The sequence below is a fragment of the Rhizobium beringeri genome, assembly GCF_004306515.1.
Lineage (GTDB): Bacteria > Pseudomonadota > Alphaproteobacteria > Rhizobiales > Rhizobiaceae > Rhizobium > Rhizobium beringeri.
Genome location: NZ_SILG01000004.1, coordinates 460,106 through 574,559, shown reverse-complemented (window position 1 = coordinate 574,559; position 114,454 = coordinate 460,106). Strand labels below are relative to the sequence as shown.

Genomic DNA, 114,454 nt, shown 5'->3' with positions numbered 1-114,454 from the left:
TGATCTCAGCCTTGCCGAGCCGGCGCATTTTCAGCGGGAAAGCGACGTTCTCGCCGACGGTCATATGCGGGAACAGCGCGTAATTCTGGAAGACGACACCGATATTGCGGCGATGCGGCGGCACACTGTCGATCCTGTTGTCGGCAAGCGTGATCGTCCCGTCGGTCGGCGCCTCGAAACCGGCCAGCATCATCAGTGTCGTGGTCTTGCCGGATCCGGAAGGGCCGAGAAGGGTCAGAAACTCGCCTTTGGCGACGTCGAGGTCCAAGCCGCGCACGACATAGCTGACGCCGTCATAGGATTTACGCACGCCCTCGAAAGCAATGAAGCGCTCGCTCATGAAGTCCTCCTGTTAGCATCGGCCGGGTCCCTGCCTCTTTGTCTCGATGCGAGGTCATATTGTCTCGGTCTATTTCCGCTTGTCAAGCCACACAAATAATTTTGTATGGTGGCAGCTGCAGATCTCGAAAACACTGGAAAAGCATGCTATGTCGCACGAAACCATGCTGAATCGCGGGATCTGTGCTTAAATGCGCCTGCACCTAGCTTATGGAAGTTGGACCCTGTTACAGGAATTGTATGTCTGAAAGATTGGAAGTGACCCGGACAAATCAGGAGCGGGAAACGCGGATACCGGCCTATCTGGAGCTCGCACGCGAGCTCGAGGCGAAGATCCGTTCGGGCGCCTTGCCTCCCGGCAGCCAGCTCCCGCCGCAGCGCGACCTGGCGCGGGAGCGGTCGCTCAACGTCTCCACCGTCACGCGCGCCTACCGCGAATTGCAGAACCTCAATCTTGTGATGGGCAGCACTCGGCGCGGCACGATCGTCATGGGCGACGGCGCCATGCCGCGGGTCGACCGGGCGGCGAACCCGTCCGGTGTCATAGACCTGACGGTCAACCGGCCGGCCGTCGACGATTTCCAGCAGCGCCTCGCCCAATCCCTGCCGGACCTTTCATCGGACCGGCGCTTTCGCCAGATGCAGGAGTATCAGCCGCCGGAAGGTCCTGCCTGGGCGCGCCACGCCGCGAGAGAGTGGATATCGCTCAACGGCTTCGATCCGTCCGAAGACGATATCGTCGTCACCAGTGGCGCCCAGCATGCTTTGCTGGCGGTGATCAGCAGCCTGATTGAACCCGGCGACACCATCGTCTGCGATCGGCTGACCTATTATGGCCTGATCGCGCTTGCCCAGATGTTCCGCTTCCGCATTATCGGCATCGGAAGTGACGATCAGGGCATGTCGGCGGCGGAGCTTGACGATATCTGCGGCCGGGAGAGCGTGCGCGCCGTCTTCACGGTTCCCTCAATGCACAATCCGACCGTCGTCACCATGAGCGAGGCTCGCCGGCGGGATCTGGTCGATGTCGCGGAAAAGCACGATCTCGTCATCATCGAGGACGATGTCTATGGACCGATGCTCGGGACCCGCGCAAGCGCCCTGATCACGCTTGCTCCAACCAGAACCTACCATATATCAGCACTCTCCAAGGCGCTGGCGCCGGGTCTGCGCGTCGGCTATCTCTTGTGCCCGCCCGGCCGGGCGCTGCTGTCTGCCGAGGCGGTCCGTACGACCGCCTGGATGCCCTCTCCGCTGCCGCTGCTGCTTGCGACCCGCTGGCTGGAGGACGGCACGGCCGAAGCGATCCTGAAGGCTCAGCTTGCGGAGCTGCGCGCGCGCTATGCGATTGTCACGACGATCCTTGCCGGCCATTCCTTCTCCGCCGATCCGCGCTGCATGTTTTTATGGCTGAGGTTGCCGGCGCCATGGCGATGCGAGGATTTTGCCGCCAATCTGCGCGCCCATGGCGTTGCCGTCATGGCCGCCACCGCCTTTGCCTGTGACCGCCAGCCGGTCGAGCATGCCGTTCGCGTCAATGTCGGCTGCGCGTCGTCGCGCGACGAACTTGCAACGGCCCTGCGCATCATTGCCGCCACGCTGAACGATCGTCCCCGTGCTCTGGCAGGCCTGGTCTAGGCGATGAACAGGCCGCTGCCGGAGCTTCAGCCCTTGCCCGACGCCGAACGCCGGCATGTGGCCGTTGTCGGTGCCGGACTGGTCGGCCTCTGCTCTGCCCTCTGGCTGCAAAGAATGGGGCATCGGGTCACGATTATCGATCCGGCGCCGCCCTTGGGCGATGCTTCCTACAGGCAGGCCTGTTCCTACGGGAATGCCTGCACCTTTGCGCCGCACGGCGTCGTTCCCGTCGCGACGTCAGGCGTCATCTGGCGTGTGCCGGGCATGCTGCTCAATCCGCTCGGTCCGCTGGCGATCGTCTGGAAATACCTGCCGCAACTGGTCCCGTGGCTGCGCGCCTTCCTGGCGTCGAGTACGAAAGCCGAGGTCGAGCGGATCGCCGGGACACTGGCGATGCTGCTTTCTCACGCCGATGCCGCCTGGCAACCGCTTGTGACTGCGGCAGGCGCCGAACGGCTGAAGCGGCACGACGGCTGCCTGTATCTCTACAAGAGCGAAGCACAATTCCGGGCGGCTGACGCCGAAAACGGGCTGCGTGAACGCCATGGCGTCGCCATGGACCGGCTGGACCGCGCCGATATCAAGAGCATGGAGCCCAATCTTGCGCCGCTTTACCACAAGGGCGTGCTGTTCCGGGACGCCTATGTGTTTTCCAGCCCCAGGCAACTCGCCTTCGCGCTCGCCCAGGCTGTTATAAACGGCGGAGGAGAGATCGTCCGAGGCGAAGTCGCGGTGATCGAGTCGCGCGACAACGGCATCTGCCTGCGGATCGCGGGCAAGCAAATCCTTGCGGACCATGCGGTCGTCGCCGCCGGCGCTCATTCGCGCAAGCTGACCGCATCGATAGGCGATCGCGTCCTGCTCGACACCGAGCGCGGTTATCACGTCTTGTTCCCGCAAGCGGGCAATCTGCTGTCGCGCCCGGTCTGTTATCCCGAACACGGCTTCTACATGGTGCCGATGGCAGATGGATTGCGCGCGGCCGGAACCGTCGAACTCGGCGGACTTGCCGCTCCGTTGAACCCCAAGCGGACCGCGATGATCCGTGACGGCGTGAAAATGCTCCTGCCGGCGGCCGGACAGGGCAGCGACGAGTGGCTGGGTTTTCGGCCATCCATGCCGGATTCACTTCCGGTGATCGGTAGCTCCCGCCGTTTGCCCCGCGTCACCTATGCCTTCGGCCACGGCCATCTCGGCCTGACGCTGTCGGCTTTGACCGGCTATCTGGTTTCCCAGCTGGTTGCGGGACAGAGACCGGCTGTCGATCTGACGCCCCTGCGTCCCGACCGGTTCTAACTGGCTTCAATTTCCTCGTTGCGTCTGCATGCGCGTCAGGCAAAATGACACTCGCTCATGACCGTCATGCTTGGGTGTGAGGAAGCATGGAAGGCGGCTCAGCATCGGCGCTTTTTCTTCGGTTGGAGTGAGCCACACGAACCAGGCAGGTGAAGGCAAAGTCCGTTTCACTCGAACCTTGAATGTAAGGAACAATTCCATTACTTCTGTATGGGTTGAAGATAGGAGATTTTCCATGGCTTCCCTTGCCGTCACAATGAAAGGGCAAATCACGCTGAGACGGGATTTGCTGACGCACCTTGGGGTCAAACCGGGGGAGCGGATCGAATTCGACAAGCTGCCTGGGGGCGAGCTGCGGGTAAAGGCTGCTCGTCCAACGGGGACGATCGACGATTTTATCGGCCGGCATGCTGGCAAGACGAAAAAGCCGTTGACCATCGAAGAGATGAACGAAATCGCGGCTTCGGGCTGGGCCGGCGAGGAATGAAAGTCTCAGTCGATACCAACATTCTTGCTCGAGCAGTTCTGCAGGATGATGCTGAGCAGGGGAGGGCAGCGGCAAAACTTCTCAAGGAAGCATCGCTGATCGCGGTTTCCCTGTCGAGCTTGTGTGAGTTGGTCTGGATACTGCGTCGAGGAGCCAAGCTATCAAAGGAAGATGTTTCACAGACGATCCACGACCTGCTCAACGCGGGCAATGTGGCAATGAACCGCCCGGCGGTCGAAGCAGGACTGGCCATGCTGGAGGCGGGTGGCGATTTTGCAGATGGCGTGATTGCCCATGAAGGAGCATGGCTTGGTGGCGAGAGCTTCGTGTCTTTCGACAAGCAGGCGGTCGAACTGGTAATCCGCCAGGGCCAGCCCGCGCTTCTTCTCGCCTGACACTCCACAGGCTCACGAGGTGGTGAAAAAGAGAGCACGAATGTTGGCCTGGTGCTTTTCGTCTTAGCCTCAGAACCGATGTTCCGCTCCTTCGACCGGATTTGCCCAGACTGTCATACCAGGCGCAAACGGCGTCTCGCCTTCGGCGCGCACCACCATCTCGCCGAGTTCGGGGACGTCGAGGTAGAGGATTGCGTCGGCGCCAAGCCGCTCCACATGCCGGATCCTGCCCTGCCATTGCCCGACACCTTCCGAAAGCCTGATATGTTCGGGGCGGATGCCGTAGGTCGTGCAGTTCATTCGCCGCGCTATCTCGCCGCCATAGAGGTTCATCTTCGGGCTGCCGATGAAGCCGGCAACGAATGGTGTTGCGGGATTACGGTAGAGTTCCATCGGGCTGCCGATCTGCTCGACCGCGCCGCCTTTCAGGACGACGATCTTGTCCGCCATCGTCATGGCTTCGACCTGGTCGTGGGTGACATAGATCATCGTCGATTTCAGGCGGGCGTGCAGATCGGCGATCTCAAGACGCATCTGGGCTCTGAGCGAAGCGTCGAGATTGGAGAGCGGCTCGTCGAACAGGAAGACCTTGGGATCGCGGATGATCGCTCGGCCGATGGCGACGCGCTGCCTCTGGCCGCCGGAGAGTGCTTTCGGCTTTCTCTCCAGCAGCTGGGTCAGCTGCAGCGTTTCAGCCGTCGCCGCGACCTTGGCGGCGATTTCCGCCTTTGGGCGGCGGGCGAGTGAAAGGCCGAAGCCGATATTCTCGGCAACGGTCATATGCGGGTAGAGCGCGTAGCTCTGGAACACCATGGCAATGCCGCGCTCGGAGGGTTCGGCATAGGTCACGTCCTTGCCGCCGATGGTCAACGTGCCTGAGGTCGCGTCTTCCAGGCCGGCGATGATCCGCAGCAACGTCGATTTTCCGCATCCAGACGGGCCGACGAAAACGACGAACTCGCCGGAAGCAACCTCCAGATCTATTCCCTTGATGACTTCAAGGGCGCCAAAGCTCTTGCGAACTTGCTTGAGAGTGAGCTCAGCCATTCGGTTACCCTTTTACTGCGCCGGCCGTCATGCCGGCGACGATCTGCCGGTTGAAGAAAATGAAGACGACGAGCGGCGGGATCGTCACGAGGAGGATATTCATGAAGAGGAGATTGTACTGGCTCGTATACATGCTCTGGAAATTATAGAGCGTCAGCTGCACGGTCACGTTCTCCTTGCCGGGAAGGTAGTAGAGCGGGTTGGTAAAATCGTTGAAGATCGCGATCGACTGAACGACGATGTTGGTGACGGTCACCGGCTTCAGCAGCGGCAGGATCACTCTGAAGAAAATCTGTCGGGGCTTGGCGCCATCGATCAGCGCCGCCTCGTCGAGGTCGCGTGGTATGGTCGAAATGAACGACCGGTAGAGCAATGTCGAGAAGGAGAGATTATAGGCGACCTGGATCAGGATCATCCCGGTCATGGTCTTGAAGAGACCGATCTCCTGCAGGAGGCCGATGGTAGGCACGACGGCCGGCGGCATCATCAGACCCATGAACAGGGCAATGGAGGCCACCTTGTTCCAGACGGTCTTGCGGCGCTGCATCACATATCCGACCATTGCCGACAGCAGGATCAGGATCGTGACGGAGACCACGGTGATCAGCGTGGAGTTGAAATAGGCGAGCGCGAGCTGGTAGTCGCGCGCCTTGAAGACGGCGACCAGATTATCCCAGAACAGCCAATGCTCGGGCAATTCGAAATCGAGGCGAGACGCTTCGGATTTCGATTTGACCGCCTGGAGAGCGACGAAAACGAAGGGCATGACGAAGATGACGGCCGCCACCGCAAGGGCTATCGCGCCGGTCACGTAAGGGCGGACGTTTCTCATTCCTCGACCTCGCGCCGGTTGAACCACAGGGTGAATGGCAGGATGATGATGGCGATCAGCGCGAACAGGATGACGTTTCCGGCTGTCGACAGGCCGTAGAAACCCGCCTGGTACTGCTTATAAATGACCGAGGCGATCACATCGGAGGAGAAACCGGGACCGCCGCGGGTCATGGCCCATATCAGATCGAAGGATCGAAGCCCGCCGATCAGCGACAATGTCACCACGATGACGGTGGCGGGACGCACGAGCGGCAGGGTGATCCGGAAAAATTGCTGGAGACGCGTGGCCCCGTCAATCCTCGCGGCCTCATAATAGTCGGGGCTGATCGCGGCAAGCCCGGCGATGAAGATCAGGGTGGCGAGGCCGACCCCCTTCCAGACATCGACCAAAGCCACCGAAAAAAGCGCCAGCGCCGGATTGGTAAGCCATCCCGGGCCGGGAATGCCGAGCGTCTCGAGCGTGACATTGATGATGCCCCTGGTCGGATGCATCATCACCGTGAAGGTGATGCCGATGCCGATCGTCGAGACCAGGACGGGAAAGAAGACCAGCGTGCGCAGGAAGCCGCGGGCGAAGATATTGCTGGTCAGCAGCACGGCAAGCAGCAGCCCGCAGACCGTCTTCAGGCCGGATGTCGTCACGGCATAGATCAGCGTGTTGACCAGTCCCTTGACCAGGAATGGTTCGGAAAAGAACTGCTGAAAATTTTCGAGCCCGATGAATTCGGCCGTCGAAAGATCCCAGCGTGTGAGGCTGAACCAAAGAGAGGATACCGTGGGAACCAGAAACAGCACGCCGTAGATGATTGCGGCCGGAATGAAAAACCACAGCGGGTAGGGCGATTTGCGCGAGCGGGGGCGTGTCTCGGTCATGACTACCTCTTCGATCGGGTGGAACCTCGCCCCGTTAGGAGCGAGGTTAATTGACCCGAAAGGCCGCTACCAGTTGGGAAGACCGAGCTGCTTGGCCTGCTTGCGCACGTCGTCGTCATAGAGCTTTGCCGCTTCGGCCGGCTGGCGAATACCGGAGCCGACTTCGACGGTGATCTGCTCAAGAGCCGGTCCCTTGATCGGCGAAACGAATTCCAGCGCCGGGGTCGTCTTGTCCTTGGCCTCGAAATAGGGGAGCATGTCCTTGATAGCAGGCGGTACGCTAGCTGGCAGGTCGCAGCCGTCGATCAGGGAAGGCCCCTGAACGGCGTTGGTTTCCACCATGATCTTGCAGGCCTCGACGCTTCCGGCGAAATCGACGAATTTCCGCGCTTCCTCGGCGTGCTGGCTGGTCAAGGGAATGTAAAGGGCTGGCGGCATCCAGACCGTCAAGCCGTTGGTTGCGGCGTCGTCGCTCGGCTGCGCGAAAAAGCCGACATCGTTGAGGTTTTCGGGATAATTCTGTTTGAGCGCGCCGACCGCGAAGCTCAGCATCGGATAATGCGCTGCCTCGCCGGTTGCCACCATTCTCAGGCCATCGTCGTAGCTTGCCGCGCCGAAATCTTCGTTCATCAGACCGGCGTCGTGAACGTCCTTCAGCCGTTCGAAGCCCTTCAGGGCCGCAGGCGTCTCTGCGTATTTTGCCTTGTTGGCGGTATAGTCTGCGGCGAAGTTCGGCACGGCCGCGTGCAGGTTGTAATAGTCAGCCAGAACGAACAGCTGCGAGGTCCAGGTATCGCGATAGGTCTGCGCCACGGCGACCTTTCCTGATGCTTTGACCTTCGCGTTGTTCGCCATGAAGTCCGCCCATGTCTTCGGGACGGAGAGGCCAAGGTCCTGGTAGATTTTCCTGTTGTAGAGGATCCCACCCGCCATCGCCGTGCCGAAAGGAACGCCATAGAGCTTGCCATCGGCACGGACGACCGATTTGAAACCTTCGTCGACCTTCGCTTGCGACGACAGGCCGCTCAGATCGACAAGCGTCTGTGTCGGCTTCAGCGCCTGTAGCAGCGAGCCGGAATTGTAGAGAAACACATCGGACATCTCCCCCGTCGCCAGGCGCGTCTTGATGATGTTGTCGCCTTCGCCGCCACCGGCCCGCGGCTCGATTTCGATCGTCACGTCGGGTGCCTTTGCCTGATAGGCGGCAACCAGTGCCTCGGCCGCTGCGACGGTGTCCGGGTTGTTGTCGATCAGGAATGACAGCGTGGTGCCTGCATGCGACGGGCCAGCCGCGACCAGTGCCAAAAGCGCGGACGCGCCCGCAAGAATGAGTTTTATCCGATGTGTCATGACGTTCCTCCTCTGAACGGTGTGACGTGTATGCTCCTCAAGAATTGGGTAGGGAAAAGACCAACTGGTGCGTCCCGGAGGGAAGAATGGCTTCCTCGACGACAGGCTCTCCGTTGAGCGACGGGTTTTGATGCCGTTTTCCGGGCCGGAAGCGGCCGATGCAGCCTTCCGGAAGTGTCAGCACATAGGTGACCTTGTTGCCGTCGCACTGCCAGCCAGCCTCGATGCGTCCCTGGCTGATATCATGATAGGCCGAAACCGGCGAAAGGGACGGAATCGGCGCGGGATCGACGATCACCTCGGCAAATCCGGGTACGGTCGGGCTCGGCGAAATTCCGGCGACGCTTTCGAACAGCCACTGGCAGACCGCGCCATAGGCATAGTGGTTGTAGCTGTTCATATCAGGTTCGTAGATGGTGCCGTCAGGCGCCATGGAATCCCAGCGCTCCCAGATCGTCGTCGCTCCCTTCGAGACCTGGTAGAGCCAGCCCGGTACATCCTCCTGCAGGAAGACCTTTTCGGCCAGATCGTCCATGCCGAGCTTCGTCAGCGCCGGCAGCAGGGCGGGCGTGCCGATGAAACCGGTGCCGATCTTGTAGTCGGCATCGATGATCACCTGCCGGAAATGCTGCTGTGCGGCTTGCGTGTGCTCCGCCGGTATCAGGTCGTGGAGGAAGGCCAACGCATAGGACGTCTGGTCGTTGTGTGCGAGCCGTCCCGCCGGCGTGATGAACTCGTTGGCGAATGTCCGCCGGATCTCGTTTACGCGCTGTTTCATCTTCTCTTCAAGCGCATGCTCGCCGAGAGTGGCTGCGATCCTTGCCAGAAGGTCGGTCGAGATGAAGTGGTAAAGCGTGGCGGCGCAGTCGTCAGCGATCGTCGGGCGAGGCTTTCGATTGTCGCCGACCGGCTGTAGCCAGTCGCCGAAGGTGAAGCCGCGGGCGCCCCAGCGGGAGGGCGGACGCACGAGCGGACCATCCGAGATCGACCAGACGAAATCGACCCAGCGTACCATGGAATCCAGGCACTCCGACAGGACGGCCCGGTCGCCGTAATGGGTATAGAGTATCCAGGGGATGACGACGATCGCGTCGCCCCAGCCGGTCGAGCCGGCATAGCCCGGGAAATTGGCCGGATGCAAGCGCGTCGGATCCGGCGAAAAATGTGAGACGGCGCCATCCTCGCGCTGATCGGCCATCACATCCCGCAGATACTTCCTCAGGAAGGATTGGCTGTCGCTCAGCCAGCATGCGGTTGCGGCAAATACCTGGGCGTCGCCCGTCCAGCCCAAGCGCTCGTCGCGTTGCGGGCAATCGGTTGGCACTTCGACGAAATTGGCGCGCTGCGACCAGATGGTATTCTCGACGAGGCGATTGACCAGCGCATTGCCCGAGGTGAAACCGCCGGCGGGCTCGGGCACCGACGAGATCGGGATGGACGCGATTGCGAGGATCTTCGCATCGCCCTTGATCGTCACCCTGGCATAACGGAAGCCGTGGAAGGTGAAATGCGGTGCGTAGGTTTCGTCGCCGTCTCCCCGAAGTATGTAGACGGTATGTGCCGCGGCCGTGCGATAGTTGCGATTGTCGAAATGACGATCGGGGCCGAGGACCTCCGAATGCTCCACCCGAATTTCGGCACCGGCGGTTCCGCGGACCGTATATCTGACATAGCCGCCGGCATTCTGGCCGAAATCGTAGACGGTCCTGCCCTCATCGTCGGCCCAGCTGTCGACCGGGGCGAGTGGCAGCAACTCCCGCACCGCAGCCGTTTCATGCGCGACAAGCAGCGTCCGGTCGAAGGCCAGCTTCTCGGTGCCGTGGGTCTCGACGCAGGTTTCCTGCCGGGCATCATAGATTTCGCCGAAGTAGATTCCGGACTTCAGGATCGGCAGAAGGCCGCTTCGCCATGTGGTGTCGGTGGAAAGAACGGTGCCATCCGGTCCGATCAGATCCGCAATGGCGCCGATCCTGTCGCCCCAGCAATTCGGGATCGCCTGGGCGCCCCACATCAAAGGCGACCGATACCATCCGTCGGCAAGCCAGATCTCGATCCGGTTGAGGCCCGGCTTGAGCAGGTTCGAGACGTCGTATCGCTGATAGGCAAGGCGATCGTCGTAGTTCGTCCAACCTGGGGTCAACAGGTCGTTGCCGACGCGAACGCCGTTGATGAAGCAGCGGTAGAGGCCAAGTGCTGATATAAAGAGCTCTACGGGAAGCTTGGCGCCATCATGCTCGAAAGTCTTGGAGACGAAGCTTGCGGCCGTTCCCTGACCGCCATCCGATAGTGGCGCGATCATATCCCCGGACCAGGCACGCGAAACGAGGTTGCCGCTGATGGCTGCCGGCTGAAAGTTCATCAAGTCCTCCCGACGAGTTGTAGAACGTTCTCCATATAACGTTCTACATTTTCTTCGGAAGCGCAATAGAATTTTCGTTGCCAGTCTGCCATGGTGATTCTGCGGGCGATGTTGACGACCCGCAGCCGCAAGCCAGAGATTTCATGTCAATCGAAGACAAACAAAAGCTGCAACGAAACGATCGCGTGACGATCCGGACCGTGGCAACTCATGCAGGCGTATCGGTCGCAGCGGTTTCCAAGGTGATGCGAAATGCCTACGGCGTTAGTGACGCGCTGCGCGCAAGGGTGACGGATGCCATTGAGGCCCTCGCATATCGCCCCTCGCGGGCGGCACGAGGGCTGCGTGGCCGGAGTTTCACCATCGGAGTGCTCCTGATCGATATCCGCAATCCTTTCCTTCCGGAGGTGATTGCCGGCGTGAACGGGGTGCTGGCGCCTTCGCACTATCAGGCGATGATCGGCGTCAGCGATGCGCGTGTGCAGCTGGAGACGTCGTTGATCGAGTCGATGATCGACTACAAGATGGACGGCCTTATCCTTGTTGCGCCGCGTTTGCCCTCGGAGATCCTCGCAAAGTTCGCAGTCCAGATACCGATCGTCGCGGTCGGTTACCACGATGCCAGCGCTACGGCCTTCGATACCGTCAACGCAGACGACCAGCGCGGCGCGGAGATCGCGGTGGAAGCGCTTCTGGCCTGCGGCTATCGCGATATTGAAATGCTGAGCCTTGGCGAGCGCCAGGGGCACGCGGTCTCCGTCGTCCGCCAGCGTGAGATCGGGTTTCGCCGGGCGATACAGCGTGGCGGGCTCGGCTCCTCGCCAGCGATCGGCAAAATTCCCATTGCTTCGCCAAAGCGGGAAGAGGCGATGCGAAAGTTCCTATCGAGGAAGGACAGGCCGCGCGCCGTATTCTGCTGGAGCGATCTCGACGCGATCACCCTTCTGAGCCTGGCTATGGAGATGGGTGTGCGTGTGCCCGAAGATCTCGCCGTCATCGGATACGACAATTCGTCGACCGCAGCACTCGGCCTCGTCAATCTCGCAAGCATCGATCAATCGGGCAGGGAACTCGGTCAGGTCGCAACCCGGGCCCTCATTTCCAGAATAGAAGGCCGCACCGCTTCCGAGCATATTTTCCAGATACCGTCACTGGTCAGCCGCAACAGCCTGACCCGTTCCGGCAATTCCACGAACAAATAATAGCGACGGCGCTGCCGTGTCTCTGTTCGTTGCCGTCGTTGTCACTCGGATCGAAGGGGGCTGCCGCACGACTGCCGCACGACCAGGCGACACGGCAATCTGGTGATGCCGGCAGGGACCGGTTCGCCCTTGGAGAGGCTGAGGATTGCCAGGCCGGCGCGATGGCCCAGTTCCTTCAACTCCATGTCGATGGTGGTCAGCGGCGGGCGCGTTTGCCGTGCGACGACCTCCCAATTGTCGAAGCCGACCACGGCGACATCCGTGGGAATCTCCACATTGAGGTCGCGCAGCGCGTCGATGACACCGCGGGCGATCTCGTCGCTGCCGCAGAAGATGGCGTCGGGCTTTGCGCCGGGCCGGGCAAACACCGTCTGAACGGCCTCGTGACCCCATTCCTCCGACCAGTCGCCGAACATCGCTTCGGCACCGTCGCCGCAGGCGTCAAGATAGGATTGGGCGCGGATGCGAGCGGCCAGATAATCCCGTGGTCCGGTGATGTGGAGGATCCGCGATCGACCGAGCTCTTTCAGGTGATCGACGGCGAGGCGGGCGCCCTGTTCGTCATCCGGAAAGAAGGTGACGCTATCAGCCGGCCCCTCGGCAAAGACGTAGACGACGGGTATCGGCAAGCGGGACAGCTGAACTGGCGGCGTGAGATCGAGGCGGGTCGCGGTGAATATGATGCCGTCGACCTGCCGGTCGAGAAGCGCCTCCAGATGCAACTGGGCGAGCCTTGGATCATTGTTCGTGGCACAGAGGAAGACGGACACGCCGTGATCCACCAGCACCTCCGATACCCCGGCCGCCATCGGCAGCGTCAGTCTGCCATAGGTGTCGTTCGTCAGCATGCCGATCGCATGGCTTCGCTTGCTTAGCAACCCACGGGCGAGTGCATTAGGCCGAAATCCGATCTCCTCCGCCACGCGCCGGACCCGCTCGCGTGTTTCGGCATTCGTCCGGCCGGTGTCGTTCAGTGCGTTTGACGCCGTCGAAATGCTGACGCCTGCAGCCTTCGCCACGTCATAAATCGTCCGTCTTCGATCGCCGGTATTCTTCAAGTGCCGCCTCGTAGTCAATTCATGCTAAAAGCTTTTATCAGAAAAAAATGTGCTGTTAAAAGGTTTTATCAAACGCGCATCAGAATTTTGCACACAGACTGTCGACACCAAAAAATTTCTGATCTAACGTCCATTTCGTCCGATGGCCTGAGGCCTGAACGAGAAAAAGGGGAACAAGCATGCTTCGACTGAAAACGACGATCACCGCTCTTGCACTGCTGGCAAGCTCTTCTCTCGCCGGCGCCGAAGAAATCACCCTATGGGTGCGCACGTCGTCCGGCGCCGTCCTTCAGGGACTGGCCGACAAATACAACGCCTCTCACTCCGACAAGGTCAATGTCACCCAGATCACGGCGGAGCAGATGGTGCCGAAGCTGGGTGCGGCGATTGCCGGCAGCGCGGCTCCTGACGGTGCCGTGCTCGACCTGATCTATCTTCCGACCTTTGCCGCCGCGGACGGTCTCGAGGATATCTCCGACTTCGTGAAGGGCCTGCCTTATTCCGCGGCCATGAGCCCGTCCCACATCCGCCTTGCCACCTATGACGGCAAGATCTACGGCGTGCCGGCCCTGCCGGATGCCTCGATCATTGCTTATAATACCGATCTGTTCACCAAGGCCGGCCTCGATCCGAACAAGGCGCCGGCGTCGATGGAGGAGATTGCCACCGACGCCAAGAAGATCGCCGCGCTCGGCAACGAGACCTATGGCTTCTATTTTGTCGCTAATTCGGGAAGCTGGCTGATCTACGATTTCCTGCCGCATCTCTGGGCCGCCAATGCCGATGTGCTGAGCGATGACGGCCGCAGCGCCACGGTCGATACGCCGGCGCTGCGCGAGACCATCGCTGCCTATCGCGATATGTGGAAGGCCGGTGCGATCCATCCGACCTCGCGTTCCGGCAACGGCAACAATGCCGTCGAGGCCTTCGCCTCGGGCAAGGTCGGCATCCTGATGACCGGCTCCTACATCGTCAATCTGCTGACCAGCAAATATCCCGACGTGAAATTCGCCGTCGCACCGATCCCGGGGCCGAAGGGCGGTGAATCGAGCTTTGCCGGCGGCGATACGCTTTCCCTGATAAAGGGCATCAGCGACGAGAAGAAGAAAGTCGCGCTCGATTTCGTCAATTTCTACATGCAGCCCGAGCAGCAGGTCTATATCACCCAGGAATCGGGGATGCCTTCGCGCACGGACCTCGCAGCGGAAGCCTATGCGAAGTTCGACCAGCGCAATCTCGTCGCCTACAATATCCTCGCCAAGGCGCGCACGCCTTATACCTTTTCGTCCGACGAACTCTTTGTCAGCCGCACCGGACCCTTCCTCAATCTGATCCAGGGCACGATCTTCGGCGACGACGTCGACGGAACGATCGCCAAGACGCAGGCCGACTTCACCCGTATCCTCGAACGCACGAATCCGAACTAAGCCGACGCGTTTCGGCAGGGTATCCGCAGATGCCCTGCCGTCCCTTTCACATCTCGACTTTCAAACGGAAGGAGGAGTTGCGGTGATATCCTCGACACTTCGCAGCCGGAGGCGCGCAGTCGCGACCGGAGAACCGGAGCCAAAGGGTTGGCTTGGCCTTGCCTTCATCCTACCGGGCCTGCTGTTCATCGTCGTGCTTTTCCTCGTGCCGCTTGTCATGACGGTCTGGATGAGCTTCTACAACTGGCCGCTTCTTGGCCGGACCAAATTCATCGGCCTCTCCAACTATGCCGAGCTGATCGGCGATACCCAGCTCTGGCATTCCCTGGGTTTCACACTGCTCTACACGGTACTGGTCACGGCTGCGATCTTCGTGGTGGCCTTTCCTCTGGCGCTGCTCGTCGACCGGCCGCTGCGGATCGCCGGTTTTTTTCGCACGATCTATTTCATGCCTGTCGTCATCGGCTTCGGGGCGGCTTCGACATTGTGGATGTGGCTGCTCAATCCCGATAGCGGCGTCTTTGCGCAGCTGCTGCGCGGAGCAGGCATCATCGACAGCGCCCCGAGACCGCTCGAAAGTTTCTGGCCAGCACTCGGCGTCGTCATCCTGATGGTCGTCTGGAAAACAGCGGGCTTCACGATGATCATCCTCCTGACCGGCCTTCAGAGCATATCGAACGACGTCATCGAAGCCGCCAGGATCGACGGCGCCAGCGTCTGGAGCCGGTTTCGCCGGATCACGCTGCCTTTGATGAGGAACTCGGTGGTGCTGGCGCTCGTCCTCAACGTCACTTCATCGATGCTGGCCTTCGACCAGTTCTTCATCATCACCCAGGGTGGCCCTGAGAACAGCACGATCTCCGCGGTCTTCTCGATCTATCTCGCCTCGTTCTCATCCTACCGTCTCGGTTATGGCTCGGCGATCTCCTTTGCGTTGCTCGTCGTGCTGGTGGCGATCAGCGCCATCCAGTTCGTCCTGCTGCGCGAGCGGCCGGAGGAGGGTTGATGGAGCGGCTCAACCACAATCTCGCAGCGAAGCCGGCGAGCGAGCGGCTCGGCTATCTCGCCTTCGTTCTGACGGCATGCGTCTTTGCCGTCTTCTTCGTGATGCCGATCGTCTGGTCTTTCGCAAATTCCTTCAAGCCCGCGGCCGCAGCACTTGCCGATCCGGCAGCGCTTTTCTCGAAAGCCTTCTCGCTTGAAAACTACCGCCGTCTCGAACATGTCGGCGCCGGCTGGTACGTCTATGCCGGCAATTCGGTGCTGATTGCCGCCGGAACGGTGCTCCTGACGGTGCTTGTCTCAGTGCCGGCGGGATACGGCTTTTCGAAATTCCGCTTCCCCGGCCAGTCGCTGCTCTTCGTGCTGATCATGGCGACGATGATGATCCCGTTCCAGTCGATTCTGACGCCGCTTTTCCTGATCCTCAAAGTCTTCCGGCTGCAGAACAATCTTTTCGGCCTGGTGCTGATCTATGTAACGTTCCAGCTTCCCTTTTCCGTTTTCATGATGCGCAACGCCTTCGACGCGGTGCCGAAGGCGCTGATCGAAGCGGCGCGGATAGATGGTGCGTCGCAGGCGACGATCCTGCGCCGGATCATGCTGCCGATCGCGCTTCCCGGTGTCGCCACCGTTGCGATGTTCGCCTTCCTGAATTCCTGGAACGAATTCCTCGCTGCCCTCATCTTCCTGTCCGATCAGAACAAGTTCACGCTGCCGATCATGCTGGTGAATGTTTCGTCGGGCATCTATGGCATCATCGACTGGGGCGCGCTTCAGGCCGGTATAGCCGTGACCATGGTCCCCTGCATCCTGCTTTTCCTTCTCTTGCAACGATATTACGTGCGCGGCCTGACGGCCGGCGCCGTGAAGTAACAGCGCTCGTTCCGCTCAGGAGTCCTCATGACCAGCTCACCTCGTTTTCAACCGGCACGCGCTGCGGGACGGCAGCGATACAGGCCCGCCGACCATTCCGGTGTCGTATTCGATGGCGGTTTCTGGCAGAGCTGGGCGGAGACGGTCCGCAACGTCACCATCCCGACGCAGCACAAGCGGCTGGAAGAGGAGGGCTTCCTCGAGGTGCTCGATTTTGACAAGCCGGCCGGGCCGCTGGTGCGCCCGATCCAGCCAAGCGGACTGTCGATGCAGCATTTCTTCGATTCCGATTTCGGCAAATGGATCGAGGCCGCAAGTTACACGCTGAAGGCTCACCCGAATGCCGCGCTCGAAACGAAGATCGATGCTATCGTCGAAAAGCTCGAAAAAGGGCAGATGGCGGATGGCTACCTCAACAGCTGGTTCATTCGCCGCGAGCCGGACAGGCGCTGGACCAATCTGCGCGACCTGCACGAGATGTATTCGATGGGCCACTTGCTGGAAGGGGCCGTCGCCTACTACGAGGCGACGGGAAAGCGTCGCTTCCTCGATGTGATGATCCGCGCAGTCGACCATATCATCGCCACCTTCGGTGCCGAGCCCGGAAAGCTCAGGGGTTACGATGCCCATGAGGAAATCGAGCTGGCGCTGGTCAAGCTCTATCGCGTGACGCGCGATCCGCGGCATCTGAAGCTTGCGACCTATTTCGTCGACGAACGTGGCCGGATGCCCTCATATTACGACGAGGAGGCTTGCAAGCGCGGCGAGAGCCCTGATGATTACGTCTACAAGACATATGCCTATAGCCAGGCCCATATGCCGGTGCGCGACCAGCACCAGGTCGTCGGACACGCGGTTCGCGCCATGTACCTGTTTTCTGCGATGGCGGATCTCTCCCATGAGAACGACGATCCGACATTGAAGGAGGCCTGCGACCGGCTTTTCGACAATCTGGTCAGCCGCCAGCTCTACGTGACCGGCGGCCTTGGCCCATCGGCATCCAATGAAGGGTTCACCCGGGAATTCGACCTGCCGAACGAGACCGCCTATGCCGAGACATGCGCAGCCGTCGCGCTCGGTTTCTGGAGCCATCGCATGGCGCAGGTCGATCTCGACAGCAAGTTCACGGACAGGCTGGAAACGGTGCTCTACAACGGCGCGCTTTCCGGCATCTCGCGCGACGGCGAACATTATTTCTATGAGAACGTCCTTGAAAGCCACGGGCAGCACCGCCGGTGGAAATGGCATTACTGCCCCTGCTGCCCGACCAACATTGCCCGTTTCATCACGTCGCTCGGCCAATATTTCTATTCCACGGGTGACCATGAGCTCGCCATCCATCTCTACGGCACCAATTGCGCAGATCTCACAGTCGGCGACAGCTTCGTGCGGCTGGTACAGGAGACGCAATATCCCTGGGATGGCGACGTCAGCCTGCGGTTCGCCGTCGAGCGGCCAAGCCGGTTTCAGCTTCGTCTTCGCATCCCCGGATGGTGCAGGCAGGCGCAGGTCTCGGTCAACGGTGCTGCCGTCGATCTCGATCAATGTGTGACGAAGGGTTATGCCGCAATATCAAGGGAATGGCACAATGGTGACGAGGTCCACATCGGCTTCTCGATGCCGGTCGAGCGCATCTACGCGCATCCCGCCGTCTCCGAAGACGGCGGACGCGTCGCGCTGCGGCGCGGGCCTGTCGTCTATTGCATCGAGGAGACGGACCTCGGCGGCGAGCCGCAGCGGCTCCGCCTGCCGGCGTCTGAGGAAATTTCTGCCCGTTACGATGCCGCGCTTCTCGGCGGAGCGACCGTCCTCGAAGGCACCGCGCTCGAAGCCGATATAGCCGATTGGCAGAATGCGCTCTATCGCACCGCGCCTGCCTCGCTGAAGGAGCGGCCCTTCACGGCGATCCCCTATCACCTCTGGGCCAATCGCGAGCCCGGAGCGATGGCGATCTGGTTGCAGGAGGTCTAGGAGAAAACCATGGCACGGCTGGAACTCAAGAGCATCGTCAAATCCTATGGCATCTACGAGGCCGTGCGCGGCATCAGCCTTGACATCGAAGACAATGAATTCGTCGTTTTCGTGGGCCCGTCGGGTTGCGGAAAATCGACGACATTGCGCATGATCGCGGGCCTCGAACACATTACCGGCGGTGAGATCGTGATCGGCGACCAGGTCGTCAACCGGCTCGGTCCGGGCAAACGCGATATCGCCATGGTCTTTCAGAACTACGCGCTTTATCCGCACATGACGGTGCGGGAGAATATTTCGTTCTGCCTGGAGCAGCAGAAGCTCGCCAGGAGCGAGATCGACGCGCGTATCATCAGGGCGGCGGAAACCCTGCATATCAGCGAGCTGCTCGGCCGGCGCCCGGGCCAGCTTTCGGGCGGCCAGCGCCAGCGCGTCGCGATGGGGCGCGCGATCGTGCGGAACCCGAAAGTCTTTCTCTTCGACGAGCCGTTGTCCAACCTCGATGCCAAGCTTCGTGTGCAGATGCGCACGGAGATCAAGCGGCTGCACCAGCTGTTGCCGACGACGACCGTCTACGTCACGCACGACCAGGTCGAGGCGATGACCATGGCGGATCGTGTCGTGGTGATGAATGGTGGCATCATCGAACAGGCGGGACCGCCGCAGGCGCTCTATCATCGGCCGGTCAGCCAGTTCGTCGCCGGCTTCATCGGCTCACCGTCGATGAATTTCCTGTCCGCGACGCTGCTATCAGGAGAGAAAGGTCTCGTCGTCAAGCTGACCGACGGTAGCGAGCTTCCGGTGCCGAAGGCGCGCGTCGGCGACTATGCCGGCCATGCCGGCAAATCAGTCGTGTTCGGGATCAGGCCGGAATCGATCACCGACCGCCAGGCCCGTCCTGGTTATGCCGACATCGAAGCTAAGATCGATCTTGTGGAGCCACTCGGGCCGGAGACCATGGTCTATTTCGGCATCGGCGAGGCAAGTCTTTGCGCCTGCATCGATCCCGAGAGCGGGCCTAGGCCGATGTCGACGATGCCGCTCTCGTTCAACATGAACCAGATGCATCTGTTCGATCCGGCGACCGGCCGGTCGCTGGCGCTTGCCTGAACCGCAAACACGGAAAGGCCGGCAACCGTGGGGTCGCCGGCCTCGTTGTATCAGGCGGCCTGGCGGATCTTCGAGGGACGCGTGGCGGCGGCCTTCTCGACCATGGCGGTGACTTCGGCGCGGCGGGCGCCCGAAAGCGGCATGCGCGGCATGCGAACGCGTTCTGAGCCGCGGCCCATGATCTGCTCGGCGAGCTTGATCGACTGGACGAGGTCGTGCTCGGCATCGAGGTGCAGAAGCGGCATGAACCAGCGATAGATCTTGCGGGCCTCTTCCCAGTCACCGCGTTCGGCGGCGGCGACGAGCTGCACCGATTCCTGCGGGAAGGCGCTGGTCAGGCCGGAGACCCAGCCCTTGGCGCCGAGCATCAGGCCTTCAAGCGCTACGTCGTCGAGACCTGCGAAGATATCGAAACGATCGCCGAATTCATTGATGAGATCGGTGAAGCGGCGCGGATCCGGCGCACTTTCCTTGACCGCCTTGATGTTCGGCACGTCGGCAAGCACCTTCAGCACATCGGCGCCGATATTGACGCGGTACGCCGGCGGGTTGTTGTAGAGCATGATCGGCAGCGAGGTCGCCTCGGCGACGGTGCGGAAATGTGCAATCAGCTCTTCGGGCTTCGGCACATAAACCATGGCCGGCAGCAGCATCAGGCCGTCGGCGCCGAGTTTTTCGGCGGCGCGAGCATAGGCGACGGCACGGCGCGTGTCGAATTCGGACACGCCCGTCACCACGGGAACGCGGCCGTTGACGACCTCGACGGCAGCTTTCAAGATCGTGCGCTTCTCCTCGGGGTCCAGCGAATTGTTCTCGCCACATGTGCCCATGACGATCAGTCCGTTGACGCCATCGTTTACAAGCGCGTCCTGGACGCGCTGGGTCGAGGGCAGATCAACGGAAAGATCATCGTTGAACTGTGTCGTTACGGCGGGAAATACGCCCTTCCATCCTGTGGTCATTGATCGAGCCTCGTTGAAACTGGTTGTCTTATATACAAACTGTCGACAAGATTCAATGATGTGAGCTTACAAATTTGAGACCCCCGAAGACCGACATTGCGAGAATCGGCCGAAACGAAATACAAGGCTCTAACGAAAGAGGCGGACGAATGCGGAACGACGCGGAAAATGTGCGGGTGCGCGGCTCTGGCACGCAGAGCGTCTATGTGACGCTCAGGCGGGAAATCCTGTCGATGGCGCTGGAACCCGGCAGTCCGCTCGACGAGGTGCGGCTGTCGGAACGTTTCCGGATGTCGCGGACTCCCATTCGCGAGGCGCTGTTGCGGCTCGCCGCCGACGGGCTCGTCACGACGCTGCCGAACAGGAACACGATCGTTGCGACGATCGATTTCGCAAGCCTGCCCACCTATTTCGAAGCGCTGACGCTGATGTACCGGGTGACGACCCGCGGCGCGGCGCAACGGCGCAACGGCGAGATCATGAAGACCGTCCGCCGGCATCAGAAGGACTTCGCCGATGCCGTTGCCGCGCGCGATGCCTATGCGATGATCGAGGCTAACCGCGAATTTCACGTCGCGATCGCCGAACTTGCCGGCAATTCCTATTATACGGCCTTCTTCGCCAGGCTGCTCGACGAAGGGCGCCGCATCCTGCGCCTTTACTACTCGACATTCGACGACCGTCTGCCGCGCCAGTATGTCGACGAACACGAGGAGATCATCGCCGCGATCGAGGCCGGTGACGTCGAGCGGGCCGACCGGCTGGCGATCGCCCATGCCGGGCAGATCGTCCGCCAGATCCAGGAATATATCGCCCGCGACCTGGATCGGCCGGTGGCGATCAGCCTGTCCTGATGCGACGAGAGCAATGAACCGTTCGAGCCTCAGGAGGTGAGGGGGCCGCCTTGCTCCCTGACCAGGGTCATCAGTCTGCGCAGGACAGCCGCCGATTGGCGAACGCCGTCGTGCTCGAATTCGTTGGTCACCCACGCCTGCACGTTGGCGACGTGGCGCGCTGTTTCGAGCGAAAGCCCGGCATCGACATACATGTCGTCATGATAGATAACGGCGGCGACCGGCACCTCGTTTGCCGCGAGACGTGCCGGAGCATAGAGCGGGGCGTAGCGCTCATGCGTGGCCAGCGCCTCGACACCCGCCCTGAAGGCCCTGAGCGAGCGAATTTCCTCGAACATCCAGGGATACATCATCTCCCCCGTCAACAGCAGCGGCCGCCGGTCGCCGGCAAAGGCCGGATGCTCGGCGCGGATGCGTTCGGCCGCCCAGGCAGTCGGCGTCCCGGCCTGGCCATAGATGCTTTCTTGCAGAACGGCGAAGAGCGGATTGTCGTCATAGGAGGTCAGCGACATCACCGAAGCGAGGAAGCGATCGGAGAGACGGTCTTCATTGGGACCGAAGAAGGCCTCGTCGACCAGCCAATGGATGTTCTCGTAACCCGGCGCCATGCCGAAATCGATGCCGATGGTCTGAAAGCGGCGAACGGAGAGGCGATCGCCATCGGGCAACCGCACCTCGTTGGTCTCGATATAGTCGGCGATCCGGCCGATGCGCTCGGCATCCCCGGGGTAGCGGCGGTAATAGGCAGCGTTCTTTTCGGTGACGCGCGGGTAGGTGCGCCGATAGACATCATCGGCCGTCGCCCCAAGGCCGGCAAGGCCGCCGGTGACATAACAGGCGGAAAGTCCCTCCGGCGCCTTCGAGAGATAGGTAAGTGTCAGGAAGCCGCCATAGCTCTGGCCAAGCGTCTGCCAGCGCCCGCCGCCGAAGACGGTTTTCCTCAGATGTTCGCAATCGGCAACGATGCTGTCGGCGCGAAAGAGAGTGAGATAGTCGGCTGCGGCCCTGCCGTCCGCAAAACGCTCCATCGTCGCACTTTCGATCCGGCTGCTGCGCCCGGTGCCGCGCTGGTCGATCAGGATAACGCGGTGCGTCTTTAGGGCTTCGGCAAGCCATGGCGGCCCGCCGTTGCTCGGCCGCGGCGATTTTCCGCCAGGGCCGCCTTGAAGGAAAGCCAGCAACGGCAGTGTTTCGCGACGGCGGGCGGGATCGCATACTTCGCGTGCGAAAACCCGGATCGTCTCCCCCTCCGGCTTCGACCAATCCAGGGGAACGTCGACCATATGATCGCGTATCAGCATGCCCGGTATGGTGTATTCGACTGCCATCGCCATCGCCATCTCCTCATCTTTCATGTCGACATATTGCCTACAGCGGCATTAGTGTCGGTTCAAGATCCCCGCTGCAAGGCGAGGGCTTCATCGATCTGGAAGCGCAGGAAAAGCAGGAAAACAACATGTCGTGGCAGCATACGGTACCCCGCATAACTGAGAACGAACGGCAGAACCGCCTCGCCAGGCTTCGCAAAATGATCGAAGCCGAAGGATTGGCTGCCGTGCTTCTTGGGCCGACCGAAAGCCTGCATTACTTCACGGGGCTGGTCTGGCATCCGAGCGAGAGGTTCCTCGGCGCGCTCGTCACGCCCGCGACCATTTCCTACATCGTTCCGGGGTTCGAGCGCAGCCGTGTCGAAACGCTGCCGCATCTGCCGGGGGAAATCCTGGTCTGGGAAGAGGAGGAGAGCAGCGCCGCTCTCATCGCCCGCCTTGTTGCCCAGGGCGGCAGACTTGCCCTCGACGATGGTTTGCCGCTTTTCTTCTATCATGCATTGGCAGCGGAGATGGGCGCGCCGGGGCTTGCCGATGGCGGGCGGCTGATCCGCGGCCTGCGTTGCATCAAATCGGCCGCGGAGATTGCCCTCATTCAGTATGTGATGGACCTGACGCTTGACGTCCACAGGCAAGTGCATGGGCTTTTGAAGCCGGGCATCAAATCATCCGAGGTGGTCGATTTCATCGACCGGCAGCATCGCCAGGCCGGCGCCGATGCCGGCTCGACATTCTGCATCGTCTCCTTCGGCGCGGCGACCTCGCTTCCGCATGGCGCCGACGGCGACCAGGTCCTTGGTCGCGACGACGTCATTCTCATCGATACCGGCTGCCGGATCGACGGTTATCATTCCGATATCACCAGGACCTATATGCTGGAGGGCGGCGAAAGCGCATTCGAACGGGCCTGGTGGATCGAGCGCGAGGCGCAACAGGCCGTCTTCGACGCGGCCCGGATCGGTGCCGCCTGCTCGAGCCTCGACGATGCGGCCCGCAAGGTGCTTGCCAAACACTCCCTCGGCCCCGACTATCGCCTGCCAGGTTTGCCGCATCGCGCCGGTCATGGCCTCGGACTCGAGATCCACGAGGAACCCTACATCGTTCGCGGCAACGACGCACCGCTTGCCGCCGGCATGTGTTTTTCCAACGAACCGATGATCGTCTTCCCTGGGAAATTCGGGATCCGGCTGGAAGACCATATGTACATGACCGCCGAGGGACCACGCTGGCTGACCAATCCGGCGGCGGGACCGACCGAGCCATTCTCCTGAGCAGGCCCCATCTCCTGCCCGCTCTCGTCCGGCAGATCCAGGAATATATTGCCCGCGATCTCGACCGACAGCTGGCGATCAGCCTATCCTGAAGCGACAGGATTCAAGAGGCGGAGGCAGGCTATCCCAAGCCTGAACGTTGGCGATATGGCGGGCCGTTTCGCGGCATCGGACATATCGACCGGACCGAGGGCTGCCCGCAATTCGATCCACCAAGTATTTCTTCGCAAACGTTACTTGCTTTCTGGCGTAGTACAAGGTTGACTGTGGTTAAACCTGCAGTGTCGAGGATAGGATGATGGACTTGTTCAGAAAGGATGAGGATGACTCCGCGCAATTGCAGAAAATGACACTGAATGGCAGATATAGAAATATGGCAGCGATGCTTTCGATAACAGTGGTTGTCTTTTCTGTATTCTTGATATCGCTTGGCGCTTTAATTGAATTTTTTCAACCTGAGTTTTTTCCAAACGTCATTCTCGATGACGTCCCTTTGCACTACATCGCCTGGTTCATGATTACCTTCGGGATAACTATCGCTGTCATCAACGTAATTTTGGCGGCAAGACGGGAGATCGATCAAGAGAGGGCAGCAAAGATGCTTCCATCGGATATGGTCGAGATCAAAAGGCAGGCTTTGCGTGACCTGCGGACGCATCGAAACTGGTATGCGCGATCTTCCAAGGTGAACCAGTATCTCTGGAATTTTCTCACATTAGGGATCATCGTTCTGAGCGGCCTCTCTTCATTATTTTCGGCTTATGGCACGGTTATCCCCCAATGGCTCCCAATGGCGACCTCCGCGCTCGTGGCGCTTTTCGGCACGATAATCGTTCAATTCCGCATCCGGGACGTCTGGCAATTGAGAGAGCAGGGAAGGATCGAAACGGAGATGCTCGTCGCCGAGGCTCATCTCATTGACATAACGGATGAGCTGGCGACGCTCAAACAGGCAGTCGCTCTTAGAAAGCGCGCTCATGCGCTGGAGATGAAGCAACTCAACCAGTTTTTTGTAGGGACCACCGGAGCCAATCCCTGAGCCCTTTGTCGGCATCCGGCGGCGAGACCGACCGAGCCGTTCTCCTGAGCGGGCGCCATCTCCCGCCCGCTCAGGTAAGCCAGTTCACCCGCGCTAGTCCTGAATGCCAGAGGCGCTCCCTGGCTTGAGCTTGACCTCGATGACCGGAACCACGATCTGAGGTCGACGCACCGGCAGGACGAATGTCAGTTGATCTTCGCCGACGGGGAACTGCGTGTTCGCCCACAATGTATTGGCGGATGGGTGCAACCAAGTGACCTCGCTGCCATCATGCAGGAATTGCGCATATTCGATCTTGCCCGCCAGCGCATCGAAATGCAGATGGCGATAGGGCCAGTTGAAGAGGTGGATATAGAGACGATCGCCATTCTGGGTCAGGCGGCAGTCGGGCGGAGCGGTGAAGTCGGACTGGGTGCAGCCGACGATGCTGCGCTCGTGCAGTGCCATCCACTCCTCATAAGCGGCAAGGGCTGCAATCGCGCGGTGGTCGAGCGTGCCGCGCGCCGTCGGCCCGACATTCATCAGCAGATTGCCGCCCATGGCAACGGTGCCGACCAGCATCTGCACCAGTTGTTCCGTACTTTTCCAGGTGTCCTCGTCGCGGTGATAGCCCCAGGAACCGCTGAGCGTGTGGCACGCTTCCCAGACGACGCGCCTGCCATCGCGAAGCGGCCGGGCGCGCGGCATATATTGCTCCGGCGTGACGATGTCGGGCTGCAACCCGGCGAGATCGAGCCGGTTGTTGATGATGATATCGGGGGCGAGTTCGCGCACCAGACGCACGAGTTTCTCGCTTTCCCAATCCTGATGGCCCTTTCCAACCAGCTCCCCGAGCTTCCATTGCGGATAGCTGAAATCGAACCACATGATGTCGATCTGGCCGAACTCAGTCAGCAACTCGCGGACCTGCTCGCGCATGAAGGCGGCATAGCGCTGCATGTCCCGGCCTTCGTTGATTTTCAGCGCATCGGGATGATTGCGCTGCGGATGGCGCGGATCGACGGTGAAGTCGGGATGATGCCAGTCGATGAGCGAATAGTAGAATCCGATCCTCAGGCCCTCTGCGCGGAAGGCGTCGACGAACGGACCCAGGAGATCTCGCCCATAAGGCGTGTTGGTCACTTTGAAGTCGGTCGCCTTGGTATCCCAGAGGCAGAAGCCTTCATGGTGCTTGGTGGTCAGCACGACATATTTCATGCCGGCAGCCTTTGCGCGTCTGGCCCATTCACTGGGGTCGTAGAGATCGGGATCGAAATGGTCGAAATATTTCTGGTAGTCGGCGTCGTTCAGTTCTTCGCGGCTCTTGACCCATTCATGGCGTGCCGGCAGCGCATAAAGCCCCCAGTGCACGAACATGCCGAACCGGTCGTGAACGAACCAGGCCTTCTTCTCCTCAGGCAGGGCCAGTGACTGCAGATTGTTGATATCCATCGGATATTCCTCCTGTTCCAAACTTTAAGAGTTGGAGCATGATGTCGTCCGAAAACCGCTCACACTTTTCGGCATCATGCTCCGGGCGTTCAGGTTGTTTCGCGGATGATGAGCTCGGGCACGATGACGATGCCGTGCTGACGGTTTCTGGTGGCGATGCGGCTGAGCAGCAGACGCACGGCTTCCTCCCCCATTTCGCGTTTTTGCACCCGCAAGGTGGTGAGCGCCGGAGACAGCAGTTCGGCAGTCGGAATATCGTCGAAACCGATCAGGGCGATTTGCGCGGGGATCGAAATGCCGGCGGCCCGGCAGGCCTTCATCGCGCCGATCGCATTGAGGTCGTTGTAGCAGACAAGGGCATCGACGCCGGGCGCCTCCGCCAGCAATTGCGTGGCCGCCGTCTGGCCGCCCGCTGCGGTCGGATCGCAATAAACGATGCCCTGTGCCTTGAGCCCGTGGACCGCCAGGGTCTTGCGAAAGCCGACAAGACGGCTCTTGCCACCAAACGAACTGCGTGGCCCGGCGATGATCGCTATCTTGCGGCGCCCGCGCTCGACCAGATGGTCGATGGCACGCGACGCCCCCGTCTCGTAGTCGGTGACAATCGTCCCGGCGACCTCGTTAGGCGCCTCGCGGTTGATGAGCACCACCGCACGGTGGGGCGCAAGCGCCTTATGCAGCGCGGCATCGGGCAGCCGCGGGCTGCAGACGATGATCCCGTCGACCCGGTGCCGCAGCAGCGTTTCGATGAGTTCTTCCTCCCGCTTGCTGTTTTCGACGACATTGGACAGAAGCAGGTTGTAGCCGGCAGCGCTTGCGGCATCCTCGGCTCCCCGGATGACTTCTGGAAAGAACGGATTGGTGATGTCGGGAACGAGTAGGCCGATGGCCTTCGATCGATCGGACCGCAATCCGCGTGCAAAGGGATTGGGCCGGTAATTGAGTTCGCTCGCCGCTAAAATAATCCGCTGACTGGTCTCCGCGCTGGCTCCGCCCCGATCATTGAGCACGCGCGATACCGTCATTGGCGACACCCCTGCGGCGCGGGCGACATCGGCGATGGTAATTTTGGATTCTGGCTCTTTAGGGCGGCTCAATTGGATTGTCTCGTCAGAAGGGGCAGGAAATTACGATAACGATAACTAACATAATTTCCAGGAAAGCCAAGGCTGCTCTGGCCTGGTATCAGGCGTCGAGAATCTCTTTGACAAGATTTGACGGTAACGATAACGTTAACGAAGGAGGAGAATACGTTAACGATAACCTAGAGCGGAATATTGGGAGGAAAGAATGCAACACGTCAGAATCTTAAGACGGCAGGTTGTCTCGACCGTTGCCGCGGCGATCCTCATTGGCGCCGGCTGGGCCGGTGCCGCATTCGGCTTTGAGGAGTCGCCGGAACTGAAGGCGCTGGTCGACGCCGGCAAGCTGCCGCCCGTCGAAAAGCGGCTGCCCAAGGAGCCGCTGGTGCTCACTCCGCTTGAATCGGTCGGTACCTATGGCGGCACCTGGCGCACGGCCACCTTTGGCGGTGGCGACAGCGAGATCGAGCGTTCGATCGGCTATACGAGACTGGTCCGCTGGAATCCGGAATGGACCGAGGTGATCCCCGATATCGCCAAGAGCGTCGAGGTCAATGACAATGCCACCGAATATACCTTCACCTTGCGGGAAGGCACGCGCTGGTCGGACGGCGAACCCTTTACCGCCGACGATCTGGTGTGGTGGAACGAGAACGTGCTGCGCAACACCAAGATCACGCCTGCAGCACCCGACTGGCTGACTGCGGGCGGAGAGACCGTCAAGGTCGAAAAGCTCGCCGACGACAAGGTCGTCTTCAAATTTGCCGCGCCGAACGGCCTGTTCCTGATGAACATGGCCACCGTGCGCGGCTCCGATATTCTGGCGGCCGCACCGGCCCACTACCTCAAGCAATTCCACAAGGATTTCAATCCCGACGGCGTCGATGCCCTGGTGAAGGCCGCCGGCGCAACCGACTGGGTCCAGCTCTTCAACAACAAGATCGGGTTTCCCGGCCGCTGGCGCGATCTCGGCCGTCCAACGCTCGATGCCTGGGTGTTGACCGCGCCCTATAACGGCACCACCCAGGTCGTCGCCGAACGTAATCCATACTATGCCAAGGTGGATACCGCAGGAAACCAGCTGCCTTACTTCGATCGGATCACCATCGATGTGATGCAGGATACCCAGGCAATCATCCTGAAGGCGATCAGCGGCGAAATCGACATGCAGAACCGCTTCATCGAGACGACGGACGCCCGCACGGTGATCGTGCAGAACCAGGAGAAAGGCGGCTACGGCCTGTTCATCGCCCGGCCGGCGTGGTCGAACGCCCTGCTGATCACCCTCAACCAGACCCACAAGAATCCGGCCTTGCGCGCTGTCTTTTCCAACAAGGATTTCCGCATCGGCCTTAGCTACGCCATCAACCGCGAAGAGCTCAACCAGCTGATCTATGCCGGACAGGCCAAGCCTTATCAGGCAGCACCGCGTGAAGGCACCGCGCTCTACGACGAGAAGATGGCGACGCAGTATCTGGAGTATAATGTCGATCTCGCCAATCAGTATCTCGATAAGGCCGGCCTTACCAAACATGACGCCGAAGGCTACCGCCTCGGTCAGGACGGCAAGCGGATTACCTTTGCGATCGACGCCTTGACCGGAAGCCCGATCCAGGTGGACGCCCTCGAGATGATCCAGCGCTACTGGCGGGCCGTCGGCATCGACATGCAGCCCCGCCCGGCCGAACGTTCGCTGATCTTCTCCCGCCTGCAGAACAATGAGAATGACGGCCTTGGATGGGTTGGCGGTGGTGGCTACGACTTCCTCGGCCTGCTCGATCCCAAATGGTATTTCCCCCACGAATATGAATCGAGCTTCGCCACGGCCTGGGGCCTCTATTACCAGAACCCTAAAGATCCGAACGCGCAAGAACCGAGCCCCGCTGCCAAGAAGCAGATGGATCTCTACCGGCAGGTGCAGGAAGCGCCGACGCTCGAAAAGCAGTTGGCCGCGATGAAGGAGCTGCTGGCGATCACCCGTGATGAATTCTACGTCATCGGCACCAACCTGGAGCCGGACCGCGTCGGCATTGTCAAGACCAATATGCGCAATGTCCCGAAGGTCATTCCCAGCACATCGTTCTACATGACGCCGGGACCGGCAAAGCCCGAGACCTTCTACTACCAGCAATAACGGCACGGGACCGACAGGGATGGCGTCCGCGGGCGCCACCCCATCAACACCAGCCCAGTCCCAATCATCCAATCCGATCGGCGGTCGCCGATTGAAGGAGCTTGAACATGGCCGGCTTCATCATCAGACGTCTGCTTTACATGATCCCGATGATGTTCGCGATCTCCGTCGTGACCTTCATCATCATTCAGCTACCGCCCGGCGACTTCCTGACCGCGATGACCGCGCGTCTGGCCTCCCAGAACGAAACGATCGATCCCGGCGTCATTGCCGGCCTGCGTGAACGCTATGGCCTCGATCAGCCCTGGGCGGTCCAATACTGGAAATGGATCAGCGGCATCCTGCTGCGCGGCGATTTCGGCCAGTCCCTCGATTGGAACAAGCCGGTCAGCGAGCTGATCTGGGCTCGCATGGGCCTGACGATGGTGGTCTCGGTTACCACGCTGTTCTTCGTCTGGGCGGTGGCCTTTCCGATCGGCATCTATTCGGCCGTACGGCAATATTCGGTGGGAGATTACTTCGCCACCTTCTTCGGTTTTCTCGGCCTTGCCATCCCGAACTTCCTGCTGGCGCTGGTGCTGATGTATGTTTCGGCACAATATTTCGGCCAAAGTACCGGCGGGCTGTTTTCGCCCGCCTATATCAATGCCGTCTGGAGCTGGGCCAAGCTCGGCGATCTCATGTCGCATATGTGGATCCCGGTCGTCGTTCTCGGCACCGGCGCCACGGCAGCGCTGATCCGCATCATGCGCGCCAACCTGCTCGACGAGCTCAACAAGCCCTATGTCGACATGGCCCGCGCCCGGGGCTTGAGCGAAATCCGGCTGCTGTTGAAATATCCGGTGCGGGTGGCGCTGAACCCGTTCGTCTCGACCGTAGGCTGGGTGCTGCCGCACCTCGTCTCCGGCTCGGTGGTGGTCTCCATCGTCCTCAGCCTGCCGATCACGGGACCATTGCTGCTCAACGCCCTCTTTGCCCAGGACATGTATCTGGCCGGCACGTTCATCCTGCTGATGAGCATGCTGACGCTGATCGGCACGCTGATTTCGGATCTGCTGCTCGCCTGGCTCGATCCACGCATTCGCAACGGCTGAAGGACGAGACTAATGACCGATCAAGCCATCGCGCTATCACCTGAACGGATCCAGAATTCCGACGCGGTCGCCGGGCAGTGGAAGCTTATCTGGCGGCGCTTCCGTCGCCATCGCCTGGCGCTGGCGGCAGGCGTCGTCATCCTTTTGATCTACCTGGTCGCCCTGTTAGCCGAGGTTCTCGCCCCGGTTTCATCGCAGACCTACGATTCCCGCTACACCTATGCGCCGCCGCAGCAGATCAAGTTCGCCGGCTACGACGCGGCCGGGCAGTTTCATCCGCTCTACGTCAACGGTTATTCGATGAAGGTTGACCCGATCGCGCTCAGTCGCAATTACGTGCCCGATCCAGCCGTCGTCATCCCCCTCGGCTTCTTCGTCAAGGGCGAACCCTATCGGCTTTGGGGGCTATTCGATTTCGACCGGCACCTGATCGGCCCGATCGAGATGGGCAAACCGTTCTACCTGTTCGGCGCCGACCGGCTGGGTCGCGACGTCTTCAGCCGGACGGTCCACGGCACGCGCGTTTCGATGTCCGTCGGACTGATCGGGGTGGCAATCAGCCTCATCCTCGGCATCATCCTGGGCGGTATTTCGGGGCTCTACGGCGGCTGGGTGGACGACGTGATCCAGCGCTCCATCGAGCTCATCAACTCTATCCCGACCATCCCGCTGTGGATGGGCCTTGCGGCTGCCGTTCCGATCAGCGCCGATCCGATCCTGGTCTATCTCTGGATCACGATCATTCTGTCGCTGATCGGCTGGACCGATCTGGCGCGGGTGGTGCGCGGCCGCTTCCTGTCGCTCAAGACGGAAGACTTCGTCATCGCCGCCCGTCTCGATGGCTGCTCGCAGATGCGCATCATCTGGCGGCACATGGTCCCATCCTTCATGAGCCACATCATCGCCTCGGTGACGCTCGCCATCCCGACGATGATCCTCGCAGAAACCGCACTCTCCTTCCTCGGTATCGGCCTGCGCCCGCCTGTGGTGAGCTGGGGCGTGCTGCTTCAGGAGGCGCAGAACATTCTCGCCGTCTCGAGCGCACCCTGGCTGTTTCTTCCCGGTCTGGCGGTGATCGTCACCGTGCTCGCCCTCAATTTCCTAGGTGATGGATTACGCGATGCTGCAGATCCCTATGAATACTGATCCCAATTTTGCCGCAGTCGGCGGCCGGCACGGGGATCGCGACCCGCTGATCGAGGTCGATGATCTCAGGACCCATTTCTTCGGTGGTGCGGGCACGATCAAGGCGGTCGACGGCGTCTCCTTTTCCATCCCGCGCGGCAAGACGGTCTGCGTCGTCGGCGAATCCGGTTCGGGCAAGAGCATCACCGGCCGCTCTATCCTCAACCAGGTTCCGCGGGGAGGGCGGATCGTCTCGGGCGCAATCCGCTACCGGCCGGATCCGGCAGCACCCTCGGTCGACCTGGCGGCGCTCGATCCGCGCGGCCACGACATGCGGGCGATCCGCGGTGCCCAGATCGGCCTGATCAGCCAGGAGCCGATGGCCGCACTTTCCCCCGTTCATACGATCGGCAACCAGATGGTGGAAGTGATCCGCCTGCATCTGAAGATGGGAAAGAAGGAGGCGCGCGAACATGCCATCGAGACATTGGCTCTGGTCGGCATTCCGCGGCCTGCCGAGCGCATGGAAAGTTATGCCTTCCAGTTTTCCGGCGGCATGCGCCAGCGCGTCTGCATCGCGCTCGCGCTCGCCTGCCGCCCCAAGTTGCTGATCGCCGACGAGCCGACCACTGCGCTCGATGTGACCACCCAGGCCAATATCCTCGATCTCCTGGCCTCGCTGCAGGCCGAATTCGGGCTCTCGGTCCTTTTCGTGACCCATGATCTCGGTGTGGTGGCCGAAATCGCCGACGAAGTCGTCGTCATGTATGTCGGCCGAGTCGTGGAGGCAGGCAATGTCGACACGATCTTCCACGCACCGGCCCATCCCTACACCAAGGCGCTGCTGCAATCGGTGCCGCGCATGCATGGGCAACCCACCGAACGGCTGGCGATCATTGATGGCATGGTGCCCTCGCGTTTCAACCGGCCCCAGGGCTGCAGCTTTCATCCCCGATGCAAAGAGGCAAGGGCCGGCCTGTGCGACCACAAGGATCCGCAGCCCGTCGCCATCGGCGACGGGCATGTCGCCAGCTGTCTGCTTTACGAAGGAAGACGATGATGGCCGATCCCATGTCCCAACCAAGCCCTTTGCTCGAGCTGAACGATCTCAGGATGCATTTCCCCATTCGCAAGGGCGCATTCCGGCGTGTGGTCGGACACGTCAAGGCGGTCGACGGCGTTTCGCTTCGCGTCGAGGATGGCGAAACACTCGGCATTGTCGGGGAGTCCGGTTGCGGCAAGTCCACGCTTGCCCGCACGGTGCTGCGCATCTATCAGCCGACGAGTGGCGAAATCCGCTATCGCAGCCGCAGTAGCGGCACGGTCGATCTCGCGGCGTTGTCGGGTTCTGCCCTCGACGAAATCCATCGCGACCTGCGCATCGTGTTTCAGGACCCGCAATCTTCGCTCAATCCGCGCCTTCCCGTCATCGACATCATCGGCGAGGTGCTAAGCGTCAACGGCCTCGCCAAGGGCCGGGAGCTGGAGCATCGGGTCGCCGACCTGATGCAGAGCGTCGGCCTGCGGCCCGAATACATGCACCGCTATCCCCATGCGTTTTCCGGCGGCGAGCGGCAGCGCATCGGCATCGCCCGGGCGCTGGCCTCCAATCCGCGGCTGGTGATCGCCGATGAGGCCGTTTCGGCGCTCGATGTCAGCGTGCAGGCACAAACCATCAACCTGCTGCAGGACCTGCAGGAACAGTTCGGTCTGACCTATCTGTTCGTCGCCCACGACCTCTCGGTCGTCCGGCACATCTCGGACAATATCGCCGTCATGTATGTCGGCCGGGTCGTCGAAAAGGCGCCGACGGAGCAGATCTTCTCGCGACCGCTCCACCCCTACACCGAAGCGCTGCTCTCGGCCGTGCCAATTGCCGATCCGAGGATGCGCCGCCACGGCCAGCGCATCCGGCTGGCGGGCGAGGTCGCCGATCCCGCCCATCCGCCTCCCGGCTGCGCATTTCATCCGCGCTGCCGCTACGCCACCGAGCTTTGCAAGCAGGAGGTGCCGGGCTTACGCACCGTCACAGCCGATGGGCACGCAGTGGCCTGTCACTACGCCGAATCCTTGTCGCTTAATCCCTTCGCCGACCGTACCGTTCCGGAGTTCAATTGATGCCCGAATTCATTCCACGCTCCGAGCAGCGTCCCATTGTGGATACCTCCTCCACGACGCTCGATCTCATCTACTTCGATCTCGTCACGCTCGCCTCCAACGAGCAGGACATCCGGCGGCTGCCCACGCACGAAAGCCTCTACGTCGTGCTGTCGGGGCAGGTGGATATCGAGGTCGATGACATCATGTTCGAAGCGGTGGGCCGGCGAGCCGATGTCTGGGGAGGCGATGCGGACTCGGTTTACGCGCCCGTCGGAGCCAATGTCCGGATATCGGCTCGTGGCGCGGCGGCGGAAGTCGCCATTGCCGGCGGCCTCTGCGACACGCGTTACGCCGCGTTTCGCATCACGCCGGACGAGGTCGACGCGGTCAATGTCGGCTCGTCGGACACGCACAGCCAGCGGCGGATCGTCCACCTGCTCGGCCAACGGCAGAACGGACGCTGCGGCAACCTGCTGGTGAGTGAACTCTATGCCGGTGAGGGCTGCTGGTCCGGCTATCCCCCCCACAAGCACGATACCGAAGACGGCGACGTCGAGACCCGGCACGAAGAACTCTATCACTACCGCTTCCAACCAGAGACCGGCTTCGGCAGCCAGATCACCTATGACGAAGACGGTCCGGTCAAGATCCTCATGACCCGCAACGGCGACACTGTCCTGGTCGACCGGGGTTACCACCCGACGGTCACCTCGCCGGGGCACCGGGGCTATATCTTTACCATTCTCGTCGGCAAGCATCGCCGGGGGCTGATCCAGCGCTTCGATCCCGCCCATCAGCATCTGACCAAAACCATCCCCGGCATCGATGCGATGCGCGACAAGTTCAAATAATCCGGCTCCTGGCCTCGTGCGCCAGTAGTGCGGCGTACTGCCAAACTTCCGCCCAAGGAGAGACGACCTATGCGTGAACGTACGCGAATAAACGTTGATGCCAGTGAAGCGGTGCGCCCGTTCAACCGGTTCTGGCGCGGCACCGGCTTTTCACCGGCTGAGCTGCTGCTCGAGCCCGAGATGCGCCAGATGCTTACCTATATCGGCGGCCTGCCGAATGAGGGCATCAAGTTCCTGCGGGTGCATTATCTCTACAATCTGCTGAGCGCAAAGGCCGGGGCCGGCTATGACTGGTCGCTGCTCGACCGCGCGCTCGACGTGATGATCGAACACCGGCTGAAGCCGTTCTTCGAGCTGATGGGCAACCCGTCGGGCCTGTTCACCGACTATGAGGACATGGATCAGGTCAGGCGCTGGCGGGATCTCGTGACGGCAACAGTCGACCGTTATGGCGCGCGTTACGGCATGGACGAATTGCGCACATGGTATTTCGAAACGACGAACGAGGCCGATTCCGGCTGGTGGACCTACGGGATCAAGGGTTACACCAACTACTACGACGCCTGCGTCGCGGGGCTCGATGCCATCGATCCCAACCTGCCGATGGGCGGGCCCGGCACCGCCCGTACGCTCTCGCCGATCTTTCGCGCCCTCATGGCTCATTGCGACAGCGGCACGAGTTGCCTGACCGGCAATGGCCCGCCGCGGATCGACTACATCTCGATCCATGAAAAGGGCGTCAACGGCAGCAAGGAAGACCTGACCCCGAAAACCAGCGCCATCGTCGACCGCACGTTGCTCGTCGTCGACTACCTCAAGGAGCACCACCCGCGCCTGGCGGGCCTGCCCATCATCAACGATGAATGCGATCCGCAGCTTGGGTGGAGCGATCATCATAGCTGGCACGGCAAAGCCTATTACGCCGGCATCATCGCCCGCATCATCGAACAGCACGACCGGCGCATCATCGCCCCGAAAGCGGCGAATTTCACCTTCCTCAGCAATGACCATGCCTTTATCGGCGGCTGGAGCCAGCGCACGATCTTTGCCTATTTCGGTTCGCGCAATTTCACCAAGGCGCAGTGGGAGCACAAGACCAATCTGGATATGCTGGTCACGGATGTCGACAGGGCGCCGCCCTTCGACATCATCAAGAAGCCCGGCCTCACATCGATGGAACTGCTGGCAACGCTGGGCGATACCGTTTGCAAGGTGACGGCCGAACCGCCGCTTGCTCCCGATCAGGATGGCCTCGCGATCCTGCCGACGCGGCTGCCGGGCGGCGGTGTTTCCATCAGCCTCATCCATAGCGTCGATGCCATCAACCGTTCGGGCCGGGCCGCCGTCCGTCTCGAGGTGAGCGGCTTGGTTCCCGGCCGCCACGCGCTTTGCCTGCTGCGCATCGACGAGGAATTCACCAATCCGATGGAGGTCTGGGAGGCCCAGCGCGACGAAAGCAACCCGCGTGGCCCCTTCGAGCCGGTCGGCGCACCGCCCGCACCGACCGAGGCGCAGTTTGCCGAACTGCGCCGGGCGCAGGAGCCGGCACTGCTGCATCCGATCAGCGTCGTCGACTGCGACGAAGGCCGGATCAGTGTCGACCTCGATGTGCCATTGCCGTCGCTGACGCAGGTGCTTGTCGTTCCCGATAACGGCGCGCCACCGGCGGCGCCGAGCGGCCTTGTCGTCGAACGCTACCTTGGTCTTGGCGGCCGGGAAGAGCGCATGCTGTTCTGGGCTGCCGGCGATATCAGCCCGGCCATCTTCTACGATGTCCTGGTCAGCACCGATGGCGCGGCTTTTGAAAAGGTCAGTTCCGCCCCGCTGATCTCGACGGCATTTCTGCACATGTCGCCGCCACAGGGCGTGCGTTATGCGGTGCAGGCCCGCGATGCATTTGGCCGCCGCAGCGAGCTTTGTGTCTCCGGCTCATGAACAATGCCTTTCTGCCTGGGATCTGATCGATGGATATCGCCTATTTCACCAAGACCCTGGAGGGCCTGCCGCTCGAGAAGGCGGCCGGGATCACCGCCGGTTTGGGATTTAACTGCGCTGATCTTCTCATTCGCGATGGCCACGCCGTTTCCCCTGACAGGCCGGAGGAAATCGTCAATGCCGTAAAGCTCTTTGCCGCGGCCGGCCTGCGCACCCCGATGGCGACCATCGATTCCACCCGGCCCGACGATGCCGCATCCCGGCTTCTCGGTTGTTGCGGCGAGGCTGGCATCGGGCAGGTCCGGCTTGGCTTCTGGCGCTACGACCCGTCGCAGCGCTGGCAGGCCCAGCTTGATGAGGCGCGGCGCGATCTCGACGGCTTCGAGCGCTTGGCCGAGCGCTTCGGCATCAAGCTCACCATCCAGCTTCACGGCGGGACCCTGCACAGTTCGGGCGCGGTGGCGGTGCAATTGTTGGCCGGGCGCGATCCGGTCAGGATCGGCGCTTATCCCGATCCGGCCAATCAGAGCATTCGAGAGGGAAGCGAGGACTGGCGTCTGACCCTCGATATTCTCGAACCGTGGTTCTGCTGCATGGGCGTCAAGAACAGCGGTTGGTTCCCCGGCGCTTACGGAGCTCATGGCCAGCGTACATGGCATTCGGACTGGTACGGGCTCGATGAAGGCATGGTGCCCTGGAACGAAATAGTCCCGCATCTGGTGGCCACTGGATTTACCGGCGTGCTCTCGATGCAATCCCAATACCGCGTCTCTCGAGAGCAGGCGCTCGACAAGGTCCGCGCCGATCTTGCCCATCTCAGGCGTCTGGTCGCCGTAGCGAAAGAGTAGAACCATGAATGAGCAGGCTCCCGTTATTGCCGTATTGCTGACCGAAAAAACCCGCCGGATGATGCTGGACGACGCGGCGATTGCCCAGTTGAACGCCCTTGGCGAGGTGCGTTGGCCGACCGGCGCCACAATCGACGCCACCGATGTCGACCACCTGCTGCAAGGCGCCACGGCATGTCTCACCGGATGGGGCACGCCGCCCTTCGATCCTGCCGCGCGCCAGCGCCATCCGCAACTCGCCCTTGTCGCCCATTCGGCAGGCAGCGTCCGCACACTCGTTCCCGCCCGTTTGTTCGACGATGGCATTCGCGTCACCCATGCCGCCTCAAAAATTGCCGCCTCGGTTGCCGAGTTCGTCGTCGCCGAAGCGCTGCTCGCCATGCGCGGCATTCATCGGCTGCATCATCAATTGCGCAACGGCGGGGAATGGCTCGACGTCCGCGCAGCCGTGCCGCAGAGATTGCTGGGCGCCAGAACGGTCGGCATCGTCGGCGCCGGATATGTCGGACGGGCGGTCATGCGGCTGCTCGTTCCATTCGGCTGCCGCGTGTTGGTCGCCGATCCCTTTCTCCATGATAGCGAAGCTGCTGCGCTCGGCGTTTTCAGTGTCGGGTTGAACGATATGCTGGCTCAGAGCGATGTGATCTCGCTGCATGCGCCTGTCCTGCCCGAAACGCGCCGCATGATCGGCGCTCGCGAACTGGCGCTGCTGCGCCCCGGCGCGCTGTTCATCAATACGGCGCGCTCGCAACTGGTCGACGAGGCAGCGCTGCTTGCCGAGATCCGTTCCGGCCGCATCGAGGCGGCTCTGGACGTCTTTGACGACGAGCCGCTGCCTCCGGATAGTCCGTTCCGCGATCCCGCACTGGCCAATGTCACCATTTCGCCGCACGCCGCCGGTCACACCGAAGAGGCGCATCTCGCCCAGGGACAGGCCATGGTGGATGAAATCGGCCGGCTGCTTCGCCGCGAACCGCTCCAGCATGAAGTGTCGCGCGCCATGCTCGATCGCATGGCATGACCATGGACAGAACCATTGGAGGTTGCGTGACGGCGCCGCGCATCAGACTCATCGAAATCGACGCCTTCGAGCGCGACATCAGCCTGCGCCTGCCGTTCCGCTTTGGCGCGGCAACTCTCGAAAAGGCACCGCAAGCCTTTCTCAGGGTCCGCGTCGAGGATGAAGAGGGGCGAACCGCCCTTGGCGTCGCCGCCGAGATGATGGTACCGAAATGGTTCGACAAGAACCCGGCGCTGACGCCGGCGCAGAATGTCGATCAGTTGCGCACCTCGATCCGCACTGCTGCGGCCGCTTCGCTCGAACAGTCGGCGCCGACGACATTGTTTGCCGCAGCCCGCCTGAACGAGATGGAAACCGTGCGACGCCTGCCTGGAAATCCGTTGGCCGCCGGTTTTGGTCCGTCGCTCATCGCCCGCGCCGCGCTCGATGCCTATTGCCGCCTTGCCGGCATTTCCTTCTTCGAGGCGGTGCGGGGCAATCTCGTCGGTATCAGCGGCCCCATGCTGCCCGACGATATCGACGTGGATGCAGCGTTGGCGGTGCTTTCCGATCTTCGCCCTGCCGGCTCGATCTTGGCCCGGCATACGATCGGGCTTGTCGATCCGATCAGCGACGGCGATGTCGTCCATCCCGTCGATGACGGCCTGCCGGAAAGTCTTGAGGCGGTGATTGCGCGCTATGGCAACCGCTGGTTCAAGATCAAGCTTTCGGGCGCGATCGATGCCGATATCGACCGCCTGACCAGGATCGCCGCCGTGCTGGACCGCCTGCCCGACTATCGGGTGACGGTCGATGGCAACGAACAGTTTGGCGGCGCCGAACAGCTCGCCGCCTTACTGGCGCAAATCGAGGCGACGCCTCGGCTGGCGAGGTTGCGCGCGGCCATTGCCTTTGTCGAACAGCCGTTCTCGCGCGCAATCACCATGGACACGCCGTTGGGGGATCTGGCAGCGCAATTGCCCTTCCTGATCGATGAGAGCGACGACGGCGATGGCGCCTTCGCCTCCGCCAGGCGGCTTGGTTATACCGGCGTCTCCTCGAAAACCTGCAAGGGCATTTACCGCTCGCTGCTGAAGGCAATCCGCATCAGAACCGGAACGGTGCCGGGACTGTTCCTCTCGGGCGAGGATCTGACCTGCCAGGCTGGGCTTGCGGTGCAGCAAGATCTGGCGCTGGTCTCGCTGCTCGGTCTCTCCCATGTCGAGCGCAACGGCCATCACTATGTGGCCGGCATGCAGGGGGCGTCGCAGGCGGAGAAGGCGCGCTTTGCCGCGGCCCATCCCGATCTCTACGAGGAGGGTGCCGACGGACCGCTGCTGTCGATCCGCGATGGCCGGATCGCCATCGATTCGCTCGGGGCAGTCGGCTACGCGAGCGGCGCCTTGCCCGATTTCGAAGCGATGACGCCATTGTCATGACGGCCGACAACGGTCAGCATGAGAGATAGGGAGTGCTGCCCTGTCGAACTGTTTGATCTGTCCGGCAAACGCGCCCCGATCACCCGGAGCATCTCATCAATCACCCCGTTCCACCAATTGAAATGTCTTCCGACAGAGCATCACGCTCTATTCGAACGTTTTCTGGGCTTGATTGGATCCTATGTCCTAGGAAACCGGAAATTGAGGTATGATGAATTGTAATACAAAACTGAATCACCGCAATAACGCGCGCGCGACGGGAAATACAATAATAGTCAAAAGCGGAGTTAAACTTGAACACCCATCGCGAGACCTCGGCAAGTATAACTTTCCGCTCCGCGAAGCGGCAACACAGAATATTTCGATGTGCCTTGGACACACGACACTCCGGATTGAACTGAGGTCGAACTCTAATAGCCGCGCGGATGTTAAGCGCGGTTAAGGAAGTGTAAAGTTTGGTAAAGGTTCTGCGGCGCATGCGAGGTACGCTGCTGGCAGAAAGCTCTATGCAGCCAAAAGGAACGAGGGCACTGCAACCAAGGTGATGAGTGCCCTGGACTATCGCGTTCCAGAAGATGCAGGACGCGCAGGCGGCGCGAGGCCGCCTGCGGGGGAACACGTCCCGCGGTCTTGTTCCGGGGGAGGGAATTCGACCGAAGAGGTTGCCATGAAGGTCGCCGGGCGTCGCCCGTATCGGGCGCTGGACCATCTAGCCAATAGTTCACCGAAAGCAGTCATCTCTGACCTTGCCCTCGCTTCGAAAGCTCGGGCTTGAAGGTGATCGCCGCGCGATCGTTGGATGCCTGCGGTTCCGAGTCGGCCGTATCAGGCCCGGTCCGGCGCACAAGGCGCTTGAGCGCCTCGTTGAGGTCGTCGACGAAGGTGAAGATGACAGGGATGACGATGAGGCTGAGCAGCGTCGACATCATGACACCGCCGATCACCACGATCGCCATTGGCTGCCGGAAGCTGGAATCGCCACCTGTCAGGCTGAGAGCGACCGGAAGCATGCCGAATGCCATGGCGATGGTGGTCATGATGATCGGTCGCGCGCGCTTGTGGCAGGCATCGACAAGGGCATCGAACCGCGACATGCCCTGGCGACGCGACATGATCGCGTATTCGATGAGAAGGATGGAGTTCTTGGTCACCACGCCCATGAGCATGAGCAGTCCGATGACGGCCGACATCGAGAAGCTGGTTCCGGTCACCACCAGCGGCACCAGCGCACCGCCGAGCGAGAGCGGCAGAGCCATCAGAAGGGTGAGTGGCTGCAGGAAGTCGTGGAAGAGCAGGACGAGGACTGCGTAGATGCAGAACACGCCGATCGCCATTGCGAGGCCAAAGCTCTGGAACAGCTCCGAACTGCGCTGAAGTTCGCCCTGTTCGACAAGAGTGACCCCCGGCGGCAGACGCCGGAGCGCCGGCAGAGCCTGCGCCTCGCGGTTGACGTCGCCCAGGATGCGGCCGTTGAGCTCGACGGAAAGAGTGACATTGCGCATCCGGTCGATGCGGTCGATCTCCGACGGGCTGCCGCCGATCCGGATATCGGCGATCGATCCGAGATCGACATTGCCGTTCGTTCCAGCCACCCGCATGTTCTTGATGTCGTCGAGCTTCGTACGTGTCTCGGGGCTGAAGCGAACGACGATCGGAACCTGGCGCTGCGGCAGGTTGAGCTTTGGCAGATCGGCGGAGTATTCCCCATTCGTCGCCACGCGCACGGCCTCGGCGACGGCGCTCGACGTCACCCCGAGCGCTGCTGCACGGGCGAAGTCGGGCGTGATCTGGATCTCCGGCGCCTGCCTGGCTGCGGTCGATGTCACCGCGCCGATGCCCTGCAGCGTGCGGAGCTGCTCTTCGAGCGCCGTGCTTGCGCTGTCAAGCGCGTTGGCATCGTCACTGGCAAGGGTGATCTCCAGCTTCGTGCCGTTGCCGCCGCCGCCGACCGCGACCCGCACACCGGGAAGGACCGAGAGAGCCTGCCGGATGTCGTTTTCGATTTCCGACTGTTTGCGATCGCGCTCGCCGATGGGCGACAGCACAGCGACGATCGTCGCAGATCCGACGTTGCTCGTGGTGCTGGCGTCGGGGCCACCGCCCGAGGATGCGGAACCGATCGAGGAAAAGACATGTGTCACGTCCTGGAGCTTGCCGACGATATCGGCGGCCTTGGTGGTCGTGGCGTCCGTCTGCTCGATAGTCGCACCCGGCTGCATGGTGAGCGTGATCTGAGCTCGCGCGTCGTCGGAAGCGGGCAGGAAGCCGGATTTCAGGAGTGGGATGGTGGCAAGCGAAAGCGCGACGACAACGGCAGTCACGGCCACCGTGGTCTTCCTGCGGTTCATGGCGGCTTTCACGATTGCCAGATAGGCGCGCATGACGCGGCCGTCCTTTTCCTCGGTCGGATGGGCCTTCATGAAATAGGCGGCCATCATCGGCGTCAGCAAGCGTGCGACGACGAGCGAGACGAGGACCGCCACTGCTGCGGTGATACCGAACTGGCGGAATATAAGTCCCGGTATGCCGCTCATGAAGGCCGTCGGCAGGAAGACTGCGACCAGCGTGAAGGTGGTTGCGATGACGGCGAGCCCGATCTCGTTGGCCGCCTCCAGAGCGGCGTCGATCGGCCGCTTGCCCATCTGCAGGTGGCGCGCGATGTTCTCGACCTCGACGATGGCATCATCGACAAGGATACCGACCACGAGCGACAGCGCCAGCAAGGTGACGATATTCAGGCTGAAGCCGGCCAGGTACATGAAAAGGAAGGTCGGTATGACCGACAGCGGCAGCGCCACGGCCGACAGGATCGTCGCACGCCAGTCCCGAAGGAAGAGCCAGACGACGATGATCGCCAGGATCGCCCCTTCGTACAGCATGTGCATCGAACCATCGTAGTTGTCGATGATCGGCCCGAGCGTGCTGTAGGCCTCCTCGATCTCAACGTTGGAATGCGCGGCTGCGAACTGTTTCATCGCCTTGTCGACGTCGTCCGCGACACCGCTATCCGAAAACCCGTTCGAGCGCTTGATCTCGACCGCGACCACCGGTTTGCCGTCGAGATAGGCCATCGAGGACCGCTCCGCGAAGCTGTCCGTAACGGATGCGACATCGTCGAGACGAACCTGCTGCCCGTTGGCGAGGGGAATTCTAAGCTCCTTCAGAGCATCGACCGACGCCACGGCGCCGAGCGTGCGCAATGTCTGACGGGTGCCGCCGATCTCTCCAAGGCCACCTGAAGTATCGGCCTGAACCGACTTCAATTGCGCCGACACAGTGGTCGCCGTCACGCCGAATGCGGCCATCGTCGTCGGATCGAGGTCGACGTGAACCTCGCGGTCGACACCGCCGATGCGGTTGACCTGTCCGACGCCCGGTACCGACAGGAGCGCCTTGGTCAGATCGTTGTCGATGAACCAGGAGAGCTCGGTTTCATTAAGGGCGGTAGACTGGATGGCATAGGTGACCAGCGCCGAACTCTGCACGGTGACTTTGGTGACGCTTGGCGTTTGCATCTGCGCCGGCAGATCGGCCTGTGCGCTGTCGACGGCGTTGCGGACCTCGTTCAGGGCCGTTTCGCTGTCCTTCTCCAGTTTGAAGGACACGCTGATCGACACCGTGCCATCGGTGATCGTCGTCGTGACGTGGTCGAGATAGCTCAGCGAGGCAAGATTGTCCTCGATCGTGCGGGCGACCTCCGTTTCGAGCTGCGCCGGCGCGGCGCCATCGAGCGTCGCGGTAACTTTGATGGTCGGGAGGTCCATATCGGGGAAGTTCTGGACCGGTAATTGCTTGAATGCCAGCAAGCCGCCGACGGCAAGCATCGCAAAGAGCAGGATTGCCGGTACGGGATTGCGGATCGAAAATGCGGAAAAGTTCATCAACCTTCTCCCGCAGTCTTTACGAGATCGTTGTCGGACAGAAACGCTCCGCCCGACGTCACCACTCTCGCCGACTTATCTATGCCGGAGACGATCTCGACTTCGCCGTCGTTGCGGCGGCCGGTCTCGATCCGCACCCGCCTTACCCGCTTGTCCTCGCCGGCGGTGAAGACGTAGTTTATGCCGTCGCGGAACACGATCGCCGTCTCCGGAACCGTCAGTGCCGGCGTGGTCCTCAGTTCGATTGTGCCGGTGACATAAAGGCCGGTGCGCGGCTGAATATCCTGGGGAAGCGCGACATAGACGATCGCCCGGCTTGTATTGGTGTCGATCGAAGGTCCGACGAGCCTTACCTTGCCCTGAATGGGACGTCCGTCCGGCCCATCGATGTCGACGCTCAATCCTTCCGAGATGCGTGAGAGGTAACGAGCCGAAACCTCGGCCTGCCATTCGACCCGCTGCTGGCGGACCAGGCGAAACAGTTCGGTGCCCGACGAGACGACCGCGCCGAGTTCGGCCGATCGCGAGGTTACGAGACCGTCGTCGACGGCCGTGACGGTTGTCTGGGCGAGCTTGATCTTCTGGCTGTCGAGCGCCGCCTCTTCAGATTGAAGACTTGCCGTCGCCGTCTGTTCGTCGGCGAAATATTCGACGATCTTTTCATCCGAGAGGGCGCCCGAAGAGCGCAGCTGGCGAGCCCGATCGGCATTGGCCTTCGCCTTTGTCAGGTTTGCCTGAGCGGTCACGACGGCCGCCTCCTGCTTGCGAAGGTCGGCCTGCACGCTGTCCTGCGACATCAGGACGAGGGTCTGCCCCTTCTTAACCACGGAGCCGACGTCGGCCAGGATCTCGGTTACGCGCAGACCACTCGTCTCGGAAGCGATGATGGCTTCCTGCCAGGGCTTCAGCCAGCCGCTTGCGGGAACGGTTTCCGGCCAGTCCCGCTCAGCCGGCGTCACCAGCGAGACGGTAAGGGCGGGTGCGGCGGATTGATCCGCCATGGCATTGCGCAGGGGAAGCAGGAGCGCTGCTGCAACAAGAGCGGCAGCGAATATTCCAGACGGTTTTCTCAACGATGCACTCCTTGTGGTCAAGGCATCGCTGCCTTTTCCCGATCCGCGCCAACTCGACGGATGATTGCCGCTCATGCGCGGCAACCGGCCTCGGCGCGCGTCTATGTCATGGAAGGATAAGTAACGGGGTAAACGTTAAGTGCGGTCAAGTTAGTGTTAAGTTAGGTAAAACTCGGTCGCGCGACTGTGTTTGTGCTGTATGGCTGACAAGGATCAATGACGGACGAAGTGAATGAACAAGGTTCTCCTCATCGACGACGATGCCGAGCTGACGACGCTTCTGCAGGAATATCTGGTCGAAGAAGGATATGAGGTCGTCACCGATACCGACGGTCGCGCCGCGATTGCCGCTGCGGCCGGCAATACGGTCGATATTATCGTGCTCGACATCATGATGCCTCGGATGAACGGGATCGAGGTTCTGCAGAGGATCAGGAAGCTCAGCCAGGTTCCGGTCCTGATGCTGACCGCAAGGGGCGATGACGTCGACAGGATATCGGGCCTCAATCTCGGCGCCGACGACTATGTGCCGAAGCCATGCTCGCCGGGCGAACTTGCGGCGAGGTTGCGCGCCATTCTCCGTCGGGCGGGCCAGCCTGCGGCCGGCGCGACGACCGACACGATAAGGGCGGGAAAACTCGTGATTCATCCGAGCAGCAGGATCGCCGAATGGCGCGGCGAAAGCTTGGAACTGACCGGCACGGAATTCAGCCTGCTCGAGGTCCTCGCTCGCAGCGCCGGCCAGCTCGTGTCGAAGCAGGACATTTCGAAGCGGGCCTTCGGCAAGCCGCTGACCCCGTTCGATCGCCGTATCGACGTCCATATCAGCAGCGTTCGTCAGAAGCTCGGACTGAGGGAGGACGGACAATCCTGGATCCAGTCCGTTCGCGGCCAGGGCTATCAACTTCTCGTGGACTGACCATGCCCCGGCTTTTCTGGAAATTCTTCACGACGATCTGGCTGACGATGGCGGCGACAGTTGGCGTGATCTTCCTGCTCGTCAATTTTCTCCAGGGGGTTCCTTTTGCGCGCGAACTGGAGGAAGAGCGGCGAGCGATCACCCTAAACTTGACCGCAAACGTGCTCTCAAGAGATGGCGAAGATGCCGCCACGTATTTCGTGCGCACAAACGAAGAGACGCTACCGCCTGGCCTGACGATTTCCAAAACTGCGAAAGCCGATGCCTGTGCGGTTCCAAAGACCGTCGATACAAGATCCGTCCTCAAGGACGGGATTTGCTATCAGATTTCCTTGCCGGTTCAGGCCAGTTTCACCTTCGACAACCTTGGTCCGTTCATACCGTGGCTCGCGATCCTGATTTCGAGCACGATATCGGCAGGCGCACTTGCCCGGTACCTCATTCGTCCCGTCGTGCATCTGCGTGATGGCTTGAGCGCGCTCGCCCATGGCCGCTTCGACTTCCGCATCGGTGACAAAATGGCCGGCCGAAAGGACGAGGTCACCGCGCTTGCGCATGACTTCGATTCCAGCGCCGCCCGGCTTCAGGAGCTGCAGGATGCGCAGCAGCGGTTGTTCCATGATGTCTCCCACGAGCTGCGTTCGCCTTTGTCCCGCCTGCAGGCCGCTGTCGGCGTCCTCCGGCAGAGCCCGGCGAAACTCGGCGCCATGCTGGACCGCATGGACCGGGAGGTCGAACGGCTCGATGCGCTGGTCGGCGAAGTTCTGACGCTTGCTAGGTTGACTGCTGGATCCAGCCGGCCGCTGAAAACGCACACGCTTGATGTCATCGAGCTCCTGAACGAAATCCTCGGGGACGCGGCATTCGAAGCCCAGGCACGGGAGGTGTCGATCACAACCAGTGTCGAGGGCACCTTCCGCGCCGAGGTCGAAGGTGAGCTGATCTACAGGGCGCTCGAAAACGTCGTCCGCAACGCCGTCAAATACACGGCCGAGCATTCGCACATATCAGTGGCTTGCGAGGCGACGACCGACCGCCTCAAAATCTGCGTCACGGATCAGGGGCCAGGTGTCAGGCGAGACGAACTCGAACGGATCTTCCAGCCATTCTCACGTGGGACAGAGGCCGTGCCAAGAGGCGGATACGGCCTGGGTCTGGCAATCACCAGGCAGGCGATCGAACGCCATGGCGGGCGCGTGCATGCGTCATTGCCTGATGGCGGTGGCCTGGCAATCACCCTGGAGCTTCCCAGGAAGCCGATGCCCTATGGCTTGGCGGACGAACACGCCTGAAGACCAATCGACGAAGTTTGAGGCGGCGGTGGACGATGCCGCGCAGCTCTGCGGAACCGAGATCTGCGACGGGACCCGGATTTTACCTAACTTTACAGTGTCTTTACCGCCATTAACGTTGGCGCCGCTAAGCCTGAACCTACGATCCCGGTTCAGAAAGCTCGCCAGTGAGTCCGTCGCTCTGCACGAAAATATCATCCCTGCGCTACGCCGCATCGGCGATCACGCTTCTGCTGGCAGGCTGCGTCAGCGGCCCGGATCACGTTCCCCCACAGATGCCGCTTCCCGCCAAATTCAAAGAGGGCGGCACCAGGAGCAATGGCAATGTCGTGACGGCGCAGTGGTGGACGGCCTATCGTGACAAGCAGCTCGATGGCCTGGTAGCTCATGGCCTCAGCGAGAACCTTGATGTGCTGCAGGCGCTCGAGCGCATCAATTCGGCTTCCGCCAATGTCACGGTTGCCGGCGCCGGTGGCCTGCCCAGCCTCGATGTCGGCGCATCGCACACCGTATCCGGCGAGAAGGGTTCTGCGCGTACGACGATCGGCACCACGAACACGACAGGCGGCGAGGCCAGCCTTTCCTGGCTGCTCGACATCTTTGGCCAGTACCGTCGCTCCAGGGAAAGCGCAATCGCCTCGCTTGGGGCCGCCTACGCAACGGCCGACGATGCCAAGCTCACCTTCCTGAAAGACCTGGTCGAGAGCTATATCGACGCCCGCTATTACCAGGAGCGCATCGCGCTTTCACAGGCGAGCTTGAAATCCCGCCAGCAGACTTACGAACTCACAGAGCTGCAGCTCAAGGCAGGTGCAGCCTCCCGCCTCGACGTCGTTCAGGCCGAGGGCCTGGTACAGTCGACAAAGTCCGACATTCCCGGCCTCGAACAGAGCTTCACCGAATCGGCCCATCACATTGCCACTCTGCTCGGGATGCCGGCGGCCTCGCTGATGGACGAGCTGCAGAAAAGCGCCGGCCAGCCGGTTTTCCGCGGCGACATTCGAGCTGGCATTCCGGCCGATCTCATCCGCAACCGTCCCGATATCCGCAAGGCTGAACGCGAGCTGGCGGCGGCCGTTGCCGATATCGGTGCTGCCGAAGCCCAGCTCTACCCGTCGATCTCGCTATCCGGTTCGATCTCGCCGAGCTGGGTCAAATCATCCGGTGCCAGCGGCGGAACTTTGACCAGCTGGTCCTTCGGACCGACGCTCAGCCTGCCGATCTTCGACGGCGGCAAATTGCGTGCGAATGTCGATATCGAAAAATCCGATGCCAAGACCCAATATCTCGCCTGGAAAGAGGCGGTGCTGAACGGGGTCGAAGAAGTGGAAAACGCCCTGTCGGCCGTTCGCCATGACACGCAGACGTTGGAACCGCTGCGCAGACAGGTGAAAACGGCGCAGGAATCGCTCGCGCTTTCAACGACGAGCTATAAGGACGGCGCCTCGTCGCTGCTTGACGTCCTGGACGCTCAACGTTCGGTCTCCGATGCCCAGGCAAGCCTTGCAGCCACCGTGCAGCAGGTTGCCAAGGACTATGTGGACCTCTACGTCGCCATTGGCGCCGGCTACCTGATGGAAGAAGGGCAGAACGCTCCCGAGCGAACGGCGAAGTCAGACTAATTGGCCGAAGACGGTCAAGCGGGCGCCTCGCTGGCTATCTGCCTGATATCTCCAGGATGCGGATCGCGAGCTTGAGATGCGGCAGGTCCAGCATGCGTCCGTCGAGCTGAATGACGCCTGCGTCGGGCCTGGCGGCGAAGGCAGCGGCGACTTTCTCGGCCCAGGCGATTTCGGATGCATCCGGCGTGAAGGCGTGATTGATCACTTCGACCTGGCTTGGATGGATGGCCATCATACCGGAAAAGCCGTCGCGCCTGGCGCGGCCGACATAGGCCCTGAGACCGTTGAGATCGCGGAAATCGGGATAGACGGTGTCGATTGCCGGAACGGCGGCGGCATGGGCGCCGAATAGTGTGAGCGAGCGGGCAAGCTCGTAAGGTGGCGTATAGCGGCCATCCGTCCTCCGCGCGGTCGTAGCCCCCATCGCGGCGGGCAAATCCTCCGCACCCCATGTCAGGCCGCAGAGGCTGGTCGAGACATCCCGGTAGCTGCCGATCTCGAAGATCGCGGATGGCGTTTCGGTTGCGATCGGCAAGATGGGAATTGCAGATGCAAGAGAGCCCGCGAGCTTCAGCACCGAGGCGGCACCCTCGGCCTTCGGCAGCATGATCGCGAAAGGATGAAGGCCGCTCAAAGCGGCAAGGTCGTCTTCGAATTCTGGCGAGGCGAGGGGATTGATGCGGATCAGAAGAGGGGTCTCGCCGGCATGATGCAACACGAACTCGTGCACGCTCTCGCGCGCTTTCGGCTTGTTTAGGGGCGCAACCGAATCTTCCAGGTCGAGAATGACGGCATCGGCGCCTGAGACGAGCGCCTTTTCGAAACGTTCCGGCCGGTCACCGGGCGCAAAGAGCAGCGAGCGCAGCCTCATGACGGCTTCACCTTCAGCATTGCCGTGCGCAGGCATTGGCAGACGATCTCGCCGCGCTGGTTCAGTGTCATGTGTTGGAAGGTGACGATGCCGGCATCGGGGCGGGAGTTCGAGCGACGCAGTTCCATCACCTCAGTTTCCACCCGCAGCGTATCGCCGATGAAGACCGGCTTTGGCATCGTCACCTTGTCATAGCCGAGATTGGTGACGAGCGTGCCGAGCGTGGTGTCGCCGACCGAAAGGCCGACGGTGAGCGCAAAGGTGAAGGTGCCGTTGACGACGATCCGGCCGAATTCGGTGCCGGCCGCATAGTCGGCATCGAGATGCAGCGGCTGCGGATTATGGGAGAGCGTCGTGAAGAGCAGATTGTCGGTCTCGGTGACCGTGCGACGGATGTCGTGGGCGATGCGGTCGCCGACCGTCCACTCGTCGAAATAACGGCCGGCCATCAATCCTGATCCTTCACAACGCTGACGACGAGTTGGTTTTCCGAGACCCTGATACCCGAGGAAACCTGCAGTTTTTCGACGATTCCATCGAAGGGTGCGCGCAGCGAATGTTCCATTTTCATCGCTTCGACTGTCAGCAGGCGGTCCCCCTTGGCGACACGATCGCCTTCGGCGACATCCACCGAAATGACGAGGCCGGGCATGGGTGACAGAATCGCGCCATCGCCGGCACCCTGACTTGCCTCGACTTCACTTGCGACGGGCAGGCTGATCGGCCAGGCATTGCCGGCGTCGAAAAGCACCGTCGTTTCACCGATCGTGACGGCATTTGCCTCAAGCTCCCGACGTGATTGCCCCCAAAGGAGGTGCTCGCCGATACGGATGCGCACCCTCTTGTCATCCGCGCCGGCGATGCGGAACCCGGCAAGCGCGGACCAGGGATCACCATCCGTATTTCTTGAAAGCACAGTGGCCGCGGTGTCGATCGCGATTTCGCTCGGCTCCGTCGCCACCAGGCTATCGCCATGGCGGTCGAGAAAGCCAGTATCGATCCGAGCTGCGCGAAAATCCGGATCGACGGCGATGCGGGCAAGCAAGCCGGCATTGGATTTGACCGGCCAGACCTCGATACCTGCGCAGGCGGCTGCGAGCTTCGAAAGTGCGGCCTCGCGGTTCGGCCCATGGGCAATGACCTTGGCAATCATCGGATCGTAGAAGGCGGTGATGTCATCCCCTTGCTCGACACCGCTATCGACACGGACGGACTCCGGCAGGCTGAGATGTTCGAGCCGGCCGGTCGAGGGCAGATAGCCGGCGGCAGGATTTTCGGCATAGAGCCGGGCTTCGAAGGCCCAGCCATTCATGGCGATCTCGTCCTGCATTTTCGGCAAGGGTTCGCCGCTAGCGACCTTCAGCTGCCAGAGCACCAGATCCTCGCCAGTAATCGCCTCGGTGACGGGGTGTTCCACCTGCAGCCGCGTATTCATTTCCATGAACCAGATGCGATCTTCGCGAAGGCCCTCCGAGGCATCGGCGATGAATTCGATGGTGCCGGCGCCGACATAATTCACCGCTCTTGCGGCTTTCACCGCCGCATCGCAGATCGTCGCGCGGGTGGCGGCATCGAGGCCGGGGGCAGGGGCCTCCTCGATGACCTTCTGGTGGCGGCGCTGCAGCGAACAATCGCGCTCGAAGAGATGAACGCAATTGCCGAACATGTCGGCGAAGACCTGCACCTCGATATGACGCGGATTGGCGATATAACGTTCGATCAGAACCCGATCGTCGCCGAAGGAGGCGGCCGCTTCACGGCGGCAGGAGGCGAGAAGTTCGGCGAAATCTTGCGCGCGCTCGACGCGGCGCATGCCCTTGCCGCCGCCGCCGGCAACGGCCTTGATGAGCACGGGATAACCGATGGTGTCCGCCTCGGCCGCCAGCCTCTCTTCGCTCTGGTCCGGCCCGAGATAACCGGGGGTCACAGGCACGCCGGCCGCCTGCATCAATTCCTTGGCGGCATCCTTGAGACCCATCGCACGGATGGCGGCGGGCGGCGCGCCGACCCAGATGATCCCGGCCTTTTCCACCGCTTCGGCAAACTCGGCATTTTCCGAAAGGAAACCGTAGCCGGGATGGATCGCCGCAGCGCCGGCTTTCCGGGCGGCCTCCAGGATGTGTTCCTGCGAGAGATAGCTTTCGCGGGCCGGCGGCGGGCCGATGGCGATCGCCTCATCCGCCTCCCTCACAAAGGGCAGGCCGGCATCGGCTTCGGAATAGATGGCGATGGTGCGGATGCCGAGCATCTTGGCGGTGCGGATGATGCGGCGGGCGATTTCGCCCCTATTGGCAATGAGAAGACTTTCCATCATCGGCGCCTCACATCCTGAACAGGCCGAAGCGCGGCCCTTTCGGGATCGGCGCGTTCAGGCAGGCGGAAAAGGCAAGGCCCAGCACATCCCGCGTTTGGCGTGGATCGATGATGCCGTCGTCCCAGAGGCGGGCGGTGGCATAATAGGGGTTGCCCTCGGCCTCGTAGCCGGCGCGGATCGGCGCCTTAAAGGCTTCCTCCTCTTCAATAGGCCAATTCTCACCGCGCGCCTCCATGGAGTCTCGGCGTATGGTGGCAAGCACGGAGGCCGCCTGTTCGCCGCCCATCACACTGATGCGGCAGTTCGGCCAGGTGAAGAGGAAGCGCGGGCGATAGGCGCGGCCGCACATGCCGTAATTGCCGGCGCCGAAGCTGCCGCCGATGATGACGGTGACCTTCGGCACGGTTGATGTTGCAACCGCCGTCACCAGCTTTGCTCCATCCTTGGCGATGCCGCCGGCCTCATAGCGGCCGCCGACCATGAAGCCGGAAATGTTCTGCAGAAACAGCAAAGGTATGCGGCGCTGGCAGGCGAGCTCGATGAAATGTGCGCCCTTCAACGCGCTTTCGGAGAAGAGAACGCCGTTGTTGGCGATGACGGCGACGGGCATGCCCCATATGCGAGCGAAGCCGCAGACCAGCGTGGTGCCGTAGAGCGGCTTGAACTCATGCAGTTCCGAACCATCGACGATCCGGCCGATGACCTCGCGCACATCATAGGGCGAGCGCACATCATCCGGGATGAGGCCGCAGAGATCCTCGGCATCGAGTTTCGGCGGCTGTGGCTGCTTGAGGTCGATATCGATTGATTTCACACTGTTGAGAGTGGCTGCGATATCGCGAACGAGCAGCAGTGCATGTTCATCATTCTCGGCGACATGATCGACGACGCCCGAGCGGCGGCCATGGGTTTCGGCGCCGCCGAGCTCTTCGGCCGAGATGATCTCGCCGGTCGCGGCCTTCACCAGCGGCGGACCAGCCAGGAAGATCGTGCCCTGATTGCGCACGATGACCGTTTCGTCGGACATGGCGGGCACATAGGCGCCGCCTGCGGTGCAGCTTCCCATGACGCAGGCGATCTGCGGAATGCCTTCGGCCGACATCTGGGCCTGGTTGTAGAAGATCGCGCCGAAATGGTCGCGGTCGGGAAAGACTTCGGCCTGATGCGGAAGATTGGCGCCGCCGCTATCGACCAGATAAAGGCAGGGCAACCGGTTCTGCATGGCGATCTCCTGCGCCCGCAGATGTTTCTTCACCGTCATCGGGAAATAGGCGCCGCCCTTCACCGTCGCATCATTGGCGACGATCATCACCTCGCGGCCGGAAACGCGGCCGATGCCGGCGATGATGCCGGCGCCCGGTGCCTCGTCATCATGCATGCCGTTGGCCGCCAGCGTACCGATCTCCAGGAACGGGCTGCCGGCATCGAGCAAAAGCTGGATGCGATCGCGGGGCAGCAGCTTGCCCTTACCGGTATGGCGCTCGCGTGCTGTCTGCGATCCACCTTCGCGCGCTTTCGCCGAACGGTCGTGGAGCTCGTCGATCAGGGCTTTGTTCTTGCTGGCATTGGCCTTGAAGGTCTCGCTGTCGCGGTCGATCGCAGTCGAAATCACCGTCATGATGCGATGAGCTCCCGGCCGATGAGGTAACGGCGGATCTCGTTGGTACCGGCGCCGATATCGTAGAGCTTGGCGTCGCGCAAAAAGCGTTCGACCGGCCATTCCTTGGTATAGCCGGCGCCGCCGAGCGCCTGGATCGCCTCCAGCGAGACCTTCACGGCATTTTCGCTGGCAAAGAGGATTGCAGCAGCTGCATCCGTGCGCGTCGCGCGGCCGGCATCGCAGGCGCGGGCGACGGAATAGACATAGGCACGCGCCGAATTCAGCGCCACATACATATCGGCGATCTTGCCCTGCATCAGCTGGAAATCACCGATCGCTTTGCCGAACTGTTTGCGATCGCGCACATAGGGTAGCACGACGTCGAGGCAGGCCTGCATGATGCCGAGCGGTCCGGCGGCAAGCACGGCGCGCTCGTAGTCGAGGCCGGACATCAGGATCTTCACGCCTTCTCCCTCCCGGCCCATCAGCGCCTCGGCCGGCACCGCGCAATCCTCGAAGACCAGTTCGGCCGTGTCGCTGCCGCGCATGCCGAGCTTGGAGAGTTTCTTGGAGACGCTGAAACCGGGCAGGCCCTTTTCGATGATGAAGGCGGAAATGCCTTTCGGGCCGGCTGCGGGATCGGTCTTGGCATAGACAACAAGCACATCGGCATGCGGCGCGTTGGTGATCCAGAACTTGGTGCCGTTCAGAATATAGCGGTCGCCCCTTTTCTCGGCACGCAACCGCATGGAGACGACATCGGAACCGGCGCCGACCTCCGACATGGCGAGCGAACCGACATGTTCGCCGGAGATCAGCTTCGGCAGGTGGCGGCGCTTTTGTTCCGGCGAGGCCCAGCGGCGGATCTGGTTGACGCAGAGATTGGAATGGGCGCCGTAACTGAGCCCCACGGAGGCCGAGGCGCGCGAAACCTCTTCCATGGCGACGACATGATCGAGATAACCGAGACCGGCGCCGCCGAATTCTTCCTCGACGGTGATTCCGTGCAGGCCGAGCGCGCCCATCTCAGGCCAGAGCTGGCGTGGAAATGTGTTGCTTTCGTCGATCTCCGCCGCCAGCGGAGCAATATGATCGGCGGCAAACCGCGCCGTCGTTTCACGGATCGCGTCCGCGGTTTCGCCGAGCGAAAAATCAAACATGGCACTCCTCCCGCTGAAATATGTAGCGCGGGTTGCGGCAGGGTCAAAGTGCCCTTGATTGCGATGGCTCATCCAATTGCGAGAGAGCTTCCTCCCGGCGAAAGGTTTCGGGACTCTTATCCATCCATTTCCGGAAGGCCCGGAAGAAGGCGCTCGGCTCGGAATAGCCGAGCTGCACGGCAATCTCACCGATGGTCATCGGCGTGTTCAGCAGCAGTTCGACGGCGAGATCCCGGCGGATGTCGTCCTTGATGGCGGCATAGCTTTGTCCCTCGTCGTGCAGGCGGTGGCGGAGCGTGGAGGGCGGCATTCGCATATCGGCGGCAAGCTCGGTAAAGCGCGACCAGGCAGCCGGCGTGGCCAGATTCAGGCGCCGGCGGACGGCGGCGGCGATACCGGCATCATAGCGATAGCGTACCAGAATATTGGCGGGCGCGCCGCGCAGGAACTGTTTGAGCGCCTGTTCGCTGCGCGCCACCGGCAGGTCGAGCAGGGCGCTGTCGAAGCCGAGCCGGCTGATGGTTTGCGAGAAACGCACTGGCGCGCCAAAGAAGAGCCGATAGTCGGCGCCTTGTTTGGGCTCCGCGCAACGAAAATCGACGAGCCGGATCGGAATGCGCCGGCCGACCAGCCAGCAGGTGATGCCGTGCAGGATGATCCAGTAGGTGCGATAGGCGAAGGCTGAACGCGGGCCGCCGGCATCCGTGAGCTCGACCTCGGCCAGACCGTCGCGGATGACGAGCCGTCCCCTGGGATCGTCGAGCACGACATCAAGGAAACGCAGCGCCCGGCGGAGCGCCTGACCCAGCGTTGGCGCATGCAGCACGCAATGGCAGAGCAGCGTGAAGCTGCCGCCGCGCATCGGTCGGCCGCCCATACCGAAGAATTCGTCGTCGAGCTCGGCGGCGATTGCCAGCCAGAGCGCACCATAGGTTTCGGCCGACACCGGTTGATCGACCAGCGGCGGCAGCCCCACACGCGCAAGAATAGGCTCTGTCGGCTTGTCCAGCCGCCGCAGGCTGTCGAGAGCCTCCTCGACAAAGGCCGGTGCAATCATGCGTCGCTCGATTTCGGCCATCGCGCCCTCTCTATGGCAAAACTGTCCGAAATAATGGAGCAGTTCTGTCATCGCTTGCAATAGGCCGACGGAATAGAATCCTGTCATTCGGCTGAGCCTGGAGGAGGCGCGGCCGGCAGGAGGAACAGGTCCATGCTGATCCGAGGTGCAAGTTTCATCGTGACCGGCGGCGGTTCCGGCCTCGGCGCTGCAACAGTGCGCATGCTTGTGGAGGCGGGCGGACGGGTGACTATCGCCGATCTCAACTCGGAAGCCGGTCAGGAAATCGTCCGGGAATTCGGAAGCGATGCCCGTTTCGTCAAGGCCGACGTGAGCGATGGCGAGGAAGGGGCGGTGGCGGTTGCCGCTGCCGTCGCAGCCTTCGGCGACTTGCGCGGATTGGTGAATTGCGCAGGCGTCGCACCGGCCGAAAAGGTGGTCGGCCGCGACGGGCCGCACCGGCTGGAGAGTTTTGCCCGCACGGTGAGCATCAATCTCATCGGCACATTCAACATGATCCGGCTGGCAGCGGCAGCGATCCAGAATGCCGAACCGGATGCGGAAGGCGAACGCGGCGTCATCGTCAATACGGCCTCGGTCGCCGCTTTCGACGGCCAGATCGGTCAGGCAGCTTACGCCGCCTCCAAGGGTGGGGTGGCGGCGATGACCTTGCCGATCGCCCGCGAGCTTGCCCGTCACGGCATTCGCGTGGTGTCGATCGCACCCGGCATTTTCGAGACGCCGATGATGGCTGATATGCCGGCCGAGGTTCAGGCAGCACTCGGCAAGAGCGTGCCCTTTCCGCCGCGGCTCGGCCGACCGGCGGAGTTTGCCGGGCTGGTGCGCCATGTCTTGGAAAACAACATGCTGAACGGCGAGGTTATCCGCCTCGACGGCGCATTGCGGATGGGCGCGCGGTGAGCGCGTTGCCCAGAGGAGGAAACATGACATTGCAGGATCCCATCGTCATCGTCGGTGCGGCGCGCACCCCGATCGGCAGCTTTCAGGGAGAGCTGAAGGAGGCGACAGCGCCGGAACTCGGAGCAACGGCGATCCGCGCGGCGCTGCAGCGGAGCCGTGTCGAAGCCGAGGCGATCGAGGAGGTTGTCTTCGGCTGTGTACTGCCGGCGGGGCAGGGGCAGGCGCCGGCGCGGCAGGCGGCGATCCATGCCGGCCTGCCCTTCGCCACCGCGGCGAGCACCGTCAACAAGATGTGCGGCTCAGGCATGAAGGCCGTGATGATGGCGCATGACCTGATCGCCGCCGGCAGCGCTTCTGTGGCGGTTGCAGGTGGCATGGAAAGCATGACGAATGCGCCCTATCTCCTTGACAAGGCCCGTGGCGGCTACAGGCTCGGCCATGGGCGTGTCGTGGATCACATGTTCCTCGACGGGCTGGAGGATGCTTATGACAAGGGGCGCTTGATGGGCAGCTTCGCAGAGGATTGCGCCGAGGCCTATCAGTTCACACGTGAGGCGCAGGATAATTACGCCATCGCCTCGCTGACGCGGGCGCAGAAGGCGATTGCGGAAGGCTGTTTCGAAAGCGAAATCGTGCCTGTCACGGTAAAATCGGGTAAAGCCGAGCAGGTGGCGAGCCGCGATGAACAGCCCGGCAAGGCGAAGCTCGACAAAATCCCGACGCTGAAGCCCGCCTTCCGCGAGGGCGGCACGGTGACCGCCGCCAATTCCAGCTCGATCTCCGATGGCGCGGCAGCCCTGGTGCTGATGCGCCGCTCCGAGGCAGAGCGTCGCGGCCTGAAGCCGCTTGCCACTATCCTTGGCCATGCCACGCATTCACAGGCGCCCAATCTTTTTGCCACGGCACCGATCGGCGCGTTGCAGAAACTGTCCGATCGCACCGGCTTGCCGCTGTCGGAGGTTGATCTGTTCGAAATCAACGAGGCTTTCGCCGTCGTCGCCATGGCGGCGATGCGCGATCTCAACCTGCCGCATGAAAAAGTGAACGTGCATGGCGGCGCCTGCGCGCTGGGGCATCCGATCGGCGCATCGGGGGCTCGCATCCTGGTGACGCTGCTTGCAGCACTGGAGCGATACGACCTGAAGCGCGGCATGGCCGCGCTCTGCATCGGTGGCGGCGAGGCGACCGCCGTTGCCATCGAACGGCAATAGGAGAGGGAGAGAACAGATGATCCTTTCCGACCTCCAGCAGCAAATCTCAGATCTCGCCCGCGATTTTGCCCGCGACCGGCTGGCGCCGGGGGCAGCCAAACGCGACCGGGAGCATCTCTTCCCACGCGAGGAATTGAAGGAAATGGGTGAACTCGGGCTGCTCGGCATGCTGGTGCCGGAAGCCTATGGGGGATCGGATACGGGTGTGATTGCCTATGCGGCGGCGCTTGAGGAAATTGCCGCGGGCGACGGACCGTGTTCGACGATCATGAGCGTGCATAGCTCCGTCGGCTGTGTGCCGATCCTGAAATTCGGTACCGAGGAGCAGCGGCAGCGCTTCCTGGCGAAACTTGCCAGCGGCGAATGGATTGGCGGCTTTGCGCTGACCGAGCAGCAGGCCGGTTCCGATGCCTCGAACCTGAAGACCCGGGCGCGGCGTGACGGTGACCACTACGTGATCGACGGCTCCAAGCAATTCATCACCTCGGGCAAGAACGGCAATGTCATCATCGTCTTTGCCGTTACCGATCCCGATGTCGGAAAGAAGGGTATCACCGCCTTCATCGTGCCGACGGATACACCGGGCTACGAGGTGATCCGCGTCGAGGAAAAACTTGGACTGCATTCCTCCGATACCTGCCAGATCGCCTTCAACAGCATGCGCATTCCGGCAGAACTCAGGCTCGGTGCGGAAGGTGAGGGCTATCGCATCGCACTCGCCAATCTCGAGGGCGGACGGATCGGCATTGCGGCACAGGCCGTCGGCATGGCGCGGGCGGCCTTCGAGGCGGCGCGCGACTACGCCAGGGAGCGCACGGCCTTCGGAAAGCCGATCTTCGAGCACCAGGCCGTTGCCTTCCGCCTTGCCGATATGGCGGTGCGGATCGAGGCGGCGCGGCAGCTCGTTTTTCATGCCGCGTCCCTCAGGGAGGCCGGGCTGCCCTGCCTGTCGGAAGCTTCGATGGCGAAGCTCTTTGCCTCCGAGATGGCCGAGCGCGTCTGCTCCGACGCGATCCAGATCCATGGAGGTTATGGCTACATGGCGGACTATCCGGTCGAGCGCATCTACCGCGATGTGCGCATCTGCCAGATCTATGAAGGAACAAGCGACGTGCAGCGCATGGTGATCGCCCGCAATCTATAAGAACCACATCCGGCCCTGCTTCCGGAGGGGGGAGAAAGGCCGCCAAAGGGAGGAAAGAAAAAGCATGGTGGATTCCGCTCGGTTGAGCCTGCATGTTCCCGAACCCGCCGTTCGCCCCGGTGGTCAGCCAGATTTTTCCAACGTCAAGATTGCCAAGGCCGGCTCCGTGCCGCGGCCGGAGGTGGATGTCGCATCCGAAGATATCCGCGACCTCGCCTATTCCATCATCCGTGTTTTGAATCGCGAGGGCGAGGCGGTCGGTCCCTGGGCAGGGTCGCTCTCCAATGAGGCGTTGCTGACCGGGCTTCGCAACATGATGAAGCTGCGCGCCTTCGACGCCCGCATGCTGATGGCGCAGCGGCAGGGCAAGACCTCCTTCTACATGCAGCATCTCGGCGAAGAGGCCGTCAGTTGCGCCTTTCGCAAGGCGCTCGAGAAGGGAGATATGAATTTCCCGACCTATCGCCAGGCAGGGCTGCTGATTGCCGACGACTATCCGATGGTCGAGATGATGAACCAGATCTACTCGAACGAGAGCGATCCCCTGCGCGGCCGGCAATTGCCGATCATGTATTCCTCCAAGGAACACGGCTTCTTCACCATCTCGGGTAATCTCGCCACCCAATATGTGCAGGCCGTCGGTTGGGCGATGGCCTCGGCGATCAAGAACGACAGCCGCATTGCCGCGGCCTGGATCGGCGACGGATCGACGGCGGAATCGGATTTCCACTCGGCGCTCGTCTTCGCTTCGACCTACAAGGCGCCGGTCATTCTCAACATCGTCAACAATCAGTGGGCGATCTCCACTTTTCAGGGCATCGCCCGCGGCGGTTCCGGCACTTTCGCGGCGCGGGGCCTTGGCTTCGGCATTCCGGCGCTGCGTGTCGACGGAAACGACTACCTCGCCGTCCATGCCGTCGCCCGCTGGGCGGCCGAGCGCGCGCGGCGCAATCTCGGCCCGACGCTGATCGAATATGTGACCTATCGCGTCGGCGCGCATTCGACCTCCGACGATCCGAGCGCCTATCGGCCCAAGACGGAATCGGAGGCCTGGCCGCTCGGCGATCCCGTGCTGCGGCTGAAGAAACATCTGATCGTCAAGGGCGCTTGGTCGGAGGAGCGGCATGTGCAAGCCGAAGCCGAAATCATGGACGAGGTGATCGAGGCGCAGCGCCAGGCCGAGGCGCATGGCACGCTGCATGCCGGCGGCAGGCCCTCGGTGCGTGACATTTTCGAGGGCGTCTATGCCGAGATGCCGCCGCATATCCGCCGCCAGCGGCAGAAGGCGGGGTACTGACATGTCCAGAATGACGATGATCGAGGCCGTGCGCAGCGCCATGGACGTGTCGATGGCACGCGACGACAATGTCGTCGTTTTCGGCGAGGATGTCGGCTATTTCGGCGGTGTCTTCCGCAGCACACAGGGCCTGCAGGCAAAATACGGCAGAACGCGCTGCTTCGATACGCCGATCAGCGAATCCGGCATCGTCGGTACGGCGATCGGCATGGCTGCCTACGGGTTGAAGCCCTGTGTCGAAATCCAGTTCGCCGATTACATGTATCCGGCCTATGACCAGCTGACGCAGGAGGCGGCGCGCATCCGCTACCGTTCCAACGGCGATTTCACCTGCCCGATCGTCGTGCGCATGCCGACAGGCGGCGGTATCTTCGGCGGCCAGACGCACAGCCAGAGCCCGGAGGCGCTTTTTACCCATGTCTGCGGGCTGAAGGTGATCGTGCCCTCCAATCCCTATGACGCCAAAGGCCTGCTGATCGCGGCGATCGAGGATCCCGACCCGGTCATGTTCCTGGAGCCGAAGCGGCTCTATAACGGCCCCTTCGACGGCCATCACGAGCGGCCGGTGACGCCCTGGTCGAAACACGAGCTCGGAGAGGTGCCGGACGGCCATTACACCATCCCGATCGGCAAGGCCGAAGTGCGGCGCACGGGATCGGCGGTGACGGTCGTTGCCTACGGCACCATGGTGCATGTGGCGCTTGCCGCGGCCGAGGATGCCGGCATTGATGCCGAGGTGATCGATTTGAGAAGCCTGCTGCCGCTCGATCTCGATACGATCGTCAAATCGGTCTCGAAGACGGGACGCTGCGTCGTCGTGCATGAGGCAACCCTGACATCCGGCTTCGGCGCCGAAGTCGCGGCGCTGGTGCAGGAACATTGCTTCTATCATCTCGAAGCGCCGGTCGTGCGCGTTGCCGGCTGGGACACGCCCTATCCGCATGCGCAGGAGTGGGACTATTTCCCCGGTCCCGGCCGTGTCGGGCGGGCGCTTGCCGAAGTCATGGAGGCCTGAGCCGTGGGCGAATTCATCATCAAGATGCCTGATGTCGGGGAGGGGGTCGCTGAGGCCGAGATTGTGGAGTGGCACGTGAAGACGGGAGATCCCGTCCGCGAGGATATGGTGGTCGCCGCCGTCATGACCGACAAGGCCACCGTGGAAATTCCGTCTCCCGTCAATGGCATCGTCACCTGGCTTGCCGGCGAGGTCGGAGACCGCATCGCGGTCAAGGCCCCGCTGGTGCGGATCGAGACGGCGCGAGAGATTGGCGAGGCTCAGCCCATGCAGATCTCGCAGACGCCGATTGCCGAAACGCCCAGAGCCGAGATTGCAAAACCTGCTCCGGCAGCGCCAGCCCCTGCGCCAGCGCCAGTGCCGGCGGCGGCGCCGGCGGAAAAGCCGCTTGCCGCTCCCTCCGTGCGGCTCTTCGCCAGGGAAAGCGGTGTCGATCTCAGGCAGGTGCAGGGGACAGGGCCGGCCGGGCGTATCCTGCGCGAGGATATCGAGCAATTCCTAACCCCTGGAACCGCTCCCGCGGCGGTCAAGAATGGTTTTGCCAAGAAGACGGCGACCGAGGAGATCAAGCTGACCGGCCTGCGCCGCCGCATCGCCGAGAAGATGGTGCTTTCCGCCTCGCGCATCCCCCACATCACCTATGTGGAGGAGGTGGATATGTCCGCGCTTGAGGAGTTGCGCGCCACAATGAATGGCGATCGCAAGCCTGATCATCCGAAGCTGACGGTTCTGCCCTTCCTGATGCGGGCGCTGGTCAAGGCCATTTCCGAGCAGCCCGACGTCAACGCCACTTTCGACGACGATGCCGGCATCATCACGCGCTATAGTGCCGTGCATATCGCCATCGCCACGCAGACGCCGGCCGGTCTGACCGTGCCGGTGGTGCGGCATGCAGAAGCACGCGGCATCTGGGATTGCGCCGCCGAGATGAACCGGCTGGCGGAAGCGGCGCGCTCGGGCACTGCGACACGCGATGAGCTTTCCGGCTCCACCATCACCATCAGCTCGCTCGGTGCGCTCGGCGGCATCGTCTCGACACCCATCATCAATCATCCCGAGGTGGCGATCGTCGGCGTCAACAAGATCGCCACACGACCGGTCTGGGACGGCACGCAGTTCGTGCCGCGCAAGATGATGAACCTCTCCTCCAGCTTCGATCATCGCATCATCGACGGCTGGGATGCGGCAAACTTCGTGCAGCGCATCCGCACGCTGCTCGAAACGCCAGCGCTCATTTTTATCGAAGGCTGAGATCCATGAAAGAGATCGTCTGCAAGCTCCTCGTCATCGGCGCCGGTCCGGGCGGTTATGTCTGCGCCATTCGCGCCGGGCAGCTCGGCATCGATACTGTTATCGTCGAGGCCGGCAAGCCGGGCGGCACCTGCCTGACGGTCGGCTGCATTCCCTCCAAGGCGTTGATCCATGCGGCCGAGGAATTCGACGCGACGCAAAAGATGCTTGCCGGAAAAAACCCGATGGGCATCCGCGTCGAAGGCGCCTCGATCGATCTCGGCAGGACGATTGCCTGGAAGGACGGGATCGTCGGCCGGTTGACGACCGGTGTTTCGGGGCTGCTGCAGAAGGCGCGGGTCAAGATCGTTCACGGCCGAGCCCATTTCCGCGACGGCAAGACGGTGGAGGTGGAGACCGAAACCGGCCAGCAGATCATCCGCGCCGAGACCGTGGTGATCGCTACCGGTTCCGATCCGGTGGAGCTTGCGAACCTGCCTTTCGGCCACCGGGTGATTTCCTCGACGGAGGCGCTGTCGCTGACGGAGCTGCCGAAAAAGCTCGTCGTGGTCGGCGGCGGTTATATCGGGCTGGAGCTCGGGACCGCCTTTTGCAAAATGGGGTCCGATGTGACGATCGTCGAGGCGACGCCACAGGTGCTGCCGCAATATGATGCCGAGCTGGTGCGGCCCGTCATGCGCAAGCTGACCGAAGGCGGTATCCGGGTGTTGACGGGTGCGAAGGCGATCGGCCTTGCCGACAATGGCGAGGCGTTAATCGTCGAAACGGCTGATGGCCGCCAGCAGTCCCTGCCGGCGGACCGCATTCTCGTCACCGTCGGCCGCCGCCCAAGAACCGCAGGATCCGGTCTCGAAGAGCTCGATCTCGATCGTGCTGGCCCTTATCTGAGGATCGACGATCGTTGCCGCACGTCGATGCGCGGCATCTATGCGATCGGCGACGTGACCGGCGAGCCGATGCTCGCCCATCGGGCCATGGCGCAAGGGGAGATGGTGGCGGAAATCATCGCCGGGAAGAAGCGGGCCTGGGACAAAAGATGCATTCCCGCCATCTGCTTCACCGATCCGGAGATCATCAGCGCCGGCCTGTCGCCGGCGGAAGCGCAGGCGCAAGGTTATGAGATTCGCATCGGCCAGTTTCCGTTCAGCGCCAACGGGCGGGCGATGACGATGCTATCCGAAGAGGGCTTTGTGCGCGTCGTGGCCCGCGCCGACACCAATCTCGTGCTCGGCCTGCAGGCGGTGGGAGCCGGAGTCTCCGAGCTCTCGGCAGCTTTTGCGCTGGCCATCGAGATGGGTGCACGCTTGGAAGATATCGCCGGCACCATCCACGCGCATCCGACCCGCGGCGAAGCTGTCATGGAGGCGGCGCTAAAAGCTTTGGGAAGCGCCCTGCATATTTGAGTTACGCCCGGGTCCGGTGAAAATCCGGGAAGGCGTCGTGCTCGGGCGAAGGATCTTGTTTGATTCATCCATGTCGACCAAGCGACAAGGCGCCTCTCTATTGGTTGCCATATGTATAATTTACCCGCTTTACGTGTAAATCTGGCATAATCAACATTATGGAACTAGGGGGCTGGAATGCCGCCCTATGCTGCTGCCGTCGTCCGATGCGGGGGCACTCGTCTCGCGCAGCTGGAACTGATCGATCAACTGGAGGAGTATCCTCGTCTCGTCGGCAAGTTCTCCCTGAGCTTAAGTCCAAGAATGAAACCCGGGAGGTATTGATCGCCATGAACCGATTCGAACCTGAGACACACCAAATCCCACAGCTCCATCCGAGGCGCGCTAAATTGAATCAGTTGCCCAATCTTCATGGGCGTGGCGAATTCGTATTACAAAAATTGTCTCATCATCTTCGATCCGATAAACGACTAGATGCGCTTTGAAGGGATGAATTCTAACAGGCGGATCAATCTCATCCCGTTCGCGCGCGATGCGTGGATTGACAGCTATCAGATCAAATAACGCGAAAAGTTCATCGTGGTATCGCTTTGCCTGACCTGCCCCGAACATACGGACACCTTGCTCGGCGATCGCAATAATGTCCTCTTCCGCATCGGCAGAAAGCTTAAAACTCATGACTTGCTGGCACGAGCTATCGCCTCAGCAAAGAGTTCATCCTTTGATCGGATGCCGACACCACTTTGGAGCCCGGCCTCGACGAAGCTTTGCATGGCGGCGATCTTGTCGTTTCGCGTCTGGTCGCGTCGGATCAGGTCGCGCACGTAGTCGCTAGCATTAGAATATCGCCCGGTCCTGGCCTGGGCCTCCACCCAATCCTTCATCGGGCCTGGAAGAGATACGTTCATCGTGGCCATTGATAACCTCCATTTGAAGGCAATATAACCGATTTTGGCAAAGTTTGTCAAAGGCTCGAAAGCCTTGAGATGCGCGGACCAGTTCATCTCGATAGCATCAACTTCAATGACTTAGCAGGTCAATCACCTCGCCGTGCTGGGCGGCCAAAGTACCAAAACATGAAAGTCGGGAGACAACGATAAGTCGCATACTTTCAATCTTTCTCACAAAAGTTGTTGCCAGGCGCAATTTATAAGCGCATCGTCATATGCGAGGGCAGCCACGTAAGGGGGCTGACGTTTGGAAGATCATCGTGCTTTCGCCCCTGAGAGCGCGATGACCTGCCAGAATCTGAGTTTATCCAACAAACATTTGTTATCTGCTCTCGCTCCTGAGATCGGCGCCTGCTTGCACCAAATCTGGAGAGAACTCAGCTCAGACTTCACCAGCTTGAGACGGCGCATCACCAAATCGGCTTCGTCCATTTTCTCGAGGCGGGCCTCGGATCGGTTGTGGCAAGCAAAGAAGCCGGTTCGACAGTCGAGATCGGTCTCTTCGGCGGGGATGGCAAGACCGGAACGTCGCCGGTCCAGGGAGATACCGAAACTCCATTTGACCGCTTCGTTCAGATGGGTGGTTCGGCTTACGCATTTTGCCGACGATCTACCTGACTACATGACTACATCTCGCTCGCTTCGTGGATTCATGTCCCTCCAGAACTTTCTGCATTTTTTGGGATTCAGGTCACCAAGATATGCTGACGGTTCTCGCGGCTAGTTCGTACGGGTCTGACAATCACACATCCACAATCGAGGCTCGACCTTCCCATCTAAGGAGTCAGCCGCCATCGACAAATATATCAACTGTGCCAATCGAAACGCTGCCGATGTCACGGCGTGCGGAGCTCTTGCGATCACCACGTCACGCCCATTCCGGCCTGAAGTCGGTCGGAACCCCAAATTTCCAGCGCATGCTTGGAAGGTTGTTCCTGACCACTCGGCTGGGATTACGACATCTATGGCTCTGGTGAAATCGCTTACCACCAAGCTGCTGATGACGGTCTCGTCGATAGCGCTGGTCGGCGCTCTGACGGCAACGGCCGTGTGGGCCGAAGCTGGTGCAGGCGGGAACGCCGGTGGTCCGGGTGGAACGGCCGGCGCGAGCAACAATGGCACAACAGGCGGCCTCGGAGGCGATGGTACCGACAACAGCTTCGGTGGTGCTGGCGGCGGCGGGGGCGGCGCCGGAACCAGCGGGGGCACTGGTGGCACTGGTGGCGACTCAACTCCAAGCTCGGGCGGTTTGGGCGGCGCAGGCGCCGCCAGCGCGGGAGCGGTCGGGGCGGTCGGCACAGTCGGTGCTGTCAACGGCGGTGGTGGTGGCGGTGGTGGCGGCGCGCATGGTTTTGTCGACCCGGCATTGCCCATAATAGGAGCAACGGGCGGCGTTGGAGGAGCCGGTGGGGCGGCTCCAGGAAGCGGCGGTGGCGGTGGCGGCGGCGCGGGCGGCTTTGGAGCTGTCAACACGGGAGCCGTTGGAACGCTCGGCGTCGGGGTTACCGGTGGCGCGGGTGGCGTGGGCGGCGCGTCTGTGAACGCTTTCGGCGGGGGCGCCGGCGATGGCGGCGTCGGTCTTTCTCTCATCGGCGGCACCGCCCAGTCTTTTATCATCAATGCTGGCATTACGGGCGGAGCCGGGGGCGCTGGTGGCGCGGGCATCGTTGGCGGGGCAGGCGGAGATGGCGGCATCGGCTTGCTGGTCAGTGGTGGAGGCACCACGACATTGACCATCGGGGCGGGCATCACCGGAGGCATCGGCGGCGCCGGTGGCCTAGGCTTTTCTTTGGGAGCCGCAGGCCCCAGTGGGACCGGCATCGTCGGCCAGAACCTTGCGATTACCATGGGTGGGGCCGGTCTGGTCACAGCCGGTGCCGGGGCCAATGCGATCACCTTTACCGGCGGAGCCAATAGCCTCACCTTTGCCAATGCGACCTCCGGTTTGATCGGCGCCCTCTCGGTCACGGGCGGTCTGGATTTCGATCAGTCGAGCGTCGATACAACCGTGGCCAACACTATCTTGGGAAGCGGCTCGATCACCAAGACGGGCACGGCCCTGATCACGCTCACCGGCGCAAACACCTATGGCGGCACGACCACCGTCAATTCGGGCCAATTGCGCGCAGCATCAGTCGGCGCGCTTGGCGCCTCGACCGGGGCGCTCGTCGTCAATGGCGGCACTCTGGATATCGACGTCGCACAGGCCAAGGCAAACTTATCGGGGACTGGCGGAACCATTAATCTGGACGCCGATCTGACGATCGCCCAATCGCTTGCCCAGACCTATGCCGGTGTGTTCACCGGAACTGGCGGTTTTATCAAGAATGGTGCGGCCGACCTGACCGTCAGCGGCGATAGTTCCACCTTTACCGGCGCCCTTACGGTCACCGCCGGCGGGCTCCTTGTCAACAATACCGTCGGCACGTTTGGCGCTGCTACAAGTGAAATCTCTGTCGATGCCAGTGCGACGCTGGGCGGCAACGGCATGATTGGCGGCACTGTCCTGATCGGGGATGGCGCGACGTTATCGCCGGGCGCTCTCGACACGGAGCCAGGCACCCTCGCGATCCTGGGAGATCTCTTCGTCTCCAGCGGGTCGATACTCGATTACGATCTGGGCCAGGCCTATACGGTCGGCGGTGCTTTCAACGACCTGGTCACAGTTGGCGGTGATCTCACGCTCGACGGCACGCTCAATGTGACAGCATCGGCGGGGGGCATATTCGATCCCGGCATCTACCGCCTTATCAGTTATACCGGCACGTTCACCGATAACGGCCTGACGATCGGCACGATCCCAGCTCCTGGCTCGTACGTGCAGACCTCGATTGCCAATCAGGTCAACTTAGTCAACACGCAAGGCCTGACGCTGAGTTATTGGGACGGCACTACCATACCCAGGAACAACGGCGTGGTGGATGGCGGGACCGGCACTTGGCAGTCCTCCGCGGGCAATGACAACTGGACGGAGGGCACTGGCGCGCTTAACGGATCTTACCAGGATGCAAGCTTCGCGATCTTCGCCGGCACGCCAGGCACAGTGACGGTCGACAACAGCCTTGGAGCCGTCGATAGTTCTGGCATGCAGTTCGCCACTGATGGCTATCAGCTCGTTGGCGGGGTGATCATCCTGTCGGGCTCCCCCTCGTCCATCATTCGCGTCGGCGACGGCACTGTTGGCGGCGCAGCCATCAGTGCAACCATCGACTCCGAACTCACCGGCGCGTCGCAACTGGTCAAGACCGATCTCGGCACCTTGGTCTTGGGCGGCACCAACAGCTATACTGGGGGAACGGCGATCGAGGGCGGCACCCTGACCATCGCGGACGACCTCAATCTCGGCGCTGCCTCCGGCAACCTTGTGCTTGACGGAGGCACGTTGCGCACGACTGCCGATATCGCCACAGCCCGCACGCTCGCCATGTCCAGCAGCGGCGGATTGCTGACCGATGCCGGCACGACGCTGACTTTAAACGGTGCCGTTTCGGGCGCCGGCAGTTTCGACAAAGCTGGGAGCGGCACGTTGATCATTGCCGGCGCCGCCTCCCATACGGGCGGTACGACGATCAACGCCGGCACCGTGCAGGTCGGCAATGGCGGCACAACCGGCAGCCTGGCAGGCAATGTCGCCAATGCCGGCGTTCTCGCCTTCGATCGCTCGGACGATTCGATCTTTGCCGGCGCCACAAGCGGTGTCGGCAGCCTGGTGCAACGCGGCTTGGGCACCACAGTACTGACTGGAGCCAATACCGTTACGGGCGGCAGCATCATCAACTCTGGTGCTTTGCAGATCGGCAATGGCGGCACGTCGGGCAGCCTGGCCGGCAATGTCAGCAATGCCGGCATTCTCGCCTTTGGCCGGTCGGACGCCATGAGTTTCAATGGCGTCATCTCCGGCATTGGCCAAATCCGTCAGCTGGGGACCGGCATGACCACGCTGACGGCGAACAGTTCGTCATTCGTAGGACAGACCCGCATCTCTGCGGGCATATTGTCCGTGAATGGTCAATTGGGCGGCACATTGACCGCCAGTGGCGGCACCCTGATGGGAAACGGCACGGTCGGCACGACAACCAATGAAGCCGGCGGCTTGATCGCACCCGGCAATTCTATCGGTACGCTGATCATCAACGGCAACTACATCGGCACAGGTGGCAATCTGGAAATCGAAGCCGTGCTGGGCGGCGACAGTTCGCCGGCCGACAGGCTGATCGTCACCGGCGATACGGCCGGTGTTACCAGCGTCGACGTCATCAACCTTGGCGGCATCGGCGCCCCGACCATTGAAGGCATCAAGATCGTTGATATCGGCGGAGCATCGAATGGCACCTTCGCGCTCTTGGGCAGCTATGTATTCGAGGGCGAACAGGCCGTCGTGGCTGGTGCCTATGGTTATCGACTCTACAAGGATGGCGTCAGCACGCCGGCCGATGGCGACTGGTATCTGCGTTCGGCGCAGCTTGATCCCTCGATCCCGGGCATCCCAACTGTGCCGCTTTACCAGCCAGGCGCCCCCGTCTACGAGGCCTATGCCAATGTATTGCAGAGTTTCAATAGCCTCGAGACAATGCGCCAGCGCGTCGGCAACCGGTCCTGGACGAGCGACGTCGTCGATAACGGCACCCTGCCTGACGCGGCCGCGTCACGAAGCGGCATCTGGGGCCGGATTACTGGTAGCCATCTACGCATCGACCCCAAAACGTCGACGACCGACGCGGCCTTTGATGTCGACATCTGGCAGCTCCAGGCAGGAGCCGATGGGCTGCTCGATGACGGGACGGCCGGCCAACTGACCGGCGGCGTTTGGGCGCGTCATGGCACGCTTGCGGCCGACATCACCTCCCCGTATGGGGCCGGCAGCATTAGTGCGACCGGCTATGGTGTGGGTGCGACGCTGACATGGCAGGCCGAAACTGGCTTCTATCTCGATGCGCAGGCCAATCTGACTTGGTACGACAGCGACCTGTCGTCGACGACCGCGGCCACGAGCCTCGCCTCGGGCATAGATGGCTTTGGCTATGCATTGGGATTGGAAATGGGCCAGGAGATCGCGCTCGGGGCCAATTGGTCGATCACTCCCCAGGTGCAATTGGTCCATTCAGCAGTCGACTATGAAAATTTCACCGATGCCTTCGGAGCCTCCGTGTCGCTGCTAGACGGCGATAGCCTTAAGGGGCGATTGGGTATCTCCGCCGACTACCAGACCGCCTTGACCGACGCCTCCGGTCAAACCAGCCGCTTACATGCCTATGGCATCGCCAATATCCACTATGAGCTCCTCTCCGGCGCGCAGACGGATCTCGCCGGGGTAAAACTCACCAGCGAGGAAGAGCCGCTTTGGGGCGGCGTCGGCGTCGGCGGCAGCTATAGCTGGGCCGACGACAAATACGCACTCCACACCGAAATGACAGTCAATACCAGCCTGGGCAATTTTGGCGACAGCTATCATGTAACTGGCACGGCGGGGTTCAGGGTCAGGTTCTGAGCGCCTGATCCATCCCAGAAATGTGCCTTTCAAGAATTGCGCCCGGTGAGGACTGAATTTCACCGGGCCATCCCAGGCCCTTCGGATCAGTTTGAAGATCGGCCGTTCAGCCCCACTTCATTTCTCCCTTGGCAACCTTGGAGCCGATGTCGAGCGCAACGCCCATGCCGAGACCGGGGAAGCGGGCTTCCATGGCGGCCTTCAGCGCCGCGGAATCGGCGGCCTTGGCGAGTTCTTCCTCGAAAGCGAGCAGATAACTCTTCGTGTATGCGACGGCGGACAGATCGGTTGCCGCTTCCGGCATCATGTGGCCGGGAACGACAATCGTTGGCTTTCGGGCGCTGATCTTGTCGAGGGTGGCCACCCAAGCGGCACGCTGTTCCGGAGCCTGGGTGTCGGCCGTCCACACGTGGACGCCGGAGAAAATCATGACGCCCCCGAAAACAGCGTTCAACGACGGCACGAACAGGTACCGGCGATTGCTTAACCCTGCTTCGGCCGCGACAATCTCGACGGTTTCACCATCGACTGTGAGGCTTGGAGCGTCGAAGGCTTCCGGCATGACGATGTCTGCAAGGGTCTGCGGGCCGTTCTCCTTGAGCTGCGGCCCCCAAACGGCAAGCTTTTTCTCGACGTTGCCCTTGATCGCTGCAATCGTATCGGAAGCGGCCAGCACTTTTGTGCCGGGAAAGGCTTCGAGGACCGGCTTGAGGCTGAAGTAATAGTCCGGATCGGACTGGCTGATATAAATCACGGTCAGCGTCTTGCCGGTGGCCTTGATGGCCTCCGCCAGGGCACGGCCGTCGGGATAGCTGAACCCGCCATCGATCAGCAACGCTTCGCTGGGGCCGGTCAGCAGCACCGGAGCGCGAAAGAAGCCATTCTGACCGGCGGGGAAGTGCTTCCAGGCCAGCTTTGATCCGGCCGCGTTGCCGAGACCGGCAGGCGCAAAAACGGCAACGGCGCCGGCTGCGAGGGTGGTTTTCATGATTTCTCTCCTTGAATACATGGTTGTCTCCGATGATCGCCAGTTTCGATTTTCTGCTGCCGTCAGTGTTGACCCGGCAGGCTTTGTCGGTAGTTCATGGAACGGTCTGCTGAAAATGAACGATCACGCCGCCTGAAGCTCGGCAGCAAGTCGGTCAAAGCCGCCGAACAAGGCATCGCCGCGCACCACGCGGCGCTTATCGCCGTCGCTGACCAAAAGCGCGGGGACACCATCCATCCGGAATGCAGCCATGAGTTGGCGGGACTTCCCGATCCTGTTGCGATAGATTTCGAGCAGAGCCTCGTCCGGAGCCCGGACACGAGCGGCGGAATCGGCAAAGCCGGCCTGATCGAGAACGTCGGCCACGACAGCGATCTCCGAGGTGTTGCGGCCGTCAACATAACGGGCGATTTGAAGTGCCTTCAGAGCTTCGCGCTCTTTGCCGCGTTGCCTTAGCCCGACCGCAATGATTCCGAGCGTCGCAGGGGCGGAGTCGAACATACTGGCTGCGCCCGCGAGAACCTGATCGCGATAGAGCTGGCTGAAGACCTGTCCCGTGAGCCGGTTGATCCGCTGGTCATTATGCCAGGCATAGGCTGCGAAACGTTCATCCACCGGACGCGCGCCTTCGCCCGCGAAGAGCCCGGTGGGCGCAAGCTCGACGGTGAGATTGTCAAGCTTGGCCATTTTGTCGAGCGCGGGCGCCGCACCATAGCACCAGCCGCAAAGCGGATCGTAGAGATAGGTAAGATGCATATCGGACCATCCTTGAAGCGATGGACAACAGATAGGGCACTTCTATTGAGTGATAAATATTGTTAAATATGACAGAATGTATGCCAAAAACTTACAATCAAATGGAAGAAGGTTATGGAGGCTGTCAACCTCAATCGGCTGGCCTATTTCGCAGCCGTCGTCGATACCGGCTCGTTCACGAAAGCTGCCGAGCGCCTCGCGATCACGAAGACGGTCGTCAGCCAGCAGGTTGCGCGGCTGGAAGCTGAGTTGAAAACCAGCTTGCTCCTCCGAACAACACGACGCGTCGAGCCGACTGAGGCCGGCAAGCTTCTCTACGCGCGCTGCGTCTTGATTTTCCGCGAAGCCGAGGACGCGGTCGGTGAAATCACCCGCGCAAATGCCGAGCCGACAGGCATGCTACGCATTGCTGCGCCCAATGATTATGGTGCGAGCACGATCGCTCCGATTGCTGCATCCTTTATCCGGAAGTACCCCGCTTGCAGGGTCGAGCTTCTGCTCGCCGATACGAAGATGGATCTGCTCGCCAATCAGATCGATCTGTCGATCCGTGTTGGTTGGCTCGATGATTCCAGTCATCAAGCGAGACGGATCGGTTCGTTCCGGCAGCTTCTTGTTGCGTCTCCCAGCTTCTCCGCCACGCTCAGTTTGAACAGTCCAGAGGATGCGGCGGGCCAGCCGTTTATCGCCAATCTGGCCCTCAAGGAGCCGGTGGTCTGGAGGTTTATCCAAGGCGATTTCGACAGGCGGACCGTGCGGATGCAACAGAACCTCATGAGCAATTCGACGCCTGCGGTTCTCGCGGCCACGCTTGCGGGGGCAGGCATATCCGTGCTGCCGGATTTTCTGGCTGAAGAGCATATAGACGCTGGCCGACTGACAAGATTGTTGCCGGACTGGAGCCTGCCGGCCGGAGGAATCTATGTCGTCTATCCGGCAGCTCGGTTCCGCACACCCAAAGTCACGGCTTTTGTCGCAATGCTGACGGGGGGCCGCTCGCGCGACTAGGCTGCGCCATCGGCGCAGCCCTGCAGTTGTTTACTTCCACTGCGTCGCGTCGCCGGCGCCACAGCCGTAGGGCGGCAAGGAATTGGCAAAGGTGTTTTTGAGCTTGGCGCAGCCCCAGCTGTTGATTGGGCCGGGCATGGAATTGTTGAGCGTGATTCCGATTTCATCATAGGGGCTGTCGCTGTTGGTCACATAGCGATACCAGCGGAAACCGGTAAGAACGACAACGGCAAGAGCGATCGTCAGCAGCAGGCGAACCAGTCTTTTCATGATATTTCCTTTAAATACAAACGTCGCCGTGTAGCACCCAGATGTCGAAGCTGAAAGCGCTGCTGCCAACGGGCAAGGCGATACGGAGAAAGATATCTCCAGTGCAGGACCAGGCGGCGTGTTGAGGCGTGTTATGCGCGCCCCCTTAAAGACCATCATATGGCGGATCTTGATGGCCAGATCTGAATCGACTCATCTTGGGCAGCACACGCCAGCTGACGTTGAAGCGAACTGTCAGGCCATGCAGGGCTTTGCAAAGCAAACTCCGACGCCATATTCTCGCCTTGACAATGACCCCTTCCCCAAATTCCTTCAGGCGCTATGGTGTCGGAAAGCAAGGGCGAGCATGGGACAAGATAAGAGCCACCTCCTGCAGCGGATGACGATTGTTGGTGATCTCGAGGTCGCCTCCTTTGTCCCATGGATCCGGCGCCATGCCGCTAAGCTTGGGCTCTCGCACACCATATCTCATACGAGTTCGATGCGGATTGAACTTGAGGTTGCTGGGCCAGAGGAACTCATCGACATGATGGAGATGGGATGCTCTCTCGGGCCCATCGACGTATGGGTCGAGAGGATAGATCGGACGGCGATCAGCGGCGAAAGGACCTAGTGCCGGGCTGTGGCACATTTCCCCCGTGCATATTATTTACTCATTGTTGCCAATGCGAAATAATTATGCAAACCTGATAAGGTTGAGCGGAATTGCCTCGATGCCGAGGTGGGACGTGCTCGGCAAGCATATGATTTTGTTTGGGAACTCTAGTCATGCCATCCGCTACGACCGGCTTTTGGACGCCAGTCGCCCTGTCCCGGGATTTGCCGGCCGGAACCGTCATACCGGCACGGACGGCAGCCGGATCGATTGCCCTGTGGCGCAGCGCTTCGGGGCGCATATCGGCATCGGCGGATCGTTGTCCGCATCGTGGCATGCGCTTGTCCCACGGCTTCGTGCGCGGCGAGACGCTCTCCTGTATCTATCACGGGTGGAGCTACGGCCAGGCCGGAAACTGTCTCCGCATTCCGGCCCATCCGGGGCTGACGCCACCGGAAACCATTCGCGTCGCCACCCATGACGTCGAGGAAACAGATAACGTGATCTGGGTGGCTGTGGGTACGCCCGCTTCGAAGCCGCCGAGGCTTGATGGTCTCGCTCCCTTGCGTTCGCTGACGGCGTTCGCCGGCATCGCGGCGATCGAGGCGGCGGCCGGTGCGAAGGCGAGCCCTGACGGTCTTGTCGAGATCGACGCATCCACCGGGGCCGTCTGTCTGTTATTATCCGCTTGGGAAGACGGACAGACGCTGATCCATGTGCTGCTGAAGGCTGACACCGACCCCGCGGCGGGCATCGGCGCCTCACGGGTCGCCGAGAGCTTGCGTCGCCGGGCTGAGGGTCTTCAGAGGGAGATCGCGCAATGACCATGCAGGCGATGATCGACGAATGGTATCCAGTCGGGCTTTTCAGCCAGCTCGACAGCGCAGGTCGCACGACGGCGCTGATGGGCGAGCCGATCGAAGTGGCTTGCGATGCCGATGGCAATGCGAAGGTGACGGGCGGCGATGGCCGCGTTCTGCCGGTTCGTGTGCGTTACGGTCATGTCTGGTCCTCCCTCGGCGAGCCGAAGAAGGAACTTTTCCCCATTCCCGAGGCTGACCAGCCCGGCCGCCGCTTCGTTGATGTCGGCGTGGTGCGGGTGCGCTGCTCGCCCCTGCGTGCCGTCGAGAACTTTCTCGACATCGCCCATTTCCCCTTCGTCCACACCGACATTCTCGGCGCAGAGCCGCACACCGAGGTCCAGAACTACAAGGTCGAGATCCGCGAGGAAGAAGACGAGGTCTGGGCAACGCAGGTGAAATTCTACCAGCCGCAGGCCGCCAAGTCGGCAAGCGGCGGGATCACGACGGAATACATGTACCGCGTGCCGGCCCCCACCTGCTCCGTGCTTTACAAGACCTGCCCGCCGCGCCCGAGCGAATGGGATGTCATCACGCTCTTCGTGCAGCCGCTGGCCGAGGACCTCTGCGACGTCTGGCCATGGATGGCGCTCTTCGACGACGAAACCGCGATGACCGACCTCATCCATTTCCAGCAGACAATCTTTCTGCAGGACCGTTCGATCCTCGAAAACCAGATACCGCGGCTGTTGCCGCTCGACCCCGGCATGGAAATCCCGACGCGGGCCGATCTGACATCGATCGCTTACCGGCGCTGGCTGAAGCGTCACAACTATACCTACGGCGCACAGCTGGTGGCGCAATGAAGCTCTACGACTACATTCTCTCGCCCAGTTGCTACAAGGTGCGCCTGATGGCGGCGCTGATCGGCGTGAAGCTTGACCTGCGCCCGGTGGATTTCCATCCCGGCGCCGAGCATCGCGGCCCCGAGCTGCTTGCGCTCAACCCGGCAGGCTCCATTCCGATCCTGGAGGATGGCGACCTGATCCTGACGGAATCGTCGGCGATCCTCGTCTATCTCGCCGCCAAGGCAGCACCCGAATGGCTCGGCAGCGGTAAGGCCGAGGAAGCGGCGCGGGTGCAGCAATGGCTGTCATTCTCCGGCCGGCTGACGGCAAACCTCGGGGCAGCACGGCTCCATGAAATGCTGTTGCGGCCGGGCGATATTGGCGCTCTGCAGGCCCAGGGCATCGCCGCCCTTCGCGAGCTTGAAGCCGGGCTTGTCGAGCAGGGCCTTCGCGGCATGCGTTTCCTCGCTGCCGACCGGCCGACAATTGCCGACATCGCCTGCTTTCCCTATGTGGCGCTGGCGCCCGATGGCGGCGTCACGCTGGATGCTTATCCCGCCATCCGGCTCTGGTCCCGCGCGCTGCGCGCCCTCGACAAGTTTATCGAGATGCCAGGCATTCACCGGCTGCACGAGTTGAAGCCCGAACCTCAAATCGAACCGGGCGAGGCGTGAGATGGCTGGATATCTCCTGAAGAACTGCGCAGCCGTGATTGTCGACGAGGGCAAGGGGCCGGTCGTTCATCGCAATGTCGATCTCCTGACCAGCGGTCCGGCGATCGTGGCGATCGGCGAAAATCTGGAGGCGGACGCACTGCCTGTCGGCACGGCCGTTCAGGATGCTGCCGGCTGGTTTGTCTATCCCGGTCTCGTCAACACCCATCATCACTTCTTCCAGTGCTTCGTGCGCAACCGCGCCGATCTCGACTGGACGAAGCTCTCGGTGATCGAGTGGCTGGACCGCATCTACCCGATCTTTTCGCAGCTCAACGAGGAGTGCTTTTACCACTCCTCCGTCACGGCGATGGCCGAGATGATCAAGCATGGCTGCACCACGGCCTTCGACCACCAGTACAATTTCCCCCGGCATGCCGGGAAGCGGTTGATCGACCGTCAGTTCGAGGCGGCCGAACTGCTCGGCATGCGTTTCCATGCCGGCCGCGGCGGCAATACCCTGCCGAAGTCGGAAGGCTCGACCATTCCCGACGAAATGCTGGAAACGACCGACGAGTTCATCGCCGACTGCGCCCGGCTGATCGAGAGCTACCACGATACCAGCCCCTTCAGCATGCGCCAGGTCGTGGTCGCGCCCTGCCAGCCGGTGAACTGCTATCGCGAGACCTTCGTGGAATCGGTGGCATTGGCGCGCGATCGCGGCGTCATGATGCATACCCATGTCGGCGAAGGCGAAAGCCCGGTCATTCAGGCTCGCCACGGCATGCGTACGGTCGACTATCTGGAAGAACTTGGCTTTGCCGGGCCCGACGCCTTCTATGCCCATTGCTGGGAGCTCACCCACGACGAACTCAGGAAGATGGCTGCCAGCGGCACCGGCGTCGCGCACTGCCCGGAGCCTGTCTATCTGGTCGGCGCTGAGGTCACCGACATTCCCGCCATGGCCGCCTTCGGCCTGCGCATCGGCCTCGGCTGCGACGGTGCTGCCTCCAACGACAATTCCAACCTGATGCACTGCCTGCACTCCGGCTACATGCTGCAGTGCCTCGTCGCCTCCGGCCGCGCCCATCCCGTGCCGCCGCCGGTCGATTTCCTCGGCTACGGCACGTCAGGGGGCGCCAGCCTGCTCGGCCGGCGTGATATCGGCCGGCTGGCGCCCGGCATGGCCGCTGACCTGTTTGCGATCGACACTCGCCGTATGGATTATGTCGGCACGCGGCACGATCCGCTGAGCCTGATTGCCCGCGTCGGCATCGGCATGGCGACCGACATGACCATGATCAATGGCCGCATCGTCTGGCAGAAGGGCGAATTCCCCGGTCTCGACGAGGCCAAGCTGTCAGCCGATGCCGAGGCCGCACTATCCGCCGTGGAATTTTAAAAAAACCAAAAGAGGGAACTGAGAACATGACCAAACTGACCCGCAGAAACCTGATGACGGCCGCTGCCGCCACCGGCCTTGCCGGCGTGCTCGGCAGCCGCCTTGCTTTGGCCGCCGACGAACCGCTCGGCATCACGCTCGTCGTCCCGTCGCCGATCGGCGACGTCGGCTGGGGGCATGCACTTGCCGCCGGTCTGGAGCCGATCAAGGCCGCTTACGGCGACAAGGTGAAGGTCACCGTGCTCGAGAATATCGCGGAAGGCCCGGACGCCGACCGCATCATGAACAAGACCGTCGCCGACGGAAACAAGTTCCTGGTCGCCGGCTCTTTCGGCTATCAGAACGGCGCCCTGCAGATCGCACGCCGCGATCCGAGCGTCACGGTTCTGCACGCCTCCGGCTTCCAGGTCGCTCCGAACTTCTCGCCGTTCGCCGCCAAATATTTCCAGGGCACCTATCTGCTCGGCATGGCTGCCGCAGCCCTCTCCAAGACCGGCAAGCTCGGCTCCGTATCCGCCTTCGCGATTCCCGAACTGATCACGTCCATCAACGCCTTCACCCTCGGCGCCCAGGCCGTCAAGCCGGATATCGAGGTCTCGGTGGTGTGGGTGAACTCCTGGTTCGACCCGGCCAAGGAGCAGGAGGCCGCCAAAGCCCTGATCGCGCAGAAGTGCGATGTGATCTTCTCCAACGCCCAGGACACGCCGTCCGTCATCTCGGCCTGCGAGGAAGCCGGCGTCTACGCCTTCAACCTCAACTCCTCGATGAAGAAATACGCACCGAAAACCTATCTCGGATGCATCTCGACGGACTGGTCACCTTTCTTCAAGGCATCGGTCGACGCCCATCTCGCCGGCACGTTCAAGGGCGCCAATGCGTTCCTCGGCGTCGCCGACAAGGTCGTCGAAGTGGTCGACTGGAACCCGGATGTTCCGGCTGACGTGATGACCAAGATCAAGGAGATCGAGGCGAAGATTGCCGACGGCAGCTTCTCGCCCTTCACCGGGCCGATCGCCAAGGCCGACGGCAGCGAAGGTGTCGCATCCGGCGCAACCATGGCCGACGCCGAGATCATCGCCATGAATTGGCACGTCAAGGGCGTGTCCACGCCGCTGCCGAAATAAGCCATGACGACCCCGCTCCTGTCGCTGCGCGGCATTTCGAAGAGTTACGGCCAGATCCACGCCAATCAGGCGATTGATCTGGACGTGGCGCCGCAATCGATCCATGCGATCCTCGGCGAAAACGGGGCGGGAAAATCGACGCTGATGAAGCTGATCTACGGCGTCGAGCAACCGGACGACGGGGATGTCGTCTGGGAAGGAAAACCGTTGCGCCTCGCCTCCCCTGCCGAGGCGAGGCGCAACGGCATCGGGATGGTCTTCCAGCACTTTTCGCTGTTCGAGACCCTGACCGTCCTGGAGAATATTCGGCTGGTCGTGCCGGGCCGCAAGGCTGAGCTCAAGGAACGCATTCGGACGCTTGGACGGGAGTTCGGCCTCGAAGTCGATCCGCTCGCCCATGTGCATGCGCTGTCCGTCGGCGAGCGGCAACGGGTGGAGATCATCCGAAGCCTGATGACCAATCCGAAGCTGCTGATCCTCGACGAGCCCACCTCCGTCCTGCCGCCGCAATTGGTGGAAAAGCTGTTCGACACGCTGCGCCGGCTGCGCGACGGCGGCGTTTCCATCCTGTTGATCTCCCACAAGCTCGAGGAAATCCGGGCGATCTGTGACCGGGCGACGATCCTGCGCGGCGGACGGGTGACCGGGGATGTCGACCCGCGCGAACATGATGCCCATGACCTTGCCCGCATGATGATCGGCCGCGACATGCCCGCCCCCATCTCGGCGCTGCCGCTGTCTGGCGGGGAAAAGCGGCTGGAGATCATCGGGTTGGATTATCAGCCCGACGATCCCTTCGCAGTGCTGCTCTCCGGCATCGGCCTCGAAGTGCGTGCCGGCGAAATCCTCGGGATCGCCGGTATTTCGGGCAACGGCCAAAGCGAGCTTGCCGCGTTGATTTCAGGTGAGACGGTGCTGGGGCGCGACCAACGCGACCGGATCTACATGATGGGGATGGATGTTGGCAGGCTCGATGCCGCCGCGCGGCGGACGCTCGGATTTGCCTTCGTTCCGGAAGACCGGCTCGGACGCGGCGCCGTACCCGAAATGTCGCTCGCCCTCAACAGCCTGCTGACCGCCCATCCGCTCAAGCTTTTGCGGCACGGTCTTGTCGACAGGGCGCGGGCGTTGGCGTTCACCGAGGATTGCATCCGTCAGTATGATGTGCGCACACCCGGCCCGGATGCGGAAGCCGGCACTTTATCGGGCGGCAACCTGCAGAAATTCATCGTTGGCCGCGAAATCATGCTGTCTCCCAAATTGCTTTTCCTGGCGCAGCCGACCTGGGGCGTGGATATCGGCGCCGCATCCGCCATCCGCAGCCGTCTGGTCGCCTTGCGCAATCAGGGCATGGCGATCCTCGTCATTTCCGAGGAGCTGGAAGAACTGTTCGAGCTCTGCGATTCCATCCAGGTGTTGCATCACGGCCGGCTCAGCCCGCCGCTCGCTACGCGAGACACGAAGCCCGAGGAGATCGGCCGATACATGATCGGGGCACAAGCCTCGCCCGAGAAAGTCCAGTGATGAGTGCTTGGTCCCTTGCTTTCGTTCCCACCCTGGTCCGTCGGGAGCGCGCTTCGCTTGCCGCGACCTTGATCGCGCCCGTCATAGCACTTGTCATAGCGATCGCGCTCAACCTCGGCCTTTACATCTTGATGGGCCGCGACCCTGTCGCGGTTGTCTATGCGATGCTTTTCGAGCCTTTCCTCTCCTGGGCGTCCTTTTCGGAAGTGCTTTTAAAAGCAGGCCCGCTCCTTCTGATCGCACAGGGGCTGGCAATCGGCTTTCGCGCCAAGGTCTTCAACATCGGCGCCGAAGGCCAGTTCATTCTTGGCGCGATCTTCGCCTCTGCCATTCCGGTCTGGTTTCCGCAAGCGACGGGTCAGTGGATCTGGCCGGCAATGCTGCTGCTCGGCGCAATCGGCGGCGCACTTTGGGCTTCTCTCACCGCCTTCTGGCGCGTACGCCTCAATGCCAACGAGATTCTCGTTTCTTTGATGCTGAGCCTGGTTGCGGCGCAGCTGCTGAACTACCTGCTGCTCGGCCCGTGGAAGGATCCGAACGGCTTCAACTTCCCCCAGTCGGTGATGTTCCAGTATGATGCGATGGTGCCGACCCTGATTGCCGGTACCCGCGTCAATGTTTCATTCCTCATCACGCTCGCTTTGTCGGTTGCGGCCTGGGTCTTCATGCAGAGGAGCTTCATCGGTTACAAACTGCAGGTCGGCGGTCTGGCGCCACGGGCTGCCGGCTATGCCGGCTTCAAGGAAGGTTGGGCGATCTGGCTTTCGCTGCTGATCGGCGGCTTTGCGGCCGGTCTTGCCGGTGCCGCCGAAGTCGCAGGCCCGCTCGGCCAGCTGCAGCGTTCGGTCGCGAGCGGCTATGGCTATGCGGCCATCATCGTCGCCTATCTCGGCGGCCTGCATCCGATCGGCATCGTGATCTCGGCGCTGGTCATGGCGGTCATCTATATCGGCGGCGACAATGCCATGGTCTCGGCCAACCTGCCGATCGCCGCTGTCCGTGTCTTCCAGGGCAGTCTGCTGCTCGCCTACCTGATCGCCGTCGCCTTCGTGCGCTACCGCCTTGAATGGCGCCGCGCTGCCCATCGGAGCCCGTCATGAACGCCATCGAGTTCATTCTTGCCGGCATGCTTGCGGCTGCGACACCGTTTCTTCTGGCAGCACTCGGCGAACTGGTGGCCGAGCGCGCCGGCGTTCTCAACCTCGGGGTCGAGGGATTGATGGCCTTCGGTGCCGTGCTCGCCTTCATTATCGTCTACCAGGGCGGTGGACATCTCCTGGGCTTCGTCGCAGCCGGGCTCGGCAGCGCTGTCCTTTCGCTGCTCTTCGCCTTCGTCACGCTGGGTTTCCGGGCAAACCAGGTGGCAGCGGGCCTTGCCATCGGCATTCTCGGCCAAGGCCTCTCCGCGCTTTTCGGCAAGACCTATGAAAGCCTCACGGTCAGGGGACTTCCGAAGCTCGCCCTTCCCGGGCTTTCGGAATTGCCGGTTGTCGGCGGCCTTTTCGTCCAGGACATCGTCGTGTGGATTTCGCTCGTCGCGACTCTCGCTCTCTGGGCCATATTTGCCTACACCAAGCTTGGCCTCATCGTCCGCGCCGTTGGCGAGAACCCGAAGGCCGCCCATGCCATCGGCTACTCGGTAGTCTCAGTCCGCGTCCTCGCCATCGCCTTCGGCGGCGCGATGGCCGGTTTCGCCGGCGCCTATGCGTCCGTAGTCTATACACCACTCTGGGCCGATGGAATGATTGCTGGGCGCGGCTGGATTGCCATCGCCCTCGTCGTCTTCGGGACTTGGCTCACCGGCCGTATCTTCCTCGGCGCCTGCCTCTTCGGCGCGGTCTCGCTGATGGGGCTTGCAGCCCAGGCAACCGGACTGGACGTGCCTTCGCAACTGCTCTCGAGCCTGCCATATCTCGTCACGATCATCGTGCTCGGCATTATTTCCGCCGACCGTCGCCTGCTGAAACTGAACGGTGTCGCTTCGCTCGGCGAACCATTCGAGCGATAGAGTATAGTGCGGAAAGCGGTTTTCGGGATCAAACGCCTACGTAACGCGCCGGCGAAAAAGCCCGTGGTCAGCCGCGATCGCGTTTCTTGCGACCGCGCGCCTCAAATTGGACGAGCAGCGACTTGAGTTCGATCTCGCGAACGCGTCGTGCCGCTTCGTCCGGGCTGACCCATTCGAGAATACGCTGACCCCGCTCCTTGAAATCGCCGCTGATTTCCGTGACTTCAATCTGAAACATATCGACGATACAGGGCGCCACATCGCCATTGTCGAGTTCTTTCAGATAAGTATAGCGCCCAACCGGCTTCTTCTTCACCACCCCGCGCACGCCGGCCTCCTCCCAGGCCTCGATTGCTGCTGCTTCGAAAGGCTTTTTCCCTTTCATCGGCCATCCTTTCGGGATGACCCAGCGTGCGTTCTCGCGAGACGTGATCACCAGGATTTCGAGCTCGGATCCGGCAGTGCCGTGACGGAAGCAAATAGCGCCGTATTGTTGACGGAATGCACCAGCGAACAGCACTTCAGGAACAGCAGCGAGCTGCCGCAGCAGTGGCTGGGACTTGTCCGGTCGAGGCTTGCTGCCTTTTTTGCTAGGTGTCATATCGATTGAGTTGCCGAATTTGCTTGTTGCTTCAATTGCCTGAGCGTGTTTATGACAGATTTATGACAATCGGCCGCACGAGGAAGGTTCCCAGGCATGATGAGCATTTTTCGCAAGCTGATGCCACGGGAAGACAGATTCTTTGAAATGTTTTCCAAGCACTCGAAGACCGTCGTTGCCGCGGCGCACGCCCTCGATCAACTCCTGAAGGGCAATGACGTTGAGAAAAACTGCGAACGAATCGTCGCATTGGAAAACGAGGCGGACGACGTCACGCGTGACGTTCTTCTTGCCGTTCGACGAAGCTTCATCACGCCCTTCGACCGAGGTGACATAAAGGACCTCATTCAGTCGATGGATGATGCGATCGACATGATGCACAAGACAGTCAAGACGATCCGCTTGTTCGAGCAATCCAGCTTCGATCCGCTCATGCAGGAGATGGGCAGTGAAATCGTCAAGGCGGCAAACCTTGTCGCGGAAGCGATACCCCTCCTCGACAGATTGGGAGCCAATGCGCAGCGTCTCGCGGCCATCGCGGAGGAGGTCACCCGAGTGGAGGGACGTTCCGACGATCTCCACGACCAGGGTTTGAAGGACCTGTTTCTGCGTCATGGCGCCGCCGGCAATGCGATGGCCTACATGATCGGAAGCGAGATCTACGGAGAGCTGGAGAAAGTCGTCGACCGCTTCGAGGATGTCGCGAACGAAATCAGCGGCATTCTCATCGAGAACGTCTGATGGATGCCTCCCTCGCTCTGCCGCTGCTGGTCGGCCTGGTCGTTGTCGCACTGTTCTTCGACTTCCTCAACGGTCTGCATGATGCGGCCAATTCGATCGCCACAATCGTATCGACCCGCGTCCTGCGGCCGCAATATGCGGTCGCCTGGGCGGCATTCTTCAATTTCATCGCATTCCTGTTCTTCGGCCTGCACGTGGCCGAAACGCTGGGGACCGGCATCATCGATCCTGCGATCGTTTCGCCTCAAGTGATCTTCGCCGCACTCATGGGCGCGATCATTTGGAATATCCTCACCTGGATTTTCGGGATTCCATCGAGCTCGTCGCATGCGCTTGTCGGTGGGCTGGTGGGGGCCGGTCTTGCCAAGGTGGGCTTCAGCTCGATTGTCTGGAACGGCCTTCTAAAGACCGTCGGTGCCATTTTCCTGTCGCCAGCCATCGGCTTCCTGCTTGCCCTGGTGCTGGTGCTCGCCGTCTCCTGGCTATTCGTCCGGCAAACGCCGTTTGCGGTGGATCGCACATTTCGCATCATGCAGTTCGTGTCTGCTTCGCTTTATTCGCTTGGCCACGGCGGAAACGATGCGCAGAAGACGATGGGCATCATCGCGGTGCTCTTGTTCAGCCAGGGATATCTCGGCCCGACATTCTACGTGCCTTTCTGGGTGGTCATTTCCTGCCAGTCGGCAATGGCTCTCGGTACGCTCTTTGGCGGATGGCGGATCGTTCACACCATGGGGTCGAAGATCACCCGGCTCAACCCCATGCAAGGTTTCTGCGCAGAGACGGGCGGAGCCTTGACACTATTCGGAGCGACGTGGCTCGGTATTCCCGTTTCGACGACGCATACCATCACCGGAGCAATCGTCGGAGTGGGCGCGGCGCGTCGTGTCTCAGCCGTGCGCTGGGGATTGGCCGGCAACATCGTGATAGCCTGGATCGTAACGATGCCGGCGGCTGCAGCAATATCCGCCGCGTTCTACGGCCTCGTATCTTTGCTGCGATGAAATGAGGTGATGGCCAGGCAATCGCCACACTTGCCCTTCCCTTTTGAGCTTTGCCGTTGGCAAATACCGACGAATAAAGCGGGCAGAATCCATTCTGCCGTCTGCGTCATCGCAGCTTCGATATTGCGTGCACTGCACAAATAGAGCGCTCCCATGACTGCGACTACGTTAGCAATCGCACAAAACGGAAGCAGAAAATAAAAAGCCTAAGAAATAGGCATTCGTTAATTCTTACCATTTCTCCTTTTACTTCATGCTGTTACCAATTCCTCTCGAAATTGGCACGCTGCTTGCAGGTTCTGAGACGCATCGGTCAACGGCGACTGGTGCGGATAGGCGCGGCATAAGCGCCTACATTAGACACCGACGTCGCAAGGTCTTTGCAATCCGGGATTCTCTCATCCCCTGGACGCAAATTCCGGCGGCGTTTTTTTGTGTCCAAATTCAGCCAGCAGAGGGAACCTGCGCATGACAAAGAATTTGCAGACTGGGATTTCAACAACCGGCATGACCCGCCGCAACATGCTCAAGACGACCGCAGCGGCTGCCCTCATCGGCGCCGTCAAGACCGCCTTTCCGTCCGGCGCCTTCGCAGCTGGGGCAGGACCTGAGGTGACAGGTGTCAAGCTCGGCTTTATCGCGCTCACGGATTCCGCACCGCTGATCATCGCCAAGGAAAAGGGCTTCTTCGACAAGCATGGCCTTCCGGAAACGGATGTGGCCAAACAGGCATCCTGGGGTGCGACCCGTGACAATCTCGTGCTGGGCGGCGCGGCAAACGGCATCGACGGTGCCCATATCCTGTCGCCGCTCCCCTATCTCATGCATACCGGCAAGGTGACGCAGAACAATAAGCCGGTGCCGATGGCAATCCTCGCCCGCCTCAACCTCGACAGTCAGGGCATTTCCGTCGCCAAGGAATATGCCGAAACCGGCGTGCAGCTCGATTCCTCCAAGCTGAAGGCGGCATTCGAGAAAAAGAAGGCGGAGGGCAAGGAGATCAAGGCCGCCATGACCTTCCCGGGCGGCACCCATGACCTCTGGATCCGCTACTGGCTCGCCGCCGGCGGCATCGATCCGAACAAGGACGTTTCGACCATCGTCGTGCCGCCGCCGCAGATGGTTGCCAACATGAAGGTCGGCAACATGGACGTCTTCTGTGTGGGCGAACCGTGGAATGAGCAGCTCGTCAACCAGGGCATCGGCTTTACCGCAGCCACCACCGGTGAGCTCTGGAAGGGTCATCCTGAAAAGGCGCTCGGACTGCGCGCCGAATGGATCGAAAAGAATCCCAATGCTGCCAAGGCCCTGCTGATGGCTGTCATGGAGGCTCAGCAGTGGTGCGAGAGCATGGACAACAAGGCGGAGATGGCTGACATTCTCGGCAAGCGCCAATGGTTCAACGTCCCGACGAAGGACGTACTCGGCCGCCTCAAGGGCGACATCAATTATGGCAACGGCCGCGAGGTCAAGGCCACCGACCTCTATATGAAGTTCTGGAAGGACGGCGCCTCCTACCCGTTCAAGAGCCACGATACCTGGTTCATGACGGAGAACATCCGCTGGGGGAATCTGCCGGCGAGCACCGACATCAAGGCGCTGGTCAACCAGGTAAACCGCGAAGACGTCTGGCGCGAAGCCGCCAAGGATCTCGGCGTCGCGGCGGCCGATATTCCCGCATCGTCTTCTCGCGGCAAGGAGACTTTCTTCGACGGCAAGGTCTTCGACCCGGAAAATCCTTCCGCCTATCTCGACAGCCTTTCGATCAAGGCTGTCGCCTGACCCCGCCGCCGGCGCGCGACGGGCGCGCCGGCCTTTCATTCACGTGAGGAGCGCGTTGATGTCCGCCCTGGCAAATAAAGAAAATCCCTCCATGACCGCCTCTGCCAAGCCTGCGGCAAAGGTTCTGCCATTTTCCGGCAAGCACGGATCGCGGATCGATTTTCGTCGAGCGGCACTGACCGCACTTCGCAATGTCGTTCCGCCGGTCGTCGTGCTGGCACTCATCCTGCTCGTCTGGCAGGTGCTCTGTTCATCGGCGGATGCGTCTTTGCCCTCGCCGCATCGGGTCTGGCAGGATAGCTTTGACCTGATCGCTTATCCGTTTTTCAACTATGGCTCCCAGGATATCGGGCTCGGCTGGCGCGTGCTCGTTTCGTTGCAGCGCGTCGTTTATGGCTTTGGCCTTGCCGCGGTCGCCGGCGTCGTCATCGGCGCGATCATCGGCCAGTCGGTCTGGGCGATGCGTGGTCTCGATCCGATCTTCCAGGTGCTGCGGACGGTTCCGCCGCTCGCCTGGTTGCCGCTGTCGCTCGCGGCATTCCAGGATTCCAACCCCTCAGCGATCTTCGTTATCTTCATCACGTCGATCTGGCCGGTGATTATCAACACCGCCGTCGGCGTCCGCAATATCCCGCAGGATTACCGCAATGTCGCCGAGGTGCTGCGCCTCAACCAGTTCGAGTTTTTCTGGAAGATCATGCTGCCTTCGGCAGCGCCCTACATCTTCACCGGCCTCAGGATCGGCGTCGGCCTCTCCTGGCTTGCCATCGTCGCGGCCGAAATGCTGACTGGTGGCGTCGGCATCGGCTTCTTCATCTGGGACGCGTGGAACTCGTCGCGCCTTTCCGACATCATCGTCGCGCTCGCCTATATCGGCATCGTCGGCTTCGCTCTCGACAAGCTGGTGGCTGCGCTCGGCAAACTTATCACCCGCGGCGCCATGGCCAACTGAGGAAGGTATTTATGAACGGCTATCTTAAGCTCGATCATATCGACAAACATTTCGATCGGGGCGGCGTGCGCGCCGAGGTCCTGAAGGATATCAACCTGACGATTTCCGAGGGCGAATTCGTCTCGATCATCGGCCATTCGGGCTGCGGCAAGTCCACTCTCCTCAACCTCATCGCCGGCCTGACGCCGGTTTCGGCGGGCGCCGTGCTCCTTGAAAACCGAGAGGTCAACGGACCGGGGCCGGAGCGCGCCGTCGTCTTCCAAAACCACTCGCTCCTGCCCTGGCTGACGGTCTACGAGAACGTCAATCTCGCCGTCTCCAAACTCTTCAGCAGAACGAAAACCAAGGCCGAGCGGCACGACTGGGTCATGGCCAACCTCGACCTCGTGCAGATGGCACATGCCAGGGATAAGCGGCCTTCGGAAATTTCCGGGGGCATGAAACAGCGCGTCGGAATTGCCCGCGCGCTTGCAATGGAGCCGAAGATCCTGCTGCTCGACGAGCCCTTCGGTGCGCTCGATGCGCTGACCCGCGCCCATCTTCAGGACGCGGTAATGGAAATCCACGCCCGGCTTGGCAATACGATGGTGATGATCACCCATGACGTCGACGAAGCGGTGCTGCTGTCCGATCGCATCGTCATGATGACCAACGGCCCGGCGGCCCGCATCGGCGAAGTGCTCGATGTGACCATGTCCCGTCCCCGCAATCGCATCGAACTCGCCTCTGATCGGACATATCTCAAATGCCGTGAAGCCGTGTTGAAGTTCCTCTATGAACGTCACCGCTTCATCGAAGCGGCGGAGTAGAAACCGGGAAATAACCTCGGCGTTTGCCGGCCGTGATTTTTAGTCTTCGTGGCGGGTCCGGCAGCGCCTGATTTTAGGCGTTGCGCCCTCTTTACTCCCCGGGCGTTGCAAATACCGCGCTGGCATCGCTGACAATTTCCACATGGGAATATGCCGCCTGCCCCGCGGCCGCGGCGTCCGCGCGCATGATCGCGGTCACGATCCGGCCGTGCTCCTCATAGGATTTTGCCAGACGTCCAGGCAGACGGAACTGCGCCCGCCGAAAGGGCGCGAGCCGCGCCCGCGTCTGCGTCACCATCTCGAAGACATGATCATTATGCGCGCCACGATAAAGCCGGGTATGGAATTCGGTATTGTGAGCCGAATATTCCTCTTCCGCGCCGGCATGCACCAGCCTCACCGATGCCCGATGCTCCAACTCCAGCGCGCGCCGCTCGTCAACCGTCATACGCTCGGCCGAGAGCCTGGCGCAGATCGCTTCGAGTTCGGCCATCGCTTCGAACATCGAATGCAGATAAGCCTCGGTGACATTGGTAACGACGGCACTGCGGTTTGGCTCGCGCGCAATCAATCCCATGGCGCCCAGCTCACGCAGAGCCTCGCGTACCGGCGTGCGCGAAACGTCGAAACGAACCGCGAGCGACACCTCGTCCAACTTCGCGCCGGGCAGGATTTCACCCGTGACGATCATGTCGGCAATCGCTCGCACCATCTGTTCGACGGTGGTTCCGGTACGGATCACTTCTCTGCGCCTAGTCTGCTTCACGATACGAATCTGCTCACGTCAACATTCTGCATACAGATGCGGTTCGAGACTCGATAAGTCAAATCTAGTGGCGAAGATATTGTTAAATTTTCGCTTTCTGATGCACGAGCACCTCAGGAAATCCGACTTTATGCCAACTGCGCAGTCACAATGAACAAGAAATATCTATTGATTACTTTTTGCGCAAAGATTCGATCAATCTGCATGCACTTTGCAATACGCAAATCTTGTCGTGACAGATAAACTATAAAAAACAATAGATTAATTTCTGGCACATGCATTGCATGCACTTTTCTGTACCTGTTCACAACCGGCCCAGCGCCGCAAGGAGCATTCCGATGACCAAACTCCTTTCCATGAACCGCCGCAATTTTCTCCAGGCTTCCGCTGCCGGTGCACTCGCCGGCGCCATGCCCGGCCTGATCGGCTCCTCCGCCGCAGCCCAAACCGCGCTGACCGTCGGCTTCATCTATGTCGGCCCCAAGGACGACTACGGCTACAACCAGGCGCATGCGGAAGGTGCGGCCGTTATCAAGGCGCTACCGGGCGTGACGCTGGTCGAAGAAGAGAATGTGCCGGAAACCGTCGACGTCCAGAAGACGATGGAATCCATGATCAACCTGGACGGCGCGACCCTGCTCTTTCCGACCTCCTTCGGCTACTTCGACCCACACATGCTGGCCGTGGCCGCTAAACATCCCGACATCCAGTTCCGGCACTGCGGCGGTCTCTGGCAGGAAGGCAAGAACCCGGCCAATACGGGCTCCTATTTCGGCTATATCTTCCAGGGCCAGTATCTGAACGGCATCGCCGCCGGCCATGCGACGAAGAGCAAGAAGATCGGCTTCGTCGCCGCCAAGCCGATCCCGCAGGTTCTGCAGAATATCAACGCCTTCCTGCTCGGCGCGCGCGCGGTCGATCCTGGTATCACCTGCCAGGTGATCTTCACCGGCGAATGGTCGCTTGCCGTCAAGGAGGCCGAAGCCACCAATGCGCTGGTCGACCAGGGCGCCGACGTCATCACCTGCCACGTCGACAGCCCCAAAGTGGTCGTCGAGACGGCTGCCGGCCGCGGTGCCTTCGTCTGCGGCTATCACGCCAACCAGAGCCCGCTTGCTCCTGAAAAGTACCTTACCGGCGCCGAGTGGGCCTGGGGCAACGTCTATAGCGATTTCGTCAAGAAGGCGCAGGCCGGCGAAAAGCTCGGCAACTTCGTGCGCGGCGGCCTGAAGGACGGCTTCGTGAAGATGAGCGCGCTCGGCCCCGCCGTGTCCGCGGAGGGCCGCAAGACCTTCGAAACCACGCAGGCGGAGATGATGAAGGGCGGCTTCTCGGTCTTCAAGGGTCCGTTGAAGGACAATAAGGGCGACACTGTCGTGGCTGCCGACAAGAGCTACGCCGAAGACGCGATCGAGCTCGAGAGCATGAATTATCTGGTCGAGGGCGTCGTCGGGTCCACAGCGTAAACGCGAAGGGAGAAGCGCCATGACCATAGAGGCCAATGATCCCGCAATAGCCATCGTGGAAAAACCGGCTTCGCTGCGCCCCGTCCTCGAATGGATCGCGAGGCGAGCCGAGCCTGTTGTCATCGGCCTCGCGGCCATCCTGATCGGTCTTGCGCTCTTCTCCCTCTTCATCCTGGCGGTCGGCAAGTCGCCGGCCACCCTCTTCCAACTGATGTATACCGGCGGCTTCGGCAGCTGGTTTTCGGTGCAGAACAGCTTAAGTCGTGCCGCACCCCTTCTCCTGACGGCACTCTGCGTCGCCCTGCCCGCCCGTCTCGGCCTCGTCATCATCGGCGGGGAAGGAGCGGTCGTGCTGGGCGGCGTTGCCGCCGCAGCCATGGCTCTGCCGCTCGCCGGCACCGCGCCTGTTTTCCTCACTCTCATTCTGATGGCAATCGCTGCCATGGTGGTCGGCGGCATCTGGATCGGCCTTGCCGGTTTCCTGCGGCACTATCGCGGCGTCAATGAAACCATTTCGTCGCTGCTGCTCTCCTATATCGCCATCGCCCTGATGAACCAGTTCGTCGAAGGGGTGCTGCGCGATCCTGCAAGCCTCAACAAGCCGTCGACCAGGCCGCTGCCGGCGGACTACATGCTCGGCAACATTCCCGGCATGGACGTGCATTGGGGCCTCGTCATCGGCATCCTCGCCTGCATGATCTCCTGGATCGCGATCGAGGCGACGAGCTATGGTTTTGCCGCCCGCATCGCCGGCGGCAACGTGCGCGCCGCGCAGATCCAGGGGCTGCCGGTGGGCAAGCTGATTGCCGGATTTACCGCGCTTGCCGGCAGCTTTGCCGGTCTGGCGGGCATGATCGAAGTTGCGGCGGTGCAGGGAAGTGCCAACGCCTCGCTTGCCGCCGGCTACGGTTATACCGGTATCCTCGTCGCCTTCCTCGCCAGGCACAATCCGCTGGCGATCATTCCGGTCGCGATCCTGCTCGGTGGCATCGACGCCTCGGGCGGCCTCATCCAGCGGCGCATGGGCCTGCCGGATGCGACGGTTCTGGTGCTGCAGGGGACGCTCTTCATCGTCATTCTCTTCTGCGAGACCTTCTACGGCCGCTTCAAGATCTTCAATCCCGACCTCTGGAAAAGGAGCCTCTGATGGAAGAGACAGGCATCGGCATCTGGGGCGTGCCGCTGGCGATCTTCGCCGGCGCCATCCGCGTTTCCACGCCCTTCATCTTCGTCAGCCTCGGCGAGACGATCACCGAACGCTCCGGCCGCATCAATCTTGGCCTCGAAGGCACACTGGTCTTCGGCGCTATGACGGCCTATGCGGTGGCCGTCATGACTGGCTCCCCGACCCTCGGCGTGCTGGCCGCAATGATGGCGGGCGCGATCTTCGGCCTCATACACGGCTGGATCTGCAAATTCCCCAAGGTCAACGACATCGCCATCGGCATTGCCATGATGCAGTTCGGTCTCGGCATGGCGTTCTTCCTCGGCAAATCCTTCATCCAGCCGGTTGCCCCGAAACTGCCCTCGATCCCGCTCGGCGGCTGGTCGAGCACTCCGCAAGTCCAGGCGGCGCTCAATATCAACGTGCTGTTCTTCATCGGCGCGGCACTTGCCCTCTTCCTGTTCTGGGCCTTCAAGAACACCCGCATCGGCCTGATCCTGCGCGTCGTCGGCGACAGCACCGACGCGGCCCGGGCCATGGGCATCCATCCGGACCGGGTTCGCTTGCTGGCAACGGCAGTGGGCGGTTCGCTGGCGGCAATCGGCGGCGCCTATCTCTCGCTCTACTATCCGGGCTCCTGGAACGAAGGCATCTCGTCGGGCCAGGGCCTGATGGCGGTGGCTCTCGTCATCTTCGCTCGCTGGAATCCGATCGGCTGCTTTCTCGCTGCCCTGCTTTTCGGCGGTGCTGGCGCGCTCGGCCCGGCGCTGCAATCGGTCGGCGTCACGCAAGGCTACTACCTTTTTTACGCCGCGCCTTACGTGCTCACCCTCATCATCCTGATCGCCACCTCCTCGCCCACCCGTTCGCTCGCCGGTGCGCCGGGTGCGCTGTCGCTCACGAAATAACGGAGCCTTCCGATGAACGGACTTGGCGGTCTCAACAAATCCGAACACGGCGTCGGTATCGGCCTGGTGCAGCTCCAGCTGCCGGTGACCGTTACCAAAGCGGACTTGGCAAAACAGACGCAGGTGATCGTCGATCTGGTGGCCAAAGCGCGGCGCAACCAGCCGGGCATGGACCTCGTCGTCTTTCCCGAATACGCGCTGCATGGCCTTTCCATGGACATCAATCCGGAGATCATGTGCACGCTCGACGGGCCGGAGGTCGCGGCCTTCAAGCAGGCCTGCAGGGACAACCGGATCTGGGGCTGCTTCTCGATCATGGAGCTGAACCCTGGCGCCATGCCCTACAACTCCGGCATCATCATCGACGATCAGGGCGAGTTGAAGCTCTATTACCGCAAGATGCATCCCTGGATCCCCGTCGAGCCCTGGGAGCCCGGCGATCTTGGCATCCCTGTCATCGAGGGCCCACGGGGCGCGAAGCTCGCTCTGATCATCTGCCATGACGGCATGTTCCCGGAGATGGCGCGCGAATGCGCCTATAAGGGCGCCGAAATCATGATCCGCACAGCCGGCTACACGGCGCCGATCCGCGATGCCTGGCGCTTCACCAACCAGGCCAACGCCTTCTGCAACCTGATGATCACCGCGAATGTCTGCATGTGCGGCTCGGACGGAACGTTCGATTCCATGGGTGAAGGCATGATTTGCAATTTCGATGGCACGATCATCGCCCACGGAACCTCCGGCCGCGTCAACGAGATCATCACCGCGGAGGTGCGTCCCGATCTCGTTCGCGAGGCCCGGCTCGGCTGGGCCGTGGAGAATAATATCTACCAGTTCGGTCATCGCGGCTACGTCGCCGTCGCCGGCGGCGCGCAGGATGCGCCCTACACCTACATGCACGACCTCGTCGCCGGCAAATACCGCCTGCCATGGGAAGACGAGATAAAGGTCAAGGACGGCACGTCCTGCGGATTTGACAAGCCGATGCGCCGTTACGGCGAACCCCTCAAACCTGCCGCGGAATAGGAGAGAGAATGATGGACGCGATGGTCGAAACCAACGGGCATTTTATCGACGCCGATCCGTATCCGTGGCCCTATAATGGCGCGCTGAGGCCTGATAACACCGCCCTCATCATCATCGACATGCAGACGGATTTCTGCGGCAAGGGTGGCTATGTCGACCATATGGGCTACGACCTGTCGCTGGTGCAGGCGCCGATCGAACCCATCAAACGTGTGCTTGCCGCCATGCGGGCCAAGGGTTACCACATCATCCACACCCGCGAGGGCCACCGCCCGGACCTCGCCGATCTGCCGGCCAACAAACGCTGGCGCTCGCAGCGGATCGGCGCCGGCATCGGCGATGCCGGCCCCTGCGGCCGCATCCTGACGCGTGGCGAACCCGGCTGGGACATCATCCCCGAACTCTACCCGGTCGAAGGCGAGACGATCATCGACAAGCCCGGCAAGGGTTCGTTCTGCGCCACCGACCTCGAACTCATCCTCAACCAGAAGCGCATCGAGAACATTATCCTCACGGGGATCACCACCGATGTCTGCGTTTCGACGACGATGCGCGAGGCAAACGACCGCGGCTACGAATGCCTGCTTCTGGAGGACTGCTGCGGTGCGACCGACTACGGAAACCACCTCGCCGCGATCAAGATGGTGAAGATGCAGGGCGGTGTCTTCGGCTCGGTCTCCAATTCCGCGGCTCTAGTCGAGGCGCTGCCCTGATGCCGTCATTGCGTGCCCATGTCTTTCGCGTGCCAGCCGACGGCCCCGATGACGTTGCCGGCGTCGAGGCGCTCTTTGCTGGCGGCCTTCAGGCGAACAACGTCGTCGCCGTTCTCGGCAAGACGGAAGGCAACGGCTGCGTCAATGATTTTACCCGCGGTTATGCCACCCGCAGCTTCGAGACATTGTTCAGTAGATATGGCGTCGACGGCGTCTCGATCATCATGTCCGGCGGCACCGAGGGGGCGCTCTCGCCGCATTGGACGGTTTTTGCGCGTGAAACAGTAGAAACCCCGGGCGAACGGGCGCTGGCCATTGGTGTGTCGCGTACCCCCGCGCTGCCCCCCGAACATCTCGGGCGCCGGGAACAGATCCTGCTCGTTGCCGAAGGCGTGAAGTCCGCGATGAGGGATGCCGGCATCGATGATCCCGCCGATGTCCATTTCGTGCAGATCAAGTGTCCGCTGCTCACCTCGCGCCGAATTGCCGAGGCCGAGGCAGCAGGCAGGACGGTCGCAACCCACGACACGCTGAAATCCATGGGCCTCTCGCGCGGCGCTTCGGCTCTCGGCGTCGCCGTGGCACTCGGCGAGATAGATGCGACATCGATCGGCGATGCCGACATCTGCACACGTTTCGATCTCTTTTCCCGCTGCGCCTCAACCTCGTCCGGGGTCGAACTCACCGATCACGAAATCATCGTCCTCGGCATGAGCGCAAAATGGTCCGGTCCGCTGTCGATCGACCACGCGGTCATGCGGGATGCGATCGACGCGCATTCCGTCAGGAAAGCCCGCGAACGCCTGCCGGAAAACAGCCGGCTGGCGGCGGTTCTCGCCAAGGCCGAGCCGGACCCGTCCGGCAGGATCGACGGCAGGCGCCACACGATGCTCGATGACTCGGATATTGCAGGCACCCGCCATGCCCGTGCCTTCGTCGGCGGCGTTCTCGCCGGCATCTTCGGCATTACCGATCTCTATGTGTCCGGCGGCGCCGAACACCAGGGTCCGCCCGGCGGCGGTCCCGTCGCCATCATCGTCGAAAAGGAGCAATGAAGTGAGCACAGTCCGCGACACGCCCCTTCCGCAAGCCGGCAAGGCCGTCGGCATCGAGACGCTCGATATGACCATGCGTTTCGGCAGCTTCACCGCGCTCGACAACGTCTCGATCGCCGTTCCGGCCGGCTCTTTTCACGCGCTTCTCGGCGAAAACGGCGCGGGCAAGTCGACACTCGTCAAATGCATCATGGGCTTCTATCACGCAACGTCAGGCTCGTTGTCGGTCGACGGCCGCGAGGTGGCGGTGGCCTCACCCAAGGATGCCGCGGCCTATGGGCTCGGCATGGTCTACCAGCATTTCACACTGGTTCCCTCTCTGACCGGCGCGGAAAATCTGGTCATCAGCCGTAGCAAAGTACCCGCCGTGATCAACTGGGCCAGGGAGCGCAAGGATCTGGCGGGTTTCATGGAGCGCATGCCGTTCAAGATCCCGCTCGACAGACCGGTGAACGAGCTCGCGGCCGGTGAAAAACAGAAGCTCGAAATCGTCAAGCAGCTCTATCTCGGCCGTTCCTTCCTCGTTCTCGACGAGCCGACCTCGGTGCTGACGCCCGCCGAAGCCGATGAGATGCTCGGCATCGTGCGCGGGATGACCGAGCGCGGTGAGCTCACCGTGCTGATGATTTCCCACAAGTTCCACGAGGTGACGAAGTTCGCTGATGCCGTCTCGATCCTGCGGCGCGGCAAGCTGGTCGGCACCGGCAAGGTCGGCGAGCTCTCCACCGCCGAGATGGCGGCGATGATGATCGGCGACGTCAAGCTCGCCGAACTCGACAGCCGTCTGCCGGTGGCGGAAGCGGCAAGGCCGGTGCTGACCGTCAGCCAGGTGAAGGCCCCGGATCGCTCCGGCCTGAAGACGATCGAGATCGACGCGCTGACGGTCCGCTCCGGCGAGATCGTCGGCATTGCCGGCATATCGGGCAACGGCCAGAAGGAGCTGACCGAAATTCTGGCAGGCCAGCGCCCGACGGATAGCGGCCAGGTCACGGTCAATGGCGAGGCTTACGGCGCCACCCGCGATGAAACCCGCAAGAACAGGGTGCGTTTCATCCCCGAAGAACCGTTGCAGAATGCCTGTGCGCCGAAAATGACCGTGAGCGAGAACCTTGCGTTTCGCACCTTCGACTTGAAGTCGGACGGCAAGGACGCAATCTGGCTGAACAAGGGCAGCATGAAGAAGCGTGCCTCGGCGCTGATCTCCGACTTCAAGGTCAAGACGGCCTCTTCCTCCTCGCCAATCGCAGCGCTTTCGGGCGGCAACGTGCAGCGTGCCGTGCTCGCCCGCGAACTGACCGGCGATGTCGATCTGCTGATCGTCTCGAACCCCTGTTTCGGTCTCGATTTCTCGGCCGTTGCCGAAATCCGCGCCCGAATCATGAAAGCCCGCAATCTGGGTGCCGCCGTGCTGCTGCTTTCCGAAGACCTCGACGAACTGCTCGAGATGTCCGACCGCATCATGGTCATTTCGGAAGGCAAGCTGGTTTACGAGACACCGGCGCGCTCGGCCGATATCGGCGTGATCGGCGCCCACATGGCGGGGCATCATTGATGGCAAAGATCAAAGCCGAACCTTTCGCCTTTCCGGTGAAGCACGATGAGCTCGCCCTCATCGTCATCGACATGCAGCGTGATTTCGCCGAGCCCGGCGGCTTCGGTGCAAGCCTTGGCAATGATGTCAGCCGCATTACCAGGATCGTGCCCGATGTCAAACGCCTGATCCAGGGCTTCCGCAATGCCGGCCTGCCTGTGATCCATACGATGGAGTGCCACCGGCCGGACCTTTCCGATCTGCCGCCGGCCAAACGCGACCGCGGCAATCCGTCGCTCAGGATCGGCGACGAAGGCCCGATGGGCCGCATCCTGATCTCAGGCGAACCCGGCACGGCAATCCTGCCGGAACTCGCTCCTGTGAAGGGTGAAGTCGTCATCGAAAAACCCGGCAAGGGCGCTTTCTATGCCACCGAACTCGGCGCCGTGCTGCAAGAGAAGGGCATCAAGCAGCTCGTCTTTGCCGGTGTCACCACCGAAGTCTGCGTGCAGACGACGATGCGCGAAGCAAACGACCGCGGCTATGAATGCCTTCTCGCCGAGGAGGCGACGGAAAGCTACTTCCCCGAATTCAAAGCCGCAGCCATCGCCATGATCCGCGCCCAGGGCGCGATCGTCGGCTGGACCGCGCATGTCGACGACATTCTGGAAAGTATCGCCCATGCCTGAAACGACCCGCGAACGCCTGACGTCAGGCGGCTGGAAGGAGCTGGAATTCGGCCCTTTCCGCGATGCTGTCACCATTCACTGGATCCGCCCCTTCGAGGGTGATCAGCCGGGCGTGGCGCTGCTGAAATATGAGCCTGGCGCCTCCGTTCCCCGTCATCGCCACGAGGGGCTCGAGACCATCCTGGTGCTCGATGGCGTACAATCCGACGAGACGGGCGATTACATCAGCGGCAGTTATATCGTCAATGCGCCGGGCAGCGAACACTCGGTCTGGAGTGATACCGGCTGTGTCGTGCTCATCCAGTGGGACCGGCCCGTGAAAATACTCGAAGACGAAATTGCCTGAACCCGACACCAGCATTGGAGGTCTGCCGACGATCCGGAAGGACATGAACGTCACAGCAGCATTGAGGCTCCACGATCGATATAGGTATCCAGGAATTGTTCGAGGCGGGGGTTTCTCGGTCGTTTGAAGACGTCCTGCGGCGGGCCGGTGAACAGCACCTTGCCGTGATCGAGAAAGATGATCTGCTGGCCGACCGTCGCGGCAAATCCGATCTCGTGGGAGACGACGACCATCGTCATACCCTCGGCGGCGAGATCGCGCATGACGTTGAGCACCTCGCCGGTCAGTTCGGGATCGAGTGACGAGGTCGGCTCGTCAAACAGCATGATCTTAGGGCTCAGAGCAAGGGCGCGGGCGATGGCAACGCGCTGCTGCTGCCCTCCGGAGAGCTGTGACGGATAGTGCCCGGCCCTGCCCTCCAGGCCGACCTTGACGAGCTGGGCCATTGCCCGCTCTTCCGCATCCTTGCGGCTCATCTTGTGAACCGTCTTCAGCGCCTCGCTGACATTGCCGAGCGCCGTCATATGCGGCCAGAGATTGAACTGCTGAAAGACCATCCCGATCTGCGATCGAATCTGCCGGTTGACCGCCGCCGGCACCCGCTCACGGACACCCTTGGCATTTTCCGCAAAGCCAAGCACCTCGCCGTTGACGGTAATCGTCCCCTTCGTCGATTCCTCCAGAAACGCCATGCAGCGCAGCAGCGTACTCTTGCCGGATCCCGACGGACCGATGACGCAGGAAACTTGTCCCTGCTCGATTTCGAGGTCGATGCCGTGCAGCACGGTGGAGCCGCCGAACGTCTTGACGAGATTTTTGACTGCGATCGCAGGAACGCTCATATGTTGAAAAACCTGAATCTGGTGAGTTTCGTTTCGGCGAGATGGCCGAGCCAGCCGGTGATTTCGACCAGTACCCAATAAAACAGCGCAAGCACGAAGAGCGCCTCGACGAAAGCATATTGCTGCGAGCCGATGGCGCTGAGTGTCGCCGTCAACTCCGGCACGGTGATGATGGACAGAACGGCCGTCTCCTTCATGAGGATGATCGTCATGTTGACGGAAGGCGGCAACACCAGCATGGTCATCTCCGGCAGCAATATGCGCCGGATGATCTGTCCTTGTGTCAGGCCAACGCACAGGCCGGCCTCGATATGTCCCTTGGGGACGGCGGCAAAGCCCGAGCGGAATATCTCACTGAAATAAGCCGCGCCATAGATGGAAAGGCCGACGATGCCGGCCGGGATCGGATCGAGCGACAATCCGACGAAGGGGCCGCCATAATAGACGAGGAATATCTGAATCAGGAAGGGCGTGCCGCGCAGCACTGCGATGACAAGGCCGAACGCCCTGTCCAGCAGCACGCCGCCAAAACGTCGCGCGACAGCGACAAGGAAACCCAGTACGGCAGCGGCAAGAGTGGTGACGATCCAGATCAGGATGGTGACCCACGCACCGTCGAGGATCTCCGGCAAGTTGCTGAAAATCACATTGGTATCGAAGGTCATCGCGGCACTCCTGGCAGGGAGCGTTCGATCAGGCCGCCCGCAAGGGCAACGATCCAATTGATGATGAGATAGATCAGGCCCGCGGAAGCGAAAATCTCGAGCGGCAGGAAGGTGCTGCCGGCAAGGTCCTGAGCCATGCGTGTCAGCTCGACGATTCCGACGACGGAGACCAGCGAAGACGCCTTCAGAATAAGGATCGCTTCGTTGACGAGCGCCGGGAAAGTCAGGCGCAGGGCGATCGGCGCCCTGATACGGCGGAAGATCTGAATGGGAGTCATGCCGACCATTTCGGCAGATTCGACCAAGCCTACGGCAACGCTGGCAAAACCACCGCGCAGATTTTCAGCCTGATAGGCTGCAGTACACAAGGACAGGCCAACCACGGCGGCAACGATGCTCGGCACGTTGATGCCGATCACCGGCAGCAGATTGTAGATCAGCAACAGCTGGACCAGCAGCGGTGCGCCACGAAAGAAACTGATGAAAATCTGCGCCGGCAGCACGAAAAGCCGTTGCCGTGAGAGCAGCATGGCTGAAATGACGATCGCGATCGCAAAGCCGATCAGGATGGAAACCACGCTGATCGTCACCGTGTAGATCGAGGCTTGCAGAAGCAGTTCGAATAGCTTGATGGACATGGGCGGTATTTGCCTGGGCGCTGCGGCCGTGAACTCTGATCCCACGGCGGATTGCGCCCCGACTGATGGCGGGGCGCGTTCGTTTCACCAGCGGCTAATCAGAATGCCGGATCCTTGACAGCATCAGGCGTATCGAAAGACGCGCCAAACCACTTCTTCTGCAGCTCCGCCATACGTCCGTCTGCCTTGATCTTGAGCATCGCTGCATCGATCGCATCCATCAGGGGCGCATGATCGGCATCCTTGAGACCGATGAAGCCGAAATAGGACTTCTTTCCGAATGGCGGCAGAACAACTTCGAACGTGCCTTTTCGCTGGCTGGCGACGAAGGCGATATTCGGCAGCGAGTTGGCAACGCCGGCAATGCGGCCGGCGGCGAGATCGGCGTAGGATTCGGTAAAGGCTGGATATTCGCGCACGTCGACTTTGGTCGGCAGCGTGCCGGAGAATTCCTTCAGCTGGTCGAGCTGTGCGGTTGCTTTGCCGACACCGATCGTCTTGCCGGCAATATCTTCCGGCTTGCTGATCGTCGTGTCGCCAGCCTTCTTCAGAATGGCAATCGTCGCTTCGGCGATCGGCGGCGTGAAGCGATAGCGCTCCATGCGCTTCTTGGTGATCGTTGCAGGACCTGCAACGACATCGAACTTGCCGGCCTCGAGCGCGGGGAAGACGCCGTCCCAGGGAAGCGCGACCCACTCGATCTTGACGCCGAGTTCCTTGCCGATCTCGGCAAAGAGGTCGACGTTCAAGCCGGTATGTTCACCGGCATCGATATAGTCGAACGGTGCGAAAGCCGTTTCGGTGCCAACTTTGAGGGTGCCGGCTGCCTTGACGGCGGCCAGCGTGTCGGCTGCATGGGCGGAAACGGCTGCTCCGAACAGGAACGCAGCGCCGACCAGACCCTTCAGCAGTGAATTTGCCTTCATGATCATCTCTCCAGTTTTATTCCCCCGGCGGAGGAGTTTTGGTTCCCGACTTCGATTTCCTCTGCGCGGATTTCTATGCTCCGCTTTTGACTATACAAATAGATATAGGCGGGCCTAGAGTGTCAATGTAAAAGACGAGGAACGCAAAATTTATGCCGGGTGGCGTCGATCTCGCTCGCATGACCGTTCCGGAATTTATGTCGTTGTCGCCGGATGAGGTGCGGGCCTAGTGTCGATTTATCAGCATATTTTCACGGATATCGAGACGAAGATCATCAGCGGCGATTGGCGACCCGGTGACCGTATTCCCGTCGAACACGAACTCGCGGCGGAATATCGTTGCTCGAGGATGACTGTCAGCAAGGCGCTGTCGGCGCTCGCCGAGCGCGGCATGATCGTCAGACGGCGCAAGACAGGTTCGTTTGTCGCATCGCCCCAGATCGACCGCACGGTGATGGATATCCAGGATATCAGCACCGAAGCGGAACTGGCCGGGCACGAACACCGCTTCGAAATCCTCGCCCGCAAGATCGAGCGCCTTGGAGAGGCGGAGGCGCAGCAGCTGTCGGAACCTGCCGATGCAGAAATCCTCAGGCTTCAATGCCTGCATATCGTCGATGGCAGACCGAATGCCATCGAGCGGCGGATCATCATGCTCGATGCTGTCCCGCGGGCGAGAGAGGAGAGCTTTGCTTCAATTCCGCCCGGCAAATGGCTGCTTGACGAGGTTCCCTGGTCCAAGGCCAAACATGTCATTCGCGCCGTCTCGGCCGACACCACGACGGCGCGGATCCTGCAGACGGAACGCGGCGAGGCCTGCCTTAGCCTCATCCGCCAGACCTGGCAGAACGGTCGTACGGTGACCTATGTCGAGTTTACCCATCCAGGCGACCGGTTCCAGTTTGCGGGGACGTTTCATCCGACGGCAAATTGAGTTCGACGCAAATCACGAGAGGTTCTGCAAGTGACCGATGAGCGCCTCAAGGCGATCCCGCTGAAAAGTCTGCAGGCGTTCGAGGCGGTGGGGCGTTGCGGCGGCGTGACGGCCGCGGCACTGGAGCTCAGCGTTTCGCCGGGGGCCATCAGCCAGCAGATTCGCAAGATAGAGAGCTTTCTTGGAATTTCGCTTCTGGAGCGCAGCGGACGAACCGTCGAGCTGACCGCCTGGGGCCGGCTCTACCATCAGGAGATATCGAAGGGATTCGAGCAATTTGCGCTCGCCCAGCAACTGTTGGAAAAGGCGCGCAACGAGACGGCGTTGGTGCTCAGTGCGCTTTCCTCCGTCGTCAACAAATGGATCGGCAGGCGGATCTTCGACTGGCAGGCGCTTCATCCCGAAGTTCCAGTGAGGATTATCGGACGCGACAAAGAGCCCCGCATCGGCTTCGACGATGTCGATTTCCGCGTGAGCTACGGGTCGGACGTCCTCCAGCACGAACATTATACCGAACTGTTTCGCGATTGGGTCGTCCCGGCCTGTTCGCCGGCGCTGATGCAGGATCGCGCGCATGCAGCTCGCGATCTTTTCGAACAGCCCCTCCTCCACGTCGAGTGGGAACGGCACTTCACGCCCTACCCCAGCTGGGCGGAGTTTGCCGCTAAGGCCGGCGTCTCCTTCGATGCGTCGACGCCGGGCCTTTCCTTCACCCTGTCGAGCAGTGCAATTGACGCGGCCGTCAACAAGCGCGGCGTCGTGCTCGCACAAATGTCGATGATATCGGATGAGCTTGAGGCGCAAACGCTCGTCATTCCGGTCGACATGCGCATTGCACTGCGTGAAAGCTATTTTCTCGCCTGGGACCGTGCGGCCTTGCAGAAGCCCCACGGGCGCGAATTCCGCGATTGGCTCATTGCCATTTCCCGTCAGCAGGCTTCGGCATCGGCTCCTGCTGCATAATTTCTCAAATCGGAATCGATTTGAGAAATTATGCATCGATTCAAAAATGTTACAGCGTCCTTTGCGCGTCAGAAAAGACGCGGCGCTATTAAGCCAACACTTTAGAAAAACTAAAACGGAACTCAGCTTCGCGATATTGATGAACATTTGCGCCTGGCGATAATTTGCGCAGTCGCCTTCAAGGGGCGGCGTGGCGGACAATGGCAGGAGAGCCCAATGGCGCGGACCGACAAGATGAAACTCGGGACTTTTGTCTATACGTTCGGCTTTCATCCGGCCTCCTGGCTGCATCCGGCAAGCGACGTCAATGGCGCCAACGACTTCGCTCATCTGCTCGATGTCGCCAAGCGATCCGAGGCGGCCAAATTCGATTTCATGTTCATGGCGGATTCTCCTGCCGCCGCCGTCGGTGATCCGAACGCGCTTGCCCGCATTCCGACCAAGATGAACCGCTTCGAACCCCTCTCGCTGCTCTCGGCTCTGGCGGTTACCACCAATGATCTCGGTCTCGTGGCGACGGTGTCGACGAGTTATTACGAGCCATACAATGTCGCGCGTCTCTTCGCCTCGATCGACCATTTGAGCAAGGGGCGTGTCTGCTGGAATGTCGTCACCTCCGATCACGACGAAACCGGCTACAACTTCAACCGCGAGGGGCTCGACCCGCATACGCTGCGCTACGAGCGCGGCAACGAATTCGTCGATGTCGTGTTCGGTCTCTGGGACAGCTTCGAGGAAGGTGCACTGCTTCTCGACCGTGAAAACGGCGTCTACTACGACAAGGACAAACACCACACGCTCAATCACAAAGGCAAGCACTTCCAGGTTCGCGGACCCCTCAACATCGCGCGAACGCCCCAGGGCCGTCCTGTCATCGCCCAGGCGGGCGGTTCGGAACCCGGAATGGATATGGCGGCACGCACGGCCGAGATCGTCTTCAGCCTCGCATCGAATATCGACCGAAACCGGACCTTCTACGAAAACGTCAAGAGCCGGATGCCGGCCCATGGGCGCGATCCGGACGATCTGAAAATCATGCCGGGTATCGTGATCAACGTCGGTGAAACCGAAGCCGAGGCAAAGGCGAAGGTCGACTATCTGATCGACAAGATGCATCCGGATGTCGGCCGGCTGATGCTCTCCGAATTTCTGGAAGCGGACCTACGCGACGTGGCGCTCGACAAGCCTTTCCCCATGGATCGGCTGCCGGCGGCGCCAAAGGGATCACGCGCCCTGTTCGACGAGCTGGTCGATTTCGTGAGAAGCGGCCACACCGTCGGCGAACTCATCCGGCACTATGCCGAGAAGCATACCGGAAATGGCATCACAGGCACGCCGTCCCAGATTGCCGACTTCATGGAGGAGTGGTTCGAGACGCGCGCCGCCGACGGCTTCATCCTGATGTTTCCGACCTTGCCGTCCAGTCTCGACGATTTCGTGCGGCTTGTCCTGCCCGAGCTTCGGCGCCGCGGGCTGTTTCGCGAGGAATACGAGGGCAAGACCTTGCGTGAAAACCTCGGTCTTTCAATGCCTGTAAACCGCTTTGCCAAAACGAAAGAGCCAGCCCGATGAGTGTCGAGGCTTTGATCAGCGAGGCGGACTTCAAGTTTTCGATGCGTCATCTGGCGGGTGCGGTGAGCGTGATTACGGTCGGCGACGGGCAAGACCGCACCGGCTTCACGGCAACGTCGGTCTCCTCGCTTTCAGCGGAGTTGCCTTCGGTCATCGTCAGTGTCAACCGAGCGTCTTCCTCATGGCCGGCGCTGCAACGATACGGCTGCTTTTGTGTCAACGTGCTCGCTGCCGACCAGCAGCAGGTGGCGCAAGCCTTTGCCGGTCTTGACGGGCGAAAGGGCGCCGAACGCTACCGTGATGCGGGATGGTATCGCCTCGAGACCGGCGCGGCGGTCCTGGACTGCAAGCTCGAAACCGCATTCTACTACAATTCCCATGCCATTTTGGTCGGACATGTCTGCGCGATTGAGATCCGGCAGGACATAGGACCGCTGCTTTACTGGCGCGGTGGCTATCACCAACTTCCGCCAGAAGATAATCGCAGCGGCCTAGCGAAGGCGCTCGGACAATAGCCCAATCGACGCGACATCCGCATTGGCAAAGGCAAGTCTGAGGTAACGCTCCTGCCCTTCCCCGAAATAGGCGCCGGGTAGGCAAACGATGCCGGATTCCTTGGCGAGTTTTTCGGCAACTTCTGACGACGATCGATCGGCGTGGGGATGGCGGACAAAGGCGAAATAGGCGCCGATCGCTGCGATCTCCCAATCCGGCAGCCCGGAGAAGACCAACCTCAACGCATCCGCGCGGCGGGCGATCTCCAGCTGGTTGCCGGCCCGCCACCCGGCGAGCGCCGGAATGGCCGATGCAACGGCGATCTGGGCCGAGCGCGGTGCACAGATCTGCATATTGTCCATCACCTTGGCGATCTCGGCGATGAGTTTGGGGCCTGCCGTGATTGCACCCAGTCTGTGACCGGGAATGCAGAAGGATTTCGAAAAGCTGTAGAGAAGAACGAGCGTGTCCTCCCAGCCCGGCTCGGAGAGAAGAGAGTGCGGCGGTCCGTAATTCTCGCCGAGAAAGTCTCGATAGGTTTCATCGAGGATCAGCCAGGCGCCATATTTCCGGCAGAGAACAAAAAGCTCGTGAAGCAGGCTTGGTGGATACACGGCTCCTGTGGGATTATTGGGGGTGACGACGGCGAGCATCTTCGCGCCGGCCGCAAGTGCAGCCTCGGCTGAACTCAGATCGGGAAGAAAGCCGACGGTGGGGTCGCAATCGACCAATCGACGCCCGATCCCCAGCATCGACAGCGTCGTGTCGTGATTGAAATAGAAGGGATTGGTGAGCGCGATCGTATCGCCGGCGCCCGCAAGCGCGATCGCTGCGCACATGAACGCCTGATTGCAGCCGGCGGTAATGTGGATATTGCCGGCGGAAAGCTCGGCGCCGTAAAGCTCGGCAACGTGAGCCGCGTAGATCCTGCGCAACAGAGGTTCGCCCTCGATCGGCCCGTATCCCGTCATCGCCTGTTGTCCGGCCGCCTCGGCAAGAAGCCGAAGCATCTCCGGATGCGCGGGATAGCCAGGCACGGCTTGCGACAAATCGATGAGCGGCCCCTTTTCTCCTTTGTATTCGCGGCTCCAGGCGACGACGGAAGGAATGGGCGGGGCAGAGAGGCGGGCAACGAGGGAATTGGGTTTTGCAGCGATCATATCGATTTCTCTTTGATACCGATTGCTACAACGATACCAATTGTTTTCTCAACCTCTTTGTCTGACGAGACGGACCTGAAGCGGAGACACATGCGTATGGTGTGGGACAAAACGCGGCTGGAACAGCTGCGCGCAGAATTTGCAGACGCCAATGGCGGCGAGATATTCGACGAGAAGTTTCGCAAAGTAGCGGAGAAGATCATCTCCAAGAGCGGCACGAGACTGGCGCCCTATGCCGGAGTGCCGACCTTCCTCAGCGCGCCTTACATGCAGGTCGCGGCCGATGATCCGGATTTCGGCAATCTCCAGGTTGCGATTACCGGAATCCCCATGGATCTTGGCGTCACCAATCGCCCAGGCTCGCGTTTCGGACCGAGAGCACTTCGCGCCATTGAAAGGATCGGCCCGTACAATCATGTTCTCGCCACGGCGCCGGTCTTCGATCTTCGGGTCGCCGATATCGGCGACATATCGTTCCAAAGCCGTTACCGGCTGGAACTCAGCCATGACGACATCGAAAAGCGCATCGGCCAGATCGTCGATGCTGGCGTTGCCCCGCTTTCCGTCGGAGGCGATCATTCCATCAGCCACCCGATTTTGAAGGCCATCGGTCGGCAGCAACCGGTCGGCCTTATTCATATTGATGCCCATTGCGATACAAGCGGCGCTTTCGATCAGACGAAGTTTCATCACGGTGGGCCGTTCCGCAATGCGGTGCTGGACGGCGTGCTCGATCCGACACGGACTATCCAGATTGGCATCCGTGGTTCGGCGGAATATTTGTGGGAATTCTCCTATGCGTCGGGAATGACCGTGATCCACGCAGAGGACATCAGCGGAATGGGGATTGCGGCCGTCGTTGCCAAGGCAAAATCCATCGTCGGCGACGGCCCCACCTATCTTTCCTTCGACGTCGACAGCCTCGATCCGAGCTTTGCGCCTGGCACGGGCACGCCCGAGGTCGGTGGATTGACCACGCGTGAAGTCCTTGAACTGATACGCGGGCTGAAAGGGATAAACCTGGTGGGGGGTGATGTCGTCGAAGTTGCCCCGCAATATGACGCAACGACCAACACGGCGCACGCCGCAGCACAAGTGCTCTTTGAGATTCTGAGCCTCATGGTGTTTAGTCCCTCGATCGGCAAACGCTAAGGCCAACCTCTCGGTCATCTCCATGTCATTCGTGGCGATGAGCAGTATTGCTGCGAAGGTTGCATCGCCACACCAGGCTCTAGCCAACGCCCCTCAAGAATTCCTCGGTCTCCATGAGTTCGAGCTGCACGGAAAACCGATCGTGCAGAAGTTCCAGTGACGCGTCATGCGTATCGTCGGCGCCGCTGCACACGGCGTCTCTTAGGACGATGACACGATAGGCGAGATCAATTGCGCCGAGGGTCGTGGCCAGCACGCAGACATCCGTTTCACCGCCCGTTATCACAAGCGTATCGACCCGCTCCGACTGAAGGATCGGATGCAGGCGGCCGTCGATCCAAGGCGAATAGGTGCGCTTGTCGAAGCGCCTTGCCGGCGGAACCAGCAATGCCAGCGACGGGGCGAGATCGATGAAGCCGCGCGGAAGATGTTCGCCCGTCATCATCCACCATTTCTGGTAATAATCCCGCCATTTCCCCGGCATGTCGTCCGCACGCTCGGGCGGCAGGAAGCGGGTAAAGATCGTTCGGGAGGGATGTCGCCCGGCCAGCTCTTCGATCTGGGGAGAGATCCGTGCCATCCAGGGAACGTGCCACGGCGTGTCTTCGGCAAACATCCGCTGCATGTCGACGCAAAGGTGCCGCCATTCCCCGACCTCGCCCATCACATCCTCCACTCGGTCTTCGGGCGTCAACCGCGGCGCGGGGTGAAAGTTCCCCTAACCGGCGCAAGATCAGAAGCCTCTCAGGCGACAGCGCTCTCCGCTTTCCGGAAACTATCAAGGTCGCGAAGAGGAACCGGTTTGGAGAAGAAATAGCCTTGGAGGTCGGTGCAGCCGAGGGCGGCCAGAAAGTCGCGTTGATATTCGGTTTCGACCCCTTCAGCTGTCGTCGAGATACCGAGGTTCCGGCTGAGCGCGACGATGGCGCCAATGATGGCCGCCCCGTTGGCTTTCGTACCGAGCTGTGAGACGAAGGAACGATCGATCTTGATGCGGTCGATATCGAAGCGCAGGAGATGGCTGAGGCATGAAAAGCCGGTTCCGAAATCATCGAGCGAAATCTGCACACCCCGGCTGCGCAGCGACTTCAGCACCGTATAGACGTCCGAATTATCCTCGATCAGCGAGGACTCGGTGAGCTCGAGCTCGAGCCGGGACGGCGGCAGGCCGCTCTCCTGGAGCACGGTAAATACTTCCTCGGCAAAATTTGGTCTCCTCAACTGGGCAGGAGACACGTTGACCGCAACAAATGTGTTTTCAGGCCATTTGCAGGCGGCTTTGCAGGCTTCGCGCAATACCCAGAAACCGAGAGCGTCGATGAGGCCGCCCTCCTCGGCGACAGGGATGAAGCTGGCAGGCGTCAATAGTCCGCGCTGACTATGACGCCAACGCACGAGAGCCTCCGCGCCCGACGCCGGGTATCCGCCGCCCTCGGCGCGATGTACCGTTTGGTAATAGACCTCGAGCGATCCGAAGTCCGGCTTGTTCGCGATCGGATCGGATTGTGGACCGTCAGCAGATGAGGCTGTGCCTTTGGCCAGAACCTCCCGCAATTCGTTCTTGAGAATGTCGCGCGCATTCCGGCCGCCGTCCATGGACGGTGAATAGACACGCCACTGGCCTCTGCCGCCCATCTTTGCCTCGTACAGCGCCACGTCGGCGTAGCGCATGATGTCATCGGCATTCCGTCCGGCGTCCGGCACGACGGTCACGCCGATCGAGCCGCCGACCCGTGCGACCGCCTCACCCCTCAAAAGCGGGAAGGGCTTGCCAAGTTCGGCAACGATTGCTTCGCATATTGCCGGCAAAACCTGATCATGATCTTTGATGTCCCGGAGAAGCAGGGCGAATTCGTCCCCTCCGAGCCGGGCAAGCGTGTCGCCCGGACGAAGCAGGGAGTGGATCCGCTCCGCAGCCATCCTGATGAGTTCATCCCCGGCGGCATGGCCGAACGTGTCGTTCACGGCCTTGAAGCGGTCGAGGTCGAGAAGCGCGACAGCCGAGCGCTCGGCCGAATTCTTCGTCTCGACCAGGCACTCGTCGAACCTCATCGCGAACAAAGCGCGGTTGGGAAGGCTCGTGAGCACGTCATGCAAGGCAAGCTGCCTTGCATGCAGCTCGCTTTTCTTCAACTCGCCGAGACTGCTTCGCAGGCGCACCAGCAAGACCGAGAACAGGATCGCGATCACCAAGGCGGCTATCGAAAGCGCCGGCATCAATCGGCCGATCACCCTCGAACCTGGAAGATCGGGCCGCCATACGATGAAGCCGATCGGTTCGCCATTTGCCGTGGCGTCAATCTGGAACGCAACCTCGTTTTCGTCTGCATCGGCCGTGCGCGCAAAGCGCGCGCCGTTGAGGCCCTGTTGCCGGCTCAATTCATCCAGCGCCGCACCATCGATAAACCTGACGACGATCAGGAATTGCCGCATCGTCTGCTGCTGCCCCTCATCGGGTTCGTTGATGGCGACGACACCGACGATCGTCGGCCGACCTTCCAGCCGCATCAGATTGGCCAACGCAGTGTTGGAGCGTCCTGGGCTCGCAAGGCGGTTTTCCATCGAGGACGGCGTCCGTTCGTTGGAAACCGTGCCTTGTCTCACCCCAAGGCGGGCATCCTGAAGCAGAGGCAAAAAGAGAGGCTTCATCCAGCGATAACGCTTTTCCGTTTGGGCGTCCGCCAGCATCAGCAATTGAGCCTTCTCGTCAACGACAAAGGCCTGATCGTAGCCGAAGGCGGACATTGCGGTCTGGCTGATCGCACTCCCGGCGGCCGCTGTCAGAACCGCATCGAGGCTGGAGGAGCCTCCGGTTGACCGGGCAGCCGGATAAACACGTGTAAGGTAGCCGTTGCCGAACTGGCCGATAACATGCGCGACTTGATCGACCTGTTCCAGCAGGCGCGCATTTACAAGCTGGCGCTGTCGATCAAGGGCGGCAGCATCGCTTTCGGTTCCTGCCCAGAGCGCCGAGAGTACGACAAGTCCGATCGCTCCAAGCCCGCTGACGGCAATCAGAATGAGAATTCTTCCCGAAGCGATCCAGGATTTCTGAAACGTGTTGGAGCTGGAAGGAAGAACGATGTGCAAGCCTAGACCCCTGAACACCACGACACGGGCGCATTCATCGACGCTAACAAAGAAGCGTTCACGTAGAATTAAAGGCTGCGGCGCACGATGGGGCGAGATCGACTATGCCCCAAGGAGCTCCCGACGATGTTGCGCATATCCATTCAGACTATACTGCGCGGAGTGCTGATGGCGGGCGGGATGGGTATTTTTTTGGCCGCGACCTCGCCGCTCGAGGCGGCTGCGCAAGATCGCATGCCGATGAGAGTTGCCGTCGAAGGTGCATTTCCCCCCTTCAACTATCTCGATGCAAATAACAAGCTTCAGGGCTTCGACATCGATATTGCCAATGCGCTGTGCGAGGTCGGCAAATTCGAATGCCAATTTATCATCGAGAAGTGGGACGACATCATCCCCGATCTCATTGCCGACAAATACGACGCGATCATCTCATCCATGTCGATGAGCCTTGAGCGGCGTCAAAAGGTTGCCTTCACTGAAAAATACTACAACAGCCCCTCGGTGTTCATCGCCCGGAAGGATTCGTCGATCAGCGATGTCAGCCCCGCCGCTCTCAGCGACAAAATTCTTGGGGTGACATCGTCGACAGCGCAGGAATCCTATGCCAACCATCTTTATCCGGAAATGAAAAAGACGGTGTTTCGGTCTTCGCCGGAATTGTACAAAGGCCTGGCGGATGGGAGCGTCGACATTATCCTCGAGGATAAACTCGCCATCTACGACTGGATTGCCAACACTAAGGCAGGAAGCTGCTGCGAATTCAAAGGGCCGGATCTGGTCGACGTCACATATTTCGGTGAGGGTGCCGGCATCGCGCTCCGCCTGGATGACAAGGAGCGTCTGACGCGCCTGAACGAAGCGTTGAAGAGCATCAAGGCGGATGGGACCTACGACATGATCAACGCAAAATATTTCCCGTTCAGCATCCAGTAATTCGTCAATCAAATTGTCATGTGGTGAATGCGGAATGGCCGGTTTTCCGCCGGCCATTCCTATTGGGTAAAGTCCTCAGTCGTAACCGCTACGCAGCTTTCGCGACCTCTCCATGCGGATCGAGGACATATTTCGTCGCCGCTCCCTGGTCGAAGCTCTCATATCCATTGGCGGCATCGTCGAGCGGAATGACCTTGGCGTTGACGATATCGGCAATTGGCAGTCGGTCGTGGAGGATTGCCTGCATGAGCTGACGATTATATTTGATCACCGGAGTCTGGCCGGTGTGGAAGGACTGCGCCTTGGCCCATCCGAGGCCGAAGCGGAGCGACAGATTGCCGTGTTTGGCGGCGTTGTCGACGGCGCCCGGATCCTCGGTGACGTAGAGGCCGGGAATGCCGATCGAACCCGCGGCACGGGTAATCTCCATCATCTGATTGAGGACGATCGCCGGCTGTTCCCCACCGGAATGGCCGCGTGCCTCGAAGCCGACCGCATCGATGGCGCTGTCCACCTCGTTGGTGCCGACGACCTGCGCGATCATATCGCCAAGACGGTCACTCTTCGACAGGTCGATCGGTTCGAAACCGACTTTCGCTGCATGCGCCAGACGGTCCTTGTTGAAATCACCGATCATCACGACAGCAGCGCCGAGAATGCGAGCCGAAGCCGCAGCCGCAAGACCGACAGGGCCGGCGCCTGCGACGTAGACGGTCGAGCCGACTCCAACGCCTGCCCGCACCGCGCCATGGAAGCCGGTGGGCAGAATGTCGGAGAGCATGGTGAGATCCCGGATCTTCGCCATTGCCTTGTCCCGATCAGGGATTTTCAGCAGGTTGAAATCTGCGTAGGGAATAGTGACGTAGCGCGCCTGTCCGCCGATCCAGCCGCCCATGTCGACATAACCGTAAGCCCCGCCGGCGCGGGCCGGGTTTACCGTCAGGCAGACGCCGGTATCCTGCGACTTGCAGCAGCGGCAGCGGCCGCAGGCGACATTGAAAGGCACCGAAACGATATCGCCGATGTCGAGCATCTCGACATCGATGCCTTTCTCGATGATCTCGCCGGTGATTTCATGACCGAGGACCAGGCCCGGCATCGCTGTCGTGCGGCCGCGGACCATGTGCTGATCGGAGCCGCAAATATTGGTGGATATCACCTTCAAAATCACGCCGTGTTCGATGCGGCGGCCGTCGGGCGCTTCCAGCTTCGGGTCGTCGATGTCGCGAACTTCGACCTTGCCCGGCCGGAGATAGACGACGCCTCTATTTTTGCTCATGGATTCCTCCCACTTGTGAATGCCTCGATCTGCAACCGATGCAGTCGATGGCAACCTTCCCTCCGGCCTGCCTCCTCTGCAGTCCGGTGTCTACAACACGAGGATACCGCCGCATCGGGCGATATTCGAATTTTCAAAACGGACAGATTGGATGAGAAGAGGAGTGAACGCCACGGTTTTCACCTGTCGTTCCGCTCGTGATCGTCTGCCGCAATCCGTCGATTTGCTGTGCCAAGAGCTGGTTTCCGGCTCCAGAATCTCCTTTCGATCCATCTCGATATCTTTCCGGATGTCTATCCGGCGATTTCCTTGAGGATTTCAGTTCTTCTACCGCTGCGGGGCAGCGCCGGCGTCAGGCCAGCGTCCCAATGGTCCATTTCGCCAGTTTGCGAGATAGCGCCTTGAACACCACAAGCAAACCATGCCTGACGGAAAACAGCGATCAAGAAAACGACATGGGCGCAACTCAAAGACGACAGTCGGCAAAGTCGCAATGGCGCTGCGTAGCGGAAATAATTGATCCCGCGAATACGGCGGTTTTCCGGATCGTCCCGGAAGATTTAATCGCCGCCTAAAGGCTTTAGGCGCGATGCGGCCGGCGGCTGCGGTTGAAGTCGATGGCCGTGTGCCAGAGCACGGCGCCAAGGATGATCGCACCGCCGAAAAAGGTGGCAATGGGCGGTTGCTCGGAAAACAACAACCAGACCCAGAAAGGCGTGAGCACGATTTCGATCGTGCCGATCAGCGCCGCTTCCGCCGGCGGCATTCGTTTCGCCCCGGCAAGGAAGAGCACGAGCGCCAGGGAGAAATTGGTCGCACCGAAGGCGGCGAGAACGATCCAGTTATGCAGGTCGAGCGAGCCGACTGAACCGAACGGGGCAAAGATAGCAAGCGTCAGGAAGGCGCTGACGACGGTCGGCGGTAGGCTCGGGACGCCGGGATTGACGCGCGGAATGATGATGACGAGCGCGAAGGACGCGGTCATGCCGAGCGCCAGCAGATCGCCGAGACCAGTCCCGCCGCCGATCGACGAGGCGACGATGACCGCAACGCCGAAGAGCGAGATACCGCCGGCAATCAGCGTCCGCCTGGAGACCCTCTCCCTGAGGATGACCCAGCCGAGCAGGGCCGCGATGAAAGGCGCGGTCGCATAGATCATCGTCACATTGGCGACGGTGGTCATGTAAAGCGCCCCGATGAAGCACACCTGACTGAAGGTCTGGCATGCGATCATCGCAAGACCTGTGGGATGGAAGACGGATCGCCATTGCTGCCGTGAGATGCCCCCTTCGAGGAAAAGGCAGGGGATCAGCAGGAACAGGCCCCCGAACAACGATCGCCAGGCAATCGCCGTCCATACGTCGGTCGTCAAGAGTCGCGAATAGACACCGCTCGCGCTCCAGGCAAGTGTCGCGGCAACGATGAGAAACACACCCTTCTCGTGCTCGCTGCCTGCGAGGCGTCTGGCCGGATTTTCAATGGTCACGCAGATATTCTCAAAGAAGGAAGTCGAACGCCGCTCTTTTCTGCGCCAAGAATTGACATCAGACAAACGAATAGTAGAGATAGCTATCATCGATTTTTTCTATGGCTAACCCATGCACGAGCCGATTGAGAGCGACCTGCTCAGAACCTTCCTGGTCGTTGCCGAGACCTCCAATTTCTCCGCGGCTGCCCAGCGCATCGGGCGGACGCAATCGGCTGTCAGCACCCAGATCAAGCGGCTCGAGCAGACGATCGGCGAAACCCTGTTCGAGCGGGGCGCTCGCGGCGTGCTGCTGACGCGCCAGGGCATACAGCTCGTCCCCTATGCCCGAAGGATCATCGATCTGTTGAGCGAGGCAGCCGTAACGATCCGCAGCAAACCGCTGGATGGGCCGGTGCGCATCGGAATTCCCGAGGAATACAGCCAGACGGTGCTGCCGGCGGCGCTTGCGGCTTTCGCCGTACGCCACCCGGCCGTCGAGGTCACCGTGTCCTGCGACTACACAGTCCGCAACCTGGCCGCCCTCGAGCGGGACGAGCTCGATCTGGCCGTCGTTTTCGACT

The 114,454-nt window shown here is 61.3% G+C and carries 101 protein-coding genes and 1 riboswitch (2 of these 102 cut by a window edge); of the genes, 66 read left to right on the top strand and 35 right to left on the bottom strand.

Annotated features, from left to right (window positions below):
- Window positions 1-340: the beginning of an ABC transporter ATP-binding protein gene (locus ELH03_RS32265; RefSeq protein WP_130767370.1), read on the bottom strand. 743 nt of this gene lie to the left of the window's left edge; 340 of the gene's 1,083 nt are visible here — the first part of the coding sequence; it begins with the start codon at window positions 338-340; its stop codon lies off the left edge, out of view.
- A 239-nt stretch (window positions 341-579) separates the two neighbouring features.
- On the opposite strand from ELH03_RS32265, the gene ELH03_RS32260 reads away from it, so the two are divergent.
- The 4 genes from ELH03_RS32260 to ELH03_RS32245 all read left to right on the top strand — a co-directional run bounded on the left by ELH03_RS32260 (window position 580) and on the right by ELH03_RS32245 (window position 4,155).
- The gene (locus tag ELH03_RS32260; protein WP_128401721.1) at window positions 580-1,977 is read left to right on the top strand and encodes an aminotransferase-like domain-containing protein; all 1,398 of its coding nucleotides are present in this window, start codon (window positions 580-582) and stop codon (window positions 1,975-1,977) included.
- 3 nt (window positions 1,978-1,980) lie between these two features.
- Window positions 1,981-3,273 carry an NAD(P)/FAD-dependent oxidoreductase gene (locus tag ELH03_RS32255; RefSeq protein ID WP_128401720.1) on the top strand — a complete coding sequence of 431 codons (1,293 nt, stop codon included), beginning with the start codon at window positions 1,981-1,983 and terminating at the stop codon, window positions 3,271-3,273.
- A 235-nt stretch (window positions 3,274-3,508) separates the two neighbouring features.
- Window positions 3,509-3,760 carry an AbrB/MazE/SpoVT family DNA-binding domain-containing protein gene (locus tag ELH03_RS32250; RefSeq protein ID WP_128411101.1) on the top strand — a complete coding sequence of 84 codons (252 nt, stop codon included), beginning with the start codon at window positions 3,509-3,511 and terminating at the stop codon, window positions 3,758-3,760.
- Window positions 3,757-4,155 carry a type II toxin-antitoxin system VapC family toxin gene (locus ELH03_RS32245; RefSeq protein ID WP_128401718.1) on the top strand — a complete coding sequence of 133 codons (399 nt, stop codon included), beginning with the start codon at window positions 3,757-3,759 and terminating at the stop codon, window positions 4,153-4,155. Before ELH03_RS32250 ends, ELH03_RS32245 begins: the two co-directional genes overlap by 4 nt.
- A gap of 69 nt (window positions 4,156-4,224) precedes the next feature.
- Here ELH03_RS32245 and ELH03_RS32240 read toward each other — a convergent pair whose 3' ends face one another.
- The 5 genes from ELH03_RS32240 to ELH03_RS32220 all read right to left on the bottom strand — a co-directional run bounded on the left by ELH03_RS32240 (window position 4,225) and on the right by ELH03_RS32220 (window position 10,618).
- Window positions 4,225-5,202 (bottom strand): ABC transporter ATP-binding protein, encoded by a 978-nt coding sequence (locus ELH03_RS32240; protein WP_128401717.1) that lies wholly within the window; start codon window positions 5,200-5,202, stop codon window positions 4,225-4,227.
- 4 nt (window positions 5,203-5,206) lie between these two features.
- Window positions 5,207-6,034, bottom strand: coding sequence for a carbohydrate ABC transporter permease (locus ELH03_RS32235; RefSeq protein ID WP_128401716.1), 828 nt, complete (start codon window positions 6,032-6,034; stop codon window positions 5,207-5,209).
- Window positions 6,031-6,909: a carbohydrate ABC transporter permease gene (locus ELH03_RS32230; protein ID WP_028732343.1), complete on the bottom strand. Its 879-nt coding sequence runs from the start codon at window positions 6,907-6,909 to the stop codon at window positions 6,031-6,033. The genes ELH03_RS32235 and ELH03_RS32230 overlap by 4 nt, the downstream gene beginning before the upstream one ends.
- A 66-nt stretch (window positions 6,910-6,975) precedes the next feature.
- Entirely contained in the window at window positions 6,976-8,259 is a 1,284-nt protein-coding gene (locus ELH03_RS32225) for an ABC transporter substrate-binding protein (RefSeq protein ID WP_128401715.1), read from the bottom strand.
- A gap of 37 nt (window positions 8,260-8,296) precedes the next feature.
- Entirely contained in the window at window positions 8,297-10,618 is a 2,322-nt protein-coding gene (locus ELH03_RS32220; RefSeq protein ID WP_128401714.1) for an alpha-L-rhamnosidase, read from the bottom strand.
- A gap of 143 nt (window positions 10,619-10,761) precedes the next feature.
- On the opposite strand from ELH03_RS32220, the gene ELH03_RS32215 reads away from it, so the two are divergent.
- Complete coding sequence (locus ELH03_RS32215) at window positions 10,762-11,820, top strand: LacI family DNA-binding transcriptional regulator (protein WP_128401713.1); 1,059 nt, start codon at window positions 10,762-10,764, stop codon at window positions 11,818-11,820.
- Between the two features lie 41 nt (window positions 11,821-11,861).
- On the opposite strand, the gene ELH03_RS32210 is transcribed toward ELH03_RS32215, so the two are convergent.
- Window positions 11,862-12,878, bottom strand: a complete 1,017-nt coding sequence (locus ELH03_RS32210) for a LacI family DNA-binding transcriptional regulator (protein WP_128401712.1) — start codon at window positions 12,876-12,878, stop codon at window positions 11,862-11,864.
- 179 nt (window positions 12,879-13,057) lie between these two features.
- Between ELH03_RS32210 and ELH03_RS32205 the strand changes: the two genes are divergently transcribed.
- From ELH03_RS32205 to ELH03_RS32185, 5 genes are all read left to right on the top strand, one after another.
- A complete protein-coding gene (locus tag ELH03_RS32205; protein ID WP_105010346.1) occupies window positions 13,058-14,305 on the top strand; it encodes an ABC transporter substrate-binding protein in 1,248 nt (415 codons plus the stop codon).
- 82 nt (window positions 14,306-14,387) lie between these two features.
- The gene (locus ELH03_RS32200; protein ID WP_128401711.1) at window positions 14,388-15,311 is read left to right on the top strand and encodes a carbohydrate ABC transporter permease; all 924 of its coding nucleotides are present in this window, start codon (window positions 14,388-14,390) and stop codon (window positions 15,309-15,311) included.
- A complete protein-coding gene (locus ELH03_RS32195) occupies window positions 15,311-16,180 on the top strand; it encodes a carbohydrate ABC transporter permease (RefSeq protein WP_128401710.1) in 870 nt (289 codons plus the stop codon). Before ELH03_RS32200 ends, ELH03_RS32195 begins: the two co-directional genes overlap by 1 nt.
- 27 nt (window positions 16,181-16,207) lie before the next feature.
- On the top strand, window positions 16,208-18,151 hold the full coding sequence (locus ELH03_RS32190) for a glycoside hydrolase family 127 protein (protein WP_128401709.1): 1,944 nt from the start codon (window positions 16,208-16,210) through the stop codon (window positions 18,149-18,151).
- Window positions 18,152-18,160: 9 nt separating this feature from the next.
- On the top strand, window positions 18,161-19,261 hold the full coding sequence (locus ELH03_RS32185; protein WP_128401708.1) for an ABC transporter ATP-binding protein: 1,101 nt from the start codon (window positions 18,161-18,163) through the stop codon (window positions 19,259-19,261).
- Window positions 19,262-19,311: 50 nt separating this feature from the next.
- Here ELH03_RS32185 and ELH03_RS32180 read toward each other — a convergent pair whose 3' ends face one another.
- A complete protein-coding gene (locus ELH03_RS32180) occupies window positions 19,312-20,223 on the bottom strand; it encodes a dihydrodipicolinate synthase family protein (RefSeq protein WP_130767369.1) in 912 nt (303 codons plus the stop codon).
- Window positions 20,224-20,372: 149 nt separating this feature from the next.
- Between ELH03_RS32180 and ELH03_RS32175 the strand changes: the two genes are divergently transcribed.
- Complete coding sequence (locus ELH03_RS32175) at window positions 20,373-21,077, top strand: GntR family transcriptional regulator (RefSeq protein WP_105010352.1); 705 nt, start codon at window positions 20,373-20,375, stop codon at window positions 21,075-21,077.
- Window positions 21,078-21,106: 29 nt separating this feature from the next.
- On the opposite strand, the gene ELH03_RS32170 is transcribed toward ELH03_RS32175, so the two are convergent.
- The gene (locus tag ELH03_RS32170) at window positions 21,107-22,405 is read right to left on the bottom strand and encodes an alpha/beta fold hydrolase (protein ID WP_130767417.1); all 1,299 of its coding nucleotides are present in this window, start codon (window positions 22,403-22,405) and stop codon (window positions 21,107-21,109) included.
- A 128-nt stretch (window positions 22,406-22,533) separates the two neighbouring features.
- Between ELH03_RS32170 and ELH03_RS32165 the strand changes: the two genes are divergently transcribed.
- Window positions 22,534-23,676, top strand: a complete 1,143-nt coding sequence (locus tag ELH03_RS32165; protein ID WP_130806865.1) for a M24 family metallopeptidase — start codon at window positions 22,534-22,536, stop codon at window positions 23,674-23,676.
- 298 nt (window positions 23,677-23,974) lie between these two features.
- On the top strand, window positions 23,975-24,715 hold the full coding sequence (locus ELH03_RS32160; protein WP_128405242.1) for a DUF4231 domain-containing protein: 741 nt from the start codon (window positions 23,975-23,977) through the stop codon (window positions 24,713-24,715).
- Between the two features lie 93 nt (window positions 24,716-24,808).
- On the opposite strand, the gene ELH03_RS32155 is transcribed toward ELH03_RS32160, so the two are convergent.
- A complete protein-coding gene (locus ELH03_RS32155) occupies window positions 24,809-26,146 on the bottom strand; it encodes an alpha-L-fucosidase (protein WP_105010355.1) in 1,338 nt (445 codons plus the stop codon).
- An 89-nt stretch (window positions 26,147-26,235) separates the two neighbouring features.
- Entirely contained in the window at window positions 26,236-27,243 is a 1,008-nt protein-coding gene (locus ELH03_RS32150; RefSeq protein WP_128405243.1) for a LacI family DNA-binding transcriptional regulator, read from the bottom strand.
- A gap of 193 nt (window positions 27,244-27,436) precedes the next feature.
- Here ELH03_RS32150 and ELH03_RS32145 point away from each other — a divergent pair, with 193 nt between their 5' ends.
- From ELH03_RS32145 to ELH03_RS32100, 10 genes are all read left to right on the top strand, one after another.
- On the top strand, window positions 27,437-29,362 hold the full coding sequence (locus tag ELH03_RS32145; RefSeq protein WP_128405244.1) for an ABC transporter substrate-binding protein: 1,926 nt from the start codon (window positions 27,437-27,439) through the stop codon (window positions 29,360-29,362).
- Between the two features lie 107 nt (window positions 29,363-29,469).
- Entirely contained in the window at window positions 29,470-30,456 is a 987-nt protein-coding gene (locus ELH03_RS32140; protein ID WP_128405245.1) for an ABC transporter permease, read from the top strand.
- A gap of 12 nt (window positions 30,457-30,468) precedes the next feature.
- Complete coding sequence (locus tag ELH03_RS32135) at window positions 30,469-31,602, top strand: ABC transporter permease (protein ID WP_130767367.1); 1,134 nt, start codon at window positions 30,469-30,471, stop codon at window positions 31,600-31,602.
- Window positions 31,577-32,641 (top strand): ABC transporter ATP-binding protein, encoded by a 1,065-nt coding sequence (locus ELH03_RS32130; RefSeq protein WP_197729804.1) that lies wholly within the window; start codon window positions 31,577-31,579, stop codon window positions 32,639-32,641. Before ELH03_RS32135 ends, ELH03_RS32130 begins: the two co-directional genes overlap by 26 nt.
- Complete coding sequence (locus tag ELH03_RS32125; RefSeq protein ID WP_197729803.1) at window positions 32,641-33,699, top strand: ABC transporter ATP-binding protein; 1,059 nt, start codon at window positions 32,641-32,643, stop codon at window positions 33,697-33,699. The genes ELH03_RS32130 and ELH03_RS32125 overlap by 1 nt, the downstream gene beginning before the upstream one ends.
- On the top strand, window positions 33,699-34,532 hold the full coding sequence (locus ELH03_RS32120; protein WP_128405248.1) for a 5-deoxy-glucuronate isomerase: 834 nt from the start codon (window positions 33,699-33,701) through the stop codon (window positions 34,530-34,532). The genes ELH03_RS32125 and ELH03_RS32120 overlap by 1 nt, the downstream gene beginning before the upstream one ends.
- 69 nt (window positions 34,533-34,601) lie before the next feature.
- Window positions 34,602-36,467, top strand: a complete 1,866-nt coding sequence (locus ELH03_RS32115) for a GH39 family glycosyl hydrolase (RefSeq protein WP_128405249.1) — start codon at window positions 34,602-34,604, stop codon at window positions 36,465-36,467.
- Window positions 36,468-36,496: 29 nt separating this feature from the next.
- Window positions 36,497-37,315 (top strand): sugar phosphate isomerase/epimerase family protein, encoded by an 819-nt coding sequence (locus tag ELH03_RS32110; RefSeq protein ID WP_130806863.1) that lies wholly within the window; start codon window positions 36,497-36,499, stop codon window positions 37,313-37,315.
- Between the two features lie 4 nt (window positions 37,316-37,319).
- Complete coding sequence (locus ELH03_RS32105; protein ID WP_130767365.1) at window positions 37,320-38,336, top strand: hydroxyacid dehydrogenase; 1,017 nt, start codon at window positions 37,320-37,322, stop codon at window positions 38,334-38,336.
- Window positions 38,333-39,754, top strand: a complete 1,422-nt coding sequence (locus ELH03_RS32100) for an enolase-like domain-containing protein (RefSeq protein ID WP_128405252.1) — start codon at window positions 38,333-38,335, stop codon at window positions 39,752-39,754. Before ELH03_RS32105 ends, ELH03_RS32100 begins: the two co-directional genes overlap by 4 nt.
- A 734-nt stretch (window positions 39,755-40,488) precedes the next feature.
- Here ELH03_RS32100 and ELH03_RS32090 read toward each other — a convergent pair.
- Window positions 40,489-43,635: an efflux RND transporter permease subunit gene (locus tag ELH03_RS32090; RefSeq protein ID WP_130767364.1), complete on the bottom strand. Its 3,147-nt coding sequence runs from the start codon at window positions 43,633-43,635 to the stop codon at window positions 40,489-40,491.
- Window positions 43,635-44,708 carry an efflux RND transporter periplasmic adaptor subunit gene (locus tag ELH03_RS32085; RefSeq protein ID WP_128405254.1) on the bottom strand — a complete coding sequence of 358 codons (1,074 nt, stop codon included), beginning with the start codon at window positions 44,706-44,708 and terminating at the stop codon, window positions 43,635-43,637. The genes ELH03_RS32090 and ELH03_RS32085 overlap by 1 nt, the downstream gene beginning before the upstream one ends.
- Before the next feature lie 232 nt (window positions 44,709-44,940).
- Here ELH03_RS32085 and ELH03_RS32080 point away from each other — a divergent pair, with 232 nt between their 5' ends.
- The 3 genes from ELH03_RS32080 to ELH03_RS32070 all read left to right on the top strand — a co-directional run bounded on the left by ELH03_RS32080 (window position 44,941) and on the right by ELH03_RS32070 (window position 48,541).
- Window positions 44,941-45,627 (top strand): response regulator, encoded by a 687-nt coding sequence (locus ELH03_RS32080; RefSeq protein ID WP_105010368.1) that lies wholly within the window; start codon window positions 44,941-44,943, stop codon window positions 45,625-45,627.
- Window positions 45,628-45,629: 2 nt separating this feature from the next.
- Window positions 45,630-46,919 (top strand): HAMP domain-containing sensor histidine kinase, encoded by a 1,290-nt coding sequence (locus tag ELH03_RS32075; protein ID WP_130767363.1) that lies wholly within the window; start codon window positions 45,630-45,632, stop codon window positions 46,917-46,919.
- A gap of 167 nt (window positions 46,920-47,086) precedes the next feature.
- Window positions 47,087-48,541, top strand: a complete 1,455-nt coding sequence (locus ELH03_RS32070) for an efflux transporter outer membrane subunit (protein ID WP_128411074.1) — start codon at window positions 47,087-47,089, stop codon at window positions 48,539-48,541.
- A gap of 34 nt (window positions 48,542-48,575) precedes the next feature.
- Here ELH03_RS32070 and ELH03_RS32065 read toward each other — a convergent pair whose 3' ends face one another.
- From ELH03_RS32065 to ELH03_RS32040, 6 genes are read right to left on the bottom strand one after another with little or no spacing between them, the layout of a single operon-like run.
- Entirely contained in the window at window positions 48,576-49,412 is an 837-nt protein-coding gene (locus ELH03_RS32065; RefSeq protein WP_128405257.1) for an HpcH/HpaI aldolase/citrate lyase family protein, read from the bottom strand.
- Window positions 49,409-49,861 (bottom strand): MaoC family dehydratase, encoded by a 453-nt coding sequence (locus ELH03_RS32060; RefSeq protein ID WP_128405258.1) that lies wholly within the window; start codon window positions 49,859-49,861, stop codon window positions 49,409-49,411. Before ELH03_RS32060 ends, ELH03_RS32065 begins: the two co-directional genes overlap by 4 nt.
- Window positions 49,861-51,726, bottom strand: a complete 1,866-nt coding sequence (locus ELH03_RS32055; RefSeq protein ID WP_128405259.1) for an acetyl/propionyl/methylcrotonyl-CoA carboxylase subunit alpha — start codon at window positions 51,724-51,726, stop codon at window positions 49,861-49,863. Before ELH03_RS32055 ends, ELH03_RS32060 begins: the two co-directional genes overlap by 1 nt.
- Window positions 51,727-51,733: 7 nt before the next feature.
- Window positions 51,734-53,344 carry a carboxyl transferase domain-containing protein gene (locus ELH03_RS32050; protein WP_130767362.1) on the bottom strand — a complete coding sequence of 537 codons (1,611 nt, stop codon included), beginning with the start codon at window positions 53,342-53,344 and terminating at the stop codon, window positions 51,734-51,736.
- A complete protein-coding gene (locus ELH03_RS32045; protein ID WP_130767361.1) occupies window positions 53,341-54,486 on the bottom strand; it encodes an isovaleryl-CoA dehydrogenase in 1,146 nt (381 codons plus the stop codon). Before ELH03_RS32045 ends, ELH03_RS32050 begins: the two co-directional genes overlap by 4 nt.
- A 43-nt stretch (window positions 54,487-54,529) precedes the next feature.
- Window positions 54,530-55,615: an AraC family transcriptional regulator gene (locus ELH03_RS32040; protein ID WP_128411113.1), complete on the bottom strand. Its 1,086-nt coding sequence runs from the start codon at window positions 55,613-55,615 to the stop codon at window positions 54,530-54,532.
- An 81-nt stretch (window positions 55,616-55,696) separates the two neighbouring features.
- On the opposite strand from ELH03_RS32040, the gene ELH03_RS32035 reads away from it, so the two are divergent.
- The 7 genes from ELH03_RS32035 to lpdA all read left to right on the top strand — a co-directional run bounded on the left by ELH03_RS32035 (window position 55,697) and on the right by lpdA (window position 63,785).
- On the top strand, window positions 55,697-56,464 hold the full coding sequence (locus ELH03_RS32035) for a 3-hydroxyacyl-CoA dehydrogenase (RefSeq protein WP_130767360.1): 768 nt from the start codon (window positions 55,697-55,699) through the stop codon (window positions 56,462-56,464).
- Between the two features lie 23 nt (window positions 56,465-56,487).
- Window positions 56,488-57,675 carry an acetyl-CoA C-acyltransferase gene (locus ELH03_RS32030; protein ID WP_128411070.1) on the top strand — a complete coding sequence of 396 codons (1,188 nt, stop codon included), beginning with the start codon at window positions 56,488-56,490 and terminating at the stop codon, window positions 57,673-57,675.
- A gap of 16 nt (window positions 57,676-57,691) precedes the next feature.
- Window positions 57,692-58,819, top strand: coding sequence for an acyl-CoA dehydrogenase family protein (locus ELH03_RS32025; protein ID WP_130767359.1), 1,128 nt, complete (start codon window positions 57,692-57,694; stop codon window positions 58,817-58,819).
- Window positions 58,820-58,883: 64 nt separating this feature from the next.
- Entirely contained in the window at window positions 58,884-60,116 is a 1,233-nt protein-coding gene (locus ELH03_RS32020; protein WP_128411068.1) for a 3-methyl-2-oxobutanoate dehydrogenase (2-methylpropanoyl-transferring) subunit alpha, read from the top strand.
- A gap of 1 nt (window position 60,117) precedes the next feature.
- Window positions 60,118-61,131 carry an alpha-ketoacid dehydrogenase subunit beta gene (locus ELH03_RS32015; protein ID WP_128411067.1) on the top strand — a complete coding sequence of 338 codons (1,014 nt, stop codon included), beginning with the start codon at window positions 60,118-60,120 and terminating at the stop codon, window positions 61,129-61,131.
- Window positions 61,132-61,134: 3 nt separating this feature from the next.
- Window positions 61,135-62,382 (top strand): dihydrolipoamide acetyltransferase family protein, encoded by a 1,248-nt coding sequence (locus ELH03_RS32010; protein ID WP_128411066.1) that lies wholly within the window; start codon window positions 61,135-61,137, stop codon window positions 62,380-62,382.
- Window positions 62,383-62,387: 5 nt separating this feature from the next.
- A complete protein-coding gene (gene lpdA / locus ELH03_RS32005) occupies window positions 62,388-63,785 on the top strand; it encodes a dihydrolipoyl dehydrogenase (protein ID WP_130767358.1) in 1,398 nt (465 codons plus the stop codon).
- Window positions 63,786-64,169: 384 nt separating this feature from the next.
- Here lpdA and ELH03_RS32000 read toward each other — a convergent pair whose 3' ends face one another.
- Window positions 64,170-64,463 carry a type II toxin-antitoxin system RelE/ParE family toxin gene (locus ELH03_RS32000; RefSeq protein ID WP_128400767.1) on the bottom strand — a complete coding sequence of 98 codons (294 nt, stop codon included), beginning with the start codon at window positions 64,461-64,463 and terminating at the stop codon, window positions 64,170-64,172.
- The gene (locus ELH03_RS31995; RefSeq protein ID WP_128400766.1) at window positions 64,460-64,702 is read right to left on the bottom strand and encodes a type II toxin-antitoxin system ParD family antitoxin; all 243 of its coding nucleotides are present in this window, start codon (window positions 64,700-64,702) and stop codon (window positions 64,460-64,462) included. The genes ELH03_RS32000 and ELH03_RS31995 overlap by 4 nt, the downstream gene beginning before the upstream one ends.
- Window positions 64,703-65,699: 997 nt before the next feature.
- Between ELH03_RS31995 and ELH03_RS31985 the strand changes: the two genes are divergently transcribed.
- Entirely contained in the window at window positions 65,700-70,223 is a 4,524-nt protein-coding gene (locus ELH03_RS31985) for an autotransporter outer membrane beta-barrel domain-containing protein (RefSeq protein WP_165420550.1), read from the top strand.
- A gap of 106 nt (window positions 70,224-70,329) precedes the next feature.
- Here ELH03_RS31985 and ELH03_RS31980 read toward each other — a convergent pair whose 3' ends face one another.
- Window positions 70,330-71,232: an MBL fold metallo-hydrolase gene (locus ELH03_RS31980; RefSeq protein ID WP_164902034.1), complete on the bottom strand. Its 903-nt coding sequence runs from the start codon at window positions 71,230-71,232 to the stop codon at window positions 70,330-70,332.
- Between ELH03_RS31980 and ELH03_RS37625 the strand changes: the two genes are divergently transcribed.
- Window positions 71,210-71,347, top strand: a complete 138-nt coding sequence (locus ELH03_RS37625; protein WP_165420545.1) for a hypothetical protein — start codon at window positions 71,210-71,212, stop codon at window positions 71,345-71,347. The two genes, ELH03_RS31980 and ELH03_RS37625, sit on opposite strands and share 23 nt — an antisense overlap.
- Here ELH03_RS37625 and ELH03_RS31975 read toward each other — a convergent pair.
- A complete protein-coding gene (locus ELH03_RS31975) occupies window positions 71,335-71,967 on the bottom strand; it encodes a DsbA family protein (protein ID WP_128400764.1) in 633 nt (210 codons plus the stop codon). The genes ELH03_RS37625 and ELH03_RS31975 overlap by 13 nt on opposite strands.
- A 114-nt stretch (window positions 71,968-72,081) precedes the next feature.
- On the opposite strand from ELH03_RS31975, the gene ELH03_RS31970 reads away from it, so the two are divergent.
- Window positions 72,082-72,975 (top strand): LysR family transcriptional regulator, encoded by an 894-nt coding sequence (locus tag ELH03_RS31970; protein ID WP_128400763.1) that lies wholly within the window; start codon window positions 72,082-72,084, stop codon window positions 72,973-72,975.
- Between the two features lie 30 nt (window positions 72,976-73,005).
- On the opposite strand, the gene ELH03_RS31965 is transcribed toward ELH03_RS31970, so the two are convergent.
- Entirely contained in the window at window positions 73,006-73,245 is a 240-nt protein-coding gene (locus tag ELH03_RS31965) for a hypothetical protein (protein WP_128400762.1), read from the bottom strand.
- 768 nt (window positions 73,246-74,013) lie between these two features.
- On the opposite strand from ELH03_RS31965, the gene ELH03_RS31955 reads away from it, so the two are divergent.
- The 8 genes from ELH03_RS31955 to ELH03_RS31920 are packed head-to-tail and all read left to right on the top strand — an operon-like array spanning window position 74,014 to window position 82,199.
- Window positions 74,014-74,664, top strand: coding sequence for a Rieske 2Fe-2S domain-containing protein (locus ELH03_RS31955; protein ID WP_128400760.1), 651 nt, complete (start codon window positions 74,014-74,016; stop codon window positions 74,662-74,664).
- Window positions 74,661-75,506 carry an aromatic ring-hydroxylating oxygenase subunit alpha gene (locus ELH03_RS31950; protein WP_128400759.1) on the top strand — a complete coding sequence of 282 codons (846 nt, stop codon included), beginning with the start codon at window positions 74,661-74,663 and terminating at the stop codon, window positions 75,504-75,506. The genes ELH03_RS31955 and ELH03_RS31950 overlap by 4 nt, the downstream gene beginning before the upstream one ends.
- On the top strand, window positions 75,503-76,162 hold the full coding sequence (locus ELH03_RS31945; protein WP_128411173.1) for a glutathione S-transferase family protein: 660 nt from the start codon (window positions 75,503-75,505) through the stop codon (window positions 76,160-76,162). The genes ELH03_RS31950 and ELH03_RS31945 overlap by 4 nt, the downstream gene beginning before the upstream one ends.
- A gap of 1 nt (window position 76,163) precedes the next feature.
- Entirely contained in the window at window positions 76,164-77,543 is a 1,380-nt protein-coding gene (locus ELH03_RS31940) for an amidohydrolase (RefSeq protein ID WP_128411174.1), read from the top strand.
- A 26-nt stretch (window positions 77,544-77,569) separates the two neighbouring features.
- On the top strand, window positions 77,570-78,667 hold the full coding sequence (locus ELH03_RS31935) for a BMP family ABC transporter substrate-binding protein (protein WP_128400756.1): 1,098 nt from the start codon (window positions 77,570-77,572) through the stop codon (window positions 78,665-78,667).
- Between the two features lie 3 nt (window positions 78,668-78,670).
- Window positions 78,671-80,191: an ABC transporter ATP-binding protein gene (locus ELH03_RS31930; protein WP_128411175.1), complete on the top strand. Its 1,521-nt coding sequence runs from the start codon at window positions 78,671-78,673 to the stop codon at window positions 80,189-80,191.
- Window positions 80,191-81,291 carry an ABC transporter permease gene (locus tag ELH03_RS31925; RefSeq protein ID WP_128400754.1) on the top strand — a complete coding sequence of 367 codons (1,101 nt, stop codon included), beginning with the start codon at window positions 80,191-80,193 and terminating at the stop codon, window positions 81,289-81,291. Before ELH03_RS31930 ends, ELH03_RS31925 begins: the two co-directional genes overlap by 1 nt.
- Window positions 81,288-82,199, top strand: a complete 912-nt coding sequence (locus tag ELH03_RS31920; protein WP_003555568.1) for an ABC transporter permease — start codon at window positions 81,288-81,290, stop codon at window positions 82,197-82,199. Before ELH03_RS31925 ends, ELH03_RS31920 begins: the two co-directional genes overlap by 4 nt.
- Window positions 82,200-82,266: 67 nt before the next feature.
- Here the strand turns inward: ELH03_RS31920 and ELH03_RS31915 are convergent, their stop codons facing one another.
- A complete protein-coding gene (locus tag ELH03_RS31915) occupies window positions 82,267-82,800 on the bottom strand; it encodes an NUDIX hydrolase (protein ID WP_128411176.1) in 534 nt (177 codons plus the stop codon).
- 96 nt (window positions 82,801-82,896) lie between these two features.
- On the opposite strand from ELH03_RS31915, the gene ELH03_RS31910 reads away from it, so the two are divergent.
- The 5 genes from ELH03_RS31910 to ELH03_RS31890 all read left to right on the top strand — a co-directional run bounded on the left by ELH03_RS31910 (window position 82,897) and on the right by ELH03_RS31890 (window position 88,088).
- Window positions 82,897-83,541 (top strand): DUF47 domain-containing protein, encoded by a 645-nt coding sequence (locus ELH03_RS31910; protein WP_027683091.1) that lies wholly within the window; start codon window positions 82,897-82,899, stop codon window positions 83,539-83,541.
- On the top strand, window positions 83,541-84,545 hold the full coding sequence (locus tag ELH03_RS31905) for an inorganic phosphate transporter (protein ID WP_128411177.1): 1,005 nt from the start codon (window positions 83,541-83,543) through the stop codon (window positions 84,543-84,545). The genes ELH03_RS31910 and ELH03_RS31905 overlap by 1 nt, the downstream gene beginning before the upstream one ends.
- A gap of 468 nt (window positions 84,546-85,013) precedes the next feature.
- Entirely contained in the window at window positions 85,014-86,327 is a 1,314-nt protein-coding gene (locus tag ELH03_RS31900; RefSeq protein ID WP_128411178.1) for a CmpA/NrtA family ABC transporter substrate-binding protein, read from the top strand.
- 58 nt (window positions 86,328-86,385) lie between these two features.
- Window positions 86,386-87,279 carry a nitrate ABC transporter permease gene (gene ntrB / locus ELH03_RS31895; RefSeq protein ID WP_128400750.1) on the top strand — a complete coding sequence of 298 codons (894 nt, stop codon included), beginning with the start codon at window positions 86,386-86,388 and terminating at the stop codon, window positions 87,277-87,279.
- An 11-nt stretch (window positions 87,280-87,290) separates the two neighbouring features.
- Window positions 87,291-88,088, top strand: coding sequence for an ABC transporter ATP-binding protein (locus ELH03_RS31890; protein WP_128400749.1), 798 nt, complete (start codon window positions 87,291-87,293; stop codon window positions 88,086-88,088).
- A gap of 91 nt (window positions 88,089-88,179) precedes the next feature.
- Here the strand turns inward: ELH03_RS31890 and ELH03_RS31885 are convergent, their stop codons facing one another.
- Entirely contained in the window at window positions 88,180-88,854 is a 675-nt protein-coding gene (locus ELH03_RS31885; protein ID WP_027683086.1) for a GntR family transcriptional regulator, read from the bottom strand.
- A 338-nt stretch (window positions 88,855-89,192) separates the two neighbouring features.
- On the opposite strand from ELH03_RS31885, the gene ELH03_RS31875 reads away from it, so the two are divergent.
- Genes ELH03_RS31875 through ELH03_RS31835 form a run of 9 tightly spaced genes read left to right on the top strand, consistent with a single transcriptional unit; the run spans window position 89,193 to window position 97,756 of the window.
- Entirely contained in the window at window positions 89,193-90,320 is a 1,128-nt protein-coding gene (locus tag ELH03_RS31875) for a BMP family ABC transporter substrate-binding protein (protein ID WP_128411180.1), read from the top strand.
- 19 nt (window positions 90,321-90,339) lie between these two features.
- Window positions 90,340-91,467: an ABC transporter permease gene (locus ELH03_RS31870; protein WP_130767356.1), complete on the top strand. Its 1,128-nt coding sequence runs from the start codon at window positions 90,340-90,342 to the stop codon at window positions 91,465-91,467.
- On the top strand, window positions 91,467-92,393 hold the full coding sequence (locus ELH03_RS31865) for an ABC transporter permease (RefSeq protein WP_064654449.1): 927 nt from the start codon (window positions 91,467-91,469) through the stop codon (window positions 92,391-92,393). The genes ELH03_RS31870 and ELH03_RS31865 overlap by 1 nt, the downstream gene beginning before the upstream one ends.
- Window positions 92,394-92,405: 12 nt before the next feature.
- The gene (locus tag ELH03_RS31860) at window positions 92,406-93,422 is read left to right on the top strand and encodes a formamidase (RefSeq protein ID WP_128411182.1); all 1,017 of its coding nucleotides are present in this window, start codon (window positions 92,406-92,408) and stop codon (window positions 93,420-93,422) included.
- A gap of 11 nt (window positions 93,423-93,433) precedes the next feature.
- On the top strand, window positions 93,434-94,135 hold the full coding sequence (biuH, locus tag ELH03_RS31855) for a biuret amidohydrolase (protein WP_128400769.1): 702 nt from the start codon (window positions 93,434-93,436) through the stop codon (window positions 94,133-94,135).
- The gene (gene atzD / locus ELH03_RS31850; RefSeq protein WP_128400746.1) at window positions 94,135-95,190 is read left to right on the top strand and encodes a cyanuric acid amidohydrolase; all 1,056 of its coding nucleotides are present in this window, start codon (window positions 94,135-94,137) and stop codon (window positions 95,188-95,190) included. The genes biuH and atzD overlap by 1 nt, the downstream gene beginning before the upstream one ends.
- Before the next feature lies 1 nt (window position 95,191).
- On the top strand, window positions 95,192-96,742 hold the full coding sequence (locus ELH03_RS31845; protein ID WP_130767355.1) for an ABC transporter ATP-binding protein: 1,551 nt from the start codon (window positions 95,192-95,194) through the stop codon (window positions 96,740-96,742).
- Complete coding sequence (locus tag ELH03_RS31840; protein ID WP_105010402.1) at window positions 96,742-97,410, top strand: cysteine hydrolase family protein; 669 nt, start codon at window positions 96,742-96,744, stop codon at window positions 97,408-97,410. The genes ELH03_RS31845 and ELH03_RS31840 overlap by 1 nt, the downstream gene beginning before the upstream one ends.
- On the top strand, window positions 97,403-97,756 hold the full coding sequence (locus ELH03_RS31835; protein WP_128400744.1) for a cupin domain-containing protein: 354 nt from the start codon (window positions 97,403-97,405) through the stop codon (window positions 97,754-97,756). The genes ELH03_RS31840 and ELH03_RS31835 overlap by 8 nt, the downstream gene beginning before the upstream one ends.
- Before the next feature lie 50 nt (window positions 97,757-97,806).
- On the opposite strand, the gene ELH03_RS31830 is transcribed toward ELH03_RS31835, so the two are convergent.
- The 4 genes from ELH03_RS31830 to ELH03_RS31815 all read right to left on the bottom strand — a co-directional run bounded on the left by ELH03_RS31830 (window position 97,807) and on the right by ELH03_RS31815 (window position 100,827).
- A complete protein-coding gene (locus tag ELH03_RS31830; RefSeq protein WP_130767354.1) occupies window positions 97,807-98,598 on the bottom strand; it encodes an amino acid ABC transporter ATP-binding protein in 792 nt (263 codons plus the stop codon).
- Window positions 98,595-99,263 (bottom strand): amino acid ABC transporter permease, encoded by a 669-nt coding sequence (locus ELH03_RS31825; protein ID WP_128411186.1) that lies wholly within the window; start codon window positions 99,261-99,263, stop codon window positions 98,595-98,597. Before ELH03_RS31825 ends, ELH03_RS31830 begins: the two co-directional genes overlap by 4 nt.
- The gene (locus ELH03_RS31820; protein ID WP_130767353.1) at window positions 99,260-99,901 is read right to left on the bottom strand and encodes an amino acid ABC transporter permease; all 642 of its coding nucleotides are present in this window, start codon (window positions 99,899-99,901) and stop codon (window positions 99,260-99,262) included. The genes ELH03_RS31825 and ELH03_RS31820 overlap by 4 nt, the downstream gene beginning before the upstream one ends.
- 98 nt (window positions 99,902-99,999) lie before the next feature.
- Entirely contained in the window at window positions 100,000-100,827 is an 828-nt protein-coding gene (locus tag ELH03_RS31815) for a transporter substrate-binding domain-containing protein (protein WP_128400741.1), read from the bottom strand.
- 229 nt (window positions 100,828-101,056) lie between these two features.
- Between ELH03_RS31815 and hutC the strand changes: the two genes are divergently transcribed.
- The 4 genes from hutC (at window position 101,057) to ELH03_RS31795 (ending at window position 104,811) form a co-directional block, all read left to right on the top strand.
- Complete coding sequence (hutC, locus tag ELH03_RS31810) at window positions 101,057-101,761, top strand: histidine utilization transcriptional repressor HutC (RefSeq protein ID WP_128400740.1); 705 nt, start codon at window positions 101,057-101,059, stop codon at window positions 101,759-101,761.
- A 30-nt stretch (window positions 101,762-101,791) separates the two neighbouring features.
- On the top strand, window positions 101,792-102,724 hold the full coding sequence (locus ELH03_RS31805; protein WP_128400739.1) for a LysR family transcriptional regulator: 933 nt from the start codon (window positions 101,792-101,794) through the stop codon (window positions 102,722-102,724).
- A gap of 216 nt (window positions 102,725-102,940) precedes the next feature.
- Entirely contained in the window at window positions 102,941-104,296 is a 1,356-nt protein-coding gene (locus ELH03_RS31800; RefSeq protein WP_130767352.1) for an LLM class flavin-dependent oxidoreductase, read from the top strand.
- Window positions 104,293-104,811, top strand: coding sequence for a flavin reductase family protein (locus tag ELH03_RS31795; protein WP_130767351.1), 519 nt, complete (start codon window positions 104,293-104,295; stop codon window positions 104,809-104,811). The genes ELH03_RS31800 and ELH03_RS31795 overlap by 4 nt, the downstream gene beginning before the upstream one ends.
- Here ELH03_RS31795 and ELH03_RS31790 read toward each other — a convergent pair.
- Window positions 104,788-105,951, bottom strand: coding sequence for an aminotransferase (locus ELH03_RS31790; protein WP_128400736.1), 1,164 nt, complete (start codon window positions 105,949-105,951; stop codon window positions 104,788-104,790). The two genes, ELH03_RS31795 and ELH03_RS31790, sit on opposite strands and share 24 nt — an antisense overlap.
- A gap of 96 nt (window positions 105,952-106,047) precedes the next feature.
- Here ELH03_RS31790 and speB point away from each other — a divergent pair, with 96 nt between their 5' ends.
- Window positions 106,048-107,103 carry an agmatinase gene (speB, locus tag ELH03_RS31785; RefSeq protein WP_128400735.1) on the top strand — a complete coding sequence of 352 codons (1,056 nt, stop codon included), beginning with the start codon at window positions 106,048-106,050 and terminating at the stop codon, window positions 107,101-107,103.
- Between the two features lie 79 nt (window positions 107,104-107,182).
- Here speB and ELH03_RS31780 read toward each other — a convergent pair whose 3' ends face one another.
- Together ELH03_RS31780 and ELH03_RS31775 are read right to left on the bottom strand one after the other, a co-directional pair.
- The gene (locus ELH03_RS31780) at window positions 107,183-107,767 is read right to left on the bottom strand and encodes a cysteine hydrolase family protein (protein WP_128400734.1); all 585 of its coding nucleotides are present in this window, start codon (window positions 107,765-107,767) and stop codon (window positions 107,183-107,185) included.
- A gap of 80 nt (window positions 107,768-107,847) precedes the next feature.
- A complete protein-coding gene (locus tag ELH03_RS31775; protein WP_130767350.1) occupies window positions 107,848-110,214 on the bottom strand; it encodes a putative bifunctional diguanylate cyclase/phosphodiesterase in 2,367 nt (788 codons plus the stop codon).
- 105 nt (window positions 110,215-110,319) lie between these two features.
- On the opposite strand from ELH03_RS31775, the gene ELH03_RS31770 reads away from it, so the two are divergent.
- Complete coding sequence (locus ELH03_RS31770; protein ID WP_128400732.1) at window positions 110,320-111,126, top strand: ABC transporter substrate-binding protein; 807 nt, start codon at window positions 110,320-110,322, stop codon at window positions 111,124-111,126.
- A gap of 88 nt (window positions 111,127-111,214) precedes the next feature.
- Here the strand turns inward: ELH03_RS31770 and fdhA are convergent, their stop codons facing one another.
- The gene (gene fdhA, locus ELH03_RS31765) at window positions 111,215-112,405 is read right to left on the bottom strand and encodes a formaldehyde dehydrogenase, glutathione-independent (RefSeq protein WP_020047878.1); all 1,191 of its coding nucleotides are present in this window, start codon (window positions 112,403-112,405) and stop codon (window positions 111,215-111,217) included.
- Between the two features lie 219 nt (window positions 112,406-112,624).
- A riboswitch (cobalamin riboswitch) is annotated at window positions 112,625-112,824 on the bottom strand.
- Here fdhA and ELH03_RS37620 point away from each other — a divergent pair.
- On the top strand, window positions 112,807-112,980 hold the full coding sequence (locus tag ELH03_RS37620) for a hypothetical protein (RefSeq protein WP_164902033.1): 174 nt from the start codon (window positions 112,807-112,809) through the stop codon (window positions 112,978-112,980). Its footprint overlaps the riboswitch before it by 18 nt.
- A gap of 5 nt (window positions 112,981-112,985) precedes the next feature.
- Here ELH03_RS37620 and ELH03_RS31760 read toward each other — a convergent pair whose 3' ends face one another.
- Window positions 112,986-113,891: a DMT family transporter gene (locus ELH03_RS31760; RefSeq protein ID WP_130767349.1), complete on the bottom strand. Its 906-nt coding sequence runs from the start codon at window positions 113,889-113,891 to the stop codon at window positions 112,986-112,988.
- A gap of 112 nt (window positions 113,892-114,003) precedes the next feature.
- Here ELH03_RS31760 and ELH03_RS31755 point away from each other — a divergent pair, with 112 nt between their 5' ends.
- Window positions 114,004-114,454, top strand: the 5' portion of a protein-coding gene (locus tag ELH03_RS31755) for a LysR substrate-binding domain-containing protein (protein WP_128411190.1). It continues 425 nt past the right edge of the window; the window shows 451 of its 876 coding nt (coding positions 1-451); the start codon lies at window positions 114,004-114,006; its stop codon lies beyond the right edge, outside the window.

Excerpts from the sequence above, each read along its gene's own strand:
- ELH03_RS32260 (WP_128401721.1), top strand. The coding sequence starts at position 580 with ATGTCTGAAAGATTGGAAGTGACCCGGACAAATCAGGAGCGGGAAACG.
- ELH03_RS32255 (WP_128401720.1), top strand. The coding sequence starts at position 1,981 with ATGAACAGGCCGCTGCCGGAGCTTCAGCCCTTGCCCGACGCCGAACGC.
- ELH03_RS32250 (WP_128411101.1), top strand. The coding sequence starts at position 3,509 with ATGGCTTCCCTTGCCGTCACAATGAAAGGGCAAATCACGCTGAGACGG.
- ELH03_RS32245 (WP_128401718.1), top strand. The coding sequence starts at position 3,757 with ATGAAAGTCTCAGTCGATACCAACATTCTTGCTCGAGCAGTTCTGCAG.
- ELH03_RS32240 (WP_128401717.1), bottom strand. The coding sequence starts at position 5,202 with ATGGCTGAGCTCACTCTCAAGCAAGTTCGCAAGAGCTTTGGCGCCCTT.
- ELH03_RS32235 (WP_128401716.1), bottom strand. The coding sequence starts at position 6,034 with ATGAGAAACGTCCGCCCTTACGTGACCGGCGCGATAGCCCTTGCGGTG.
- ELH03_RS32230 (WP_028732343.1), bottom strand. The coding sequence starts at position 6,909 with ATGACCGAGACACGCCCCCGCTCGCGCAAATCGCCCTACCCGCTGTGG.
- ELH03_RS32225 (WP_128401715.1), bottom strand. The coding sequence starts at position 8,259 with ATGACACATCGGATAAAACTCATTCTTGCGGGCGCGTCCGCGCTTTTG.
- ELH03_RS32220 (WP_128401714.1), bottom strand. The coding sequence starts at position 10,618 with ATGAACTTTCAGCCGGCAGCCATCAGCGGCAACCTCGTTTCGCGTGCC.
- ELH03_RS32215 (WP_128401713.1), top strand. The coding sequence starts at position 10,762 with ATGTCAATCGAAGACAAACAAAAGCTGCAACGAAACGATCGCGTGACG.
- ELH03_RS32205 (WP_105010346.1), top strand. The coding sequence starts at position 13,058 with ATGCTTCGACTGAAAACGACGATCACCGCTCTTGCACTGCTGGCAAGC.
- ELH03_RS32195 (WP_128401710.1), top strand. The coding sequence starts at position 15,311 with ATGGAGCGGCTCAACCACAATCTCGCAGCGAAGCCGGCGAGCGAGCGG.
- ELH03_RS32190 (WP_128401709.1), top strand. The coding sequence starts at position 16,208 with ATGACCAGCTCACCTCGTTTTCAACCGGCACGCGCTGCGGGACGGCAG.
- ELH03_RS32185 (WP_128401708.1), top strand. The coding sequence starts at position 18,161 with ATGGCACGGCTGGAACTCAAGAGCATCGTCAAATCCTATGGCATCTAC.
- ELH03_RS32180 (WP_130767369.1), bottom strand. The coding sequence starts at position 20,223 with ATGACCACAGGATGGAAGGGCGTATTTCCCGCCGTAACGACACAGTTC.
- ELH03_RS32175 (WP_105010352.1), top strand. The coding sequence starts at position 20,373 with ATGCGGAACGACGCGGAAAATGTGCGGGTGCGCGGCTCTGGCACGCAG.
- ELH03_RS32170 (WP_130767417.1), bottom strand. The coding sequence starts at position 22,405 with ATGGCAGTCGAATACACCATACCGGGCATGCTGATACGCGATCATATG.
- ELH03_RS32165 (WP_130806865.1), top strand. The coding sequence starts at position 22,534 with ATGTCGTGGCAGCATACGGTACCCCGCATAACTGAGAACGAACGGCAG.
- ELH03_RS32160 (WP_128405242.1), top strand. The coding sequence starts at position 23,975 with ATGGACTTGTTCAGAAAGGATGAGGATGACTCCGCGCAATTGCAGAAA.
- ELH03_RS32155 (WP_105010355.1), bottom strand. The coding sequence starts at position 26,146 with ATGGATATCAACAATCTGCAGTCACTGGCCCTGCCTGAGGAGAAGAAG.
- ELH03_RS32145 (WP_128405244.1), top strand. The coding sequence starts at position 27,437 with ATGCAACACGTCAGAATCTTAAGACGGCAGGTTGTCTCGACCGTTGCC.
- ELH03_RS32140 (WP_128405245.1), top strand. The coding sequence starts at position 29,470 with ATGGCCGGCTTCATCATCAGACGTCTGCTTTACATGATCCCGATGATG.
- ELH03_RS32135 (WP_130767367.1), top strand. The coding sequence starts at position 30,469 with ATGACCGATCAAGCCATCGCGCTATCACCTGAACGGATCCAGAATTCC.
- ELH03_RS32130 (WP_197729804.1), top strand. The coding sequence starts at position 31,577 with ATGCTGCAGATCCCTATGAATACTGATCCCAATTTTGCCGCAGTCGGC.
- ELH03_RS32125 (WP_197729803.1), top strand. The coding sequence starts at position 32,641 with ATGGCCGATCCCATGTCCCAACCAAGCCCTTTGCTCGAGCTGAACGAT.
- ELH03_RS32120 (WP_128405248.1), top strand. The coding sequence starts at position 33,699 with ATGCCCGAATTCATTCCACGCTCCGAGCAGCGTCCCATTGTGGATACC.
- ELH03_RS32115 (WP_128405249.1), top strand. The coding sequence starts at position 34,602 with ATGCGTGAACGTACGCGAATAAACGTTGATGCCAGTGAAGCGGTGCGC.
- ELH03_RS32110 (WP_130806863.1), top strand. The coding sequence starts at position 36,497 with ATGGATATCGCCTATTTCACCAAGACCCTGGAGGGCCTGCCGCTCGAG.
- ELH03_RS32105 (WP_130767365.1), top strand. The coding sequence starts at position 37,320 with ATGAATGAGCAGGCTCCCGTTATTGCCGTATTGCTGACCGAAAAAACC.
- ELH03_RS32100 (WP_128405252.1), top strand. The coding sequence starts at position 38,333 with ATGACCATGGACAGAACCATTGGAGGTTGCGTGACGGCGCCGCGCATC.
- ELH03_RS32090 (WP_130767364.1), bottom strand. The coding sequence starts at position 43,635 with ATGAACTTTTCCGCATTTTCGATCCGCAATCCCGTACCGGCAATCCTG.
- ELH03_RS32080 (WP_105010368.1), top strand. The coding sequence starts at position 44,941 with ATGAACAAGGTTCTCCTCATCGACGACGATGCCGAGCTGACGACGCTT.
- ELH03_RS32075 (WP_130767363.1), top strand. The coding sequence starts at position 45,630 with ATGCCCCGGCTTTTCTGGAAATTCTTCACGACGATCTGGCTGACGATG.
- ELH03_RS32065 (WP_128405257.1), bottom strand. The coding sequence starts at position 49,412 with ATGAGGCTGCGCTCGCTGCTCTTTGCGCCCGGTGACCGGCCGGAACGT.
- ELH03_RS32060 (WP_128405258.1), bottom strand. The coding sequence starts at position 49,861 with ATGGCCGGCCGTTATTTCGACGAGTGGACGGTCGGCGACCGCATCGCC.
- ELH03_RS32055 (WP_128405259.1), bottom strand. The coding sequence starts at position 51,726 with ATGATGGAAAGTCTTCTCATTGCCAATAGGGGCGAAATCGCCCGCCGC.
- ELH03_RS32050 (WP_130767362.1), bottom strand. The coding sequence starts at position 53,344 with ATGACGGTGATTTCGACTGCGATCGACCGCGACAGCGAGACCTTCAAG.
- ELH03_RS32045 (WP_130767361.1), bottom strand. The coding sequence starts at position 54,486 with ATGTTTGATTTTTCGCTCGGCGAAACCGCGGACGCGATCCGTGAAACG.
- ELH03_RS32040 (WP_128411113.1), bottom strand. The coding sequence starts at position 55,615 with ATGACAGAACTGCTCCATTATTTCGGACAGTTTTGCCATAGAGAGGGC.
- ELH03_RS32035 (WP_130767360.1), top strand. The coding sequence starts at position 55,697 with ATGCTGATCCGAGGTGCAAGTTTCATCGTGACCGGCGGCGGTTCCGGC.
- ELH03_RS32030 (WP_128411070.1), top strand. The coding sequence starts at position 56,488 with ATGACATTGCAGGATCCCATCGTCATCGTCGGTGCGGCGCGCACCCCG.
- ELH03_RS32025 (WP_130767359.1), top strand. The coding sequence starts at position 57,692 with ATGATCCTTTCCGACCTCCAGCAGCAAATCTCAGATCTCGCCCGCGAT.
- ELH03_RS32020 (WP_128411068.1), top strand. The coding sequence starts at position 58,884 with ATGGTGGATTCCGCTCGGTTGAGCCTGCATGTTCCCGAACCCGCCGTT.
- ELH03_RS32015 (WP_128411067.1), top strand. The coding sequence starts at position 60,118 with ATGTCCAGAATGACGATGATCGAGGCCGTGCGCAGCGCCATGGACGTG.
- lpdA (WP_130767358.1), top strand. The coding sequence starts at position 62,388 with ATGAAAGAGATCGTCTGCAAGCTCCTCGTCATCGGCGCCGGTCCGGGC.
- ELH03_RS32000 (WP_128400767.1), bottom strand. The coding sequence starts at position 64,463 with ATGAGTTTTAAGCTTTCTGCCGATGCGGAAGAGGACATTATTGCGATC.
- ELH03_RS31995 (WP_128400766.1), bottom strand. The coding sequence starts at position 64,702 with ATGGCCACGATGAACGTATCTCTTCCAGGCCCGATGAAGGATTGGGTG.
- ELH03_RS31985 (WP_165420550.1), top strand. The coding sequence starts at position 65,700 with ATGGCTCTGGTGAAATCGCTTACCACCAAGCTGCTGATGACGGTCTCG.
- ELH03_RS37625 (WP_165420545.1), top strand. The coding sequence starts at position 71,210 with ATGATTTCTCTCCTTGAATACATGGTTGTCTCCGATGATCGCCAGTTT.
- ELH03_RS31980 (WP_164902034.1), bottom strand. The coding sequence starts at position 71,232 with ATGTATTCAAGGAGAGAAATCATGAAAACCACCCTCGCAGCCGGCGCC.
- ELH03_RS31975 (WP_128400764.1), bottom strand. The coding sequence starts at position 71,967 with ATGCATCTTACCTATCTCTACGATCCGCTTTGCGGCTGGTGCTATGGT.
- ELH03_RS31970 (WP_128400763.1), top strand. The coding sequence starts at position 72,082 with ATGGAGGCTGTCAACCTCAATCGGCTGGCCTATTTCGCAGCCGTCGTC.
- ELH03_RS31965 (WP_128400762.1), bottom strand. The coding sequence starts at position 73,245 with ATGAAAAGACTGGTTCGCCTGCTGCTGACGATCGCTCTTGCCGTTGTC.
- ELH03_RS31955 (WP_128400760.1), top strand. The coding sequence starts at position 74,014 with ATGCCATCCGCTACGACCGGCTTTTGGACGCCAGTCGCCCTGTCCCGG.
- ELH03_RS31950 (WP_128400759.1), top strand. The coding sequence starts at position 74,661 with ATGACCATGCAGGCGATGATCGACGAATGGTATCCAGTCGGGCTTTTC.
- ELH03_RS31945 (WP_128411173.1), top strand. The coding sequence starts at position 75,503 with ATGAAGCTCTACGACTACATTCTCTCGCCCAGTTGCTACAAGGTGCGC.
- ELH03_RS31940 (WP_128411174.1), top strand. The coding sequence starts at position 76,164 with ATGGCTGGATATCTCCTGAAGAACTGCGCAGCCGTGATTGTCGACGAG.
- ELH03_RS31935 (WP_128400756.1), top strand. The coding sequence starts at position 77,570 with ATGACCAAACTGACCCGCAGAAACCTGATGACGGCCGCTGCCGCCACC.
- ELH03_RS31930 (WP_128411175.1), top strand. The coding sequence starts at position 78,671 with ATGACGACCCCGCTCCTGTCGCTGCGCGGCATTTCGAAGAGTTACGGC.
- ELH03_RS31925 (WP_128400754.1), top strand. The coding sequence starts at position 80,191 with ATGAGTGCTTGGTCCCTTGCTTTCGTTCCCACCCTGGTCCGTCGGGAG.
- ELH03_RS31920 (WP_003555568.1), top strand. The coding sequence starts at position 81,288 with ATGAACGCCATCGAGTTCATTCTTGCCGGCATGCTTGCGGCTGCGACA.
- ELH03_RS31915 (WP_128411176.1), bottom strand. The coding sequence starts at position 82,800 with ATGACACCTAGCAAAAAAGGCAGCAAGCCTCGACCGGACAAGTCCCAG.
- ELH03_RS31910 (WP_027683091.1), top strand. The coding sequence starts at position 82,897 with ATGATGAGCATTTTTCGCAAGCTGATGCCACGGGAAGACAGATTCTTT.
- ELH03_RS31905 (WP_128411177.1), top strand. The coding sequence starts at position 83,541 with ATGGATGCCTCCCTCGCTCTGCCGCTGCTGGTCGGCCTGGTCGTTGTC.
- ELH03_RS31900 (WP_128411178.1), top strand. The coding sequence starts at position 85,014 with ATGACAAAGAATTTGCAGACTGGGATTTCAACAACCGGCATGACCCGC.
- ntrB (WP_128400750.1), top strand. The coding sequence starts at position 86,386 with ATGTCCGCCCTGGCAAATAAAGAAAATCCCTCCATGACCGCCTCTGCC.
- ELH03_RS31890 (WP_128400749.1), top strand. The coding sequence starts at position 87,291 with ATGAACGGCTATCTTAAGCTCGATCATATCGACAAACATTTCGATCGG.
- ELH03_RS31875 (WP_128411180.1), top strand. The coding sequence starts at position 89,193 with ATGACCAAACTCCTTTCCATGAACCGCCGCAATTTTCTCCAGGCTTCC.
- ELH03_RS31870 (WP_130767356.1), top strand. The coding sequence starts at position 90,340 with ATGACCATAGAGGCCAATGATCCCGCAATAGCCATCGTGGAAAAACCG.
- ELH03_RS31865 (WP_064654449.1), top strand. The coding sequence starts at position 91,467 with ATGGAAGAGACAGGCATCGGCATCTGGGGCGTGCCGCTGGCGATCTTC.
- ELH03_RS31860 (WP_128411182.1), top strand. The coding sequence starts at position 92,406 with ATGAACGGACTTGGCGGTCTCAACAAATCCGAACACGGCGTCGGTATC.
- biuH (WP_128400769.1), top strand. The coding sequence starts at position 93,434 with ATGGACGCGATGGTCGAAACCAACGGGCATTTTATCGACGCCGATCCG.
- atzD (WP_128400746.1), top strand. The coding sequence starts at position 94,135 with ATGCCGTCATTGCGTGCCCATGTCTTTCGCGTGCCAGCCGACGGCCCC.
- ELH03_RS31840 (WP_105010402.1), top strand. The coding sequence starts at position 96,742 with ATGGCAAAGATCAAAGCCGAACCTTTCGCCTTTCCGGTGAAGCACGAT.
- ELH03_RS31835 (WP_128400744.1), top strand. The coding sequence starts at position 97,403 with ATGCCTGAAACGACCCGCGAACGCCTGACGTCAGGCGGCTGGAAGGAG.
- ELH03_RS31830 (WP_130767354.1), bottom strand. The coding sequence starts at position 98,598 with ATGAGCGTTCCTGCGATCGCAGTCAAAAATCTCGTCAAGACGTTCGGC.
- ELH03_RS31825 (WP_128411186.1), bottom strand. The coding sequence starts at position 99,263 with ATGACCTTCGATACCAATGTGATTTTCAGCAACTTGCCGGAGATCCTC.
- ELH03_RS31820 (WP_130767353.1), bottom strand. The coding sequence starts at position 99,901 with ATGTCCATCAAGCTATTCGAACTGCTTCTGCAAGCCTCGATCTACACG.
- ELH03_RS31815 (WP_128400741.1), bottom strand. The coding sequence starts at position 100,827 with ATGAAGGCAAATTCACTGCTGAAGGGTCTGGTCGGCGCTGCGTTCCTG.
- ELH03_RS31800 (WP_130767352.1), top strand. The coding sequence starts at position 102,941 with ATGGCGCGGACCGACAAGATGAAACTCGGGACTTTTGTCTATACGTTC.
- ELH03_RS31795 (WP_130767351.1), top strand. The coding sequence starts at position 104,293 with ATGAGTGTCGAGGCTTTGATCAGCGAGGCGGACTTCAAGTTTTCGATG.
- ELH03_RS31790 (WP_128400736.1), bottom strand. The coding sequence starts at position 105,951 with ATGATCGCTGCAAAACCCAATTCCCTCGTTGCCCGCCTCTCTGCCCCG.
- speB (WP_128400735.1), top strand. The coding sequence starts at position 106,048 with ATGGTGTGGGACAAAACGCGGCTGGAACAGCTGCGCGCAGAATTTGCA.
- ELH03_RS31780 (WP_128400734.1), bottom strand. The coding sequence starts at position 107,767 with ATGGGCGAGGTCGGGGAATGGCGGCACCTTTGCGTCGACATGCAGCGG.
- ELH03_RS31770 (WP_128400732.1), top strand. The coding sequence starts at position 110,320 with ATGTTGCGCATATCCATTCAGACTATACTGCGCGGAGTGCTGATGGCG.
- fdhA (WP_020047878.1), bottom strand. The coding sequence starts at position 112,405 with ATGAGCAAAAATAGAGGCGTCGTCTATCTCCGGCCGGGCAAGGTCGAA.